Genomic DNA, 95,724 nt, shown 5'->3' on the forward strand with positions numbered 1-95,724 from the left:
CGCATCTGGTTTGGGACCAGAGGGTCGGGGGTTCGAATCCCTCTTCACCGACCACCTTAAGAAAGCTCATCAGAAATGATGAGCTTTTTTTTCATCTGTAGATCACTAGATAGGAACCCAAATGGGTTCGCCTGATGTTCAAAGAATGTCTCTTCACCGCTCACTTAAGAAGCATCATCAGAAATGATGGGCTTTGTTGCATATGTCGTGTCAGTATTCTTCAATTATTGCTTCTCACAGTGTTGAATTGGTCCAGTTCGACTCGCTCCTCTTTAATAAACTCCTTTTAGAAGCAAGAATCCCACCTTCGATCTCCTCGATTATTACGTCTGTATGGAGGTAGTTCATTTATCAAACGGAAAGATCTATATCTAATTTTATATAAAATAACCACTCAATAATTCGACAAATTAATAGGTCTGGTCTAGAGATTTTTGTGAAAAGTTGAATTTGGCCCTTAATCTGCTCACTAACCCATGTATTTGACAGCTTTCTACGCATTTGGTCGTTCAAAACTCCTCAGATTTATTAAGCCTTTCGTTTCTCTGGTTTGTATTTATCAAAAAAATACAAACGGTTAAATGTATGGTTACTTGGCGTGTATCTAGTTGTTTTATTTGTTTAAATTAACAAAGTTAGCGTTTGTTTCTATAGTGTTAATTGTTTTTTGGAATAATTATTTGTTTTTATTGAATGGTAGTGAGATCTGCTTTGAAGCACAGGTTTAACTCTACAAGTAAGCAGTGGTAAGGAGTTTGTGAGTATTTCTTGCCGATAATATAATGTTGATTTTTCTTACTATATGCTCTCTGGATGAATAGTTATGTGGCACTTTTGCTTGCTAAGCGTTTAATGTCGACTTTTTATCCTATTTTTGTTGCTTTTCTGTGAATTATTTGCCAAATTGTCAACCGTATAAAATATCAGAACAATATTCTGGTAAGAATGGATTCAATTTTGCAGACAGGGCAGAAAGCTGCCAAAGCAGTAGAGGTCTGGTAATGTCACTTTTAGAAGTAAAAAATCTTCGTATCGAATACCCATCTCGTCATGGAGTTCACGCCGCAGTTAAATCGCTTTCGTTCAACATCGAACGTGGTGAGATCGTTGGTGTTGTAGGCGAGTCTGGTGCAGGTAAATCAACAGTAGGTAATGCTGTGATCGATTTGCTGAGCCCTCCCGGCCGCATTGCTAGCGGCGAGGTATTTCTGGATGGCGAAAAAGTCTCTGGCTTATCTCCTGAACAGATGCGTTCTGTTCGCGGCTCAAAGATTGGTTTTATCTTCCAAGATCCAATGACGTCTCTTAACCCTCTATTCACAGTAGAACAGCAGTTAAAAGAGACGATTCATGCCAACATGAAGGTTTCGGATCAAGAAGCCTACCAGCGTTCATTAGACTTGATGAACCAAGTGGGTATCCCACAACCTGAAAACCGTTTAAAGCAGTACCCACACCAGTTCTCTGGCGGTATGCGTCAGCGTGTGGTTATCGCGATCGCATTGGCTGGTGAACCTGACCTTATCATCGCAGATGAACCAACGACGGCACTGGATGTGTCTATTCAAGATCAAATCTTAGGTTTGATTCGCGATCTATGTATTAAGAAAAACGTAGGTTGTATGTTGGTTACGCACGACATGGGCGTGGTATCAAACGTTACCGACCGCGTAGCCGTTATGTATCGTGGTGACTTAGTTGAGTTTGGCCCGACGGCGAAAGTCCTTGGTACTCCTGAACACCCATACACACACAGTCTTATCTCAGCGGTTCCACGTTCAGACCGTAAACTTGATCGTTTCCCTCTTGTGAGCTACATCGAAGAAGCGCACGAGATGGAGCCTCTAGATGTGAAAAACCACTGGTTAGGCCAAAGCCAAGATCACCGTGATTACACTGGCCCATTGTTGAATGTTGAAAACGTGCACTTACGCTTTACCACCAAAGATTCTTTCTTTGAGAGTCGTCGTGAGTACGTTCAAGCATCAAACAACGTGAGCTTTGAAGTGCATGAAGGTGAGACGTTTGGCTTAGTAGGTGAATCAGGTTCAGGTAAATCAACGATTGCTCGTGTGATTGCTGGCTTGTACGCACCGAATTCAGGCAAGGTAACGTTTGAAGGCGTTGATCTTACTGGTCTTAAATCTGAAAAAGAACGTCGCCCTATGCGTCGTCAAATGCAGATGGTTTTCCAAAACCCTTACACATCAATGAACCCTCGAATGAAGATATTCGACATCATTGCTGAACCTATCCGATTCCATAAACTTACGCGCAACGAGAATGAAACTCGTCAGATCGTGAACGACCTGCTAGAGCACGTTGGTTTAGGCGTAATGGCCGGGGTTAAGTACCCACACGAATTCTCAGGTGGCCAACGTCAGCGTATTTCTATCGCTCGCGCTTTGGCAACTCGCCCTCGTCTTTTGATTTGTGATGAACCTACCTCGGCACTGGATGTGTCGGTACAGGCTCAGATCCTTAACCTACTAAAAGACTTACAAGATGAGCTAAACCTAACCATGCTGTTCATCAGTCACGATTTACCGGTTATTCGCCAAATGTGTGACCGTGTTGGTGTGATGCAAATGGGAGAACTATTGGAAGTCGCGCCAACCGAGCAGCTATTCCAATCGCCTCAGCATGAGTACAGCAAACACCTAATTTCTTTAATGCCTGAATTTACAGGTTTAAGAGAAGAAAAAGCAGTGGCACAAGCCGCGGTATAAAAATCAGCAGGCTGGAGTTTAGCTTGCTAAAAACAATAAACAGACGCAAATACAACAACTAGGGATCTGGATTCCCGCATGAAGGAGTTATGCAATGAAAACCATGAAAAGCAAATTAGCAGTAGCTTTAATGGCAGCTGGCCTAAGCTTTAGTGCAGCAGCAGCAGATATTACCGTTGGCTACGCAGCTGACCCTGTATCACTTGACCCGCACGAGCAGCTGTCTGGTGGCACACTGCAAATGTCTCACATGGTGTTTGACCCTCTAGTACGTTTCACAAAAGAGATGGATTTTGAAGGCCGCCTAGCATCTAGCTGGGAGCGTGTTGATGAAACGACTTTCCGTTTCAACCTACGTAAAGGTGTGAAATTCCACTCTGGTAACGAACTGACTGCTGATGATGTTGTGTGGACTTTTGAACGTCTACAAGCTTCTCCAGACTTTAAGTCTATCTTCACGCCATACGAAAAAATGGTAAAAGTGGATGACTACACAGTTGAGCTAGTATCAAAAGCGGCTTACCCACTAGTACTACAAACAGCAACTTACATCTTCCCAATGGACAGCAAGTTCTACTCTGGCCAAACAGCGGAAGGTAAAGACAAGTCTGAGCTAGTTAAGCACGGTAACTCGTTTGCTTCGACTAACGTTTCAGGTACTGGCCCTTTCATCGTAACGCAGCGTGAGCAAGGCGTTAAAGTAACGTTCGAACGTTTCAACGATTACTGGGATACAGAAACTGAAGGTAACGTAGACAAGCTAACACTTGTGCCAATCAAAGAAGACGCGACACGTGTTGCAGCACTTCTTTCTGGCGACGTTGATATGATTCACCCAGTAGCACCAAACGATCACAAGCGTGTTAAAAACGCTAAGAACATCGATCTAGTAACGCTACCTGGTACTCGTATCATCACGTTCCAAATGAACCAAAACAGCAACGAAGCTCTTAAAGATGTTCGCGTTCGTCAGGCGATTGTTCACGCAATCAACAACGAAGGTATCGTTAAGAAGATCATGAAAGGCTTCGCAACAGCTGCTGGTCAGCAAAGCCCAACAGGCTACGCGGGTCACAACGAAGACCTAGTTCCTCGTTACGATCTGAAAAAAGCGAAAGAGTTGATGAAAGAAGCGGGCTACGAAGATGGCTTTACGCTAACTATGATGGCTCCAAACAACCGTTACGTGAACGATGCGAAAGTAGCGCAAGCGTCTGCGGCAATGCTGTCTAAGATTGGTATCAAAGTTGATCTTAAGACTATGCCTAAAGCACAGTACTGGCCTGAGTTTGACCTATGTTCAGCAGACATGATGATGATCGGCTGGCACTCAGATACTGAAGATTCAGCTAACTTCAACGAGTTCCTAACTATGACTCGTAACGAAGAGACTGGCCGTGGTCAATACAACTGTTCTGGTTACTCAAACCCAGAAATGGATGCGATTGTAGAAGCTTCTAACACTGAAACTGACCCAGTTAAGCGTGCTGAAATGCTGAAAGGCGTTGAAGCAACACTGTACAACGACGCAGCATTTGTACCTCTACACTGGCAGAGTGAAGCGTGGGGCGCGAAGTCTAACGTAGGTGCAGCAGACGTAGTAAACCCAATGGTTATGCCTTACTTCGGCGACCTAGTTGTAAAATAATCTAGCTTGCTAGAATCGAGAGCCTGAAGTTTTTCAGGCTCTCAAATTATTAAGAAATAGATTTAAGTTTCGGTATTTGGTCTTCCTTCAGTCTGGCTAAATACCTTTTTTAAGACTGAATTTTGTTATCTAGTCGTGGATTTCGATTAGATAGTCATGGATAGATAAGGGGCAAGGAATGGTTACGTTTCTGGTCAAGCGCCTGTTTCAGGCACTGATAGTGATGTTTGTGATCAGTTTGGTGGCGTTTGCCATTCAGGATAACCTGGGCGACCCGTTGCGTGAGTTAGTTGGTCAATCTGTTTCAGAATCGGAGCGTCAAGCGCTGCGTGATGAACTCGGCTTAAATGATCCCTTCATTACAAAATACACTCGCTTTGTGGGCGCAGCTCTACAAGGTGATCTTGGTACTTCATATTTCTTTAAACGCCCTGCTGTGGACGTAATCTTAGATAAATTGGTCGCGACGCTTGAACTTGTGTTTGGCGCTTCTCTGATCATTGTTTGTCTGTCGATCCCACTCGGCGTTTATTCTGCAATACACCCAAAAAGTTTCTTCACTAAATTGGTGATGGCGGGCAGTAGTGTCGGCATCTCGGTACCTGTTTTCTTAACCGCAATCATGCTGATGTATGTGTTCTCGATTGAGTTAGGTTGGCTACCGTCATTCGGACGTGGTGATACCGCAAACTGGTTCGGCTGGGAATCTGGCTTCCTAACGCTAGATGGCCTTGCGCACTTAGTGCTGCCGAGTATTGCTCTAGCATCTATCATGCTGCCTCTGTTCATTCGTCTAGTACGCTCTGAAATGCTCGAGGTTCTTAGTTCTGAATACATCAAGTTTGGTAAAGCAAAAGGCCTAGCGCTGAACAAGATTTACTACCAACACGCTCTGAAGAACACAATGCTACCTGTACTAACGGTTGGTGGTGTTCAAATTGGTACAATGGTGGCTTACACCATTCTTACGGAAACTGTATTTCAGTGGCCGGGTACCGGCTTTCTATTCCTTGAAGCGATTAACCGAGTGGATACTCCACTGATTACCGCATACGTTATCTTCGTTGGTCTGATCTTCGTAGTAACGAACACCATTGTTGACCTGCTGTACGGCATCATTAACCCAACAGTGAACATTACAGGGAAAGGAGCATAATCATGGAACAAACAACAACAGCTCCATCTCGCTGGGAGCGATTTAAGCAGTCAGACATTCTGTACTACTTCTTACGCGATAAAGTGGCAATGGTGAGCTTTGCGATCTTTGCTGCCTTCCTAGTGATGGCATTAGCGGCACCGATCTTAGCGCCAACAGACCCGTATGACGTGACGTCTATCGACATCATGGATTCTGAGTTGCCACCATCTTGGATGGAAGACGGAGAAGAACGCTTCCTACTGGGTACTGATGAGCAAGGTCGTGACATCTTATCTACGATGCTTTACGGCTCGCGTCTGTCACTGACGATTGGTTTCCTCGCGGTAGGTCTTCAGCTGACTCTTGGTATTATTATTGGTCTGTCTGCGGGTTACTTCGGTGGTCGTATTGATAGCTTTCTGATGCGTTTTGCCGATGTTCAGCTTTCGTTCTCAACCATGATGGTTGCGATCATTGTCTCGGCCATCTTTAAGGCGAGTTTCGGTAGTGACTTCTACGCGCAATATGCCGTTGTTATGCTGGTGGTGATTATTGGTATTGCTGAATGGCCGCAGTATGCTCGTACTATTCGTGCATCGGTATTGGCAGAAAAGAAGAAAGAGTACGTAGAAGCGGCACGTGTGATGGGCTTTAGAGCTCCTCGTATCATGTTCCGTCATATTCTGCCTAACTGTTTATCACCGATTTTGGTTATCTCTACGGTACAGGTGGCAAATGCCATCATGTCAGAAGCGGCACTTTCTTTCCTAGGTTTGGGTCTTCCGGTAGACCAACCGTCACTCGGCGCCCTGATCAGTACTGGTTTTAACTACATTTTCTCAGGAGCATGGTGGATCACAGCATTCCCAGGTGTACTTTTGGTAACATTGGTTCTAGTTATTAACCTATTAGGCGACTGGTTACGCGACGTGTTTAACCCGAAAATTTATAAAGGGTGATAGCTCGGTTTGATTTTTAGTAAAAAAAGTCACTAAACTAAGAGCCGTAAGCAATTACGGCTCTTTTTTTGCTTAATGGATCTGGAACTTAGTATTATTGATAGTGTCAATAATACTTAAAATGGAATTCATGTTTTATCGACATAGATTCGGTAATAATTAGCCCGTAAGGGTTTAAGTGGTGGTTATGAAATTGACAATGAATGCTGTATGTCGTGCTGTGACGAGAAATTATCGTATGGGGCTTATCGCTGCATCTCTTTTGGTATCGAGCCAAGTGAATGCAGAGTCGGTTCTATGTGATGCAACTCAGGCAAGCACCAACCAATTACCACAGCTAGAGCAATTATGTCCGATCGGTAAGGGTGTTTGGGGGAGCAAGGCGCCTAAACGTCATTCAGATAACGAGCTGTTTTGGGTTCAATGTGGCTTGCTGAATAAGCCTTTGTCACTGAACCGAGCAAAGCCCCTATATGAGAAGATCTCGACCAATGTATGGATGAAGCCGGAAGGCGGAGACTATCGTTGTTTAATTGGCCCTTATTCTACCTTCTCCGATGCAAGAAAAGACCTAGCTCAGGTCCGTAAAGTGTCTGGATACAGTGAAGCCTTCATTCGTATGGTTGATAAGTCTCAGACCTCGTCACAGCCTATTGTTGCAAAACCGGCAGAGCCAAAAATGGTTAAGCCTAAGGCTCCTGGAAAACCAAAACCAAAACCAACAGCAAAACCTGTGGCCGTTAAGCAAGCGGCCGCGGTAACGAGTGCTGCTGCTATTCAGACGCTACCAAGCGGTAATGCGCGCTCAGATGGTGATCTAGAAATCGAGATTCGCGTGACAGCAGACGTTGCGGGTAACCAATATGCGATTCCTTACCTTCTAGACCATCAACAACAGTTCTACATGGAACAAGGTAAGCCTTGGAGCCGCCTAGATTACGATAGCGCTGAATTAGTGTGTAATCAGGTCAACATGAAGCTGATGAGTGAAAAGCAATGGCAAAGCATCTTGAGCTCAAAGGTTATGGAAAAACAGAACTGGCCAATGCACCTCCCTTATTGGGGCGCAGATAAGAAAGGCCTGTTTACCAACGGTAACGTTAACCAATTGAAAGGCTCTTCATTGCTCAATGTGATGTGCGTTAAGTAACGACGACCGTTGTTATACCAAATAAGCCTCAGCCATTGCTGGGGCTTTGTTGTTTATACATTCTTCTTTTTCAACATCGGTTCGACTTTCAGATACTCGTTCTTCAAGACGAATTTGATTAAAAATAGCTAAAAATTGTTCAAATAGCACGGTTGATGCGTAGAAAACCATAACTCAAGCAATAAGGTGATTGAGATTATGAGTTTAAAAAAACGATTAGAAGACGTGGCTCCACGCTTTGAAGCCGGAGGGAAGTACGAAAAGCTTTATCCTGTATACGAGGCTTTCGCGACGATATTTTATACGCCTGGTAACGTAAACCAAGGCTTGACCCATGTTCGAGATAGCATCGATCTCAAACGAATCATGATTCTGGTGTGGCTGGCAACTTTTCCTGCAATGTTCTGGGGTATGTACAACGTAGGTCATCAAGCCGTGATGGGTTTGACAGCTACCTATTCTGGCGCTGAGCTTGCCTCCATCATCGACAGCAGTTGGCGCTTGTCGTAGGCATTTGGTGATGCACAGTCACTGATGGCAAGTGGTTGGGTAAGTCAGGTGTTGCTTGGTGCACTCTATTTCCTACCCGTTTATGCCACGGTGTTTGTGGTAGGTGGCTTCTGGGAGGTACTGTTTGCTGTCGTTCGCAAGCACGAAGTTAATGAAGGCTTCTTTGTTAGCTCGGTGCTGTTTGCACTGATTCTTCCACCAACCATTCCGTTATGGCAAGCAGCTCTAGGTATCACCTTTGGTATCGTTGTCGCCAAAGAGCTGTTCGGTGGTACAGGACGAAACTTCCTCAACCCTGCACTCGCAGGCCGCGCGTTTCTCTATTTCGCGTATCCAGCCAACATGTCGGGTGGCTTAGTATGGGTTGCCGCTGACGGTTATTCAGGAGCGACTCCACTGAGTCAATGGTATGAGGGGGGCAGTACCTCTCTGATTAACAATATGACTGGCGAGACAATAACGTGGATGGACGCGTTTATCGGCAATATACCCGGCTCGATGGGTGAGGTTTCTTCATTGCTTATCATGTTGACGGGGCTGATTCTGATTGTCATGAAAATTGCCTCTTGGCGCATTGTCGCTGGTGTGATTATTGGCCTCGTCGTGACTTCAAGTTTGATGAACTGGATTGGCTCTGATACCAACTCGATGTTCTCGATGCCGTTCTACTGGCACTTTGTGTTGGGCGGTGTTGCGTTTGGTACCTTCTTCATGGCGACCGACCCAGTTTCTGCCGCTTTTACCAACCAGAGTAAGTGGGCTTACGGGATCTTGATTGGTGTAATGACGGTCGCTATCAGAGTGCTTAATCCAGCCTACCCAGAGGGCATTATGCTGGCTATCTTGTTTGCTAACTTGTTTGCTCCATTGTTCGACTTTATTGTGAAAGAGCAAAACATCAAACGCAGACAAAAACGTACAGCACGATAAGAAATAAAACCCCAACGAAAAAGGCTTGCAGATGTGCAAGCCTTTCAATTTTTATCGCGATTGCTTTGAAGTTGATTTAACTCCACTTCAAATCAATCTCGAATGGTTGGGTGTTACCACAATGCTCACCACACATCTCGTCGTAGGCACTGTTATGAATAAGCGTGGCCGACGCTACGCCTTGGTCACTAAAGTGGTCGCGCGCTTGGTTAACACTCAAAAACTTCATTGGGTGCTGGTGGTCGTCTTTGATTAACTGTTTTTGCTCGCCAATGATTTGGTAAGCTAAGTAGATCCCGCTTTCAAATGATTCAATTAGTAGATTCATCACAAACTCCATTGCTGTTCTAGGTAGGTGGATATTTGTGTTACGTCGAATCGGTAACTAAGGTTCAGAGCGGATATAAAAAAAGCAGGCACGAGGCCTGCTTCTAAAGAGTGATCAACTAAGACGTTGATTATCTCATGGTAACAAACTCTTCTGAGCCTGTAGGGTGGATTGCCACAACAGAGTCAAAGTCTGCTTTGGTTGCGCCCATCTTCATTGCAACGCCGAAGCCTTGAATCATCTCATCAACCGTGAAGCCGATGCCGTGTAGGCCGACTACTGTCTCTTCTTCGCCAGCACATACTAGCTTCATCTTACAAGGTTGACGGTGCTTGGTTACTGCTGTGTACATCGCAGTGAAGCCCGATGTGTAAACCTTGATGTTGTCTTTGCCGTACTTCTCTTCAGCTTCTTGAGTCGTTAGACCAATAGTGCCGATAGGTGGGTGGCTGAATACAACAGTAGGAACTAGGTTGTAGTCCATTTTCGCGTTAGTTTGACCGTTGAATAGGCGCTCAGAAAGCTGACGACCTGCTTTAACCGCTACAGGAGTTAGCTCGATACCGCCTTCCATGATGTCACCAACACAGTAGATGCCAGGAACGTTAGTCGCTTGGAATTCGTCTACCTTGATGTAGCCACGGTCGTTTGTCTCAACGCCAGTTGATGCTAGGTTAATAGCGTCAGTCGCTGGGTGACGGCCGATAGCCCAGATTAGGTGGTCAACGTTTTGAGTGTTGCCATTCTCTAGGTGCAGAGTCAGCGTGCCATCCGCTTCTTTCACTACTTCTTTAGGTACAGAGTGCGTGTGAAGTGTTGGACCTTCTGCTTCCATTACTTCTACTAGCGTTTCGATGATCATTGGATCGAAGCTACGTAGTGGAGATTCTTTACGGCAGAAGAGGTGTGTTTCTGTACCAAGTGCGCTTAGTACGCCTGCGATCTCAACCGCGATGTAGCCTGCACCGATAACCGCAACGCGTTTTGGTTGCTCCATCAGGTCGAAGAAGCCATTTGAATCGATGCCGTATTCTGCACCTGGGATGTTTGGAATCGTTGGACGACCACCTACCGCGATCAGGATGTGATCAGCTGTGTAGTGTTCACCGTTAACTTCAACCGTCTTTTCGTCAACGAACTTAGCAAAACCTTTGATTACGTTTACTTTGTTGTTACCAAGTACGCGATCGTAAGATTGGTGGATACGACCAATGTACGCTTGGCGGTTCTCAATCAGTTTGCTCCAGTTGAACTTCTTCACTTCAACATCAAAGCCGTAGTCTTCAGAGTATAGGTTGATCGCTTCAGCGACTTGAGCGCCGTGCCACATTACCTTTTTAGGAACACAACCAACGTTTACACAAGTACCACCAAGGTCTTGAGCTTCGATAAGTGCAACTTTTGCACCGTGCATTGCTGCGCGGTTTGCTGATGCGATGCCGCCTGAACCGCCGCCGATACAGATGTAATCAAAATGAGTCGCCATTACTTTCTCCATTTATTGAAGGTTGTAGTCACAGTGAGAGCACCGGATACCTACGTCCTATAGATTCTTAAATTGTCTAATTATTATATTGAGGGCAGATCGGTTGAACTCAATCTCCCTGTTTAAAATTTATTCGTCCACATCACAGTCTATTGAAGATTCTTCTGTCTATGATGTGGATTCGAGATTACTCGGGTACGATCCACTCTACTTTGAAGTGACCGGTCGCCGGCGCAATTGCTTCCTTCAAGAATGGAAGAATCTCTTTCATTTGGCTTTCTAGCTTCCAAGGCGGGTTAATCACGATCATGCCTGATGCCGTCATGCCACGCTCGTTGGTGTCTGGTGATACGCCAAGTTCGATTTGTAGAATCTTGTTGATGCCTAAGCCTTCGAGACCTTCGATCATATCTTCGATATCACAGCGATTTACTACCGGGTACCAAATTGCGTAGATACCGGTTGCCCAGCGCTTGTGGCTTTGAGCGATTGCTGTCACAACATCACGGTACTCTTTTGCCAGCTCGTAAGGCGGGTCGATCAGTACTAAACCACGACGTTCTTTTGGTGGCAGGCTGCCCTTTAAGCGCTTAAAACCATCTTCTTTGTAGATAGATACCTGACGATCACGGTGGAACTCTTGCTCAAGCAGCGGGTGATCGGCTGGGTGAAGCTCAGTCAGTACCATGCGGTCTTGGTCACGCAGGTGTGCACGTGCAACACGTGGAGAACCCGGGTAGTAACGCAGTTTCTCGCCATTATTGAGAATGGAAATAGACTCAAGGTAGCTTTGAATGTCTTCAGGAAGGTCTTTTTGTTCCCAAACGCGTGCAATACCTTGCTTGTATTCACCGGTTTTTTCAGACCATTCATGCGTTAAGTCGTAACGACCTACACCAGAGTGAGTGTCATGATAAACAAAAGGCTTATCCTTCTGTTTCAAAGAATTAAGAATAAGGCTCTGTACGATATGCTTTACTACGTCGGCATGGTTACCTGCGTGGAAGCTGTGGCGATAACTTAACAAATTAAACTCTCGTAACACTCTCGAATTAGAGTGTGGTTAGTGTAGGTGGGGTTAGTCAGACTATTATAACCCTCAATGGACCATAAATTCTCGAACAATTCAGGAACAGTCGCTAGCAATATGCAGTTAGTTATTGGTTCTACTATTGAAATTTGCCTTGTTGGGCACTATTTAATAACTATTCGCAGGTGATTTTTTAGGGCGAACTTTAGCCTGATGACTGTAAGACGACCTCATTACAAAAAAGACGAAAGTCTCTAAAGCCAAAGGAATGTTTATATGTCTAATCCGCTATTAACCTTCACGGACTTACCTCCGTTTTCACAGATCAAGCCAGAGCACGTAAAGCCAGCAGTTGAGCAAGTGATTGAAGCGTGTCGCAACAAGATAGAACAAGTACTTGAAGGTAATACTTCACCAAGCTGGGACAACCTAGTTGCTCCAATTGAAGAAGTGGATGATCGCTTAGGTCGCATTTGGTCACCTGTAAGCCATATGAACTCTGTCGTGAACAGTGACGAACTGCGTGAAGCGTATGAGAGCTGCTTACCTGTGCTATCTGAATACGGCACTTGGGTTGGCCAACACAAAGGCTTGTTCGAAGCGTATAAAGCGATCAAGGCGAGTGAAGCATTTTCTGCACTGAACCGAGCTCAACAAAAAACCATTACTGACGCACTGCGTGACTTCGAACTGTCGGGCATTGGCTTACCTGCAGATGAACAGCATCGTTACGGCGAGATCAGCAAGCGTCAGTCGGAGCTAGGCTCTCAATTCTCAAATAACGTGCTTGATGCAACCATGGGTTGGAGCAAGCAGATCACAGACGTAGCTGAACTGGCAGGTATGCCTGAATCAGCACTGGCGGCAGCACAAGCGGCGGCTGAGTCTAAAGAGCAACAAGGTTACTTACTGACTTTAGATATCCCATCTTACCTACCTGTGATGACTTACTGTGATAACCAAGAGCTACGTAAAGAGCTTTATGAAGCGTACGTAACGCGTGCTTCTGATCGTGGTCCAAACGCAGGTAAGTGGGACAACACTGAGATCATCACTGAGCAACTTAAACTGCGTCACGAGATCGCGCGCATGCTGGGTTTCAGTACTTACAGCGAAAAATCTCTTTCGACTAAGATGGCAGAAACGCCAGACCAAGTACTTGGCTTCCTAAACGACCTAGCAGTAAAAGCCAAACCGCAAGGTGAACGCGAAGTTGAAGAGCTACGCCAGTTCGCTGAAAAAGAGTTTGGTGTGTCTGAGCTAGAGCTTTGGGATATCCCTTACTACAGCGAAAAGCAGAAGCAGCACCTATTCCAAATTTCAGATGAAGAGCTACGCCCTTACTTCCCTGAATCGAAAGCGGTATCGGGCCTGTTTGAAGTACTGAATCGTGTATTTGGTATGACAGTGAAAGAGCGTGAAGGCGTCGACACATGGCATGAGTCGGTACGTTTCTTTGATATCTTTGATGCCAATGACACATTGCGTGGCAGCTTCTACCTAGATTTGTACGCTCGTGAACACAAGCGTGGTGGTGCATGGATGGATGACTGCCGTGGTCGCCGTATTACCGTTGCTGGTGAACTACAAACGCCAGTCGCTTACCTAACGTGTAACTTCAATAAACCGGTTGGTGACAAGCCAGCGCTGTTCACCCACGATGAAGTTGTGACTCTGTTCCATGAGTTCGGCCATGGTATTCACCACATGCTGACTCAAGTAGAAGCTAGCGCGGTTGCAGGTATCAATGGTGTGCCTTGGGATGCGGTTGAGTTGCCAAGTCAGTTCCTAGAAAACTGGTGTTGGGAAGAAGAGGCATTGGCGTTCATCTCTGGTCATTTCGAGACCGGTGAAGCGCTACCAAAAGAGATGCTAGAGAAGATGCTAGCGGCGAAGAACTTCCAATCAGCGATGTTTATTTTGCGTCAGCTAGAATTCGGCCTGTTCGACTTTACGCTACACACTACTTACGACCCAGAAGTGGGCGCGCGCGTACTTGAAACACTGGCTGATGTGAAGTCTAAAGTGGCAGTACTACCAAGCCTAGATTGGAACCGTTTCTCGCACAGTTTTAGCCATATTTTTGCTGGTGGTTACAGCGCGGGTTACTACAGCTACCTATGGGCAGAAGTGTTATCAGCAGATGCGTTCTCAGCATTTGAAGAAGAGGGGATCTTCAACACTGAAACGGGTAATCGCTTCCTGAATAACATCCTAGAAATGGGCGGCAGTGAAGAGCCAATGGAGCTATTCAAACGCTTCCGTGGTCGTGAGCCGCAAATCGATGCGATGCTGCGCCATGCAGGTATCAGCGCGTAATATTGTGCTGGTTAGAATGTAAAAAGAGCCTCCTAGAGAGGCTCTTTTTGTATCTGTTTATCAAGCGACTATGGGTTCACATTACGATTGATTGGGTTTTGCAGTGAGATTAGCGTCTCGGTTGATTGCACTTCATCAATTGCCTGCAACTTATCGATCAGGACGAACTGCAGCTCTTCAATCGACTTACACATCAACTTAACGAAAATATTGTAGGCACCAGTGGTGTAGTAGGCTTCAACTACTTCATCTAGAGCATTCAGTTTGGCGATTGCCGAGTGGTAATCTTTGGCTGCATTCAGGTTGATACCAATAAAGCAACATACGTCGTAACCTAGCTTTTTCGTGTTTACCACCACCTCGGTACGCTCAATAATGTCGGCCGATCTCATTTTCTCGATACGGACGTGAATAGTCGCAGGGCTTACGTCAAACTGCTTGGCCATCTCGGCGTAAGGCGTACGAGCATCTTCCATCAAGGTTTTCAGAATGGCACGGTCTAGGTCATCGAGACGAGCGGTGGTTGTGGACATGCGTAACCCTTAGATTTAATGAAAATATATCGGCTAGAGTACATATCATAGCCAAGGGTGATAATATTAGCAGCAACAATGGTGTTAGGGTGAATTCAGTGCGATTTTGGGTGTTATTTATTGCGATGTGTTGGAGCGTATTCGCTTCGGCGCAGACAAAAGATGTATTGGTTATCCACTCCTACCATCAAGGATTTTTCTGGACGGATGATTTCCATAAAGGGTTATCCGAAGAACTCGATCGCGACGGGTTGTCTTACCGCGTCGTTTACCTCGACAGCAAACGCTCTCAAAATCCTGAATACCTAGAGCGCGTGTACCAGCTTTACCACACCAAATTAATGCACGAAGAGTTTGCAGCGGTTGTGGTGAGTGATAACAACGCCCTAAACCTGATGAAGCGTTTAGCGTCAGATCTCGATGGAACCCCGGTCATCTTTGGTGGCATCAACAACTTCTCTCCTAAAATGATCGAAGGTTTGAACGCAACCGGTATCACTGAAGACATCGATCTGGTTGGTAACATCGAACTGATCAAGCGCCTCCAAGCGACCGTGAAAAAAGTCTACATGGTGACCGATCATTCGGTGACTGGTGAGGCCATTCGTGCGCAAATCGATCTGTTTATTGAAACTAACCCTCAATTTACAGATTTGATTGAACATTATGTTCCAGACTCATACCAAGAACTGACGACTTTCTCGCAGCGTGCAGACCTAGGGAAAAGCTTGCTGTTTTGGGCGTATTACCGAGATGCGAAAGGTGAAGTGAGCAGTGATGAAGATTGGCGACAACTGAACATTAAAACGCAAATGCCGCTGTATATGGTGCACGACTTAGGCCTAGGTTTTGGGGCCATTGGCGGGGTGATTCAAAGCGGTGAAACTCAAGGGCGTAACACTGGGCGCGTTTTGTTGCAGGTGTTGGCGAATCCTAATGATCCGTTACCTCCTGTAGTTGCTGGTGCACCGGAGATTAAGCTCGACTATCAACAAATATCGCGTTGGGATCTCGGCGCTGAGAATGAAGCTGCAGTGACATTCCTCAACAAGCCCAAGTCTTTCCTGACGCGCTACCGCGATGAAATTCGCACCATAGGTTTAATGTTCCTTGGTATGTCGTGCGTGATCGCCACCTTGGTGTATTACCTCAATCGTCTTAAGAAAAGCGAACGTGCAAGCCGCCAAAGCCAACGACTGTTGGAATCGATATTCGACCAGAGCCTTCAGTTTATGGGCATTATCGACAAAGACGGTGTATTGCTGTCGAGTAACAGCAAGCTGCATGAACTGCTCTACAATCAGGGTTACAAGTTAGGAACACCTTTGCAAGAACATCAGCACTGGGAAGATTCTGCCAGTGAGGTGTTGAAAGAGTATTTTGTTGAGCGAGATGATCACCCATCTTTGCGCTTTGAAGCTGAGGTTTGGTGCCGAGATCGCGGTGCCATGGTATTGGATATCTCATTAAAACCGATGCCGGGTAGTGAAGAAGGTGATATTCAGTTCTTGTTTGAGGCGCGCGATGTGACTTCACGTAAGCTGGCTGAGAATAAACTATTCCAGCGAGAAGCGAACCTAAAGCTCTATTACGACAAGCAACCCGTGATGATGATTACCTTGGATGGTAATAACCGCATCCAACAAGTGAACCAGTTTGCCGAAGAGCTGCTTGGTTACCCACTGGATGAACTTTTAGGTCATCGCCCTAGAGAGTTCTACGTCGATGAGAACGCGATGATTCCACGTCATATCTTGTTGCAGCCACAGCATAAGATTCGTGGCGTCTGGCGTCGTGATATTGAATATCGTCATGCTGATGGCAGTACGATCTGGATTCGAGAAAATATTCGTCCGCTGGTGGAGTCTGATCAGCTGTTGATTGTGGGTGAGGACATCACCGAGACACATGAGCTTTCTGAAAAATTGGAGTATCAGGCGCGCTATGACTTGCTGACTGATACCTTTAACCGCAACCACTTTGAGCAAGAACTGCAAAAGGCACTCAAAGAAGTTGAGAGCCACATGCGTACCCACGCAATGCTGTTCTTAGACCTAGACCAGCTGAAAGTACTGAACGATACCGCCGGGCATGAAGCGGGCGATGCTGCGATCTTGTTTAGCGCGCAGTTATTGGAAGAGGTACTGCCATACAATGCGGTATTGGCGCGTATGGGGGGTGACGAGTTTGCGGTACTCATCAAAGACTGTACTGAGCGAGATGCGGTGAATGTGTGTCGCAGTATTATCTCGATGATGGGCGACAATCCATTCTTGTGGGATGACATCCGACTAAACTTGACTTGCTCTATCGGCATTCGATTGATTGACCATACCGCGGCTTCACCACAAATGGTACATGCTCAGGCAGACGCGGCATGTCATGCAGCCAAAGAGGAAGGGCGTAACCGTTATCACCTTTACCATCAAGATGATGAAGACTTGCGTCGTCGTCACCTAGAGATGGAGTGCGTCAATTTAGTACATGAAGCTTTAGCTAATGATCGCTTGGAGTTGTTTGCACAGCGTATTTTAGGCTTAGATGAAGACAGTGACAAAATGCACTTCGAGATCTTGGTCCGCATTAAGAACGTCGATGGGGAATACATCTCTCCTGGGATCTTCATGCCAGCTTCTGAACGCTACAACATTGCGCATTTGATTGATCGCCAAGTGATCGGCCAGACACTGAGCTGGTTGGAACAACGTCCACATCTGATTGATGATTTAGGGATGTGTTCTATCAACCTTTCTGGTCACTCGATGGGTAACCGAGAGTTTGTTGAGTTCTTGATTGAAAGCTTGAGTAACTCGCCGATTCCGTGTCATAAGATCTGCTTAGAGATCACCGAAACAGCGGCGATGAGTAACATGAAACAGGCGATCAAGTTCTTCACTCGCATTAAAGACCTCGGTTGTATGATTGCGCTCGATGACTTCGGGTCTGGGTTATCGTCGTTTGGTTACTTGAAGAAACTGCCAGTCGACATCGTTAAGATCGATGGTTTGTTCGTGCGTGATATTGATGTCAATGAGATGGACCATGTGATGGTTCGCTCTATCAATGATTTAGCCAAGCAGATGGGTAAGCACACAGTGGCTGAGTTCGTTGAAAACACCCAGATCATCGACAAGCTGATTGAGCTTGGTGTGAACTATGCACAGGGCTACATTATTGGCCGACCTAAGCCACTTGCTGAGCTGGTTGATGAACTTCAGCAAGAGCGAGTGCTAGAAAATGCAAACTAACTAGGCCTTGTGTACGGGCCTTGTTTTAATCTCGCTACTTTCGGTGCTAATAGTTTGCACCGCTAATATGTATTGTTGAGGCAATCAGGTAAACTGGTTGCCTCTTTTGTTTTGAATACTACTGTCTGTTGGAGACGACCTTGCAACTACAACTGATTTGCGAAGATGCTACCCAAATCGATCATCTGAATGACTTAGCGACCCGTTGGAATTTATCTCACGATGAAAACAGCGAATTTGCTTTGGTGCTGACTAGCGAGCGACTTGAGCTGCGCAAAGTAGACGAGCCCAAGTTAGGCGCTATCTTCGTTGATCTAGTTGGTGGCGCGGTTGGCCATCGACGTAAGTTTGGTGGTGGCAAAGGTCAAGCTATCGCCAAGGCGGCAGGTTTAAATAAAGGGGCTACGCCAACCATTCTTGATGGCACGGCAGGCTTAGGGCGCGATGCATTTGTACTGGCTTCTTTAGGTTGTAAGGTGCAGATGGTCGAGCGTCATCCTGTTGTTGCAGCGCTGCTTGATGATGGATTACAGCGTGCGCAGCAAGACCCTGATATCGGTGGTTGGGTTAGCGAACGTATGAAATTGATTCACGCTTCAAGCCACGATGCGCTGGATAAACTCAGTGACGATCCTAACTTTGAGCAACCGGATGTGGTGTATCTAGATCCAATGTACCCACACCCAGAGAACAAAAAGAAATCGGCTCTAGTCAAAAAAGAGATGCGCGTATTCCAATCTTTGGTCGGTGCAGACTTAGATGCTGATGCTCTATTGACACCTGCGATGAAGCTCGCATCAAAGCGAGTTGTGGTCAAAAGACCCGATTATGCGGCTTGGTTAGATGAGCAAAAACCGAGTATGGCGATCGAAACCAAAAAGAACCGTTTTGACGTGTATGTGAAAGCATCAATGACTTAGCGATGCGCTAAGAAAATTTCCCGTCATAAATACGATAAATTGCTATTTAATACTTGCGATAGTCGCGTTACGGATGTATATCTAACTAAGAATCATTATTATTCTTAGCTGGAGTTGTAGCATGGCTAAACGCTTTTGTAAGTTAAACCGTCGAGATATTACCGAACACCTAGGCGAGATCCACAGCTTGGTTACTGAACCTAAGTTTGTGTGTCGCTCTTGTGCACGTTCATCGGCGGACGAAGCGAACCTATGTAAACCAACCGCAATTCCACCTCTTGGTTGTCAAAACAAACCCGTTGAAGAGAAAGTCGCATGCGGCCTACTAGCGGAAACATTACCTGTACCAGAGCTATCGCTTGCGGAAATCAGCGAGACAATTGAGCCGAGCGTACAAATGTTCGATCCAGCCGCTGCTGATATTGCCCCTGAGCTTGCAAAAAAAGAAGCCGCACAGAAAAAAGCCAAGCTGAAAAAACTGATGGCGAAGGCGAGCGGTGATGAGAAAGCTGAACTCAAACAAGCGAAGAAAGCGGCTAAGAAACAAGAGAAGTACAACAAAAAGCTCGCGAAGATGATTAAGAAGCAGCAAAAGCTGTTTAAGAAAAGTCAGAAGCTGGAAAGTGAATTGGAACGAATCAACCTACAACTTGATGATGTTGCCTTCACTGAAACCAAGACTCAGGTAGTGAGCCACAATCAAATCCACTGAAGTTGATTTGAATGGTTTATTGCTACAGCGATGATTTAAAAAGAGCGACCTTAGGTCGCTCTTTTGCTTTTGTGCGCCGAGCATGGCGTTGATCTAGGAGGTGAAAGTCCTCTACGGGCTCAGTCGAGCGAGAACCGTTAGCCTATGCAAGGGCGTTCACCGTGAGGTGAAATCTGAAGGAAGCAAATGGCAAAACTTGGTTGTGACGAACAGAAATCTGATAGTAGGTCATTACAACTTGGGCAACCTAGCAATAGATAGAATAGCCCGATGCCTCGACGGGAAGTGTGTAGTGATAAATCAGGCACGGCCAAGGGAAAGAGCAACGTCTTACCTCGGGAGATCTTATTACTTGTCTCGATAGAGACTAATACAGCAGCGATGCGGTATGACGAGCAATAAGAAGTCAGCAGAAGGCATAGTACCTTAAGGAAGTACAACTTAAGGGAAGGCCCGAACTGAATATATCAAGAAGCAGTCACTAGACACTCAATCATGTGGGGTCATAGCAAGATGAAAACCATCTCTACGTCCCAATGGGCGATACAGCAAGTAAAGCTCATGGTGATGAAGAATGACAAGCATGATTGGCGTAAACAGGAGGACGAGTCTTGGTGATCTCGACGTCGTTGATGGAGCAAATCTGCTCTTCAACCAACTTGAATCAAGCTCTACGAAGAGTGAAGAAGAACAAAGGATGTGCAGGTGTCGACAAACTCGACATAGATGCGACTATCTCAACACTTCGACAGGCTTCAAATGGGCAAGCGCTTCGCCAGAGTCTTCTGGAAGGAAGCTACCAACCTCAACCGGTACTTGGTGTAGAAATCCCTAAACCTAGTGGTGGCGTAAGGCAACTAGGTATCCCAACCGTGCTTGATAGAGTTGTCCAACAGGCAATGACCTCAGTACTGTCAGATATCTATGACCCCAAGTTCTCCAATAGCAGTTACGGATTTAGACCAAACCGCAGTGCGCACCATGCATTAACGGCAGCCAGTCATTACATCCGAGAAGGTCGAGGTTATGTTGTAGATATCGACCTAGCGAAATACTTCGACACAGTGAATCACGATAGACTGATGTACAGACTGTCACAGGACATCAGTGATAAACGAGTGTTGAAGCTCATCAGGTCATATCTACAGGCAGGCATAATGCGAAACGGGATGGTTGAACAGAGACAAAGAGGGACACCACAGGGTGGACCATTATCCCCGTTGCTATCCAATATCGTATTAGATGAACTGGATAAAGAGTTAGAGCGCAGAGGGCATAAGTTCTGTCGATATGCAGACGACTGCCAAATCTACGTTCATAGTGAAGAAGCCGCTTATCGAGTTAAAGAGTCGATAACGGAGTTCTTGGAGCAAAAGCTGAAGCTCACGGTAAATCGAGAGAAAAGTGGTGCGACAAGAGTGACAGAGCGGACTTACTTAAGCCACCGCTTCGGGATAGATGGAACAATCCATCTATCGAAGGCAGCACAAACTCAAATGAAGAAGCGAGTGCGGCAGATAACGAAGCGAAACCGAGGGCGAGAGTTGCAAGCAGTCATAGCGGAATTAACTCAATACCTAAGAGGTTGGCAACACTACTTCAAACTCGCCATACGGAAAAGCAGCTTGCAGCGCTTAGACGAATGGATACGGCGACGGCTACGATGTTACCGCTTAAAACAACGCAAACGCAGATACGGCATAGCGACATGGTTACAACAACAAGGTGTAACGGAGCGCAATGCGTGGAAGGTAGCGATGTCAGATAAAGGGTGGTGGCACTTGGCCTTAACGCCGCAGTTAAATCACGCCATGCCAATAAAATGGTTCGAGGAGTTGGGCCTGTACTCATTGCGAGATGGGTATGAGTCACTGAAAATATATTCGGAACCGCCGTATGCGACCCACGCTTGTACGGTGGTGTGAGAGGACGGAGGTCGTGAGGCCTCCTCCTACTCGATTGGGGTTATCCGAGCTGACTCATGTAGCTCGTTCAAATCAGCTAAGCGTTGCTTGCGGATCTTGCTACGCGCTTCTTCACCCACGTCTCATTGACGAATAAAGAGAATAAGATAACGGCGCCACCAATAGACAAGCGAACCAAATCGACATCTCTGTTCCAAATCAGGATATTCACCACCAGACCAGCAGGAACCAAGGCATTGTTCATCACTGCCAGCGCGCCAGCATTCACCATGCACGCGCCTTTATTCCACATAAAGTAACCCAGCCCCGACGCAATCAAGCCAAGGTAGATCAGGATTCCCCATTGAAGTGTGGTGGTGGGCAGTTTCTCTGGGTTGCCTAGTAGCATGAAAGCCACTGACGCGACACATAGCGCCCCTAAGTAGAAGTAACCAAATACGGTTCGCTGAGGCAACTCGGTCGATTCCTTCTCCATCACCACCTTGTAGCCCACCTGACCGATAGCAAAACAGAGGTTCGCGCCTTGTACGACAAGGAAGCCAACTAAAAAGTTTTCGTTGATGCCTGCGAATTTAATGAATACCGCGCCCAATACCGCAATTGCAGCTGTCACTAAGTACCACGGAGAGAATTGCCCTTTAAGAAAGTCATAAATCAGCGTGACGTAAATTGGCGTGAAAACGGTAAACAAAAGGACTTCAGGAACAGATAGCAGTAAGAAAGACTGATAGTAGAAGCAGTACATCAGGCCAAGCTGGATACCACCAATAGTCATCAATTTAGCGATCAGCTTACGTGATACGCCGCGAAACTTTAGGAAAGGAAGAAATACGACGCCAGCAAGGGCAACACGCATTAAAACAGAGAACCAAGAATCAACCTGACCCGCAAGGTAAACGCCGATCAGGCTAAAGGAGAAGGCCCATAGGAGGGTAACACCAGCTAAATAGCTCATAGTAAAACTTCGTTAATAAGATATGAGCTGTATGTTACCTAACCTTAAATCATTAGTCTTCTGAATCTCTTAGAGGCACGACCAGCATATCAACCGGAGAGGCGTTGATCAGTTGTCGTGTTGAAGAAAGCAGTTTGCTCCAAAAGTCTTGATGGTGACCGCAAACCACGAGATCAACATTGAACTCGTTGATGGTGTCACACAGCTCATGACTCAAATCGCCACTGCCCACCAGGGTATGGGTGATCGGGTATTGAGCGTGCTCCGCAAAATTTTGCAGCTGAATACGAGATGCTTCCATCGCGTTATGTTGCGTTTCGGCCATGTTGATATCAATCAGGCCAGTGTAGAGTTCCGCGTAGTTAATATCGATATGGATAAAAGAGACTTTGGCTTCCAATGGCTTTGCCAGTGCTACCGCTTTATCCACAATTAATTTGCTGTCTTCTGATAAATCGACCGCGACCAAAATATGTTTGTAACTCATATCTCTACCTCCTTTATTCATTGTCTGTTTAAAGATTAGCACTATGCGGTGGCTTTTTTTGCTGAAGTGATCTCATATCCACTGTCTTGCGTAATGACAGCTCGAAATATTGGTTAACTAATGGCCTGCGAGATATTCATTAAAAAGTGATATAGTAGAGAAAATTGAGGATGTAATTAGGAGTCTTAAATGCTGTCAAAAACTATGGTTGAGCAACTGAATGATCAAATTAACCTAGAATTTTTCTCATCCAATCTATACTTACAAATGAGTGCTTGGTGTGAAGACAAAGGATTTGAAGGTGCAGCAGAGTTTCTGCGTGTTCATGCAGTAGAAGAAATGGAACATATGCAGCGTCTTTTCACTTACGTAAGCGAAACAGGTGCAATGCCAATTCTGGGTGCAATTGAAGCACCAAAACACGAATTCGAAAGCCTTGGCGCAGTGTTCCGTGAAACTTATGAACATGAGCAGATGATTACTGAAAAGATCAACAAACTGGCTCACGTTGCTTTCAGCACACAAGACTACTCAACCTTTAACTTCCTGCAATGGTACGTTGCAGAGCAACACGAAGAAGAGAAGTTGTTTAAAGGTGTATTGGATAAGCTAGAACTTGTTGGTGAAGACGGTAAGGCACTGTTCTTTATTGATAAAGACCTAGCGCAATTGGCAAAAGATGGTTCATCTTCAATTATGGAAGCTCCTGCCGTTTAGGTAGTACGAGAAAGACACTGATTATCTTTTTCTTTTGAGTTTTCTTATGAAGATGTAGGGAGGAAAGGATGATCAGCGGCGACACTATTCTATTTGCACTAATGGTTGTGACTTGCGTGAACTGGGCGCGTTATTTTACTGCGCTAAGAACGCTCATTTATATTATGCGAGAAGCGCATCCTCTACTTTATCAACAAGTAGACGGAGGCGGTTTTTTCACAACTCATGGCAATATGACCAAACAGGTTCGTCTGTTTAGTTACATCAAAAGCAAAGAGTATCACCATCACCATGATGAAGTGTTCACTTCCAAGTGTGATCGTGTGAGACAGTTATTCATACTCTCTTCCGCCCTTCTGGGTGTAACGTTGCTGGCTTCTTTCATCGTCTAAGTTATTTAGTGCGTGTGAAGTAGAACTTAGTTTTTGATGTAAAGCTTTGGTTGTTGGTTTGCTAAGCCAAGTCGTGGTTTTGATGTTGTCTGCAAATTGTACAATTGAACATCAATTGCAAAGTTTAAAATTGCCGCTAAAATAGCGAGCAATTAGTAAGGATGTGCTGTTTATGCACATCCTTTTTTATTGATGGCATTTCGAGAACAGGGCGTACTCGGGCTGCAAAAGTGAAGAAAAGCAGAACCACATGAGTGAAAAATTTGATGTAATCGTAATTGGTGCGGGCGCCGCGGGCTTAATGTGTGCTGCGGAAGCTGGTAAACGCGGCCGACGAGTGTTGGTGGTTGATCATGCAAAGAAACCAGGCAGAAAAATTTTAATCTCAGGTGGCGGCCGTTGTAACTTCACTAACTATGATGTTTCAGCCAACAACTTCTTGTGTAACAACCCTCACTTTGTGAAGTCAGCTTTATCTCAATACACCAACTGGGATTTTATCTCGATGGTGAGCAAGTACGGTATAGAGTTCGAAGAGCGAGACCACGGTCAGTTGTTCTGTGTGAATGACCACACCGCAAAAGACATTGTGAGCATGTTGCTTGAAGAGTGTAAGCTGGCGAAAGTTGAACAGCGCTACCGTTGTGACGTTCACTCCATCGAAAAGACGGATATTGGCTTCAAGATGCACCTCAATACCGACCAAGTTGAGTGTGACTCACTGGTAGTAGCGACCGGTGGTTTATCAATGCCTAAGCTGGGCGCAACGCCATTTGGCTACAAGATTGCCGAGCAATTTGGTTTGTCTGTGATGCCAACTACCGCAGGCTTGGTGCCATTCACTCTGCATAAAGAAGATAAAGAAGCTTTCGCTGAGCTTTCTGGCATCGCAATTCCTGCCGAGATCACCGCGCAAGACGGAACCTTGTTCAAAGAAGCGTTGCTCTTTACCCACCGCGGCCTATCGGGTCCTTCAGTTCTGCAAATTTCTTCGTTCTGGAAAGCGGGTCAGTCGGTTTCGATTAATCTAGTACCTGAAGTCGATTTAGCTGAGTTGCTGGCTAACTCTCGCGAGAAGCACCCAAATCAGAGCCTGAAAAATACCTTGGCGAAAGCACTACCGAAGCGTTTTGTGGAAGTGTTGATTGATCGTAAAGAGCTGGAAGACAAGCCGCTTAAGCAGTTCAATGAAAAACAGCTGAATGATATCGTAGAGCACCTAGAAAATTGGAAAATCGCGCCAAACGGTACCGAAGGCTACCGAACGGCCGAAGTAACTCTAGGCGGCGTGGACACCAATCACCTATCTTCAAAAACCATGGAATGTAAGAGCGTCTCTGGCCTCTACTTCATCGGTGAAGTGATGGACGTAACAGGCTGGCTTGGAGGTTATAACTTCCAGTGGTGCTGGAGTTCTGGCTTTGCAGCAGGTCAGTGGGTTTAAGCTTACCCATAGATTTAAAATTACATAAAAATGGCGAGTCATACGACTCGCCATTTTTGTATCTAGTTTAGAGTTAAAAGTAACTCAATTGATGACTTTCTCGATCAATCGAGTCTTTTCGCTCTTATTTACGCAGTTTTGTTTTTTGAAAATTTGATCTGCTGAACCACTAAACCAGCAATGATCAGTACCAAGCCAAACAGTGTCGCTGGGTGAATTTCTTCGCCGATAATCGTGGAAAGTAGCATCAACGAGATAAATGGTGATGCGAAAATCAGGTTGCTGATACGAGCTGTGTTGTTGGTTAGCTTGAGTGCTGATAACCACAATACAAAGGTAATGCCCATCTCGAATAGACCAACGTAAGTCACCGCCATCCAACCCTTCGCCGTAATTTGGCTAAAGCTTTCGCCCTCAAAAATGGTTAAACCGATCGCGAAGGGTAATGCCACTAAGAATCCAAGCAGTACCCCCACCACGGGATCAGCCTTGTTTTTGGTGTTGAGAATCCAGTATCCCGCCCAAAGCAAAGTTGAAAGCAGCGCTAGCGCCACACCGAGTGGGCTATCGAACTGCATGCCTAACACGTCGCCTTTGGTCGCAATAACTACCACACCCGCATAGCTGAAGGTACACGCAATCCAATCTTGTTTACGAATCTTTTGCCCTAGAAAAACCGCTGCCATTAAGGTTAGCGTGATCGCCCAGCTGTAGTTGATGGCTTGAGCTTGTGAAGCGGGAAGCAGGTCGTATGCTTTGAATAGAATCAGGTAATAGGCCAATGGGTTGACCAAGCCGAGCAGTAAGTAATACCAAGGGTTTGAAAGGAACGTAGTACTCAGCTGAGAAAGCTTGCCCTGAAAGGCGCAGACTGCGATCAGCGCAATCGACGACACAATGCTAGCGATAGTCAGCATTTGAATAGGTGAAAACTCAGCAAGGGTCAGCTTAAAAGCAGTAGCGACCGTTGACCACAGCAGTACTGCGGAAAGGCCAAAGCCTAAGGCACGACGTTCGTTCATGGCAACTCATTCTAATTTGATGGGACAGAATACGGAGCGCCTAGTCTATCTGTCGAATTTTAATACGGCAAACTGGACATTTATCCAGTATCAAAATACCATTTAATGAGTTATTTCCAATTAGGCTAAATCATTATCATGCAATGGATTATCGAACATCAGGCAACGCTTATTGCTGCAATTTCTGGCGCGCTCGTCAGCGGTGGCGTCGTGGGTTGGTGGATTAAACAGAAGCTCTCTTTTCAGCAGCGATTGCTCGAGCAGCAGCTAGAGTCCGATCGTTTGTTGCATGAATCTCAGCAAGCTCAGCTCAAATCATCACTCGTAGAGGCGCAACAAGAACTCAATGAGTTAGATGATGACCGAGACAAAGCGGCATTCGAGCTCAAGCAAGCACACGGTAAGGTGATGGCTGCGATGGAAAAGCTGCGCTACTTTGAGGCGGTAAAGCAAGAGCGCCAGCAGTACGCTGATGAGATCAATGTGCTGAAAGACCATAAATCTGAATTGGAAGCCGAACTGCGCGAACAAGAAGCAAGGCATGATCAAGAAAACCTCGCCAATAGCGAAAAGCTGCAGTTGCTAGAACAAGCTGAATCTCGACTTAAGCAGCAGTTTGAATTGTTAGCGAACCAACTTTTTGAGAGTAAAACCGCCAAGGTCGATCAGCAGAACAAGCAGAGCCTAGAAGGTTTGTTGTCTCCACTAAGAGAGCAGTTGGAAGGCTTTAAGAAACAAGTGAACGACAGCTTCAGCCAAGAAGCCAAAGAGCGTCATACTTTGGTGCATGAGCTTAAAAACCTGCAACGTCTTAATGAGAGTATGACGCGTGAAGCGGTGAACCTGACTCAAGCGCTAAAGGGTGACAACAAACAACAAGGTAACTGGGGCGAGGTGGTGCTGGCTCGCGTGCTTGCTGAATCAGGACTGCGCGAAGGCCACGAATACCAAACGCAAGTGAACCTGCAAAACGATGCGGGCAAGCGTTATCAACCGGATGTGATTGTGCATCTGCCACAAGATAAGCAAGTGGTGGTCGATTCCAAAATGGCGTTGGTGGCATTTGAACGCTACTTCAATGCCGAAACCGACCAGCAGCGTGATGCTGCATTGCGTGATCACTTGGTGTCGTTAAGAGCGCACATCAAAGGTTTGAGCCAGAAAGATTATCATCAGCTCAAAGGCATCCAAAGCTTGGATTACGTGTTGATGTTTATCCCGGTTGAGCCAGCATTCCAAGTCGCTATTCAAGCCGACCCTAGCTTGGTGAAAGACGCGATGGAGCAAAATATCATCTTGGTCAGCCCAACGACCTTGCTGGTGGCACTGCGTACCATTGATAACCTGTGGCGTAATGAAAGACAGAACCAGAACGCTCAAGTCATCGCAGAGCGTGCAAGTAAGCTTTACGACAAACTGCGCTTGTTTGTGGATGATATGGAAGGCCTTGGTAGCTCGTTAGATAGAGCCAACCAAAGCTATCAAGGTGCGATGAATAAGCTAGTAACAGGCCGTGGCAACGTGATTCGTCAGGCCGAAAGCTTCAAGCAATTGGGTGTTGAAGTGAAGAAACCGATCTCGATTGGTTTGGCTGAAATGGCGCAAAATGAGGCTTTTTCAGAAAATGCCTCCTTAGTAGAAAGACAACCTGCTGAGGATAAAGTAAACTAATCGGCCGCAGCGCCTCTAAACACAAAGAGCGCTGTCGATGAGAACTTACCATGGTAGATAACAGCATTATGGACACAAGCGTGCAGACAAATTCAGCAGTAGAGTCAGAAACCACACACTTTGGTTTCGAAACAGTCGCAAAAGACGAAAAAGTCGCGAAAGTAGCAGAGGTATTTCACTCTGTAGCCGCTAAATACGACATCATGAATGACTTAATGTCGGGTGGTGTTCACCGCTTGTGGAAGCGATTCACGATTGATTGCAGTGGCGTTCGCCCTGGTCAGCGTATCCTAGATCTTGGTGGTGGTACTGGCGACCTTACTGCGAAATTCTCGCGTATCGTTGGTGAAAAAGGCCACGTGGTTCTTGCTGATATCAACAACTCAATGCTGAATGTTGGCCGTGATAAGCTGCGTGATAGCGGCATTGTTGGCAACGTACACTACGTACAAGCGAACGCTGAAGAGTTGCCATTCCCAGATAACTACTTCGATTGCATTACGATCAGCTTCTGTCTGCGTAACGTAACCGATAAAGACCAAGCGCTGCGTTCTATGTACCGCGTACTTAAGCCGGGTGGCCGTCTGTTGGTTCTTGAGTTTTCTAAGCCAGTGCTTGAGCCACTATCAAAGGTTTACGATGCCTACTCTTTCCACCTGTTGCCAAAAATGGGTGAGCTGATTGCCAACGACGCAGACAGCTATCGTTACCTTGCAGAATCAATCCGCATGCACCCAAATCAAGAGACTTTGGAAGGCATGATGCAGGAAGCGGGTTTCGAGAATACTAAATACTTCAACCTAACGGGCGGCATTGTTGCGCTGCACCGCGGTTACAAGTTCTAGTCGAACTTGGTAGCAGGCTCGTAGGGCGTGCTAAACAATAAGAATAAAGACAGAACGGATAGGTTAAGGCTTATCCGTTTTCAAAGGTAAGGACAGTCATGCCATTTGATCCATTGGTAACCGCGGTTATTGAAACCTCTTTAAATACTTTCGTGAACGATGATCCAGCCTTGGTTCGTCGTTTGTCTCGTTTAAAGGGGCAGATCATTCAAGTTAATTTGAAAGAGTTGAATAAAACACTCACTTTCGTTTTCAGCCAACAGATTGATGTGTTGTCAGAATACGAAGGGCAGCCTGACTGCTACCTATCTTTGAACCTATCGGTGTTACCTGAACTGCGTGAGCAATCGAACATCACCAAGCTGATCAAGCAAGATAAGCTGATCTTAGAAGGTGATATTCAACTCGCACAAAAATTTGCTCAGCTGATGACAGACTGCAAGCCGGACTTAGAAGAGTGGCTATCGCGCGTAACGGGTGATGTGGTTGCGTATACCTTGGTGCAAGGCGTTAAAAACGTCGGTGGCTTTGTAGCAAAACAGGCAACTAAGCATCAAAATCATGTTGCTCAAGTTCTGACTGAAGAGTGGAAGATCGCACCTGCACCGTTAGAAGTTGCGCACTTTTGCGACCAAGTTGATGACGTAAAAAGCTCCGCTGCTCGTCTTGAAGCTAAGTTGAACGCTCTGTTGGAGAAAGCATGACCCCAGCAGAACTGAAACGTCTTTATCATATTATCAAGGTACAGTTGGAATATGGCCTTGATGAGTTGATGCCGGAACACCAACTGACTAAAGCTCCTTTGTTGGCGCGAAAGTCACTGTTTTGGCTTAAGAACAAGCATCAAGATAAAGAGTTGGGTCATCGCTTGCGCCTTGCGCTGCAAGAACTTGGTCCAGTGTGGATCAAGTTTGGACAGATGATGTCGACACGTCGTGATCTGTTCCCTCCTCATATCGCCGATCAGTTGGCGTTGTTGCAAGACCAAGTTGCGCCGTTTGATGGTCAACTGGCGAAGCAAGATATGGAGAAGGCGTTGGGTGGCAGTTTAGACAACTGGTTTACCGACTTTGATATCGAGCCACTGGCTTCTGCTTCTATCGCTCAGGTGCATACCGCAAAGCTTAAAGAGAGCGGTCGTGAGATTGTTCTGAAGGTAATTCGACCTGATATTCGCCCGGTGATTGACGCAGATCTAAAACTGATGCACCGAATGGCGCGTATAGTCGCTAAGTCGCTTCCTGAAGCACGTCGTTTGAAACCGGTTGAAGTGGTTCACGAGTACGAGAAAACGTTACTTGATGAACTCGACCTGCGCCGTGAGGCGGCCAATGCCATTCAACTGCGACGTAATTTTGAAGGCAGTGAAGAGCTGTATGTTCCAGAGGTTATCCCTGATCTAAGCAGCGAAACCCTGATGGTGTCAGAGCGTATCTACGGTATTCAAGTCTCCGATATTGAGACGCTAGAAGCCAACGGCACCAACATGAAATTGCTCGCGGAACGCGGTGTGACGGTATTCTTCACCCAAGTATTCCGAGACAGCTTTTTCCATGCAGACATGCACCCGGGCAACGTATTCGTTAACCCAGAGAATCCAGATAACCCTCAGTGGATTGGTTTGGATTGCGGCATTGTCGGCACGCTCAACAGCGAAGATAAGCGCTATTTAGCCGAGAACTTGTTGGCTTTCTTCAATCGAGATTACCGTAAAGTTGCCGAGCTGCATGTTGATTCGGGGTGGGTGCCACACGACACCAACGTCAATGATTTTGAGTTCGCGATTCGTATGGTATGTGAGCCAATTTTTGCAAAACCACTTGGCGAGATCTCATTTGGTCATGTGTTGCTAAACTTATTTAATACAGCAAGACGTTTCAACATGGAGGTTCAGCCTCAGTTGGTACTTCTACAGAAGACCTTGTTGTATGTGGAAGGCCTAGGTCGTCAGTTGTATCCGCAACTTGATTTGTGGGCAACCGCCAAGCCTTTCCTTGAAACCTGGATGATGAATCAGGTGGGGCCGCAAGCTGTGATCAACGCAGTAAAAGAGCGCGCGCCATTCTGGGCAGAAAAACTGCCAGAGCTGCCAGAGCTACTTTATGACAGCTTGCGCCAAGGTAAAGCGATGAACCACAGAATGGATCAGCTTTATCAAGGTTACCGAGATAGTAAGCGTCAGCAAGCAACTGGAAAGTTTTTGTTTGGCGTTGGAGCCACTTTAGTCGTATGCTCCGCAATATTAGTTTCAAGCCCTTATGAGCAGCTATCTATGGGCTGTGGCATCGCAGGTGTCACATTTTGGTTGCTTAGTTGGCGAGCTTACCGTCGTTAGACAGTAGACTCTCTTAATATTTTTATGTGTAGACAGACCCGAGGACAATGACAATGGGTGGTATCAGTATTTGGCAACTTCTAATCATTGCTGTAATTGTAATTTTGCTATTCGGAACAAAGAAACTGCGCGGTATGGGTGGTGACTTAGGTTCAGCGGTTAAAGGCTTCAAAAAAGCGATGAGCGATGAAGACAAGCCTGCAGATAAGAAAGATGCAGACTTCGAACCAAAGAATATTGAACAGCAGAAGACAGAAGCTCACGCTGAAACAACTGCTGAAACAAAGAAAGACAAAGAGCAGGCGTAAATCGTGTTTGATATCGGTTTTTGGGAACTGGTATTAATATCTGTCGTTGGGTTAGTGGTTTTAGGGCCTGAGCGTTTGCCCGTGGCGATTCGCAGTATTTCCAAGTTTGTTGGACAAGCGAAAAGCATGGCAAATAGTGTGAAAGATGAACTTTCTCATGAGCTTAAGGTGCAGGAGCTGCAAGAAAACCTACGCAAGGCGGAAAAAATGGGCATGGAAGATTTATCTCCAGACCTTAAAGCGTCAGTCGATGAGCTCAAGCAGGCCGCTGCTGAGGTTCAACGTCCGTATGCTAAGCCTGAGTCTGATAAGCCAAGTGAGACTAAACCTAGTGTCACGGAAACTGTGGAATCTGAAACCATTCAGGTCAACAGCGAAGCTTCAGCACCGTCAGATAAGAAAGCCGAATAGTCTCGCAAGGAGGAGTCGCCGGATACTTGAGTCGCTAGATGTTTAAATAGATAGCTATTCAAGTAAATAACTATTCAAGTGGATACCAATTCAACTGGATAGATACACGCGCGGCTCCTTTTCGATCTTCCTGTTTAAGAGGTTTGACATGTCTTCGACTGAGCAGACACAGCCTTTAATTAGCCACCTTCTAGAACTACGTAATCGTCTACTACGTGCGATTGTCGCGGTGCTAGTGATATTTGTCGGGCTAATTTATTTTGCTAATGATATTTATGAATTCGTATCAGCACCTTTGGTAGATCGTCTACCTGAAGGGGCGACGATGATCGCAACCGATGTTGCATCGCCATTTTTCACACCACTGAAATTAACCTTGATCGCGTCTATATTCCTCGCGGTTCCGTTTATTTTGTATCAGGTTTGGGCTTTTGTTGCTCCGGGTTTATACAAGCATGAAAAACGCTTGATCATGCCGCTATTGGCTTCAAGTTCATTGCTGTTTTACTGTGGTGTGGCGTTCGCTTACTTCATTGTATTCCCGTTGGTATTTGGCTTTTTTACGGCCATATCATTAGGGGGGGTAGAGTTCGCAACCGACATCTCAAGCTATCTTGATTTTGTACTCGCGCTGTTCTTTGCTTTTGGTATTGCCTTTGAAGTGCCCGTTGCGATTATCTTGTTGTGTTGGACGGGTGCAACAACGCCTCAATCTCTGTCTGAAAAGCGTCCTTACATTGTTGTGGGTGCTTTCATCATAGGTATGATGCTGACACCACCAGATATGATCTCGCAAACACTGTTGGCGATTCCAATGTGTATTTTGTTTGAGATTGGTCTGTTCTTCGCACGTTTTTATACGCGTAAGCCAGATGCGGATGAAGAGGAAGAAGCTGAATCTTAATTCGGAATGCTTCAGTAAGAATCACATAATAAAAAAGCGGCCTAGGGCCGCTTTTTTATTATGTCTGTTTATCGAATCTTTAACTGATAGCCACAGTTCTGACATATATAGAGCTCTTTGATGCCCAAAATCTTATGCCATAGGGTTCGATGTTGACGTTGTAAGTGTTGTGAATGGTCACACATAATCAACTACCTCCATATGCAGGTGGTTGATACTATACATATCACTTAGCTTTCTCAAATAAATTCAGGATAAATCCGTAATAATTACTTATTAATAGATTCATCATAGATTAAACAATGCCTTAGCATTTGTGCTGGTTATGTTTTCGACTTCTTCAAGGGTAATTCCGCGCAATTCGGCGATGCGTTTTGCCACCAATTCTGTATAGGCTGGCTCATTACGTTTACCGCGATTCGGTGTTGGTGCCAAGTATGGGCAATCTGTCTCTAGAATGACGTAATCCATATCAAGATGTGGGATTACCTTGTCCATTCCTGAATTCTTAAAGGTCGAAACACCACCTAATCCGAGGTGAAAGCCGAGCGCGTTGATCGCTTGAGCCTCTTTTAAGCTGCTGCCAAAACAGTGGAATACGCCACGTAAGCTGCCATCTTGTTCTTTACGAAGTAGGGCAAGTGTCTCTTCAATAGAATCACGAGTGTGGATCACCACAGGTAGATCGAGCTCTTTGGCCCATTGCAGTTGAGTCACAAACGCCATCTCTTGTTCAACCTTGAAAGTTTTATCCCAGTACAAGTCGATGCCAATCTCACCCACAGCGATAAAATCATGCTTATCAAACCAAGCTCGAATGGTTTTGAGGGTTTGCTCGATATTCGCATCCACATAACAAGGGTGTAAGCCCATCATTGAACGGCACACATCAGGAAACTGAGCTTCCGTCGCTAGCATTGGTTCGATAGATTCTAAATCGATGTTCGGCAATAGAATGGTATCAATCCCTTGAGCCAGTGCGCGCTCTACAACTTGCTCGCGGTCTTCATCAAATTCGCTCGCGTAAATATGAGCATGGGTGTCGATCATTGTTTTGTCCTGAAAGCGGTCTTTACTGAGTTGTCATGAGTATACGGCAGTGTGAGGAGAAGGTCATTTTTTGCCATTTATCCCTGTTTTTGAGTGGGTTTCATATTTTACTGCTAGCGTCCTGAGCCATCAGTGATATGCTTTTGCCTGTATTTAGCACTTTTCATATCTAAGTATTTCGGTGCTTAGACTAGGCAAGGAGAATCTAGTGTCTGTTTCAATTCAAGGTCAATTCCCAGGTCGCCGTATGCGCCGTATGCGTAAGCACGACTTTAGCCGTCGCCTAATGGCAGAAAATCAATTGTCTGTGGATGATCTAATCTACCCAATGTTTATCCTGATGGGTAAAGACCGCCGCGAGCCTGTCGAGTCAATGCCAGGTGTTGAACGCTTGTCGATCGACTACATGCTTGAGGAAGCAGATTACCTGTCAAAGCTGGGTGTTCCTGCGATTGCTCTATTTCCAGTCGTGAACCAAGATGCTAAAAGTTTATGCGCAGCTGAAGCTCATAACTCAGAAGGTTTGGTGCAGCGCGCTGTACGTTTACTAAAAGAGCATGTGCCAAACATGGGCGTTATTACTGACGTAGCACTAGACCCGTTCACCACTCACGGCCAAGACGGCATCATCGATGAAGATGGTTACGTGATGAATGACGAGACGACTGAAGTCTTGATCAAGCAAGCATTATCACACGCTGAAGCGGGTGCTGACGTAGTTGCCCCATCGGATATGATGGATGGTCGCATTGGTAAGATCCGTGAAGCGTTAGAAGAAGCGGGCCATATTCATACTCAGATTATGGCGTACTCTGCAAAATATGCATCGTGCTACTACGGCCCATTCCGTGATGCAGTTGGCAGTGCTTCGAACCTGAAAGGTGGTAACAAGAAGAACTACCAGATGGATCCAGCCAACAGCGATGAAGCGATTCATGAAGTCGCGATGGATCTTAATGAAGGTGCGGACATGGTGATGGTGAAACCAGGCATGCCTTACCTTGATATTGTTCGTCGTGTTAAGCACGAACTGCAAGCGCCTACGTTTGCTTACCAAGTATCTGGTGAATACGCGATGCACAAAGCGGCGATTCAAAACGGCTGGCTGAAAGAGCGCGAAACCGTCATGGAATCACTGTTGTGCTTTAAGCGTGCTGGCGCTGATGGCATTCTTACTTACTTCGCTAAAGATGTCGCAGAGTGGCTTGCTGAAGATAACGCACAAGCTGCTGAGCATTTAAAAGAAAAGTAACCGTGTAGATCTCACTTAAGTGATCAGTAAAGGGTTGGCCATTGTGCCAGCCCTTTCGTTTATAAGGATGAATAAGATGTCAGTTGTTGTACGTGAAGGCTCGTTAGAAGAGGTGGTGTCTGTTGTCGATCAGATTTCTGAGTTCGCTAAAAAAGAAAGTATCGCTTCCCTTTCAGAGCGACTGACAGGGAAAAAGAACCTTATCTTAGTGGCTGAAGAATCTGGCGTGTTGCTCGGTTTTAAGATCGGCTATGAATTGGATCAAGATACTTTTTACAGCTGGTTTGGTGGCGTGTCACCGCTCGCGAGGAACAAAGGCGTTGCACAGGCGCAATTAGATGCTCAGGAACAGTGGGTTCAAGAGCAGGGCTATAGGCAGTTAAAGGTTAAGTCCCGTAACCAGTTCCCTGCAATGTTGCGCCTGTTATTAAGAAACGGTTACTTAATCGAAAAATTTGAAGAAAAAGAAGACATTAATGACCATAGAATCCATTTTTTGAAGCAAATTTAAGCACTGTTGTTAACGGTTTATAAATCAAATGAGATTTATTATCATTTAATTGTTGACTATTAAATGAGAATCATTATTATTAACTTCGTCTTAGGGAATGAGGAAATGTTCACAAGGATGTTAAGTACTCAAGTATCTACTTGGTTACCCAACAGAATTCTCGCGAACTTGTACTAAGTTCTTTTTGACACGACATTGCTCACATTGCTTCCAGTGTAATTTATAGCTTTTAGGTAAAGCTGTGGTATTCAATTTGAATGGCTTTACCGGTTTTTGCTAGGCGACATCTTCGGGTGTCGCTTTTTTTTATACCTACCATTTCAACAAGATGCATATTTAGTGGCACGTATTTTTATGAATAAAACGCCATCAGCATTCTTTTCCACAACGCAAGATCGAGAAAAGATCGTTGATCATCTGTTCGATCTGTAAAATTATTCTTTATTTTCAGTTGTTTATTGGTGTTTTTTGAGTTGTTCACCGTAGTTCTCAACAGGGTGGATAAATAATATAAACAGAGTTATCCACAGAACGCTTGCGTCTAAGAACAAAAAATAACAACAAATCGATTATAACGAACACAGCCGAGTGAACGGATACAGATCGACAACGTGGAATCCAACCAACAGACGTGGCATTCTTAACAGATAATTTCTGTACTTACTGGATACACAAACATTATGGCTCGTATTCCTGATAATCCATTGATTCTGATCGATGGCTCTTCTTACCTATATCGCGCGTTCCATGCTTACCCTGGCACAATGAGCAATGGTGATATCCCAACTAACGCTGTTTACGGTGTAGTTAACATGCTGCGCAGCATGATGCGTCAATTTGCTTCTGATCGTATTGCGGTTATTTTTGATGCAAAAGGAAAGACGTTCCGTGATGACATGTACCCAGAGTACAAGGCTAATCGTCCACCTATGCCGGATGATCTACGTTGTCAGATCGAACCTTTGCACAACGTGATTCGCGCAATGGGTCTACCACTTATCTCGATCCCAGGCGTTGAAGCGGATGATGTGATTGGTACGCTAGCTTCTCAAGCATCTAAAGCGGGCATGCCGGTTTTGATCAGTACTGGCGATAAAGATATGGCGCAGCTGGTTGATGACAACGTTACTTTGATCAACACCATGACCAACGTGGTTATGGATCGCGAAGGCGTGATAGAGAAGTTTGGCATCCCACCTGAGCTGATTATCGACTACCTTGCACTGATGGGCGATAAAGTGGATAACATTCCTGGCGTTCCAGGTGTTGGTGACAAAACAGCAACTGCTCTACTACAAGGCATTGGTAGCATCGAGAAGTTGTACCAAAACCTAGATGATATTGCGGCGCTTGGCTTCCGTGGTTCAAAGACCATGGCTAAGAAGCTGATTGATAATAAAGACAACGCTGAGATGTCTTACGAGCTTGCAACGATCAAACTGGACGTCGAGCTAGAAGAGACACCAGAGTCACTCGTAAAAACCCAACCAAACACGGATGAGCTGATTAAGCTATACGGTCAACTGGTCTTCAAATCTTGGTTGAACGAGCTACTTGAAGGCGGCAGCGGCGTGGTTGAGGCGGATGAAAAGTCGGGTGCTGTGCGTAGCAGCACGGCATCAACCACTTCTACCGTAGAAATGAACACCTCTGCAGTGACGATTGATCGCAGCAACTACGAAACCATCTTAGATGAAGCCTCTTTTAATGCGTGGCTAGAGAAACTGAAAGCGTCAGAGGTGTTTGCCTTTGATACTGAAACAGACAGCTTGGACTACATGGTGGCTAACCTTGTTGGTCTATCATTCGCAACCGAAGAAGGCGTTGCCGCTTACGTACCGGTTGCCCATGATTACCTAGATGCACCTCAACAACTCGACCGTGATTGGGTACTTGAACAGCTTAAGCCGATTCTTGAAGATGACGCACAGGCTAAAGTCGGTCAAAACCTGAAGTACGATATGAGCGTTTTAGCGCGCTACGGTATCGAGATGAAAGGCATCAAGCACGACACCATGCTAGCGTCTTATGTTTTTAATAGCGTTGGCGGCAAGCATGATATGGATAGCCTAGCGCTGCGTTTCCTTCAGCACAGCTGCATCTCATTTGAGCAAATCGCAGGTAAAGGTAAGAAGCAGCTTACTTTCAACCAGATTGAGCTGGGTGAAGCGTCTCCATACGCAGCAGAAGATGCTGACGTGACTTTACGTCTTCATAACCGTTTGATGGAAAACATTGAGCAAGATGAAAAGCTAAAAGCCATCTATGAAGAAATCGAAGTACCACTGATCCCTGTTATGTCTCGCATTGAACGCACTGGCGTATTCATCGATGACATGCTGCTAGGCGCTCAATCGCAAGAGATTGCGGTTCGATTGGATGAGCTAGAACAGAAAGCCTACGAGATTGCAGAGCAAGAGTTCAACATGAACTCGCCAAAACAGCTGCAAGCGATCCTGTTTGAGAAAATGGGTCTGCCTGTTATCAAGAAAACGCCATCAGGTGCACCTTCAACCAACGAAGAAGTGCTGCAAGACCTGGCTCTTGATTACCCGCTACCTAAGCTGATCATTGAGTATCGTGGCCTTGCGAAACTCAAGTCTACCTACACAGATAAACTACCGAAGATGATCAACGCTGAAACCGGCCGTGTTCATACGTCTTATCACCAAGCGGTGACAGCAACGGGTCGTTTGTCTTCAACAGATCCAAACCTACAGAACATCCCAATTCGTAATGAAGAAGGTCGTCGTATCCGCCAAGCATTCGTTGCACAACATGGCTGGAAGATTCTAGCGGTCGATTACTCTCAAATTGAATTGCGTATCATGGCGCACCTTTCGGGTGATAAAGCGCTTCTGGAAGCATTCCAACAAGGCAAAGATATCCACGCGGCAACGGCTGCTGAGATCATTGGTGTTGATATTGAGAGTGTGACCACTGAACAACGTCGTCGTGCTAAAGCCGTTAACTTCGGTCTTATCTACGGTATGAGTGCCTTTGGCTTGGCTAAGCAACTGGGTATTCCTCGTGGCGAAGCACAGCACTACATGGACACTTACTTCGAGCGTTACCCTGGCGTAATGCAGTATATGGAAGACACGCGCAGTGCGGCTTCAGAGCAAGGCTTCGTTGAAACCATTTACGGTCGTCGACTGCACCTTCCTGAGATTCAATCTCGTAATGGCATGCGTCGTAAAGCTGCTGAACGCGCGGCGATCAATGCGCCAATGCAAGGCACAGCAGCGGACATCATCAAGAAAGCGATGTTGTTGGTGGATGAGTGGATTCAAGCGGAAGGCGATGGTCGTGTAAAACTGCTTATGCAGGTACACGATGAATTGGTGTTTGAAGTGGAAGAGTCATCTTTAGCCGAAATTGAAAGTAAAGTACAACAATTGATGGAATCCGCTGCAGAGCTAGAAGTTCCGCTAGTTGCGGAAGCTGGCCACGGTGACAACTGGGATCAAGCCCACTAATCAGTTTTTGACCTTATTGAGCAAATTAGTATGAGCCAGTGCACAAACACTGGCTTTTTTTTGTCTCAAATAAAGTTGAGTCGTAAGAAGCATTTGGATGTTTTAATAAAACATTCGTGAAAAAAAACTACAAAAATTGTTTTCATTTCTGAGCAATTGTTGTACATTAAATCTCGTAGGGTACAGAGGTAAGATGTTCTATCTTTCAGACCTTTTGTTTCACGTTATTGGATTAGGCTGATTCAGCCGCCCCAGTCAGTATTTGACTGGGGCGTTTTTTCTTGTGCGAAAGAAAAATATTTCCAACCTGCTATCCCCCAAAAAACCTCTCGTTTTTAGTGCCTTTCATTACTCTTTCTCAAGCACAGTGATAAACCCCTGATTTGCCTTAGATCTGGAATTCGACCAGCTTTTGGTAATTTAAATCCGTCTCTAAGTTGATTGTTTTATCGCTTGAAATAACTTTTATTTTACAAGTGATCGATAAAGGATTGATGGCTCACGCCTTATTTATCAGTGTATTGAGTCGGTGAATGCTCAATGTAATCCATGATTTTCTGTTGTTTCTCGGTGCTGTATTTCAGTGCTTCGGCGGTGATCTGGATGGATTGCGCCATCGAAGAGATATTGTTGGTCGCTTTTACCAAGGTTTGCTGCATGGGTTTCAGGATAAGCAGATAGATAGCGGTCAAAGCGATAATAATGACGGCGATAACGGCTGCCAGCGCAATGATGATCTTGGTCTGAATATCATCCAACAGCATTTGACTGGTTTGTTTAAAGGCGAGTCGAGATTGGTCTAAGGCTTGTGGCAGTTGATTGAGGGATGTCTTGGTGGAGCTCGCAAGCTTATTGATGCTTTCAACGGTTTGATTCAAGGCTTGTTGCTGGTCTTCGCTTAGGTTGGGGTTGTTGACTATCGCCTGCAAAGATTGCGATATCACCTCAAGAGACTCACTCGCATCTTGGGCGTACTTTTCCATCCCATCTAAGTCCAAGGTCATATCGACATTGATCAGTGGGGCTTGTTCTTGTTCTGCTTCAGAAGCAAACCCTGTCAGTGAGACCAACATAAGTGCAATGATGGCCAACGGTGTTTTCCACATGAGTATTCCTTTCTCATTATCCTGATTATTTAGATATGTCTTTTAGTATGGTTCACTTCTGTTGGTCGTAACGGGTTAATCCTGTCTTTGATTCTCAGTTTTTGAGTTTAAATCGCTAATTTTAGGGAAAAAAATACCCCACCTATATAAGGAGGGGTATTGATAAGGCTAAATTACTTGCTGTAAGTGCTCTAACCTATAGTGATAAGTAGGGGAACTACTCTGAGTCGTTGTGCTCTTCGTCCGCTAGCTCATCAATGATTTGATCAGCAAGCGCAGGGGCAAACCACTCATCCATCTTGGCACGCAGTTGGTCTACGCCGATGCCTTTCATAGAAGAGAAGACATCAACCGCAACATCACCACCGAAAGATTTTGCATCGTTGCGGATTTTCAGTAGCTGTGCTTTACGCGCGCCACTTTTCAGTTTGTCTGCTTTTGTTAACAAAACCTGTACTGGGATGCGGCTATCGATAGCCCAGTAGATCATTTGTTGGTCAAGGTCTTTCATTGGGTGACGGATATCCATCAATACCACTAAACCTTTCAGGCTTTCACGTCGTTGTAGGTATTCACCTAACGACTTCTGCCATTTTTTCTTCATTTCAAGCGGTACTTGAGCAAAGCCATACCCAGGTAAATCGACGATATGACAACCGTCCGTCACCTTAAATAGGTTGATTAGCTGAGTTCGACCGGGTGTTTTACTGGTTTTCGCCAAGCTTTTTTGGTTGGTAACGCGATTTAGCGCGCTAGATTTACCAGCATTGGAGCGTCCTGCAAACGCAATTTCGATCCCTTCGTCTTCTGGTAAATGACGAATATCAGGTGCACTGGTAATGAAATGCGTGTTTTGATAATGAATTTTTACGCTCACTGTTAACTCCATCTCGACTTTGTGTAGTCGATTGATTACTTTTTTGTGAATTTGTGTAAAATAACCGTGCTCGGCATAAGGTCGCCTATTGTACCATGAGTGGCAACATAGAGTGGTACTGGAAGCTTGATAATTATAATGGAATGTCATGAAGAAATTAGCGCTAATTTTGAGTCTTTTAGCCAGCTGCTCAGTATGGGCTCAAGGTAGTATTGAAGCTGGTAAAGCCAAATCACAAACATGTGTTGCCTGCCACGGTGCTGACGGCAACAGCCTGATCACTCAGTACCCTAAGCTGGCTGGTCAACATGAGAAGTATCTAGAGAAGCAGTTAAAAGAGCTTAAGCTAGGTATGACAAGTGGTGGTAAGCAAGGTCGTTACGAACCTGTAATGGGTGCAATGGCGATGCCTTTATCTGAAGAAGATATGGCTGACCTAGCGGCATACTACGCCTCTCTACCTATCTCTAGTAACTCTACTCCTGAAAATGTAGTAGATGAAGGTAAGGTTCTTTACACAGCGGGTAACGCAGAACGCGGCGTAACGGCGTGTATTGCTTGTCATGGCCCTCGTGGTAATGGTACCGAACTTTCTGGTTTTCCTAAGATTTCAGGTCAGCACGCAGATTACATCAAGGCTCAACTTGAAAAATTCCGCGATGGTGACCGTAATAACGACATGAATGCGATGATGCGTGATGTAGCTAAAAAGTTAACAGACGCTGATATTGATACCTTATCGAAGTACGTTGGTGGTTTACACTAATTTGTCGGTTTCTTGCTCTTAGCCAGAGTAAAGGAATGTACGTTCGAGCGAGATTGAAGAGACGCCCCGATCAGTAATGGTCGGGGCGTTTTCTTTTGTATTGGTTTTATTAATGCGTTTTGTGTTTATGTCTGATTTATCAATGTGTGATCGATTTGTGTACAAAAGTGTGAAGTCGCACTCTTGTAGTCTTTTTGTAACACGGTAAAGTAACCGCCATCAGCTAGGAGCTGACTTAGATATGGATGATCATCTAGTCTAACGGTATAGACAGAAATGGATCAGGCTAGGACAGCCCAGCAACAAGGTGTTAGAAAAGGATAGCCAAAACTCATCAGGACGATGAACAACAAACAAATTTGGCATGGAAAGCACCAATAACAAATGGAGATTTGTGTACCAAGTTGAGTATGCAAATTTTGGCCGATATAGGCAGATTTAGAGAGCGATAGGTTTTCCTATCGCTTTTTTTATTGATTTGATGAAAAAACACCCAATACCTCTCCACTATAAACTCAGTTTCTGGTATGTTTCGCATCCCTGTTTAAGGATGTGCTATGTATACTTGTCCCTTATGCCATCACCAAGGCGTGAATCACTATTTTGAAGACAAACGCAGAGCCTATCTGCAGTGTCAGCAATGTGAACTGGTATTTGTTAAACCTGAACAAAGGTTAGAAGCAAAAGAAGAAAAAGCACACTATGATCTCCATGAGAACGATCCTAGTGATGCAGGCTATCGCCGCTTTTTATCTCGCATCGCGGATCCACTAACAGACAAAATTTCATCTAACTCACACGGGTTGGATTTTGGTTGTGGCCCAGGCCCTACGCTATCTATTATGTTAGAAGAAGCCGGACACACCATGGAGTTGTACGATATCTATTACCACCCAGAACCCTCTGTGTTGGAAAAAACGTATGACTTTATGACTGCCACGGAGGTGATAGAGCATCTTTATCACCCAGACAAAGTGTGGCAGCAATGGTTGAATTTAGTTAAACCCAAGGGCTGGATTGGTCTTATGACTAAACTAGTAATAGACGTAGACGCGTTTGCTGGTTGGCACTACAAGAATGACCCGACACATGTCGTCTTCTTTAGTCGTCAAACATTCCAGTTTTTGGCAGAGCGGGATAAGCTCGAACTAGAATTTTTTGGAAATGATGTAATTTTACTGAGGAAAGTGCAGTAATGGGTCGTAGTAAGAAATCAAGAAAGCCGGGAGCACTTGGCGCTCCGGAGCCTATGGTTACTCGTAACCGTAGTGAATCTGATGTTGAAGGTCGTGAACGTAAGCGTGTTAAAAAGCGTAAAGGCCTTAAGTCTGGCAGCCGTCACTCAGATGGTAGCGAAGCAAAACAGCGTAAAGCTGCACAAGCTCGTGATCCACGTTTAGGCAGCAAGAAAAAAATTCCGCTGATCGTTGAACCAGCGAAGAAGCCGACTAAACAAGAGCGCAAGCTATCTAACGAACAAGAGTTAGAGATGCTTGAGAATGACGCTCAACTGAACACACTCCTAGATCGTATCGAAAATGGTGAAAACCTAGGTGCTGGTCTACAGAAGTTTGTTGATGAGAAACTTGATCGTATCGAACACCTAATGGGCCGCTTAGGTCTACTAGAGCCAGAAGACGATGAAGAAGAGATCTTCGAAGAAGCACCGGTTGCCTCTAAGAAGAAAGCGAGCTCTGACGAAGACTTGCTATCTCAATTCGAAGATTTCGATTTAGACAGCTTTAAAGGTTAATAGCCAGTGAACGTAACCTTATTAGCAATTGCTGGTGGAATTATCATTCTCGGCTTGGGCTCTTACGCAGGTTACCTTCTACTTCAAGTGAAGAAGCAGACGGAGTTGCAAAAGCAGCATCAAGCACTAGCCATTGAAAAACGCAACGCGACGATTTACGAAAACGTAAATACTTTGTGCTTAGCGGGCATTCAAGGGCAATGTGACTTACCTGAGATCAGTATCCGAGTGTGTATCATTATGGATAATGTTCAGGGTGATGAGCGTGTCGATTTTGATTCTGAGTATCCTGCTCTTTCTGAGCTGTACCATATCGTAAAAGATATGGCTCGCGGAGAGGCAAGACAGGAACTGACGAAGAAAGAGCGCATGCAGCAGAATCTCACGCGCCATAAGGCAGAGACTCGCTTGAATGATGCGGTCATTGAAGATCTGAAAAGGTTGCAAGAGAAGGTTAAACCTCTCAACAACCAAATCAACATTCAGATGATCTAGTCGCTAAGACTATTTAAAATAGAGGCTTGTTTAATACAGGGTGTTCTTGAGACACCTTATCTTTATAGATAGTGTTAAATGAGCCTTCTTACCTTTTGCGTCTCGTTAATCCCGACGCTTTGTTAGTGATCAAGCTAGCAGTTCTGAGTTTTTGTCTAAAAAATTGATTTTGTCTTGGAACGACCTTACAGGTCGTGTGGCAAAATAACCCGTCTATATTTTAATGTATGTAAAATGATTTGAGAGACCTTAGGTTCTCGCGGATCTAAATTGGAAATACCGCTATGTCGAGCAAGCCAGTAACAACGAATCAGCAAATCGTTTGGGATCAAGAGATCTTAAACAAGTACAACTATTCGGGACCTCGTTACACCTCATACCCAACTGCGTTGGAGTTTCATGAAGCGTTTACCGTCGCTGATTACGACATGGCGTGTACTCAATATCCTGAGCGTCCACTCTCTCTTTACGTGCATATCCCGTTCTGCCACAAGCTTTGTTACTACTGTGGTTGTAATAAAGTCATTACTCGTCACTCGCATAAAGCGGATGAGTACCTTGATGTGATTGAACATGAAATCCGCCAACGCGCCTCTTTATTGAATGGCCGTGAAGTGACGCAATTGCACTTCGGTGGTGGTACGCCAACGTTCTTGACCAAAACACAAATCACTCGTTTGATGAGTATTTTGCGTGAAGAGTTTAACTTCACCGCTGACGCTGAAATCAGTATTGAAGTTGACCCGCGTGAGATTGAGCTAGACGTACTTGACCACCTGCGTAACGAAGGCTTCAACCGCCTGAGCATTGGCGTGCAAGACTTCAATAAAGAAGTGCAGAAACTGGTTAACCGTGAGCAAGATGAAGAGTTCATCATTGCGATGGTTAAACGAGCGAACGAGCTAGGCTTCCGTTCAACTAATCTGGATTTGATCTACGGCCTACCAAAGCAGACTCAAGCTTTGTTCGCTGAAACATTGAAGCAAGTGTTAGAAATGAAGCCGGGCCGTTTATCGGTATTTAACTACGCACACATGCCTCAGCTGTTTGCGGCGCAGCGTAAGATTAAAGACGAAGATCTACCTGAAGCGAAAGAGAAAATGGCTATCTTGCAAGATACCATCGAGACGCTAACGGGAGCGGGTTACCAGTTCATTGGTATGGATCACTTCGCACTACCTGAAGATGAGCTAGCCGTAGCACAGCGTGAAGGTATTCTGCATCGTAACTTCCAAGGCTACACCACCCAAGGTGAAGCTGACTTAATTGGTTTCGGTGTTTCTGCGATTTCTATGGTTGGTGATGCTTACGCACAAAATCAGAAAGAGCTGAAGAAGTACTACGCTCAGGTGAATGGCCTGCGTCATGCACTTTGGAAAGGTGTTGCTCTAGACAGTGACGACCTTCTACGTCGTGAAGTGATCAAGCAGCTGATTTGTAACTTCAAGCTTGATAAAACAATGATCGAATCTGAGTTCTCGGTTAACTTTAATCGCTACTTCAAAGAAGATTTAGAGCTTCTACAAACCTTCATCAACGATGATTTGGTTGAAGTCGATGACAAAGAAATCCGCGTTACTCTGCGTGGCCGCTTGCTGATCCGTAACATCTGTATGTGTTTTGATAAATACTTACGTGCAAAGGCTCGCCAGCAGCAATTCTCTCGCGTTATCTAATCGCTCGATAGAGAATAGAACAATAAAAAATGCCAGCATCATGCTGGCATTTTTGTATCTGACTCATTCGATTTCTGCCTGGTTTAGGTGAGACTCTCAGTGGTATTTTGTTTGACCTTGGCACTTTGCTTGGAGTTGATGAGGTCGGTAGGCCATTGGTCAAACGGAACTGGGCGACTGTATAAGAAGCCTTGAGCAAGCGGGCACTGCAGCTGCTTGAGAAGTTCAGCCTGTTGCTGTGTTTCAACGCCCTCTGCCACCAAGCTTACTTTGAAGCCCTTAGTGATGTTAACGATGGCCGCGACGATGGAGCTGTCTAGATTCTCTTTTTCTAGCTTGCTGACAAAGCTGCGATCGATCTTTAAGCAGTCAAATGGCAGTTTCTGCAGATAGGCTAGGGATGAGTAGCCAGTGCCGAAGTCATCAATCGCAATTGAGATACCGAGTGCTTTTAGCGTTAGCATATTGTCAATGATGGTCGGGTCATTGTCGACGATGCGTGACTCCGTGATCTCTAGTGTCAGGTTGCCTGCTAGAAGCTTGGTGTCACGTAGCGTGCCTTTAACTAGTTCGACAAAGCTACTTTCGCTTAGTTGATCGACCGATAGATTGACGTGAATCGAGAAGTCTTTGCTCCACTTTCCTGACTCAATCGCGATTGCTGTATCTCGGCAGGACTTATGCAGAATCTGTTTTCCGATATCGTAAATGAGCCCGCTCTCTTCCGCGAGAGGAATAAACTCGAGTGGCGAGATCACCCCTTCATCGGTTATCCAGCGAGCTAAAGCTTCCGCCCCTATGGTTGAGCCGGACTCCAGATCAATAATAGGCTGATAAAAGGGTTCGAATTGCTGCAGTTCGATCGCTTTGTTGAGGCGGGCTAGCATCTTGGTTCGGTGCCTAGAGGCCTTGCCCATTTCTGGACTATAGATGCTGACACGAGCTTTGTCTTGCTTGGCATTGCTCAGTGCAATACTGCTGTTGCGAAGCCATAAGGTAATGTCTTGGTCATTTGAGACGTGAACGACACCAATGGACACCTTAATCACCACGCTTTCTGATTCCATGGAAAATGGCGAAGCAAAGGTTTGGAGTAGTCGGTTAGCAAGCAGCTGAACATCGTCATCTTGAGTTACATTGGGTGCGTAAATCGCGAATTCATCGCCACCAGTGCGAGCCAACAAGTACTCTGTTGGCAGAATGCCACGCAGTCGAGCGGCTGCGATGATCAGCAGTTGGTCGCCATTGTAATGACCTAGACTGTCATTGATATCGCGGAAGCGATCGATACCAACCAAATAAAGCGTTCCTTCCTCTGTTTCGGTGCTTTTCTTTGCAGCATCAATAAAGCCTTCTCGGCTATACAGTTTGGTTAGTGAGTCATAGGTAAGCTGAGACTGTAATGCGTGAAACGAGGCCTTTAAGTTACTAGCCATTTCATTGAATGAGTCCACCAGCATACTGGTTTCATAGATATGCCCCGTCTTTGGCATGCTCGTGTCCCAATCGCCCTTAGCAAGACGCTTTGCCGCATCTGCTGTCGAGGTAATAGGTTGGATTACGCGATTAAAAGCAATTAACCCTGCAATGACCCCAATGCAACTCAGTGCTAGCCCGAGCAACCAACTATTTCTTTGGTTTTCTGGCAACTCACCGAGCAGATTGCTTTCAGGGATCGACACCCCAATAAACCACGTGAGGCCGTGTTCATCTTCGTAAGGGGTGATTTGGTTGAAGTAGCGTTCGTTGTCTAGGCGGAAGCTAAAGCGCTGCTCGCCCAAATTATCGATTAGGTGGAATTGGTCTACGTAACTGGCGCTTTCACGTATGACGGGGGTAGCACTCTCTGTTGCCAGTAAGCGTTGGCCTTTATTGGTTTTTCCTGTTCCCCATGAAACGACACTGCCTCCGCCTGAGTGTGCGACCAAGCGCTGCTGCTTATCGATGATATAAACAGAGGCATCTGTTCTATCTTTGAGCTTTCTGAGAAACGCATTGAAGGTATTGATTTTGATATCGCTGACGACGACGGCTTTGAATTCATTATCATCATAGATAGGGGAGAGAGCAGATAAGGTGATTTCTTGGCGTTCGTCAGCATTGGCATAAATTGGTGACCATAACGGTTTTTTCTGTGTCGCAACGGGTGTGTACCAAGGACGGATTCTTGGATCGTAACCTGAAATCACCGATCGAATGTCTTCACTAATCTTGCTGCCACGGTAAATGACCAACTGATCATTAGTGCGTTCGTCTTGCACCATCAAGGTGTAGCCTTTGTTGGCTTCTTTGCGGAAACCGACGTAGTTACCATCTTCAGAACCAAAGCCGATCACATCGAGTTGAGGTACAGCAGTGTAATGCTCTGAAAACGTATAAAAAATATAGTCTTGGACCTTACTAAGGTTGCCCGCTTGATAAAGATGGTGGTAGCCGATGTTATGGCTGAGTGAGAGGTTCGCATGAAATGGCTTTTCTAAAAAATTAGACAGGCTTTGGTGAACGTGGTCAGTAAGTGATGTTAGCTGGCGTGCACTAACATCACTCACCGTCTCTTTGTAGCTTTGCTTTTGAGTAAAAACCATTACGCCCATAGTGAATAGAAAAATCATCACGAATGGCAGAACCACTGCGGTTCTCAAGGTAATTTGTGTTTTCAAAGACATCTTTAGCTACAACTTTGGTGAATAGTGTACTGTAATTGTACCGACACTATTCAGACCAAGCGACACTTTTTTGGTTAAAAAGTAGCTGCATCGAGAGTCATATTAGGTCAGTACAGCTCTTTAAGCTTGCGAGTTAGGGTGTTTCTTCCCCAACCTAAAACCTTGGCTGCATCTTGTTTGTGACCATTAGTATGGTTGAGTGCAGCCTCAAGTAGTATACGTTCAAACTCTGGTAGCGCATAAGTCAGCAGCTCTTTTTCTCCTGAATCAAGCGCACACTTTGCCCAATTAGCGAGCAGTTGTTGCCAGTTATCTCCAGTTCCAGAGATTGTCACTACTTTTTCTTCTAGCAGCTCTGGGGGAAGGTCTGAAGGGAGAATTTCGCTGCCACTCGCCATCACGGTGAGCCAGCGACAAATGTTCTCAAGCTGACGCACGTTACCCGGCCAATTCAGCTGATTGAGCTTTAAAATGGTCTCAGGATGCAGTGTTTTCACTTCAACACCGAGCTCTTCGGCGGCTGATGCTAGGAAGTGATGAGTCAGCTTTTCAATGTCTTGTTTACGTTCGCGAAGTGCCGGGATATGGATTCGGATAACGTTGAGTCGGTGGAAAAGGTCTTCACGAAAGTCGCCTTCATGCACCAACCGTTCAAGATCTTGGTGGGTTGCGGCAACGATACGAACGTCAACCTTAACTGCTGAGTGCCCACCCACACGATAAAATTGACCATCGGAAAGTACTCGTAGCAGGCGAGTCTGAATATCGAGTGGCATGTCGCCGATCTCATCAAGAAACAGTGTGCCTCCGTTGGCCTGTTCGAAGCGCCCTTGGCGAACGCTGTTAGCACCGGTAAAGGCGCCTTTCTCGTGGCCAAACAGTTCAGACTCGATCAGATCTTTGGGGATTGCTGCCATGTTCAAGGCAATGAAGGGTTTCTTGGCTCTTGGGCTGTGACGATGCAGAGCGTGGGCGACTAACTCCTTACCAGTACCTGATTCACCATTGATAAGTACGGATATGGATGAGCGAGACAAGCGGCCAATAGCTCGAAAAACTTCCTGCATTGCCGGTGCTTCACCGATGATTTCTGGTGCGTTGGTGTCTTCAGCTACTTCACTGGCTTGCTCGCGTTTCTGCTCTTGGCTGTGTGCGATCGCTCGTTCTACCAGAGTCAGTGTCTCATCAATATCGAACGGCTTTGGTAGATATTCAAAGGCGCCTTTTTGATAAGCATTCACCGCCGCATCGAGGTCTGAATGCGCGGTCATGATGATCACGGGCAGGTCGGGAGAGCGTTGGTGAACTTGATGCAACAGCTCAATTCCGTCAATACCTGGCATGCGAATATCAGACACCAACACGTCAGGTGTCTCGCGTTCAAGCGCAAGCAATACGCTCTCGGCATCAGCAAATGTCTCACACTTTATATCCGCAGATGAGAGTGTTTTCTCTACTACCCAGCGGATCGAGCTGTCGTCATCGACGACCCAAACGTATCCCTTACTCATAATTCAATTCCTTTGCAGCCAAATCTATTGTGATAATCATTGTTGTTTTTATGATGTCTTTAATTTTTGTGTTACCGAGTTAAGCCTTTGATCTCGCAGTCCAATAGCGAGGTTCTTGTAACCTAAATCGGCAGGTAAATCGTGAATGTGGTGCTGCCCGGCCAGCTTTCAACATCAATTTTCCCATTATGTTGATCGATCAGGTTTTGAGAAATCGATAGCCCCAGTCCTGTACCGCCTTCTCGTCCGCTGACCATTGGGTAAAACAGGGTGTCTTTTAAATCATCGGGGATGCCCGGACCGTTATCGCTGATCTCAACACGAGCCGCGAGTTTGTGTCGTTGCCCATGAATATTTGCTTGATGCACCGTTCTGGTGCGAATGGTTATTTTTCCAGAATCCTGAGCCTTTAGAATCTGCGCTGCGTTACTCACGATATTGAGCATCGCTTGTTCAACCTGTGCTGAATCCATCAAGATGTCCGGTAGGCTAGGGTCGTAATCTCGTTCGATGGCTAGCGTAGAACCTGATTCAAGTTCTACGAGTTGCCTGACTTTCTCAAGTATCTGGTGGAGGTTTTCTTCAGATTTGGTCCCCGGCTTCTGCGGGCCAAGCAAGCGGTCGACCAAAGCTCTTAGGCGGTCGGCTTGCTCAATAATGATTTGCGTATACTCATTAAGGGACTGATCAGGGAGCATTTTCCCAAGTAACTGCGCTGCACCTCTTAAGCCACCGAGTGGGTTCTTAATCTCATGTGCTAACCCGCGTACTAGCAGCTTAGCCGCTTGTTGTTGTGCATGTTGGTTGAGTTCTTGGCTGAGGCGTCTTTGCTGGTCTATCTTGCGCATCTCAACGAGTAGCAGCGTCTCTCGTTGCCAAGATATTGGGCTAACCGTGACTTCAAGCATCAGTGGGCGGTTATCAACAACAAAGGTAACGTCACTGTCTGTAATGCTCTGGCCACTTTGCAGCGGTTGAGTCAGAAGCGCCAAATCTAATGAGGCATGTTGGATAAGTTGGCTCAGTGGATGATCAACGATGCGTCGCGCGCTCTGTGAAAAGAGCTGTTCAGCTGCCGGGTTGGCATATCGGACATACAATTGCTCATCGAGCATCAATGTCGAAGTCACCATGTTGTCGAGAATGGCGCTGGAAAGATGATGTGTATCTATGCTGTCGCTTTTGGCTGATCGATTCACTATTTCGTCCTTGAATTGGTGCTTTTCCCACTGCACCAAATTGGTGCGCAGCTAAGTTCAAGTATGGCGCATATCAACCAGAAGCTAAAGATAATTCATTAGAGTCGCTGAAAGCTGCTTCGATTTGGTGAAAAGTAGAGGTAATTCAGTCTCTTTTCACACATTGGCCTACTTGAGCGTCGCTCGATGTAAATACACGGTGACTGGACTAGTAGATGCAATAAGCTTGCCGCTTCTATGTGCTTGAATTGCAATGGTGTGAGTACCTCGATCGATACCTTTTAATTCCCAAATAGGTTGAGTCTGTGGGGCGCCATAACGACGGCCATCGAGTATCAATTGTAATTGCTCCCCGATACCAAGTTTTCGGTTGAGATCTATCTGAATCGGGATTAAGCCGCGGTTGCTATGAATGGTTTGATCATGAACTGGAGTCAGCATGGTGAGGGCTAATTGAGTGGGAACCTCACGTTTTGTGGTTTCTGTTTTTGCCTGATTTTTAGCTGGCGTTGCCGTTTTAGTTGTAGGTAAAGCAGCGGTGTCTATCGGAGTTGAGGCCTCAAATTTAGGGGCGGGTGCTGAAGCTTGCACATCTGGCAGGCGAAGAGCCTCGGCATCTTGAGCGCTAGGGTTATCACTAAAGTGGAGCACGCCATCCTCATCCACCCAGGTATACACCGTTTGAGCAGAGCACGAGAGCGCGACTGTTAACCCGATCAGTAACAGTATATTTTTCATATCTTTAGCCTCTTTGTCACCACTAGGTGATTTCACGTTTGGCGTTGGTTTTATTGTATTTAGCGCGACAGCCTCTGAGGGCTTTTGTCTAAGGTATGGTACGAGGAGGGGAGCGTCGAGAGAATATAAAAAAGGCCCGCCTGCGAGGCGAGCCTAATATTTAGTCAGCGATTCTTACAAGATTGCAGTAAGAAATGGCTTATCTCTACAGGAGATTAAACTGAGTAGTACAGTTCAAACTCAAGTGGGTGTGTAGCCATGTTCACGCGTTGTACGTCGTCAGATTTCAGAGTGATGTAAGAATCGATGAAATCGTCAGAGAATACGCCGCCAGCTGTTAAGAACTCACGGTCTTCGCTAAGCGCTGCTAGAGCTTCTTGTAGAGATTCTGCAACTGTTGGGATTTCAGCTGCTTCTTCTGCAGGAAGGTCGTATAGATCTTTATCCATAGCTTCGCCTGGGTGAATCTTGTTCTTGATACCGTCAAGGCCAGCCATAAGCATTGCTGAGTAGCATAGGTATGGGTTCGCTGCTGGGTCACCAAAACGTAGCTCGATACGACGTGCTTTAGGGCTTGGTACTACTGGGATACGGATAGAAGCAGAGCGGTTACGTGCTGAGTAAGCAAGCATTACAGGTGCTTCGAAACCAGGTACAAGACGCTTGTACGAGTTAGTTGATGGGTTAGCAAACGCGTTGATTGCACGAGCGTGCTTGATTACACCACCGATGTAGTAAAGCGCCATTTCAGATAGGCCGCCGTACTTATCACCAGCAAACAGGTTAACGCCGTCTTTTGCTAGAGATTGGTGAACGTGCATACCAGAACCGTTGTCACCAACTAGTGGCTTAGGCATGAATGTCGCTGTTTTACCAAATGCGTGAGCAACGTTGTGTACAACGTACTTGTAGATTTGAGTTTCATCAGCTTTCGCTGTTAGCGTGTTGAAGCGAGTTGCGATTTCGTTTTGACCCGCAGTTGCTACTTCGTGGTGGTGAGCTTCAACTACTAGGCCCATCTCTTCCATTACTAGACACATTGCTGAACGGATGTCTTGAGATGAATCTACAGGAGCTACTGGGAAGTAACCGCCTTTAACGCCAGGACGGTGACCTTTGTTACCGCCTTCGATGTCAGAACCTGTGTTCCAAGCTGCTTCTACGTCATCAATCTTGAAGAAAGAACCAGACATGTCGTTTGAGAACTTAACGTCGTCAAATAGGAAGAATTCTGGCTCTGGACCAACTAGAACTGTGTCTGCGATACCTGTAGAACGTAGGTACTCTTCAGAACGTTTAGCGATAGAGCGTGGGTCACGGTCGTAGCCTTGCATTGTTGCAGGCTCAAGGATGTCACAACGGATGTTTAGCGTTGCGTCTTCTGTGAATGGGTCCAGTACAGCAGATGCTGCGTCTGGCATCATTACCATGTCAGATTCGTTAATGCCTTTCCAACCAGCTACTGAAGAGCCGTCAAACATTTTGCCTTCTTCGAAGAAGTCTGCATCAACTTGGTGAGAAGGGATAGAGATATGCTGCTCTTTACCTTTTGTATCAGTAAAACGTAAGTCGATAAATTTAACTTCGTTCTCTTGGATCAGGGATAGTACATTTTCTACTGACATCTTGGATAACCTCCAGTGTTATTAATTCGGTATTAGCTCGATTCGGTTGAAACTAGCATTGATTAATGTCTATAAGTGCATTAATCGATGCTGATTTATCTATAGCCAAAAACGTGCCAAAAAAATTATTCCATTAATTTCAATGATTTACTTGTTTTTTAATTTTGCCTAATCTGGTTTTTGCACCAAAATGATCTTTGGTTGCACCTTGTTGGTGCAATGATTTGTCTGTGCACCAATATGAGACATAAGCGAGCACCATTCAGCAATGAATTGCCTAAGTTGTCAATCCACTTTTGTTATTTTGCGGGAGATTTGGCTCGCCACTCGCCGGTGATGCTTTTTTAGAGTCCTACGAATTTGGCTGCTCAACACTGTACTGAATCAAAGTTAAGCGGATATGAATCGCTAATAAAGAAAAAAGCCTTGGTTCAGATCACATATTTCTGGGTTTTTGTCTAGAATCTGGTATATTATTGACCGTTTTTTAAATCAAGCTAGCGGTTATTATCCAAACTTTTGAGATAAGTGACGGCTACTTTTATGAGTGAATCGAGAATCCATGTCTACTCCACAGATTGATAAGTTAAGAAATATCGCGATCATCGCGCACGTTGACCACGGTAAAACGACTTTGGTTGATAAACTGCTACAACAGTCAGGCACTCTTGAGTCTCGTGGTGAAGCTGAAGAGCGTGTCATGGATTCGAATGACATCGAAAAAGAGCGTGGCATTACCATTCTTGCTAAGAACACAGCAATCAACTGGAATGATTACCGCATCAACATCGTAGATACTCCGGGACACGCGGACTTCGGTGGTGAAGTTGAGCGTATCATGTCTATGGTTGACTCTGTTCTGCTTATCGTTGACGCAGTTGATGGCCCAATGCCTCAAACTCGTTTCGTAACGCAAAAAGCATTCGCACACGGTCTTAAGCCAATCGTTGTAATCAACAAGATTGACCGCCCAGGTGCTCGTCCTGATTGGGTAATGGATCAAGTATTCGACCTTTTCGACAACCTAGGTGCTACTGATGAGCAACTAGACTTCACCGTTGTTTACGCTTCAGCTCTAAACGGTTGGGCAACAATGACTGAAGGCGAAACTGGCGAGAACATGGAACCATTGTTCCAAGCTGTTGTTGATACAGTAGACGCGCCTGCAGTTGACCTTGACGGCCCACTACAAATGCAAATTTCGCAACTTGATTACAGCTCTTACGTAGGTGTTATCGGTGTTGCTCGTGTTACTCGTGGTTCTGTTAAGCCAAACCAACAAGTAACTATCGTAAATGCAGAAGGCAAAAAACGTAACGGTAAAGTAGGTACAGTTCTTGGTTACCTAGGTCTTGACCGTCACGAAGTTGAGCAAGCTAACGCTGGCGACATCATTGCAATCACTGGTCTTGGTGAGCTGAAAATTTCAGACACTATCTGTGACGTAAATAATGTTGAAGCAATGACTCCGCTTTCTGTTGATGAACCAACAGTAACAATGACGTTCCAAGTAAACACTTCTCCGTTCGCGGGTAAAGAAGGTAAGTTCGTTACTTCACGTAACATCCTTGAGCGTCTAGAGAAAGAACTAGTACACAACGTTGCACTACGTGTTGAAGAAACTGATAACCCAGATCGTTTCCGTGTTTCAGGTCGTGGTGAACTTCACCTATCTATCCTGATCGAAAACATGCGTCGTGAAGGTTTCGAGCTAGCTGTATCTCGTCCAGAAGTTATCATCAAGAAAGACGAAGATGGCAACCTAACTGAACCGTTTGAAACTGTGACTATCGACGTGCTTGAAGAGCACCAAGGTGGCATCATGGAAAACATCGGTCTACGTAAAGGTGAGCTAACTGATATGTCTCCAGATGGCAAAGGCCGTGTTCGCATGGACTTCATGATGCCTTCTCGTGGTCTTATCGGTTTCCAAACTGAGTTCCTAACTCTAACGTCTGGTTCTGGTCTTCTTTACCACTCATTTGATCACTACGGTCCTCACAAAGGCGGCGTAATCGGTCAACGTAACAACGGTGTTCTAATCTCGAACGCAACTGGTAAAGCTCTGACTTACGCACTATTCAACCTACAAGAACGTGGTCGTCTATTTGCTGAGCACGCGGATGAAGTATACGAAGGTCAAATCATCGGTATTCACAACCGTTCAAACGACCTAACAGTAAACTGTCTGAAAGGTAAGCAGCTAACGAACGTTCGTGCATCTGGTACTGATGAAGCACAGGTTCTTTCGCCACCTATCCGTCACACTCTAGAGCAAGCTCTTGAGTTCATCGACGAAGACGAACTAGTAGAAGTAACGCCAGTAAGCATTCGTATCCGTAAGAAGCTTCTTACTGAAAACGAACGTAAGCGTGCAGCACGTCCAGCTAAGGCTTAATTGCCAGCTGACTAGCTTCTAGCTAACAAGCAATACGTTTTAGAATAAGTAAGAAAGCCCCGAGTAGCCTAGCTGCTCGGGGCTTTTGTTTTTTAGTTTGTTTAGATACGGTTAAACGAGATTTCGTCATCCTCAAGAGGGAGGAACGACCGAGTTGGGGATCTAGCTTTTGATACATAAGTAACGTTCAACGAATTGAAGCCGTTCTTCGACTGGCATAAACGGCACTTCAACCACCTCATAGCCAAGTTCTTGGTAGACTCTTTCTAACGCGTGGTGAATCTCTAACGCCTCCTCAAACGGATAAGGTCTCACATCATCTTGTACATAAATTGAAGCTTCAGGGCGACAGAACAACACTTGGGGGTGATAACCTTGGCTCGCTTCTCGGTAGGTTGTGTTTATCTCTAGTTTCGCCTGAGCCAAGTAGCCACAGATATCTGGAATGGCGCGATCGAGAAAGGCAACAGGATGCTGACTGGCTTGGTCTTTGTGTTCGCTCATGACGGTTAAACATAGGCGAGCAAAGCCTGGAAGGTCTAACCAAGGTAAGATACCGTTCTCAAGTTGACTCTGCTGTTCGATTAACTGGCGAGAGGACTCAGCGAAGGTGGGGTAACCCGCATCACCCAAAGCATTGATCAATGTGGTTTTTCCGGCGCCAGGGCCGCCAGTAATAATGATTGGGTTCATACGGGCTTATCTTTATTTGTGCCTACGGGCGTTATTTCTGGTTTAGTTGAGCAAGGAACTTATCCGATTCGGCGATCGCAGCATTCATCTGTTCTATTGCGTAGGCGATGTCTTTTTCTAAGCTCATAAACTCACCTTGCAGCGAGCCGACAGCGCTCGCATTGAGGTTGTGCTTCAAGTAAAGCGTGTTGTCGCGAAGGGTATTGAGCACTGGGTCCATTTTCTTCTCGGCGCGCTTCATTGCTGACAGCATCGTTTGGTAAGACAATTTAGTTTCACGAAGCTTTTGCTCGCTCGAGCGGCGCAGTGAATCACTGGTGTAGAGATCTAACTCACTCTGCCACTCTTCAAACAGCGCATCCGACACATCTTCAATCGCAGCAATGCGGTCACTGACATTTTGCGCGGCTTTCTCGCTGTCTTGGTATTTATCGTTGATTTGGTTGTACATGTCTTCAAGGTCGCCGCCACTGAAATTAGTCAGGCTACTCAAGGCTTCAAGTGCGCTGGTAAACTCTTCCTGAGCATCCTGCTGCGACTCTTTAGCGTCTTCCACTCTATCGACCATAATGTCACGCTTGTGGTAACCCACTTGCTCCATGGCGGAGTAATAAGCTGACTGGCATCCAGTAAGAGTAAAAATAGAGAGGACTATAACTATTAAATAAGGCATCCTAGTTTCCTATAGTTAAGTAACGGAATATTAATTAGGACTATGAACGAGTTACAAGGGAGTTACAAGTTGAAGATAAAAAAGGTCGCCACACTCAGTATTCAGTTTTCTCGCTATCTTTTGGCGCGAATGACGCACGATAGAGTCAACGTGAATGCGGGCTACTTGGCGTACATTACTTTGCTCTCGATCGTACCGATGTTGACGGTTCTGCTCTCTATCTTGTCGTCATTCTCCATCTTTGCTGATGTTGGTATCGTGATTCAAAACTTCGTTATTACCAACTTTGTTCCCGCGTCTGGGGATGCCGTACACGGTGCCTTGTTAGAGTTCGTTGCCAATACCGGAAAAATGACGGCGGTCGGTAGTGTGTTCTTATTCATTGCAGCATTGATGCTGATCTCCAACATCGATAAGAACCTTAACTACATCTGGCGAGTAACAGAAAAGCGTCGAGCCGTGTTGTCCTTTTCAATGTACTGGATGGTGCTCACGCTTGGACCTATTTTAGTTGGGGCGAGCATTGCAGCCACTTCTTATGTGACATCATTGAGCTTGTTGCAAAACGAAGTGGTGTCTGGCGCCTTTAACACCGTGATTCGCAAACTTCCTTTGATTCTCTCTTTCTTTGCGTTTTTCGGTCTGTACCTGTTGGTTCCCAACAAAAAGATACACTTTTCTCATGCGGCTGCAGGTTCTCTAGTGGCGGCTCTGTTGTTCGAACTCAGTAAGAAAGGCTTCGCGGCCTACATTACTCAATTCCCTTCTTACCAGTTGATTTATGGCGCATTGGCGGCAATACCAATTCTTTTTGTCTGGGTTTATTTGTGCTGGTTGATTGTGCTGGTGGGTGCTGAGGTGACCGCTGCATTGGGTGAGCAGGAACAGTGGAGTGACTCGAAAGAAATGGTACACTCGTCGGATAAAGACAAAATCACAGAGCAAGGAAACAACAGTGATAGCACTGATCCAGAGAGTAAGTGAAGCTGCCGTCCGTGTTGATGGCGAAGTAGTTGGTGAGATTGAGCAAGGCTTATTGGTTCTGTTAGGCGTAGAAAAAGGTGATGATGAAGCCAAAGCTAAACGTTTGATGGAACGAGTGACCACTTATCGTGTCTTTGGAGATGAAGACGATAAAATGAACCTCAACGTGAAGCAGGTAGAAGGTAAGGTATTAGTGGTGTCTCAATTCACTCTGCCGGCCGATACCAAGAAAGGGACTCGAGCAGGGTTCTCTCGTGGTGCTCACCCAGAAGATGCTGAGCGTCTCTACAACTATTTCTCAGACCAATGTGAATCAGTGTTGCCAACGGAACGTGGCCGATTCGCAGCCGACATGAAAGTGTCTTTGGTTAATGATGGCCCAGTGACATTCTGGCTGCAGGTTTAGGCTTAAAGGAATAAGCATGTTTAAACTCATAACACCGACCACCGAAAATCAGCTAAACAAGTATTACCATTTTCGTTGGCAGATGCTCCGTGAACCTTGGCGAATGCCGGTAGGTTCAGAGCGCGATGAATACGACCCAATGAGTCACCATCGCATGATTGTTGATGGTCGTGGTCGCCCGATGGCGATTGGTCGCTTGTATATCACCCCAGATCTAGAAGGTCAGATCCGCTACATGGCGGTGAAGAACTCTCGCCGAAGCAAAGGTATGGGCTCATTGATTCTAGTCGCACTTGAGTCATTGGCTCGCCAAGAGGGCGCTAAGCGCTTGGTGTGTAATGCACGTGAAGATGCGATCTCATTCTATGAGAAGAATGAATTTGAATGTCGCGGTGAGATTAATGACCAACGTGGCCCTGTACGTCACCAACAGATGGTTAAGCACCTTGACCCAATGGCAGATGTTCTGCGTAAGCCTGAGTGGTGTAATGAGCTGCAGCAGCGCTGGGAACATCAGATCCCGATCAGTGACAAGATGGGCATCAAGATTAACCAATACACGGGTTACCAGTTTGAGTGTAGTGCTCAGCTGAATCCTAACTTGAACCCTCATAACACCATGTTTGCAGGCTCCGCCTTTACCTTAGCGACCTTAACCGGTTGGGGTATGACTTGGTTACTGATGAAAGAGCGTGGCCTGACAGGTGATATCGTGCTGGCAGACAGTAATATTCGTTATCGTCACCCGGTTGAGCAAAACCCAGTGGCCTCTACCTCATTGGATGGGATCAGCGGTGATTTAGACCGCCTCGCGTCGGGCAGAAAGGCACGTATCATCATTCATGTGACTATTAACAGTGGTGATGTGGAAGCGGTAGAGTTTACCGGAACCTACATGTTGATCCCCGACTATAAAAAGATACTTTCGACAGATTCAAATGGGAGCGAATAGCTAACACCGGTAATACTGTAAAGATTGACTGAAAGCGCTACTCCTGAGGAGTGGCGCTTTTTTGTTGGCAGTCGTTAATCTCAGAATACTCAGCTTGGGTGAGCTTGCCTGAGATTTGATGGCATGTGTCCGATAGGGTAATCGATAGGGTGTGTTGCTCGGCTTTAAGCAAGTCGAGCTCTCCAGACACCTCACCATTGAGCGTTTGAATCCTTTGTTCGCCTTGCTCTGCTGCCGATGCACCAATAATGTGCATCGGTTCGAGAGTGAAGCGTCCACGGTCAAAATTCGCATTGAGCTCTGGGATTTCAAACACGTTATCAGTCGATGTTTCAGAAAGCTTGTCGTTAAAGGTCATCACACCTTGGCGAACGCTGCCTTTGAGTTGTCCTGTGGTTGAATAGCCGAGCATCAGTGAATCGCCGTATAACCCAGCGGCTTGAAGTTCGAACTCGCCATAACCTGTTGCATCGAGCGGTAATTCAAGTTGTTGCAGCATGGGTGCTATCGGTAACCCATCGGCAGAAATATCTAAGCTCCATGGCTTGCTGATTTGGTTAAAATCGAGTGTTGCATTGGCTTCAATATAGCCATTCCTAAGTGGCGCAAACAGACGTGTCAGCGTCCATTTCCCTTGTTCGCTATTCATCTCAACCACCGGCTGTGCGCTAACAATGTTTTGGTAACTGGCATCGTTTGCGCTCGCCATCAATTTGCCTTGCCATAAGCCCAGTTTTCTATCTTGCAGCAGTTGAACTTGATGCCCTTCGACATGTAACCCTGAGGCCTGCCAGTAAGGCTTTTGTGCGAGTTGGATGAGTTGACTGCGTTCTATGTTAAGTCGGCTAATCTCGACGCTCTGGACCTGTGTGAGCCAAGGTAATAGGCGAGCGGCGGCTAGAGGGTTATCTTGGTTTTCAGTGACCCATTTTATGCCTTGCAGGTCGAGCTGCTCTAATTCAATGCTGCTAGGGGTGACTTCGCCATTGAGTTGTATAGTGCCCTGCAGGAATTGAGTATAGAAATCTTCGATTAGAATCTGGTTTGGCTCTAGGCTTAGCTTGATATTTGGCTCGATGAAGATGTCATCATCAATGGTCACTCCTTCTGCTTGCAGAGAGAAAATGGCTTTCTGCTGCTTCCACAGTTCAAAGGGCAGTTGGATATTTTCTAAAGAGGCATCAAAGGCTGCGAGGTGACCATCTTTCCACTCTACGTCGCTACGCAGAATATCTAAGCTGTTGATGTGGTTGATCTGAATACCTGCCACATTCCACTCTCTATTCAGTAGACTTTGAGCTTGTTTTTCGTTTAATCGCAAACTATCTATTGTCACATTCACCAACGACCAATCATGTTGATATTGTTCAGCTTGTCCGGAGATTTTGGCGCCACGCCAATCAAATGAAGCACCATAAAGGGTGCTGTCACTCGGCTTGAGATCTAGGTCAATCAACAGATTATCGAATGCTTCACCTTGCCAATACAGTTGTGAGGCAGAGAGTTGGGTTTTTCCATAAGGTAGCAGTGAGTTGTCGTCTTCCCATTTTGGTGCGGAGATCTGAAGGTCGATGCCTCGCGCATTAAAGTCTGGGGTCGAGAAATCTAGATTATTGATCGCCAGCTGACGCAGCTTGAGGTTTGGTTGGGTAAACACTGATGTGAGTGTTGTTAGATCGTCGGCTTCTAACTGTAGTCCGCTGATCAACACAGAGTCTAAAACCAGTTTGGCTTCAAGGAGAGAGTCTGGGCTGAACCAAAGATCGATCTTGTCGATATATAGAGGTGTCTGTTTTTCGGGTTGGCTTTGGGTTATGCCCATTAAGGTGATGTGATAAGGCGCCTGATAACCCACATCTTCAATGAACACAGGTTGTTCAATCGTATGTTTGATAAAAAAGTTAGAAACATCCGCACGGTATTGGGTCTGCAGGCTTAATAGCAACGCTGCGATAGTTGCAACGGCGATAGCCAACACAATGCCGAACACCATCAATACCTTTTTCATTCCTTGGAAGCCTTAAATTTCAATAGTCTCAAAATAGAGTGGAACAAAAAGAGTCAGGCAGCAACAAAAAAGCCCCTCAAAAGAGGGGCTTGCTACAAAAATATCATTTTAAATTGGGCGTTTGCTTTTGGCTAAGCCCGAGCAGATGATTGGATTAGTCCAGTTGTGGGCCTGCCGCAACCAGTGACTTACCTTCAGCGTTGTCCGTGTACTTATCAAAGTTGTTGATGAAGCGCTCTGCTAGATCTTTCGCTTTGCTTTCCCATTGTAGAGGGTCAGTGTACGTATCGCGTGGGTCAAGGATCGCTGGGTCAACATCGTGCAGTGCTAGAGGCACTTCTAGGTTAAACATAGGGATAACCTTAGTCTCAGCCTTATCGATTGAGCCATCTAGGATAGCGTCGATGATGCCGCGAGTATCTTGGATAGAGATACGTTTACCAGTACCGTTCCAACCTGTGTTCACTAGGTAAGCTTCAGCGCCAGCCGCTTCCATACGCTTCACAAGTACTTCAGCGTACTGAGTTGGGTGAAGGGTTAGGAATGCCGCACCAAATGCCGCAGAGAAGGTTGGTGTTGGTTCAGTAATACCGCGCTCAGTACCTGCTAGTTTCGCAGTGAAGCCAGATAGGAAGTGGTACTTGGTTTGCTCTGGAGTCAGTTTAGAAACCGGAGGTAGTACACCAAATGCATCAGCAGTCAGGAAGATAACTTTTTGAGCGTGACCTGCTTTTGATACTGGCTTAACGATGTTGTCGATGTGGTGAATCGGGTAAGAAACACGAGTGTTCTCAGTTTTTGAACCGTCATCAAAATCGATAGAGCCATCGCCACGAACCGTTACGTTTTCTAGCAGTGCATCACGACGGATTGCATTGTAGATTTCTGGTTCTGCTTCTTTAGATAGACGGATGGTCTTCGCGTAACAACCACCTTCGAAGTTGAAGATACCGTCGTCGTCCCAACCGTGCTCATCATCACCGATTAGCTGACGTTTAGGATCCGTTGATAGAGTTGTTTTACCTGTACCTGATAGACCGAAGAATACCGCTACGTCGCCTTTCTCGCCGACGTTTGCGCTACAGTGCATTGAAGCGATACCTTGCAGAGGAAGTAGGTAGTTCATCATTGCGAACATACCTTTCTTCATCTCACCGCCGTACCAAGTACCACCGATGATTTGAACACGCTCTGTGAGGTTGAAAGCAACAAAGTTTTCAGAGTTTAGCCCCTGCTTTTCCCAGTTAGGGTTCGTTGTTTTAGCACCGTTCATGACCACGAAATCAGGTTCGAACGTCGCTAGCTCTTCGTCAGTTGGACGAATGAACATGTTCTTAACGAAGTGCGCTTGCCACGCTACTTCTGTGATAATACGTACACTTAAGCGCGTATCTGGGTTAGCACCACAATAACCGTCAATGACAAACAGACGCTTGCCAGATAGCTGAGTTGTCACAAGCTCTTTCAGCTCATTCCATACTTCAGTTGTAATCGGTTTGTTATCATTTTTGCCTTGATCTGACCACCACATGGTATCGCGCGTAGTGTCATCTTTAACAATGTACTTATCTTTTGGTGAGCGGCCAGTAAAGATACCAGTGTCAACTGCAACCGAGCCTAGTTCCGTTACTACGCCTTTTTCGTAGCCTTCCAAACCTGGCAGTGTTTCTTCAACGAATAACTGCTCGTAGCTAGGATTACGAAGAACTTCAGTAACGCCAGTCAGTCCGTGCTTAGTTAGATCAATTTGTGCAGCCTTAGTATGTTCCATAACGGTCATAGGTGCTCCTTGTAGGATATTTTGTAGGGATTTTGTATTAATTTTTTATTGTTATCTGCTCACCATGCTAGCAACGAGACTCGGGGGAAACAGGGATACAGCTCAAAAAATATCCATATTAACCATGAGGTTTTAAGTGTCTCGTCACATATTGGCCTAACTAGTCTATCCTGTACGCAAACCTTTGCGCTAGGGGCGAGAACATTATTAATTGATTAAAATTAAGCGGTGATTTTATTACGAGATGTTACGGAGTTTGCGCTATTTTGATCACAAAAAAGGCCAGCTTAGCGCTGACCTTTTTGGGGTAAATTACGTGTTTTTGGTACGCTGTAAATTAATGAACCGTATTGCTGCCTTTATCTGCTGCTTCTGCGTACAGAGCATCAACATCGTTCTTGTCGAACGAGTAGTTTGTGCCACAGTAATCGCAGTGAAGACCAACGCTTCCTTCGGTGCTTAGGATGTCGTAGATCTCTTCTTGAGCAACGGTAATGATAGCAGCGCCACTTCTTTCGCGAGAGCACCCACAGAAGAACTGAACTGGTTGTGGTGTGAACAGTTGTACTTTTTCTTGGTTGTACAGGCGGTAAAGCAATTCGTTCGCTTCTAGAGAAAATAGCTCTTCGTTTTTAACGGTGTCTGTTAGTTGCTCTAGGTGCTCGAAGTCATCTGGCGAACCAGTGCCGTCTGGCATCACTTGTAGCAACATACCTGCAGCGTGTGCTTTGCCTTCATGTTCGCCAGTGCGCAGCCATAGACGAGTCTTAAGTTGTTCCGAGTTAGCGAAGTAGCCTTCAAGTACTTGGGCAAGCGTATCACCTTCAAGGCCAACGATGCCTTGGTAACGCTCACCTTTCTTAGGATCGATGGTGATCACTAGGTGGCCTTTACCGATTAGGTCGTGTAGACCTGCGTCGTCTGCGATATCGCCTTCAAAGCGAGCAACACCACGGATCTTTTGATCGTGATCGCCATTGATAACTGCTAGAGATACTGGACCGTCACCTTGCAATTGCATAGTGATAGATCCTTCAAACTTTAGGGTCGCAGTTAATAGCGTTGTTGATACCAGTAGCTCACCCAGTAGTTTTTGTACTGGCGCTGGGTATTCCTTGCTAGAAATAATCTGTTGGTACGCTTCATCCATTTGTACCAATTCACCACGTACTGATAGGTCTTCAAATAGGTAGCGATTTAAAACATTACTTGTAGACATTGGGTCTGCCATTTGGCTATTCCTTCTAGCTTATTGATGCTTGAACTTGATGATGTCACGACGTTGCTTCTTATCAGGGCGACGCTCTGGAGCTGGGTTATGAGCATTTAGTTTACGTTGTGTCGCAAACTCTTCTCTTTTTGCCAAGCTCTCGGTGGTTTCTTCATAGAGGGTTTGAGCGATCGGAGCTCCGCCACGATGGGCTGAGATTTTCTCGATCGTAACCGTCTTTTCTTCATTACCTTGGCGCAATGTAATCACAGCCCCAAGTTCGACAATTTTACTTGGCTTGCTGCGCTGACCATTATAGTGGACTTTGCCACCATCGACCATGTTACGAGCAATAGACCGAGTTTTGTAAAAGCGTGCTGCCCACAACCATTTATCGAGTCTGACAGCTTCATTAGAAGTTTTCATATAGGGCTGTGCCTTATTAAGTGAGAAATGAATGCGGTTTAACTGTAGTGAACAGTGCGCAACATGTTTTTGATGATGCTTATCACATTAGATAGAGGTTTTATGTGGAGGCGGTTAGCATTTTTTTCAAGTCATAATACAAAATAGCCATGTAATGCCGATTTATAGATTTGCTATGATATAGTTCAGGATCTTATTGCTTAAATAAGCTTGGTATCGAACGAATGAATAAAAAAGCTGAAAGTTTAATGATTTGCAGCGTTTGTCGTCATGAAAAGGGACTAGGAAAGTGAACTTTTTAGAGCTCAAAAATCGCGTAGGGAATTCTCCTATGTTGAGCCGCTTATTAGATAATGGATTTGTACTTCAGCAGAAACTAAGCTTAGCGACCTGTTGTGTATTGATTGCAGCTTCCGCATGGATCTTAGGACAGCTTGCATGGTTTATTGAGCCTGCTGAGCACACAGTCGTGCCTTGGAAAGCAACAGCTTCATCGTCTTCTACTCCTCAATCGACCTTTGATATCTCTTCTTTGCAGCAGAGCAACATGTTTGGTGCTTATAACCCAACCACGCCCGCTGTAGTTGAACAGCAAGTTATCCAAGATGCACCAAAGACGCGACTGAACTTGGTTTTGGTTGGTGCGGTAGCGAGTTCAAATCCAAAATTAAGCTTAGCGGTGATTGCCAATCGCGGTACACAAGCGACTTATGGGATTAATGAAGAGATTGAAGGCACCCGAGCTAAGCTTAAAGCCGTATTAGTCGACCGCGTAATCATTGATAACTCAGGGCGAGACGAAACCTTGATGCTTGAAGGTATTGAGTACAAGCGTTTGGCTGTATCAGCGCCTGCGCCACCTCGTAGCTCTTCTTCGGTTCGTGGTAATAATCCGGCTTCAGCAGAAGAGAAGCTTGATGAAATTAAAGCGAAGATAATGAAAGATCCGCAACAAATCTTCCAATATGTTCGACTGTCCCAGGTCAAGCGTGACGATAAAGTGATCGGTTATCGTGTGAGCCCTGGCAAAGATTCAGAACTTTTTAACTCTGTTGGGCTCCAAAACGGAGATATTGCCACTCAGTTAAATGGACAAGACCTGACAGACCCTGCTGCTATGGGCAACATATTCCGTTCCATCTCAGAACTAACAGAGCTAAATCTGGTGGTCGAGAGAGATGGTCAACAACATGAAGTGTTTATTGAATTTTAAAACTTTGCGTCTAACGAAGGACGAAAGTGTAGGAGAAGTACGTGAAGCATTGGTTTAAGAAAAGTGCATGGTTATTGGCAGGAAGCTTGATCTGCACACCCGCAGCCATCGCGAGTGATTTTAGTGCCAGCTTTAAAGGCACTGATATTCAAGAGTTTATTAATATTGTTGGTCGTAACCTAGAGAAGACGATCATCGTTGACCCTTCGGTGCGTGGAAAAATCGATGTACGCAGCTACGACGTACTCAATGAAGAGCAATATTACAGCTTCTTCCTAAACGTATTGGAAGTGTATGGCTACGCGGTTGTCGAAATGGACTCGGGTGTTCTTAAGGTCATCAAGGCCAAGGATTCGAAAACATCGGCAATTCCAGTCGTTGGAGACAGTGATACGATCAAAGGCGACAAGGTGGTGACACGTGTTGTGACGGTTCGTAATGTCTCGGTGCGTGAACTTTCTCCTCTGCTTCGTCAACTAAACGACAATGCAGGCGCGGGTAACGTTGTGCACTACGACCCAGCCAACATCATCCTTATTACAGGCCGAGCGGCGGTAGTAAACCGTTTAGCTGAAATCATCAAGCGTGTTGACCAAGCGGGTGATAAAGAGATTGAAGTCGTTGAGCTAAAGAATGCTTCTGCGGCAGAAATGGTACGTATCGTTGATGCACTAAGCAAAACCACAGATGCCCAAAACACACCAGCCTTCCTACAACCTAAATTAGTTGCCGATGAACGTACCAATGCGATCCTTATCTCAGGTGACCCTAAGGTACGTAGCCGTTTAAGAAGGCTGATTGAACAGCTTGATGTTGAAATGGCAACCAAGGGCAATAACCAAGTTATTTACCTTAAATACGCAAAAGCAGAAGATTTAGTTGATGTGCTGAAAGGCGTGTCGGATAACCTGCAATCAGAGAAGCAAACTTCAACTAAAGGCAGTTCATCGCAGCGCAATCAAGTGATGATCTCCGCTCACAGTGACACCAACTCTTTAGTGATTACCGCACAGCCGGACATCATGAATGCGCTACAAGATGTGATCGCACAGTTGGATATTCGTCGTGCACAAGTATTGATTGAAGCACTGATTGTCGAAATGGCCGAAGGTGACGGCGTTAACCTTGGTGTGCAATGGGGCAACCTTGAAACGGGTGCCATGATTCAGTACAGCAACACTGGCGCTTCCATTGGTGGTGTGATGGTTGGCCTAGAAGAAGCAAAAGATTCAACAACAACCAAAGCTGTTTATGATGAAAATAATAACTTCTTACGTAATGAAACCACGACAGAAGAAGGCGATTATTCTACATTGGCTTCTGCTCTTTCTGGCGTTAATGGCGCCGCAATGAGCGTAGTGATGGGTGACTGGACCGCCTTGATCAGTGCAGTAGCGACCGATTCAAATTCAAATATCCTATCTTCTCCAAGTATCACCGTGATGGATAACGGCGAAGCGTCGTTCATTGTGGGCGAAGAGGTGCCTGTTTTAACTGGCTCGACCGCAGGCTCAAGTAACGATAACCCATTCCAAACGGTTGAACGTAAAGAAGTGGGTATCAAGCTAAAAGTCGTGCCACAAATCAATGAAGGTGACTCAGTTCAGCTGCAAATAGAACAAGAAGTATCGAACGTATTGGGCGCCAATGGTGCGGTTGATGTGCGTTTTGCTAAGCGTCAGCTAAATACGTCAGTGATTGTTCAAGACGGTCAAATGCTGGTGCTTGGTGGCTTGATTGACGAGCGAGCACTGGAAAGTGAATCTAAGGTGCCGTTCTTGGGTGATATCCCTGTTCTAGGACACCTGTTCAAATCAACCAGTACTCAGGTTGAAAAAAAGAACTTAATGGTCTTCATCAAACCAACCATTATTCGTGATGGTATGACAGCCGATGGTATCACTCAGCGTAAATACAACTTCATCCGTGCTGAGCAGTTGTACAAGGCTGAGCAAGGGCTGAAATTAATGGCAGATGATAACATCCCGGTATTGCCTAAATTTGGTGCCGACATGAATCACCCGGCTGAAATTCAAGCCTTCATCGATCAAATGGAACAAGAATAATGGCTGAATTGGTAGGGGCGGCACGTACTTATCAGCGCTTGCCGTTTAGCTTTGCGAATCGCTATAAGATGGTGTTGGAGTATCAACATCCAGAGCGCGCACCGATACTTTATTATGTTGAGCCACTGAAATCGGCGGCGATCATTGAAGTGAGTCGAGTGGTGAAAAATGGTTTCACGCCACAAGCGATTACTCTCGATGAGTTTGATAAAAAGCTGACCGATGCTTATCAGCGTGACTCGTCAGAAGCTCGTCAGCTAATGGAAGACATTGGTGCTGATAGTGATGATTTCTTCTCACTAGCGGAAGAACTACCTCAAGACGAAGACTTACTTGAATCAGAAGATGATGCACCAATCATCAAGTTAATCAATGCGATGCTGGGTGAGGCGATCAAAGAGGGTGCTTCGGATATACACATCGAAACCTTTGAAAAGTCACTTTGTATCCGTTTCCGAGTTGATGGTGTGCTGCGTGATGTTCTAGCGCCAAGCCGTAAACTGGCTCCGCTATTGGTTTCACGTGTCAAGGTTATGGCTAAACTGGATATTGCAGAAAAACGCGTGCCACAAGATGGCCGTATCTCTCTGCGTATCGGTGGTCGAGCGGTTGATGTTCGTGTCTCAACCATGCCTTCTTCGCACGGTGAGCGTGTGGTAATGCGTCTGTTGGACAAAAACGCCACTCGTCTAGACTTGCACAGCTTAGGTATGACAGCAGAGAACCACGAAAACTTCCGTAAGCTGATTCAGCGCCCACACGGCATTATCTTGGTGACCGGCCCGACAGGTTCAGGTAAATCGACGACCTTGTACGCAGGCCTGCAAGAACTCAACAGCAATGAACGAAACATTTTAACCGTTGAAGACCCGATCGAATTCGATATCGATGGCATTGGTCAAACACAAGTGAACCCTAAGGTTGATATGACCTTTGCGCGAGGCTTACGTGCCATTCTTCGTCAAGATCCTGATGTGGTCATGATTGGTGAGATCCGTGATTTGGAAACCGCAGAGATCGCTGTCCAAGCCTCTTTGACAGGTCACTTAGTTATGTCGACTCTGCATACCAATACTGCCGTTGGTGCGATTACACGTCTGCGTGATATGGGCATTGAACCTTTCTTGATCTCTTCTTCACTGCTGGGTGTTTTGGCTCAGCGCTTGGTTCGTACCTTATGTAACGAATGTAAAGAACCTTATGAAGCCGATAAAGAGCAGAAGAAACTGTTTGGGTTGAAGAAGAAAGAAAGCCTGACGCTTTACCATGCCAAAGGTTGTGAAGAGTGTGGCCATAAGGGTTATCGAGGTCGTACTGGTATTCATGAGCTGCTGATGATTGATGACTCAGTACAAGAGCTGATTCACAGTGAAGCGGGTGAGCAGGCGATTGATAAAGCAATTCGTGGCACAACACCAAGTATTCGAGATGATGGCTTGAGCAAAGTTCTGAAAGGGGTAACTTCCCTAGAAGAAGTGATGCGCGTGACCAAGGAAGTCTAGTATGGCGGCATTTGAATACAAAGCACTGGATGCCAAAGGCAAAAGTAAAAAAGGCTCAATTGAAGCAGATAATGCTCGTCAGGCTCGCCAAAGAATAAAAGAGCTTGGCTTGATGCCGGTTGAGATGACCGAGGCTAAAGCAAAAACAGCAAAAGGTGCTCAGCCATCGACTAGCTTTAAACGCGGCATCAGTACACCTGATCTTGCGCTTATTACTCGTCAAATATCAACGCTTGTTCAATCTGGTATGCCGTTGGAAGAGTGCTTGAAAGCCGTTGCCGAACAGTCTGAGAAACCTCGTATTCGCACCATGCTACTCGCGGTGAGATCTAAGGTGACTGAAGGTTATTCGTTAGCAGACAGCTTGTCTGATTATCCCCATATCTTCGATGAGCTATTCAGAGCCATGGTTGCTGCTGGTGAGAAGTCAGGACACCTCGATGCGGTATTGGAACGATTGGCTGACTACGCAGAAAACCGTCAGAAGATGCGTTCTAAGTTGCTGCAAGCGATGATCTACCCAATCGTGCTGGTGGTGTTTGCGGTGACGATTGTGTCGTTCCTACTGGCAACGGTAGTGCCTAAGATCGTTGAGCCTATTATCCAAATGGGACAAGAGCTTCCTCAGTCGACACAATTTTTATTAGCATCGAGTGAATTTATCCAGAATTGGGGCATCCAATTACTGGTGTTGACCATTGGTGTGATTGTGTTGGTTAAGACTGCGCTGAAAAAGCCGGGCGTTCGCATGAGCTGGGATCGCAAATTATTGAGCATCCCGTTGATCGGCAAGATAGCGAAAGGGATCAACACCTCTCGCTTTGCACGAACACTTTCTATCTGTACCTCTAGTGCGATTCCTATCCTTGAAGGGATGAAGGTCGCGGTAGATGTGATGTCGAATCATCACGTGAAACAACAAGTATTACAGGCATCAGATAGCGTTAGAGAAGGGGCAAGCCTGCGTAAAGCGCTTGATCAAACCAAACTCTTTCCCCCGATGATGCTGCATATGATCGCCAGTGGTGAGCAGAGTGGCCAATTGGAACAGATGCTGACAAGAGCGGCAGATAACCAGGATCAAAGCTTTGAATCGACGGTTAATATCGCGTTAGGCATTTTTACCCCAGCGCTTATTGCGTTGATGGCAGGCTTAGTGCTGTTTATCGTGATGGCGACGCTGATGCCAATGCTTGAAATGAACAATTTGATGAGTGGTTAACCTGCCGCTCATCAGACGTTAGTTTTTGGATTATCGAGAAGAAGGACATCATTCCCCTTAACTCGCTATCTGTAATTTGGAGAAAATAATGAAAAATAAAATGAAAAAACAGTCAGGCTTTACCCTATTAGAAGTCATGGTTGTTGTCGTTATCCTTGGTGTTCTAGCAAGTTTTGTTGTACCTAACCTGTTGGGCAACAAAGAGAAGGCGGATCAACAAAAAGCCATCACTGATATTGTGGCGCTAGAGAATGCGCTCGACATGTACAAACTGGATAACAGCGTTTACCCAACAACGGATCAAGGCCTTGACGGGTTGGTGACAAAGCCAAGCAGTCCAGAGCCTCGTAACTACCGAGACGGAGGTTACATCAAGCGTCTACCTAACGACCCATGGGGCAATGAGTACCAATACCTAAGCCCTGGCGATAACGGCACAATTGATATCTTCACTCTTGGCGCAGATGGTCAAGAAGGTGGTGAAGGTATTGCTGCGGATATTGGCAACTGGAACATGCAGGACTTCCAATAAGCTTCGGCTTGTTGTCGGTTGATACGTTCCTGTTGTTTGATTCGTTATTGTCGCTTGATACGTTATTGATGGTAGTACGCAAAAAATGGAGTCTACAAGGTGAAAACTAAGCAAACACAGCCAGGTTTCACCTTGATTGAGATTCTTCTGGTGTTGGTATTACTGTCAGTATCGGCGGTCGCGGTGATCTCGACCATCCCTACCAATAGCAAAGATGTTGCTAAAAAATACGCTCAAAGCTTTTATCAGCGAGTTCAATTACTCAATGAAGAGGCTATTTTGAGTGGCTTAGATTTTGGTGTTCGTGTTGATGAAAAGAAATCGACCTATGTACTGATGGCGCTTAAGTCTGAAGGCTGGCAAGAAGTCGAATTTGAAAAAATTCCCTCTTTAACTGAACTACCGGAAGAGCTCGCATTGTCACTGACTCTAGGTGGTGGTGCATGGGAAGATGATGATCGGTTGTTCAATCCAGGAAGCTTGTTTGATGAAGATATGTTTGCGGATCTTGAAGAGGATAAGAAGCCGAAACCACCACAGATCTACATCTTGTCGAGTGCTGAAATGACACCGTTTGTACTATCGTTTTATCCTAATACGGGTGACACCATACAAGATGGTTGGCGTATTCGAGTGTTGGACAATGGTGTCATTCGATTACTAGAGCCTGGAGAAGAAGATGAAGAGGAATAACCGTTCTCCTTCTCGTTATCGTGGCATGACCCTTGGTTCTCGAGGAATGACGCTGCTTGAGGTATTGGTTGCGCTCGCTATCTTTGCGACCGCGGCGATCAGTGTGATTCGTGCTGTCACCCAGCACATCAATACCCTCAGTTATCTAGAAGAAAAAACCTTTGCTGCTATGGTCGTTGATAATCAAATGGCCTTGGTGATGTTGCACCCTGAGAAGCTAAAAAAAGTACAGGGTACACAAGAGCTGGCTGGAAGAGAGTGGTTCTGGAAGGTTACGCCAATCGATACTAGTGATGATTTATTAAAGGCGTTTGATGTGAGTGTGGCAACCAGTAAACAAGCTTCTCCAGTCGTCACGGTGCGCAGCTATGTGGTCAAGTAAGAGCATGTCCGCCAATAAGCGTGTGTCTCGTACACAAGGTCTATCTTCGAACGGGAGAGGCTTTACCTTAATTGAGGTTTTGGTCTCTATCGCTATCTTTGCCACGTTAAGCATGGCGGCTTATCAGGTAGTCAATCAGGTTCAGCGCAGCAACGAGCTTTCAATCGAGCGCAGTGCTCGTTTAAATCAACTGCAACGTAGCTTGGTCATTTTAGATAATGATTTTCGCCAGATGGCGGTACGACAATTTCGTACCAACGGTGAAGAAACATCATCTAAGCTGATATTAATTAAAGAGTATTTACTGGATTCCGACAGCGTTGGCATCATGTTCACTCGCCTTGGTTGGCATAACCCACAGCAGCAGTTTCCTCGCGGAGAAGTCACCAAAGTGGGTTATCGCATTAAAGAAGAAACACTTGAGCGTGTGTGGTGGCGTTACCCCGATACCCCTGCAGGCCAAGAAGGTGTGATTACGCCTTTGCTTGATGATGTTGAAAACTTGGAATTCGAGTTTTATGACGGAAGCCGCTGGGGGAAAGAGTGGCAAACCGACAAATCGCTACCGAAAGCGGTAAGATTAAAGCTAACCCTGAAAGATTATGGTGAGATAGAGCGTGTTTATCTCACTCCCGGTGGCACGCTAGATCAGGCCGATGATTCTTCAAACAGTGACTCTTCAGGCAGTAATGAGGGGAATAATGACTCATCGAACTAACAAGCGTGCAGCGAACATACCTGTTCTAGGGCGCAGGCAGCGTGGTGTCGCGCTGATCATTATTTTGATGCTATTGGCGATCATGGCAACCATTGCTGGCAGCATGTCCGAGCGTTTGTTTACACAATTCAAACGTGTTGGTAATCAACTGAATTACCAACAGGCTTATTGGTACAGCATTGGTGTAGAAGCGCTTGTGCAAGACGGCATTAGGCAAAGTTACAAAGACAGTGATACCGTGAACCTAAGCCAACCATGGGCGTTAGAAGAGCAGGTATACCCATTGGATTATGGCCAAGTTAAGGGCCGCATTGTTGATGCTCAGGCTTGCTTTAATCTTAATTCGTTAGCTGGGGTGGCGAGCACTTCAAGTAACCAGACACCTTATTTGATCACGGTTTGGCAAACCTTATTAGAAAATCAAGACGTTGAGCCTTATCAGGCTGAGGTTATCGCAAACTCAACGTGGGAATTTGTTGACGCAGATACCCGAACCACCTCTTCAGCGGGGGTAGAAGACAGCACCTATGAAGCGATGAAGCCATCTTATTTGGCGGCGAATGGCTTAATGGCGGATGAATCTGAGCTAAGAGCGGTTTATCAGGTCACGGGTGAAGTCATGAATAAGGTTCGCCCGTTTGTTTGCGCTCTGCCTAGCGACGATTTTCGCTTGAACGTGAATACACTCACGGAAAAGCAGGCACCTTTATTGGAGGCGATGTTTGCACCTGGCTTAAGTGAGTCAGATGCTAAACAGCTAATAGACAAACGCCCATTTGATGGCTGGGATACGGTGGATGCTTTTATGGCTGAACCTGCCATTGTTGGCGTGAGTGCCGCAGTTAGCAAAAAAGCGAAAGCGTATTTAACTGTAGATAGCGCCTATTTTGAGCTAGATGCAGAGGTATTAGTTGAGCAGTCACGTGTACGTATACGGACGCTTTTCTATAGTAGTAATCGAGAAACAGTGACGGTAGTACGCCGTCGTTTTGGAGGAATCAGTGAGCGAGTTTCTGACCGTTCGACTGAGTAGCGAACCACAAAGCCCTGTGCAGTGGTTAGTTTGGTCGACAAGCCAACAAGAAGTGATAGCAAGTGGCGAGTTGTCTAGCTGGGAACAGCTGGATGAGTTAACGCCTTACGCTGAAAAGCGCAGCTGTATCGCTTTATTGCCGGGAAATGAATGCCTAATTAAGCGTGTTGAGATCCCGAAAGGTGCTGCTCGCCAGTTCGATTCTATGCTGCCGTTTTTATTAGAAGACGAAGTCGCACAAGATATCGAAGACTTACACCTGACGATTTTAGATAAAAACTCAACGCACGCTACCGTGTGTGGTGTCGACCACGAATGGTTAAAGCAAGCTTTAGACCTGTTTCGTGAAGCTAATATTATCTTCCGTAAGGTGTTGCCAGATACACTGGCCGTGCCTTTTGAAGAACCTGGCATCAGTGCATTGCAGATCGACCAGCATTGGCTACTGCGCCAAGGCAATTATCAAGCGGTATCGATCAGCGAAGCATGGTTACCGATGTTTTTGCAAAGTGATTGGGTGGTTGCTGATGACGAAGAGCAAGCGACGACTATCTTCAGCTATACAGCAATGCCGAGCGAAGACGTTCAACAGCAAAGCGGCGCGAATTGGCAGGCAAAGCCTGCGGAATTGGTGATGTCTTTACTGAGCCAGCAAGCGATCACAAGCGGCGTAAACTTACTGACTGGCACCTTTAAAACCAAATCTTCATTCAGTAAATATTGGCGCGTATGGCAGAAAGTAGCGATTGCTGCTTGTTTGCTGGTGGCTGTGATTGTGACTCAACAAGTGTTGAAGGTTCAGCAATACGAAGCGCAAGCACAAGCTTACCGCATGGAGAGTGAACGTATCTTTAGAGCCGTACTACCTGGCAAGCAACGCATTCCGACCGTGAGTTACCTCAAGCGTCAAATGAACGATGAAGCTAAGAAATATGGCGGCTCAGGCGATGGTGACTCCTTACTAGGCTGGCTAGCGTTACTGCCAGAAACGTTAGGGCAGGTGAAGTCAATCGAAGTCGAAAGTATTCGCTACGATGGCAACCGCTCTGAGGTTCGACTACAGGCGAAAAGCTCTGATTTCCAACACTTTGAGACTGCGAGAGTGAAGCTCGAAGAGAGGTTTACCGTCGAACAAGGTCCATTAAACCGTAATGGCGATGCCGTATTTGGCAGCTTTACTCTTAAACCCCATCAATAACCTGCGTAAAGAGATCAGTGATGAGAAATATGATTGAGCCACTCCAAGCGTGGTGGACTTCAATAAGTCAAAGAGAGCAACGTTTAGTTATTGGTTGCTCAATTCTATTGGTGGTCGGTGTTGTTTATTGGGGGTTAATCCAGCCACTCAGTCAGCGAGCTGAACTTGCGCAGAGCCGTATTCAAAGTGAGAAGCAACTTCTAGCTTGGGTAACCAATAAAGCCAATGAAGTGGTTGAGTTGCGAGGCAGTGGTGGCATCAGTGCGAGCCAGCCTCTGAATCAATCTGTACCAGCTTCTATGCGTCGCTTTAATATCGAGCTAATACGCGTGCAACCACGTGGCGAAATGTTGCAAGTGTGGGTAAAACCTATGCCTTTTAATAAGTTCGTTGACTGGCTAACATACCTGAAAGAAAAACAGGGTGTGGAGGTTGAGTTTATGGATATTGATCGCTCTGATAACCCCGGGGTTATTGAGGTCAACCGATTACAGTTTAAACGAGGTTAATGTGAAACGCGGTTTATCTTTGAAGTATGGCCTGCTCTTCAGTGGCATCTTTATCGTCTTTTTCTCAGTCAGCCTGTTGCTGCACTTGCCTGCCGCTTTTGCTCTCAAGCATGCGCCCGCTGTGCGTGGTTTAAGCATCGAAGGCGTTGAGGGCACCGTTTGGCAAGGTCGCGCTAACAATATTGCGTGGCAGCGTGTCAATTACGGCTCAGTGCAGTGGGACTTCCAGTTCTCTAAACTATTCCAAGCCAAAGCCGAGCTTGCGGTTCGCTTTGGTCGTAACAGCGATATGAACTTATCCGGTAAAGGTCGTGTTGGATATAGCATGAGCGGTGCTTACGCGGAAAATTTAGTCGCATCCATGCCAGCAAGAAACGTGATGAAATATGCACCGGCTATCCCAGTACCTGTTTCTATTGCAGGACAAGTTGAACTGACGATCAAACATGCGGTTCATGTTCAGCCTTGGTGCCAATCTGGCGAAGGTACGCTTGCTTGGTCTGGTGCAGCTGTCGACTCGCCAGTGGGTTCATTAGACCTCGGCCCTGTGATTGCGGATATTACCTGTGAAGACAACACCATTGCAGCTAAAGGCATCCAGAAGAGTGAGCAAGTGGATAGTGAGTTCTCAGCGAGCGTAACGCCAAATCAAAGCTACACCTCGGCGGCATGGTTTAAGCCGGGTGCGGAATTCCCACCAGCGATGCAGAGCCAGCTTAAGTGGCTGGGTAACCCTGATAGCCAAGGTAAGTACCAGTTTACTTATCAAGGTCGTTTTTAGCTAAACAGCTAAGGGCGACTAAATTACGAGATATAAAAAACGGGCACCTCATTGAGGTGCCCGTTTTGTTTGAATCGTCGAGAGTGACAGCGAGCAAGCTCGCCTAGTCTTTACCTTGTAAGATCTCTGCCCACGGTAAGTCAGCATCACCAAGCACAATGAAGTTCGGGTTCTCAAGCGTCTCTCTTTCATTGTACGAAAGCGGTTCTAGTTGAGTACTTAAGATGCGACCGCCAGCTTCTTCAACAATGCACTGCGTTGCGGCGGTATCCCACTCTCCGGTTGGTCCAAGGCGCAGATAACAATCCACAGCACCCTCTGCTACTAAACATGCCTTAAGCGCTGCTGAGCCTAGAGGAACTAAATCATAATTCCATGCTGAGCTCATACGGCTAGTGATGCGATTGATGTCTTGGCGACGGCTGATCGCCATTGCGATTGACTGGTTTGGCAGCTCTTGACGATGCGTTTTAATCTTAACGCTGTCATTAAGGTCTGGGATCTTCCAAGCCCCTTTGCCACTGTAAGCGTAATAGCTCACACCGGAAACGGGTGCATATACTACGCCCATTACTGGCTTGTTATGTTCAATTAGGGCGATAATTGTCGCGAAATCACCACTTCGTGCAATGAACTCTTGCGTACCGTCCAGTGGGTCAACTAACCAGTAGCGATCCCACTGAGAGCGTTGCTCTAGGCTGATGTCTGCGGCTTCTTCAGACAGCACTGGAATGTCAGGCGTGAGCTCACTGAGCTTTTTCGAGATCAGCTTGTGTGCCGCAAGGTCGGCACTGGTGACTGGTGTGTCATCACTCTTAGTGAACTCTTCGTAATCTTTTTTCTCGTAGATCTCTAAAATCAGTTGTCCTGCAGAGCGAGCAATCTCAATGACAGAGGGTAGGAGGTGAGACAAATCTTTTGTTATTGGCATAAATGTTCTCTTACTCTTAGAGCGAGCCTGAATGTTCTAGTTATTGTTTAATACACGAAGGCTTAAAAGCAGGGCTGTAATACTCCGAGCCTCACAGAAATCGAGATGTGTTAACAGTTCTTCGGCTTGAGCAAGTGGCCAGCGCACAATATCGAGAGGCTCTGGCTCATCACCTTCTAGCTTTTCTGGGTAGAGGTCTTCTGCAATAAACAGCGTCATTTTGCTAGAGAAGTAAGAGGGTGCAAGGATCACTTCCTTCAGCGGAGTAAGCTTGTTGGCACCGAAGCCTATCTCTTCTTTGAGTTCGCGAACGGCGGCTTCGTTTGGCTGCTCACCTGGATCAATCAGCCCTTTTGGAAAGCCAAGTTCGTAGCGTTCAGTTCCCGCTGCATATTCACGTACTAATAGAATATCGCCTTGCTCAGTAATAGGAACCATCATCACTGCGTTGCGCCCGCTGGGCTTCATGCGTTCGTAAGTGCGCTCTTCGCCGTTTGAAAAGCGTAAGTCGAGAGACTCGATAGAGAATAGTCTTGATTGAGCGACAGTTTGTTTAGCCAAAATCTCTGGCTTGGTCCTTTTCGTCATTGCGCTCGCTCCTTAGCTCATTGGAATTCTTTCTTATAAAGTCATTCTAATATAGGGGAAATGACCTTGAGTTCCTAGATCCGAGTTTTCATATCCGAAAATTATTGAAGCAGGAATCGATTACGATCACTTGAATACCTTACTCAAGATGGTAACGAGGTGAAAATATGGTTGTATAGCAAGAGAGTATAGAGAGAACGCGATAGTCCTAACTTGCTTATCCACATAACAAAAAAGGTTGATGCTTGCGCATCAACCTTTCAAATAACAACTAACACTAAATCAGTGATTAGTAGTAAGAGTGCTCACCACGATCGTGTTCAGTTGCATCACGAACCGCAGTCAGTTCACCTTCGAATTGTTGAAGAAGTTCTTTCTCGATGCCTTCTTTTAGCGTTACATCAACCATAGAACAACCGTTACAGCCGCCACCGAATGCAACGATAGCAGCACCGTCTTCAGTGATTTCTACCAAGCTAACGTGACCGCCGTGACCAGCAAGCTGTGGGTTCACTTGAGTTTGGATTGCGTATTCAACGCGCTCTAGAAGTGGTGCATCGTCTGATACTTTACGCATCTTAGCGTTTGGTGCTTTAAGTGTTAGTTGAGAGCCCATTTTGTCAGTAACGAAGTCAATTTCAGCTTCATCTAGGAACGGTAGGCTTAGCTCATCAACGTAAGCAGAGAAAGCGTCGAAAGAAAGCTTAGTGTCAGACGCTTCGATAGCATCTGTTGGGCAGTAAGAAACACCACACTCAGCGTTTTGTGTGCCTGGGTTTACCACGAACACACGAATGTTTGTACCTTCAGGCTGCTGTGACAGCAGATTGGCAAAGTGAGTTTGAGCTGTTTCTGTAATAGTAATATTTGACACGACGAATACCTGAGTAGATTTGTAGGTTATTAGCGCCATTCTACTCCTGTCAGATTTGTAATTCAGCCCTTTTTTGTTGGATTGCTGTACAAGTGGCGATTCACAGCTTTTATCCAGAGGGCTCAGGAGTGCGGCAGATGCAGTAAATATCAATCCTTTTCACGTCCACTTCAAGTAGTAATTGGCATAATTGATACACAGTACTGCCGGTGGTTACAACATCATCAATTATCGCGACGTGAGAAGGGACAGTTCCTTGAAAGTCTTGTTTTCGAAGCGTAAAAGCGCTCTTTAGATTAAGTAAGCGTGCGGATTTAGTCAGCCCTTGCTGAGAAGCGGTTGAGCGAATTCGACGGAACAGTACCTCATCTTTAACGCCAAGTTCTTGAGCTGTGTAATTAGCAAGCAGCTGACTTTGATTAAAGCCACGATGAATATATCGACGCCAATGCAGCGGTACGCTGGTGATCAGCGGAGCAGGGTGCTCGATACGTGAAGCCAATAACTTTGACAGATCGCGTGCAAACCAAAACTTATCGGCGTACTTCATTTGTTGAATGTAACGTGCTGTTGGAAAGGTGTAATCCCCAACGCAATAGAGACGATGCCAAGGTGGAGGTTGAGATAAACACTGTCCGCACTGCTCTACTGTGAGCAGTGTTTTTAAACCACATCGTTGGCAGCGAGGAACTGACTCAAAGAGATTAAGACAAGAATCACACCATCGAGGGTGAGCATCGCTATGCGACTTATCTAGCTTGCACAGGTGGCATTGAGGTGTGACCAGACGTGGTGTGTGTTTTTGTAGCCAATCAGATAACATAGCTCGTGATGCTTTTGGGTTAAGGTGTTCCTTTTACTCACCATACTGAAAAGCACAGATAATCGCCGATGAAAAAAGTAGGGAATATTGAGAATGAGTGACGGGTTATATTGGCATGTTTCTGGGCAAGGGCCTGATTTAGTACTGGTTCATGGCTGGGGAATGAACGGTGCGGTGTGGCAACAAACCGTTAATGTATTACAAGCTGATTTCCGAGTGCATGTTGTCGATTTACCAGGATATGGACACAGCGCACACTGCCACGCTCAAGATCTTGAAGAGATTGCTCAGCAGCTGTTGGCCGAAGCGCCTAAACAAGCTATTTGGGTGGGTTGGTCACTGGGTGGTTTGGTCGTAACGCACATGGCTCTCCATCACTCAGACTACGTGAGTAAGCTGGTGACTGTCGCCAGTTCTCCTAAATTCTCGGCCTCAAAAGAGCCAGTGTTATGGCGAGGCATTCAGCCAAACGTATTAAGCGCATTCACCGAACAACTGGTTGAAGATTTCCAAACCACCATCGAACGCTTTATGGCATTGCAAGCTATGGGTAGCCCTTCAGCAAGACAAGATGTAAAACAGCTCAAGCAAGCGGTGCTGTCTCGCCCATTACCGAACCCTGATTCATTATTAGCAGGACTAAAGATGCTGTCGGATGTCGACCTGCGTGAACAACTGCCTGAGATTTCAGTACCAATGTTGCGCTTGTATGGCCGATTAGATGGATTGGTGCCAATCAAGGTTGCGAAAGACTTGGGCGTAGCCTTGCCTCATACCGAGCAATATATCTTTACTCAGTCTTCACATGCGCCGTTTATGACCGAAGCCGATGCCTTTTGCAGTGAACTGGTTAGCTTCGCGCAAAAATAATCGCTAAATTTATATCCGGCTTGGTCGATATATAAGCTAATACCAATCACAGTAAGTAAGTGTTCAAAAATAGCGTAGGTAAAAGGCTTGAGAACAAGGCAGCTTTTTTTTGACAAGTAGTTTCGATAAGTAGTTATTCTACAATCAAAAAATCTAACGCCGTTATCGAGTATTTTAACAAGCTAGGATGATCAGTTATTTACTACGATTGGTATAACACCAACGTGTTGCTTGATACTCAGACCTAACTCTCTCCTGAGCTGATTGCGGTAAGTTGGGCTATGCCTGTTGTGCTGACTCACAGTACAACAGCGTTATAGCAATAACGATGGGCGATTCTTGAGGAGTTCGCGATGATTGTGTCACCTGCAACTGCAGTGAGTGTGCCACTTATCGCCCCGTCCGTTAATGTGCAAACAGAGCAAGTTGCGCGTGATAATAGAGTTCGAGAGCCTGTTGCTCCCGCAGTAGCGTTGGCGAAAACCAATGCAGAGCGAAAGGTAAAGTCGGACGATAAGCGAAGGCAGCAGTCGGCTTGGGATCCTTCAGACCATCCTGGTTATGAAATGGAGAACGAGTCAGAGGCCAATTCGATTAGCCAAGAAGAGTCACAAGATCCTTTTGATAGGCTGTTCAGCTTGTTGGCACTGAGAACTTACAGTGCTGACCAAGGAAAGGGCTATACCATGCGTTTTCGCCTGCCAAAGCATGTTTTAGATGCGGCGATTCAGGAGGGACAGATGGAGAAACGACGTAAGGTCATAAAATATCATTATGGTCATGCTGTTGCGCCTCATGCTCCATCAGAGATGCTAGTTGTTTTGTAAAACGATCGTGTTGTGATTAGAACGCGCAGAATACAACCAAGCTTCGATGTCTTTTTTGAACACATAATAAAAACCTGCATACCCTAAGGGATGCAGGTTTTCTGTTTTAGGCGATTCAGTTTTTCAGATACGCTAACGGATTATTTTTTCGCTTTAGCAAAAGCAGCGGCAAAAGCACCACCCATCGCCGCGTTTTGCTGCGGTTCCTCACGGCGGCGTTGTCCACCTTGTGAATTTTGATTCGGGCGGTTTTGCGTGCGAGATGCACTTGAACGTTGCGCGCGGTTGTCTTGTCCCGGCTCGTCTTTCATACGCATGCTTAGTGCAATACGTTTACGCTGAACATCTACTTCCATCACTTTCACTTTCACGATGTCACCCGCTTTAACCACTTCACGTGGGTCAGAGACAAAGCGATCGGTGAGCGCTGAAATGTGCACTAAGCCATCTTGGTGAACACCAATGTCAACGAAGGCACCAAAGTTAGCAACGTTCGACACCACACCTTCTAGAATCATGCCTGGTTCTAGGTCTGAAACGCTGTTTACGCCATCGGCGAAGGTTGCAGTCTTGAACTCAGGGCGAGGGTCGCGTCCCGGCTTATCCAGCTCCTTGATGATGTCGGTGACCGTTGGTACACCAAAGTTTTCATTGGTGTAATCAACCGCGTGTAAACCACGTAAGAAGTCGGTGTTACCCACCAGAGATTTGATGTCTTTGTGGTTTTTCTCAGCGATAGTTTTCACTACTGGGTAAGCTTCTGGGTGAACCGATGATGCATCTAACGGGTTCTTACCATCCATAATACGTAGGAAACCAGCACACTGTTCAAAGGCTTTTGGCCCCAAGCGAGCGACTTTCTTAAGTGTAGTACGAGCTTCGAAGCGACCATTCTCATCACGGAAATCCACGATGTTTTGAGCGATGGTGCTAGAAAGGCCAGCTACGCGAGTCAGTAGCGCGGCAGACGCGGTATTCACATCAACACCTACGGCGTTTACACAGTCTTCGACAATCGCATCTAGACGCTTAGCAAGCATAGTTTGGCTCACATCGTGTTGGTATTGGCCCACACCGATCGATTTAGGGTCAATCTTCACTAGCTCTGCCAGTGGATCTTGCAGACGACGAGCAATAGACACCGCACCACGAATTGATACATCCATGTTCGGGAACTCTTTTGCAGCTAGTTCAGACGCGGAATACACCGATGCGCCCGCTTCGCTAACAATGATCTTTTGCGCTTTTAGGTTGCCGCGTTTAATTACGTCAGCCACAAAGCTGTCGGTTTCGCGTGAAGCCGTACCGTTACCAATCGCAATCAAATCAACATTGAATTGACGAACCATCTGCTCAACCACGTGTGCCGATTTGTCGTATTGCTTTTGAGGTGGGTGAGGGTAAATCGTTTCTGTTGCCAAAACCTTACCGGTTGAATCCACGACAGCGATTTTCGAGCCGGTACGTAAACCCGGGTCCAAGCCTAAGGTTGCTCGAGGACCAGCTGGCGCTGCCATGAGTAGGTCTTTTAGGTTGGTTGCAAATACTTCAATCGCTTCGATCTCAGCACGCTCTTTCATCGCGCCCATCAATTCGGTTTCCATGTGCATCGAAACCTTGATGCGCCATGCCCAGCTAATCACTTGCTTACGCCAAGCATCCGCAGGTGCGCTGCTTAGGGTAATACCGTAGTGATCAGAGATGATGTTCTCACAGTAAGAACCACGCACACCTTCTTCTTGCTCTGGGTCTGCGTTCATTGCCAGCGTTAGGAAGCCTTCATTACGGCCACGCAACATGGCAAGTGCACGGTGAGACGGTACTTTGCTCAGAGCTTCGTTATGCTCGAAGTAGTCTTTGAACTTCTCACCTTCGTTCTCTTTGCCTGCCACAACACGAGCACCAAGCTCTGCATTGCGGTTTAGGTGTTGGCGAATCTTTTCAAGCAGGTTTGCGTCTTCCGCAATGCGCTCCATGATGATCGCACGTGCGCCATCCAGTGCAGCTTTGGTATCGGCAATGCCTTTATCGTTGCTGATGAAGTTAGTGGCTTCCGTTTCCGGATCGTGCTGTGGTTCATTCCATAACGTATCGGCAAGTGGCTCTAAGCCCGCTTCAATCGCGATCTGACCTTTGGTACGGCGCTTTGGTTTGTAAGGCAGGTATAAATCTTCTAGGCGAGTCTTGCTGTCTGCCTGAGTGATATCACGCTCGAGTTCTGGCGTGAGTTTACCTTGGTCTTGAATCGACTTAAGAATCGTTTGGCGACGATCGTCTAGCTCGCGTAGGTAAGAAAGGCGGCTATCAAGGTTACGTAGTTGGGTATCGTCTAAGCCACCCGTAACTTCTTTACGGTAGCGGGCAATAAAGGGAACGGTATTACCGTCGTCAATTAGGTTTACTGCGGCAGTGACTTGCTCAGAACGGACATTCAGTTCTTCAGCGATCAGTCGACAGATAGCTTGGCTCATCCGATGAATCTCTTATTTAATATCATGACAAATACATGGGGGTGAGCGTACTCTTTTTCTAGCTTTGACTGTGTAATTATCCTGTCAGAAGTCGAATTTCCGTTTGTGATACCCGCTTTGTGCGAGATCTCTTACAAGTGATGTGAGACTAAGTCACTTTAAACCGATGAAATCGTCTTAATATTAACTTAAGTTGCTGATTTTATTATGTTGAGTGTTTGCGGGTATATTTCTCACCTGAAATGTTTTTTGGGACTATCTAGGAAACTCGCCCAATTGCCGTAATATTTAACTTGTCGACAGGGAGTTGGCAGGAACAGGAAAAAGCCTAATGGACTAGGTATCTTCAGGATGAAGATTTGATTACTTAGGATGAGTGGTCAGCAAGGAAGTAACAATCTCTGGATGAGATTCGCCAGTCAGGATGACAGGCTAGAATGGACACCGCTAGGATGGCGATGAACAAAAAGGAAATTGGTTAAAGGATTTAGCCACTATCAAGGAAAGATGCAGGGAGCACCTTATCTCGAAGAGATAAACAGTAGCCGGATTGCTGCGATAGAGACTTAACCCCGTCAGGCGAAAGCCTAGCGGGGTTTTCTTTTATCTGGAGTTTGGGTTTGCTTGAACACTCAGCTCATTGCTAAGTGTATATTAGGTTTGGTTATTGATTGTCTGCGTAGCGAATCGAGTTAATGAACCACTCTTTGTCACCTTCCGGTGTGGTTACCGTAAACTCCTCATCCACTTCTTTCTTGAGCAGAGCTCTAGCCATTGGCGAGTCGATAGAGATATAACCTTTAGCATCGCCGTAGATCTCTTCAGGCCCAACAATGCGAAACTTCTTAGTTTCCCCATCATCATTCTCAATTTCGACCCAAGCACCGAAAAATACCTTACCTTCTTGTTGTGGCGAGTAATCCACGATCGTGACATCCGGTAGGAACTTTCTTAAGAAACGTACTCGGCGATCAATCTGTCGAAGCAAACGCTTATTGAAGGTGTAATCTGCGTTTTCTGAACGATCTCCAAGGCTTGCAGCCCAAGTGACTATCTTGGTGATCTCTGGACGTTTCTCGTGCCATAAGTGGTCATGTTCTGCTTTGAGCTTGTTATAACCTTCTCGAGTGATAAGTTTGGTTTTCATAAATCTGACTTAATGAAATGATGATCTAAGATAGAATATATAGAAAGGCAACATACGTTAACAATTATTTAGGCGACTTTTTCTCCAATAATGTTACATTTTTAATGTCTTATACCAATATACAATTTACCAAGAATGCTTAACCTTAGGTTGAAGCTTTAATAGGTGGAACCATTACATGCAAGAAAACTACAAAATTTTAGTGGTCGATGACGATGCTCGTTTACGTGCACTGTTAGAACGCTATCTGTCAGAGCAAGGCTTTCAAGTGCGTAGCGTGGCAAACAGTGAGCAAATGGACCGCCTGTTAACCCGTGAAAATTTTCACTTGATGGTATTGGATTTGATGTTGCCGGGCGAAGATGGCCTATCTATTTGTCGTCGTCTACGAAACGCAAACAACTCGCTACCAATCCTGATGCTTACTGCAAAGGGTGATGAAGTGGATCGCATTGTGGGCTTGGAAGTGGGGGCTGATGATTACCTGCCAAAACCATTTAACCCACGTGAACTGCTTGCTCGCATTAAAGCGGTACTGCGTCGCCAAGTAATTGAAGCACCAGGTGCGCCAAGTACAGAAGAGTCTGTGGTTGAGTTTGGTGAATTCCGCCTAAACCTAGGTACACGTGAAATGTTCCGTGGTGAAGAGCCAATGCCGCTTACTTCTGGCGAATTTGCAGTACTTAAGTCACTAGTAACCAATGCGCGTGAGCCAATGTCTCGCGATAAGCTGATGAACATGGCTCGTGGCCGTGAGTATTCAGCGATGGAACGTTCTATCGATGTTCAGATTTCGCGTCTGCGTCGTCTAGTGGAAGAAGATCCAAGTAAACCTCGTTACATCCAAACGGTGTGGGGCTTGGGTTATGTGTTCGTTCCAGATGGCAAAGCTGTGTAGTCCAGCTTTATAAGCTCTATAACTGCTTTACCGATTCTGTGAATCTTACGGGTCATCTCATTAATATGCGATGGCCCGTTTTGTATTCAGCACAATGGTTTAGGGTTATAGTCATATAACATCTTCTTTATCTTTCTACATCTTGGGTACCCTATGCGCATACGTAGCTCCTTTACTCAGTCGATAGTGCTTTTCTTAACGCTATTGGTTGCTAGCCAAATTTTTTCTTATTACGCAGTGTTTAACTATGCATTGATGCCGAGTTTGCAGCAGTTTAATAAGATTCTGGCGCATGAGTTAAACCTAGTATTAGACCAAGGCAGTGATATCGAGATTGATGCGCCATTGCGTCAGCGTGTACTTGAACAACTCGGGGTAACCGTTCACGCGAAAAACAGTGAAGCGGCGGGTGAGTATTACCACGCGGTTGCGATTGACTTGATGAGCGAGGAGATGACCAAAGAGCTAGGCTCTGAAACCGAAGTACGGTTGATTCTGGGTAAAGAGAGCTATGTGCTGTGGATGGACATTGCGCAGCTGCCCAACTCTCTGATTCGTATTCCTCTTTCTGAGTTGCAAGAAGAAGATTTTGCACCACTATTTCGTAACAGTCTGATCATGGCGTTGTTGATTGTCGTAGGTGGTTGGTTGTTTATCCGCTTACAAAACCGGCCGTTGATAGCGCTAGAGAAAGCCGCGCAAGGTGTCGGGCGCGGCGATATTCCACCGCCATTGCCGGTTCAAGGTGCGCAAGAAATTCGCTCAGTAACACGAGCTTTCAATCAAATGTCGAAAGGCATACAAGAATTGGAAGAAGACCGCGCTTTGTTGATGGCAGGAATCAGTCATGATTTGCGTACTCCGTTAACGCGTATTCGCTTAGCAACCGAGATGATGTCGCCAGAAGACAGCTACTTAGCGGAAGGCATCATCAGTGATACCGAAGAGTGTAACGAGATCATCAGTCAGTTCATGGATTACCTAAAGCCTGTTGACAGAGACTCATTCCAAGCGGTGTTTGTCGATGATATTGCGCGAGAAGTCTCTAGCTCTGAAGGTGGCTATGAGGTCCAGATTGAAACCGATATTCCAGAAACCATGAAACCTGCGTTGGGCAACCCGATCGCAATGAAGCGTGCAGTGAGTAACTTGGTGGTGAACGCGCTGCGCTATGGTAATGGCTGGGTGAAGGTATCGACCGGCATGACGGCGGATAACAAGTTAGCTTGGGTTACGGTAGAAGATAATGGTCCGGGTATTCCACAAGACCAGATCGGTAAGTTGTTTGAACCCTTCACACGTGGTGACACGGCTCGTGGCAGCGAAGGTACGGGCTTAGGTTTAGCGATCGTGAAACGTATTGTCAGCCAGCACCAAGGTGCTGTAGTGGTCAATAACCGCAGTGAAGGTGGCTTAAAAGCGCAGATCAGTTTCCCTGTGAAACCTTAGGCTTGGGCTATACGCACTAAAAAGGCTTCCTTGAGGAAGCCTTTCTACGTTTTAAGCGGGAATATAATGGCTAATTACGCCTTTGAGTAAACATCGCGTTCACCCAACCAACGGTTGATGATCGCCTTAGCATTGTCTGGGTAGCTATCGTGAATATGACGCGCAATACGCTGCACTTCAGGTATCAAACGTTGGTCACGAATTAGATCGGCGATCTTGAAATCAGCCAAGCCAGTTTGTTTGGTACCGAGCAATTCACCGGGGCCACGGATTTCTAAGTCGCGCTGTGCAATCACAAAGCCATCGTTACTTTCACGTAGCACACCTAGGCGTTTCTGAGCGGTTTTAGACAGCGGAGAGTGATACAACAATACACAATGACTTGCGACCGAACCTCGGCCGACACGGCCACGCAGTTGGTGCAGTTGCGCTAGGCCAAGACGTTCTGGGTTCTCGATGATCATTAAGCTCGAATTCGGAACATCCACGCCCACTTCAATCACGGTTGTCGCAACCAATAGATGCAGCTTGTTCTCTTTGAACTCTCGCATCACCGCTTGTTTCTCGGCGGGTTTCATACGGCCATGGACTAAACCAATTTTTACGTCAGGCAGTTTGCGTTGTAGCTCTTCTGCTGTATCAGCTGCAGCTTGAGCTTCCAGTACTTCCGATTCATCAATCAGCGTACATACCCAGTAGGCTTGTTTGCCTTCATTGAGACACGCATTTTTCACACGTTCAACAATGTCATCGCGCTTGGTATCAGGAATTGCCACGGTTTGAATTGGGGTTCGTCCCGGTGGCAGTTCATCAATAATCGAAGTTTCGAGGTCGGCATAGGCCGTCATTGCTAACGTTCGTGGGATTGGGGTAGCGGTCATGACCAACTGATGGGGGTAGTAGCCTTGCTTTGCGCCTTTCTCACGTAGCTCTAATCGCTGGTGGACACCAAATCGGTGTTGCTCATCAATGATCACTAAACCAAGGTTTTTGAACTCGACATGCTCTTGGAACAGCGCATGAGTACCGACCACCATTTGCGCTTCGCCACTGGCAATACGTGTTAGTTCAGTTTCACGAGCTTTGCCTTTGAGCTTACCTGCTAGCCATCCAACTTGAATACCCATTGCCTCAAACCAGTTGGCAAAGTTAATCGCGTGTTGTTCTGCGAGTAGTTCAGTGGGTGCCATAAGTGCTACTTGTTGACCGTGTTCCAATGCGCGAACCGCCGCCAGTGCAGCGACTAAGGTTTTACCAGAGCCCACATCACCCTGCACTAAACGCATCATAGGATGCGGCTTTTCCAAGTCAGCTTCGATCTCTTTGGTCACTCGTGCTTGGGCATTGGTTGGTGAAAACGGCAGCTGAGCCAGTAGCTTATCTTTAAGGGTGTTTACTGGAGGAAAAGGCATTGCCTTGTCTTGCTGCCCTTTGCTACGAACAGACAACATAGACAGGTTTTGAGCCAGTAACTCTTCCATAATTAGGCGCAGTTGCGCAGGGTGCTTGCCTTCATCAAACAGCTCTAGGTCAATGCCCGGGGGCGGCCTGTGAATGGTATGCAGTGCTTGTGCGAGGGTAATTTGGTGGTCGTATAAACCGGATGGGAGAAGCTCGTTAACTGCGGCCTTGTCGATTAACTCTAAAGCTTGATCGGTAAGATTACGCAGCGTGACTTGTCTTAGCCCTTCGGTGGTTGGGTACACCGGAGTCAGATTGGCTTCAACGTCTGGCTGTTGCCTCGGCGCAAAGAATTTGTAGTCAGGATGGACGATCTCAAGCCCCATATTACCGCGCTTGATCTCACCATAAGCATGCACTTGTTTGCCTTCGGCAAAGTTATTCTTCATGCCTGCAGTGAAGTTGAAAAAACGTAGGGTAATAGTGCCATTACCATCACTGATCTTTACTGCGAGCATCTTACGTTTGCCGAAAATGGTATCGACGTGCATTACCTTGCCTTGCACTGCTGCCCATAAACCAGCATGCAGTTTTACGATGGGATAGATACGCGTTCGATCTTCATAGCGCAAAGGCAGGTGAAACAGCAGGTCTTGTACATTGTTAAGCCCAACCTTCTCTAGTTTCTCTGCGACTTTAGCGCCGACTCCAGATAAAGAGTTGAGAGGGATAGCAGATAAAAGCTGTGACATAACAAGGCTCATAAACGTAAGAGAGATAATCTATTCAAGCATTTTACTGGATTTTTGTACAGGATAAAGCGTAAGAGCAGATTAGGAGCAGATGCGGGATGCGGGTAAACGAGACACGAAGGAATGAAGAGCAGATACGGGGTACGAGTAAACGAGATACGAAAAGATTAAAAAAGATGTGGAGCCAAGATGGTGAGTCACGAAGTCTTTTGCTCTTCGCATCTCGCCATCTCGAATCCCTCATCTTTACTTTGATCAGTTCTTACGACGTCTTACTTTCAGCGCGTGTGGCATCACACGTAGCTTTTTCATAATACTTGCAAGGTGAACACGATCTTTGGTGGTCAGCAAGATAGTCACTGTGTACAGGCGTCCATCACGTTCTTCGGTTGAAATACCGTGAATGTTAGAGCCTGTTTTTGAGATAACGTTAGTTAACTCAGCCAGTGCACCTTGGTGGTTCTGCAGATCAACCTGAAGTTCAGCGGTGAACTCTTGGTCGTAATCGTCAGACCATTCAACCGCCATGTATTTGTCTGGTTCTTTCTGGTAACCACGAACGTTTGGACACGTTTCACGGTGAACCACAAGGCCACGACCTGGCGATACATGGGCAATGATGTGATCATCTGGAATCGGGTGACAACAGTTAGCGAACGTCAGTAGTAGACCTTCAGCACCACGGATCGGAAGTTTCTTCCTCGGTGTGTCACTGTTGTTTTCTACTTCAGTCAGTTCGTCAGCATCACCAAGCAGACGACGAGCAATGACGATACTCATCAGCTCACCAAGACCAATCGACGCCAGTAAGTCTTCAACGCTTTCTAGGCGTAAGTCAGACAATACATGGTCAATATTCTCTTGGCCGATATCGGCAATAGAACGTTCGCCAAGTGCGTGATTAAGTAAACGACGACCTAGCGTAATCGACTCTTCGCGGCGCATCGTTTTTAGAACCTGACGGATTTTAGTACGTGCGCGTGAGGTCACTACGTAGTTGAGCCATGCTGCATTCGGACGTGCGCCCGGAGCACTGATGATCTCAATAGTTTGACCGTTCTTCAGCGATTTGCTGAGTGGGTAAGGGTTCATGTCTACACGAGCACCTACACACATGTTGCCGACATCGGTATGCACCGCGTAAGCAAAATCGACCGCTGTTGCGCCTGCCGGAAGCTCGACAATGCGCCCCTTCGGCGTGAACACGAAGATCTCATCTGGGAACAGATCAGACTTAACGTTTTCAATGAATTCGAATGAGTTACCCGCGCTTTGTTGCAGCTCAAGTAAGCTCTGCATCCAACGTTGTGCTTTAACCTGTGCGGTTGTGCCATTACTGCTGCGTGAGCCGTTGCCTTTGTAAGACCAGTGCGCTGCGACACCTTTGTCTGCCATTTGATCCATATCTTCAGTACGGATCTGAACCTCAACTGGCACTCCGTGAGGGCCGATCATTGACGTGTGCAGAGATTGGTAGCCGTTGGCTTTTGGTACCGCAATGTAATCTTTCATGCGGCCAGGGCGAGGCTTGTACAGGCTGTGAGCCTGACCAAGTACGCGATAACAAGTATCTGGGGTATCAACCACGACGCGGAAAGCGTAGATGTCCATAATGGTGTGGAAGCGCTGCTCTTTAGTTTTCATCTTGTTATAGATGGAGAACAGGTTCTTTTCACGACCAAGTACGCGAGCAGGCAAACCGACTTCTTCAAGGCGGCCCTCGATTTCGCTATGGATACGTTGGATCATCTCCTTACGGTTACCACGCGCAGCTTTCACTACGTTTTTAAGTACGCGATAACGGTTAGGATAAAGGGCTTCAAATCCCAGCTCTTCTAGTTCGGTCTTGATGTTATGAATACCAAGACGGTGAGCTAGCGGAGAATAAATCTCGAGGGTTTCACGAGCAATACGACGCTTTTTATCAGGACGAAGAGCCCCAAGTGTACGCATGTTGTGAGTACGGTCAGCTAATTTGATCAAGATAACGCGGATGTCTTGCACCATGGCGAGAACCATCTTGCGGAAGTTCTCTGCTTGCGCTTCTTTGCGATCACGAAATTTAAGCTTATCCAGCTTAGATACACCATCAACCAGTTCAGCAACAGTATTGCCAAATTGAGCTTCTAGCTCCTCTTTTGTAACTTCAGTATCTTCAATTACATCGTGGAGTAGGGCTGCTTGCAGGGTTTCGATATCCAGACGCATTTCTGCCAGGATTCTTGAAACAGCAACAGGGTGGATTATGTATGGTTCACCCGTTGAACGGGTTTGCCCTTCATGGGCGTTTCTCGCTACCACATAAGATTGACGCAGAGCCTCAATTTGAGGCTCTGTTAGGTATTCTTGGGCAACGTCTTTGAGGCTATCGAATAGATACAAATTAAAGGCCCGGAAGGTTAATTAGTTCGAATGACGCTTTTAACGAGTGTGAGCGATGCTGCTTACTGCTGCAAGTTCAGCCGCTTCTTGCTCTTGTTGCTCTTGACGCTCACGAGCATCTAGTACGTCTTTAGTGATAAGACCTTCTTCGATTTCGCGAAGAGCGATAACCGTTGGCTTATCGTTTTCTTCAGGCACTAGTGAATCTTTACCGCCAGTTTGCATTTGACGTGCGCGGCGAGCCGCAATAAGAACTAGGTCGAAACGGTTGCCAACTTTTTCAACAGCGTCTTGAACAGTTACGCGTGCCATGAGGACTCCAAATAGTAATTAACTAATAAATTTTTGATGACGAGAAAGTATACAAGTTTAACTAGAGACTTTCTAGATCACCGTATACTTATCTCAATGGAAAATCTAGGGGATCTAGATTATTCCGCTAATAAAGCAGTAAGCATGCCGCTGTATTTCGCTGCTTGCTTATCTTCTTTTAAACGCTCCGCACGAATGATAGCTCTGAAGTCCATTAGGGCTGCATCAAAGTCATCATTCACGATCACATAATCATATTCTGCATAGTGAGAAATCTCTGATTTTGCTTCGCTCATGCGTTTCGCAATAACTTCGTCGCTATCTTGACCGCGAACATTCAAACGACGCTCTAGCTCACCATTTGATGGTGGAAGAATGAATACACTCTTCGCTTGAGGCATTTGTTCACGGATCTGACGAGCGCCTTGCCAGTCGATATCTAGGAATACATCGATACCGCGGTCTAGGTTTTCTTCAATCCAAACGCGTGAAGTACCGTAGTAGTTGCCGAACACTTCAGCGTACTCTAGGAACTCACCTTTACCAATAAGATCTTCGAAGTGATGTTTTTCTACAAAGTGGTAGTGAACACCATTCTCTTCACCAGGGCGCATACCGCGAGTGGTGTGTGAAACAGATACCTTCATTGCGTAGGTTGGATTGGTTTCTAGCATTGCTGAGATCAAGCTCGACTTACCTGCGCCACTAGGTGCAGATACGATGTAAAGAGTACCTTTGCCCATCTGTATATTTCCACTGTTGGTTGGATTGAGTGAAGGCAATAGACCTACACTATAAAAGATAGCACTGACTCTAATTGTTGTTCCGTTGGTTACGTCTATAAAGAGATAACGAGTAAAACTAATAGAAGCAACTGGTGAAAATTAGGTCAGAAAAATGGAGGCGAAGAGTAGCATATTTAGATGATTGAGAACAACTGGCTTGATCGTTATTTATTGGCGAATGATCTTCATGAGGATCTTTACATAAATGCTATGGTTCGTCTTCTTCACTTTTTTATGTGATCTGGACAAAATTTGTTGAAGTTTTAATCTCAATCCTTACAATCCGCGCAAACGATTAAATGCTGTATATATCTAGTGATATGGACTAGATGTTTCTACTACCGAGCCTATCTTGGTAACTACAGTTTTTAGTGTAGAGACCTCTCTATTCTCACAGCATTTGAATCCCTAAATTCTTAATTTATTGCATAGGTTTTGTTGTGAATACCGATTCCACCCTAAAAGCCCAGAACTCTTCTGGCTCACTTGATTCGTTGTTTAAAATCACTGAACGAAAAACCACGATTGGCACCGAGCTATATGCAGGTTTCATTACTTTCTTGGCGATGAGTTATATTCTGGCGGTTAACCCGGCGATTTTGGGTGGTATTCCTGGTATGGATAAAGGTGCTGTGTTTACTGCAACAGCACTTGCTGCGGCTATTTCGACCCTAATCATGGGCATTTGGGGCAATTATCCAGTGATGCTGGCTCCGGGCATGAGCATGAATGGCTTCTTCAAAGGCCTGCTATTGAGTGGTTCTGTTGCCGTGCTTTGGAATGAAGCGCTATTTGGTATCTTCCTTTCTGGTATTTTGTATCTCGCGTTCTCACTGACCAATATTCGTAAATCGATGATTGAGTCGATTCCTGAAGACTTAAAGTTGGCGATTACCGTATCTCTCGGCTTGTTCATTGCTTTCTTAGGCCTTAAGAATGCAGGCATCATCGTTTCTAACCCATTCGTATTGGTTGGCTTAGGTGACATTTCCGATCCAAAAGTGATTATCGCTTACGTGAGTATCTTCATCGCACTGGGTTGTATGGTTCGTGATATTAAGTTGGCGACATTCATCTCGTTCGTTTCAGCTATCGTGTTGACCATTCTTGCTGACGTATTCATGGGAACATCAAACGCGCCAATTCCAGAGCAGCTAGTTGCGATGCCGCCAAGCATGGCAGGCAGCTTCGGCGCTATCTTTGATTTCTCGGCTTTCACACCTGAGAAAATGTTCGACCTATTATTCATCGTGCTTATCTTCCTGATTGTCGATTTCTTCGATGGCTTGAGCACGATCGTTGGTGTTGGCCGCGATGCAGGAATCATTGATAAAGACGGTAAGGTGCCAAACGCGAAGTCGGCTCTAGTGGCTGATGCAGGCGGTACTGTGATTGGCTCTATTCTGGGTACAACGTCGATTACGGCTTTCTCTGAGTCAGGTATTGCGTCTTCTCAAGGTGCGAAAACGGGCTTAGCGGCAGTGATGGTAGCAGGTTTGTTCCTAATCTCGCTCTTCCTATACCCAATCTTCTCTATCTTCTCGGCAGCCATGGTTGCGCCGGCGATGGTAGTCGTAGGTATCTACATGGTAGGTCGCCTTGGTCAGATCAACTGGGAAAAGAAAGAGTCTCGCATTGCGGCTTTCTTCACCATAATGTTCACTGTTTTAAGCTTCTCTCCAGCAAACGGTATGGCTATGGGCTTCATCAGCTACGCATTTACGATGGTTGTGGCAGGTAAGCGCAAAGAAGTACACCCGCTGATCTACGGACTGTGTGTGGTTTTCTTGACTTATTTGATTCTGCTTTAAAGCTAATTAGCTACTATTAAGTAAAAGATCAATAGATGGCTCTACAGTGAATGTGGGGTCATTTTTGTATCTGTTGCTTCTATAAAACGTGTGCAATCGATGGTGTTATCCGATAGAGAGTACGCGACTTATATTGATGCATGCTATTGTAGAGACTGGATTAATTATTTTTTGAAGAGTGACTATGCCTTCTCATTTACCCAAATCTTTTAGGGCGTGTTGATCTTTCGTGAGTGTTTTTTGAACAGCATGGTAAAGAGTTAT

At 45.9% G+C, this 95,724-nt stretch carries 82 protein-coding genes, 1 pseudogene and 1 riboswitch; of the genes and pseudogenes, 51 read left to right on the forward strand and 32 right to left on the reverse strand.

From position 1 onward, the window contains the following. Window positions 1-1,001: 1,001 nt before the first annotated feature. The 5 genes from ACED45_RS09070 (at window position 1,002) to ACED45_RS09090 (ending at window position 7,624) form a co-directional block, all read left to right on the forward strand. Window positions 1,002-2,729 (forward strand): dipeptide ABC transporter ATP-binding protein, encoded by a 1,728-nt coding sequence (locus ACED45_RS09070; RefSeq protein WP_019826573.1) that lies wholly within the window; start codon window positions 1,002-1,004, stop codon window positions 2,727-2,729. A gap of 94 nt (window positions 2,730-2,823) precedes the next feature. Beyond that, the gene (locus ACED45_RS09075) at window positions 2,824-4,377 is read left to right on the forward strand and encodes an ABC transporter substrate-binding protein (protein WP_050633914.1); all 1,554 of its coding nucleotides are present in this window, start codon (window positions 2,824-2,826) and stop codon (window positions 4,375-4,377) included. Window positions 4,378-4,555: 178 nt separating this feature from the next. Further along, window positions 4,556-5,533, forward strand: coding sequence for an ABC transporter permease (locus tag ACED45_RS09080; protein ID WP_210447262.1), 978 nt, complete (start codon window positions 4,556-4,558; stop codon window positions 5,531-5,533). Window positions 5,534-5,535: 2 nt separating this feature from the next. Next, window positions 5,536-6,474 carry an ABC transporter permease gene (locus tag ACED45_RS09085; protein WP_017060135.1) on the forward strand — a complete coding sequence of 313 codons (939 nt, stop codon included), beginning with the start codon at window positions 5,536-5,538 and terminating at the stop codon, window positions 6,472-6,474. Window positions 6,475-6,661: 187 nt separating this feature from the next. Beyond that, on the forward strand, window positions 6,662-7,624 hold the full coding sequence (locus tag ACED45_RS09090) for an SPOR domain-containing protein (protein WP_371713824.1): 963 nt from the start codon (window positions 6,662-6,664) through the stop codon (window positions 7,622-7,624). Window positions 7,625-7,636: 12 nt separating this feature from the next. On the opposite strand, the gene ACED45_RS09095 is transcribed toward ACED45_RS09090, so the two are convergent. Next, window positions 7,637-7,795 (reverse strand): hypothetical protein, encoded by a 159-nt coding sequence (locus ACED45_RS09095; RefSeq protein ID WP_371713825.1) that lies wholly within the window; start codon window positions 7,793-7,795, stop codon window positions 7,637-7,639. 27 nt (window positions 7,796-7,822) lie between these two features. Between ACED45_RS09095 and ACED45_RS09100 the strand changes: the two are divergent. Next, window positions 7,823-9,064 (forward strand): annotated as a pseudogene (locus tag ACED45_RS09100) (NADH:ubiquinone reductase (Na(+)-transporting) subunit B). 76 nt (window positions 9,065-9,140) lie between these two features. Here ACED45_RS09100 and ACED45_RS09105 read toward each other — a convergent pair. From ACED45_RS09105 to ACED45_RS09115, 3 genes are all read right to left on the reverse strand, one after another. Continuing rightward, window positions 9,141-9,392: a DUF6482 family protein gene (locus ACED45_RS09105; RefSeq protein ID WP_371713826.1), complete on the reverse strand. Its 252-nt coding sequence runs from the start codon at window positions 9,390-9,392 to the stop codon at window positions 9,141-9,143. A gap of 130 nt (window positions 9,393-9,522) precedes the next feature. After that, on the reverse strand, window positions 9,523-10,878 hold the full coding sequence (gene gorA / locus ACED45_RS09110; RefSeq protein ID WP_239937743.1) for a glutathione-disulfide reductase: 1,356 nt from the start codon (window positions 10,876-10,878) through the stop codon (window positions 9,523-9,525). Between the two features lie 187 nt (window positions 10,879-11,065). Beyond that, a complete protein-coding gene (locus ACED45_RS09115) occupies window positions 11,066-11,905 on the reverse strand; it encodes a 23S rRNA (adenine(2030)-N(6))-methyltransferase RlmJ (protein ID WP_048612424.1) in 840 nt (279 codons plus the stop codon). A 279-nt stretch (window positions 11,906-12,184) separates the two neighbouring features. Here ACED45_RS09115 and prlC point away from each other — a divergent pair, with 279 nt between their 5' ends. Then, the gene (prlC, locus tag ACED45_RS09120) at window positions 12,185-14,227 is read left to right on the forward strand and encodes an oligopeptidase A (RefSeq protein WP_371713827.1); all 2,043 of its coding nucleotides are present in this window, start codon (window positions 12,185-12,187) and stop codon (window positions 14,225-14,227) included. Window positions 14,228-14,295: 68 nt separating this feature from the next. Here the strand turns inward: prlC and asnC are convergent, their stop codons facing one another. Continuing rightward, a complete protein-coding gene (gene asnC, locus ACED45_RS09125) occupies window positions 14,296-14,760 on the reverse strand; it encodes a transcriptional regulator AsnC (protein WP_008218581.1) in 465 nt (154 codons plus the stop codon). Between the two features lie 125 nt (window positions 14,761-14,885). Between asnC and ACED45_RS09130 the strand changes: the two genes are divergently transcribed. From ACED45_RS09130 to ltrA, 4 genes are all read left to right on the forward strand, one after another. Continuing rightward, window positions 14,886-18,008 (forward strand): bifunctional diguanylate cyclase/phosphodiesterase, encoded by a 3,123-nt coding sequence (locus ACED45_RS09130; RefSeq protein ID WP_239940563.1) that lies wholly within the window; start codon window positions 14,886-14,888, stop codon window positions 18,006-18,008. Window positions 18,009-18,148: 140 nt separating this feature from the next. Beyond that, window positions 18,149-18,928: a class I SAM-dependent methyltransferase gene (locus tag ACED45_RS09135; RefSeq protein WP_004740952.1), complete on the forward strand. Its 780-nt coding sequence runs from the start codon at window positions 18,149-18,151 to the stop codon at window positions 18,926-18,928. 121 nt (window positions 18,929-19,049) lie between these two features. Next, window positions 19,050-19,640: a hypothetical protein gene (locus ACED45_RS09140; RefSeq protein WP_371713828.1), complete on the forward strand. Its 591-nt coding sequence runs from the start codon at window positions 19,050-19,052 to the stop codon at window positions 19,638-19,640. A 632-nt stretch (window positions 19,641-20,272) separates the two neighbouring features. Further along, on the forward strand, window positions 20,273-21,565 hold the full coding sequence (gene ltrA / locus ACED45_RS09145) for a group II intron reverse transcriptase/maturase (RefSeq protein ID WP_170962452.1): 1,293 nt from the start codon (window positions 20,273-20,275) through the stop codon (window positions 21,563-21,565). 76 nt (window positions 21,566-21,641) lie between these two features. On the opposite strand, the gene ACED45_RS09150 is transcribed toward ltrA, so the two are convergent. Together ACED45_RS09150 and uspA are read right to left on the reverse strand one after the other, a co-directional pair. Continuing rightward, window positions 21,642-22,520, reverse strand: a complete 879-nt coding sequence (locus ACED45_RS09150) for a carboxylate/amino acid/amine transporter (protein ID WP_123302149.1) — start codon at window positions 22,518-22,520, stop codon at window positions 21,642-21,644. A gap of 52 nt (window positions 22,521-22,572) precedes the next feature. Next, on the reverse strand, window positions 22,573-23,007 hold the full coding sequence (gene uspA, locus ACED45_RS09155; protein ID WP_017060149.1) for a universal stress protein UspA: 435 nt from the start codon (window positions 23,005-23,007) through the stop codon (window positions 22,573-22,575). Window positions 23,008-23,196: 189 nt separating this feature from the next. On the opposite strand from uspA, the gene ftnA reads away from it, so the two are divergent. From ftnA to ACED45_RS09170, 3 genes are all read left to right on the forward strand, one after another. Further along, on the forward strand, window positions 23,197-23,724 hold the full coding sequence (gene ftnA / locus ACED45_RS09160) for a non-heme ferritin (RefSeq protein ID WP_017066029.1): 528 nt from the start codon (window positions 23,197-23,199) through the stop codon (window positions 23,722-23,724). 68 nt (window positions 23,725-23,792) lie between these two features. Then, entirely contained in the window at window positions 23,793-24,116 is a 324-nt protein-coding gene (gene uspB / locus ACED45_RS09165) for a universal stress protein UspB (protein ID WP_048661272.1), read from the forward strand. A 250-nt stretch (window positions 24,117-24,366) separates the two neighbouring features. After that, complete coding sequence (locus ACED45_RS09170; protein WP_213864798.1) at window positions 24,367-25,560, forward strand: NAD(P)/FAD-dependent oxidoreductase; 1,194 nt, start codon at window positions 24,367-24,369, stop codon at window positions 25,558-25,560. A 128-nt stretch (window positions 25,561-25,688) separates the two neighbouring features. On the opposite strand, the gene ACED45_RS09175 is transcribed toward ACED45_RS09170, so the two are convergent. Beyond that, window positions 25,689-26,582 carry a DMT family transporter gene (locus ACED45_RS09175; RefSeq protein WP_102432216.1) on the reverse strand — a complete coding sequence of 298 codons (894 nt, stop codon included), beginning with the start codon at window positions 26,580-26,582 and terminating at the stop codon, window positions 25,689-25,691. 138 nt (window positions 26,583-26,720) lie between these two features. On the opposite strand from ACED45_RS09175, the gene rmuC reads away from it, so the two are divergent. The 7 genes from rmuC (at window position 26,721) to tatC (ending at window position 33,056) form a co-directional block, all read left to right on the forward strand. Continuing rightward, on the forward strand, window positions 26,721-28,253 hold the full coding sequence (gene rmuC / locus ACED45_RS09180; RefSeq protein ID WP_371713829.1) for a DNA recombination protein RmuC: 1,533 nt from the start codon (window positions 26,721-26,723) through the stop codon (window positions 28,251-28,253). A gap of 65 nt (window positions 28,254-28,318) precedes the next feature. Next, entirely contained in the window at window positions 28,319-29,098 is a 780-nt protein-coding gene (gene ubiE / locus ACED45_RS09185; protein WP_026012235.1) for a bifunctional demethylmenaquinone methyltransferase/2-methoxy-6-polyprenyl-1,4-benzoquinol methylase UbiE, read from the forward strand. 98 nt (window positions 29,099-29,196) lie between these two features. After that, on the forward strand, window positions 29,197-29,802 hold the full coding sequence (locus ACED45_RS09190) for a ubiquinone biosynthesis accessory factor UbiJ (protein ID WP_371713830.1): 606 nt from the start codon (window positions 29,197-29,199) through the stop codon (window positions 29,800-29,802). Beyond that, on the forward strand, window positions 29,799-31,433 hold the full coding sequence (gene ubiB / locus ACED45_RS09195; protein ID WP_017065813.1) for a ubiquinone biosynthesis regulatory protein kinase UbiB: 1,635 nt from the start codon (window positions 29,799-29,801) through the stop codon (window positions 31,431-31,433). Before ACED45_RS09190 ends, ubiB begins: the two co-directional genes overlap by 4 nt. Window positions 31,434-31,486: 53 nt before the next feature. Continuing rightward, on the forward strand, window positions 31,487-31,741 hold the full coding sequence (gene tatA / locus ACED45_RS09200; RefSeq protein ID WP_017060154.1) for a Sec-independent protein translocase subunit TatA: 255 nt from the start codon (window positions 31,487-31,489) through the stop codon (window positions 31,739-31,741). A gap of 3 nt (window positions 31,742-31,744) precedes the next feature. Then, on the forward strand, window positions 31,745-32,152 hold the full coding sequence (gene tatB, locus ACED45_RS09205; RefSeq protein ID WP_048612432.1) for a Sec-independent protein translocase protein TatB: 408 nt from the start codon (window positions 31,745-31,747) through the stop codon (window positions 32,150-32,152). A gap of 148 nt (window positions 32,153-32,300) precedes the next feature. After that, window positions 32,301-33,056: a twin-arginine translocase subunit TatC gene (gene tatC, locus ACED45_RS09210; protein ID WP_017060156.1), complete on the forward strand. Its 756-nt coding sequence runs from the start codon at window positions 32,301-32,303 to the stop codon at window positions 33,054-33,056. Window positions 33,057-33,344: 288 nt separating this feature from the next. Here the strand turns inward: tatC and ACED45_RS09215 are convergent, their stop codons facing one another. Further along, window positions 33,345-34,106, reverse strand: a complete 762-nt coding sequence (locus tag ACED45_RS09215) for a TatD family hydrolase (RefSeq protein WP_371713831.1) — start codon at window positions 34,104-34,106, stop codon at window positions 33,345-33,347. A 208-nt stretch (window positions 34,107-34,314) separates the two neighbouring features. Here ACED45_RS09215 and hemB point away from each other — a divergent pair, with 208 nt between their 5' ends. From hemB to ACED45_RS24075, 4 genes are all read left to right on the forward strand, one after another. After that, entirely contained in the window at window positions 34,315-35,358 is a 1,044-nt protein-coding gene (gene hemB, locus ACED45_RS09220; RefSeq protein ID WP_215406431.1) for a porphobilinogen synthase, read from the forward strand. Between the two features lie 76 nt (window positions 35,359-35,434). Continuing rightward, the gene (locus tag ACED45_RS09225) at window positions 35,435-35,869 is read left to right on the forward strand and encodes a GNAT family N-acetyltransferase (RefSeq protein WP_371713832.1); all 435 of its coding nucleotides are present in this window, start codon (window positions 35,435-35,437) and stop codon (window positions 35,867-35,869) included. A 680-nt stretch (window positions 35,870-36,549) separates the two neighbouring features. Next, a complete protein-coding gene (polA, locus tag ACED45_RS09230; protein WP_371713833.1) occupies window positions 36,550-39,348 on the forward strand; it encodes a DNA polymerase I in 2,799 nt (932 codons plus the stop codon). A gap of 193 nt (window positions 39,349-39,541) precedes the next feature. Continuing rightward, entirely contained in the window at window positions 39,542-39,589 is a 48-nt protein-coding gene (locus tag ACED45_RS24075; RefSeq protein WP_438356636.1) for a hypothetical protein, read from the forward strand. A 265-nt stretch (window positions 39,590-39,854) separates the two neighbouring features. On the opposite strand, the gene ACED45_RS09235 is transcribed toward ACED45_RS24075, so the two are convergent. After that, window positions 39,855-40,454, reverse strand: a complete 600-nt coding sequence (locus tag ACED45_RS09235) for a GTP-binding protein (protein WP_371713834.1) — start codon at window positions 40,452-40,454, stop codon at window positions 39,855-39,857. A gap of 217 nt (window positions 40,455-40,671) precedes the next feature. Continuing rightward, window positions 40,672-41,331 (reverse strand): ribosome biogenesis GTP-binding protein YihA/YsxC, encoded by a 660-nt coding sequence (gene yihA / locus ACED45_RS09240; RefSeq protein ID WP_017060162.1) that lies wholly within the window; start codon window positions 41,329-41,331, stop codon window positions 40,672-40,674. Window positions 41,332-41,479: 148 nt separating this feature from the next. Here yihA and ACED45_RS09245 point away from each other — a divergent pair, with 148 nt between their 5' ends. From ACED45_RS09245 to hemN, 5 genes are all read left to right on the forward strand, one after another. After that, entirely contained in the window at window positions 41,480-42,097 is a 618-nt protein-coding gene (locus ACED45_RS09245) for a c-type cytochrome (protein ID WP_012602993.1), read from the forward strand. Window positions 42,098-42,654: 557 nt separating this feature from the next. Then, a complete protein-coding gene (locus tag ACED45_RS09250; protein ID WP_010433503.1) occupies window positions 42,655-43,293 on the forward strand; it encodes a class I SAM-dependent methyltransferase in 639 nt (212 codons plus the stop codon). Next, the gene (gene yihI / locus ACED45_RS09255; protein WP_017060163.1) at window positions 43,293-43,850 is read left to right on the forward strand and encodes a Der GTPase-activating protein YihI; all 558 of its coding nucleotides are present in this window, start codon (window positions 43,293-43,295) and stop codon (window positions 43,848-43,850) included. Before ACED45_RS09250 ends, yihI begins: the two co-directional genes overlap by 1 nt. Before the next feature lie 6 nt (window positions 43,851-43,856). After that, on the forward strand, window positions 43,857-44,345 hold the full coding sequence (locus ACED45_RS09260) for a DUF2489 domain-containing protein (RefSeq protein ID WP_017060164.1): 489 nt from the start codon (window positions 43,857-43,859) through the stop codon (window positions 44,343-44,345). 284 nt (window positions 44,346-44,629) lie between these two features. Continuing rightward, window positions 44,630-46,021 carry an oxygen-independent coproporphyrinogen III oxidase gene (hemN, locus tag ACED45_RS09265; protein WP_371713835.1) on the forward strand — a complete coding sequence of 464 codons (1,392 nt, stop codon included), beginning with the start codon at window positions 44,630-44,632 and terminating at the stop codon, window positions 46,019-46,021. Between the two features lie 83 nt (window positions 46,022-46,104). Here hemN and ACED45_RS09270 read toward each other — a convergent pair whose 3' ends face one another. The 5 genes from ACED45_RS09270 to glnA form a co-directional block, all read right to left on the reverse strand. Beyond that, window positions 46,105-48,687, reverse strand: a complete 2,583-nt coding sequence (locus ACED45_RS09270) for an EAL domain-containing protein (protein WP_371713836.1) — start codon at window positions 48,685-48,687, stop codon at window positions 46,105-46,107. 107 nt (window positions 48,688-48,794) lie between these two features. Beyond that, window positions 48,795-50,198: a nitrogen regulation protein NR(I) gene (gene glnG / locus ACED45_RS09275; RefSeq protein ID WP_371713837.1), complete on the reverse strand. Its 1,404-nt coding sequence runs from the start codon at window positions 50,196-50,198 to the stop codon at window positions 48,795-48,797. Window positions 50,199-50,320: 122 nt separating this feature from the next. Beyond that, window positions 50,321-51,397 (reverse strand): nitrogen regulation protein NR(II), encoded by a 1,077-nt coding sequence (glnL, locus tag ACED45_RS09280; RefSeq protein ID WP_190960474.1) that lies wholly within the window; start codon window positions 51,395-51,397, stop codon window positions 50,321-50,323. A gap of 168 nt (window positions 51,398-51,565) precedes the next feature. Continuing rightward, window positions 51,566-52,135 carry a DUF4124 domain-containing protein gene (locus ACED45_RS09285; RefSeq protein WP_371713838.1) on the reverse strand — a complete coding sequence of 190 codons (570 nt, stop codon included), beginning with the start codon at window positions 52,133-52,135 and terminating at the stop codon, window positions 51,566-51,568. A gap of 215 nt (window positions 52,136-52,350) precedes the next feature. Continuing rightward, window positions 52,351-53,760: a glutamate--ammonia ligase gene (glnA, locus tag ACED45_RS09290; protein ID WP_019826498.1), complete on the reverse strand. Its 1,410-nt coding sequence runs from the start codon at window positions 53,758-53,760 to the stop codon at window positions 52,351-52,353. A 562-nt stretch (window positions 53,761-54,322) separates the two neighbouring features. Here glnA and typA point away from each other — a divergent pair. Then, window positions 54,323-56,158 (forward strand): translational GTPase TypA, encoded by a 1,836-nt coding sequence (gene typA / locus ACED45_RS09295; protein ID WP_017059220.1) that lies wholly within the window; start codon window positions 54,323-54,325, stop codon window positions 56,156-56,158. Window positions 56,159-56,320: 162 nt separating this feature from the next. On the opposite strand, the gene ACED45_RS09300 is transcribed toward typA, so the two are convergent. Further along, on the reverse strand, window positions 56,321-56,851 hold the full coding sequence (locus tag ACED45_RS09300; protein ID WP_371713839.1) for an AAA family ATPase: 531 nt from the start codon (window positions 56,849-56,851) through the stop codon (window positions 56,321-56,323). A gap of 31 nt (window positions 56,852-56,882) precedes the next feature. Then, on the reverse strand, window positions 56,883-57,524 hold the full coding sequence (locus tag ACED45_RS09305; protein WP_029235101.1) for a DUF2959 domain-containing protein: 642 nt from the start codon (window positions 57,522-57,524) through the stop codon (window positions 56,883-56,885). A 42-nt stretch (window positions 57,525-57,566) separates the two neighbouring features. Here ACED45_RS09305 and ACED45_RS09310 point away from each other — a divergent pair, with 42 nt between their 5' ends. Genes ACED45_RS09310 through ACED45_RS09320 form a run of 3 tightly spaced genes read left to right on the forward strand, consistent with a single transcriptional unit; the run spans window position 57,567 to window position 59,866 of the window. Further along, on the forward strand, window positions 57,567-58,508 hold the full coding sequence (locus tag ACED45_RS09310; protein ID WP_371713840.1) for a virulence factor BrkB family protein: 942 nt from the start codon (window positions 57,567-57,569) through the stop codon (window positions 58,506-58,508). Beyond that, window positions 58,480-58,914 carry a D-aminoacyl-tRNA deacylase gene (gene dtd, locus ACED45_RS09315; RefSeq protein WP_004735590.1) on the forward strand — a complete coding sequence of 145 codons (435 nt, stop codon included), beginning with the start codon at window positions 58,480-58,482 and terminating at the stop codon, window positions 58,912-58,914. Before ACED45_RS09310 ends, dtd begins: the two co-directional genes overlap by 29 nt. Window positions 58,915-58,930: 16 nt before the next feature. Beyond that, complete coding sequence (locus tag ACED45_RS09320; protein WP_371713841.1) at window positions 58,931-59,866, forward strand: bifunctional GNAT family N-acetyltransferase/hotdog fold thioesterase; 936 nt, start codon at window positions 58,931-58,933, stop codon at window positions 59,864-59,866. A 37-nt stretch (window positions 59,867-59,903) separates the two neighbouring features. Here ACED45_RS09320 and ACED45_RS09325 read toward each other — a convergent pair whose 3' ends face one another. From ACED45_RS09325 to hslR, 4 genes are all read right to left on the reverse strand, one after another. Then, window positions 59,904-61,874, reverse strand: coding sequence for an AsmA family protein (locus tag ACED45_RS09325; protein ID WP_371713842.1), 1,971 nt, complete (start codon window positions 61,872-61,874; stop codon window positions 59,904-59,906). Window positions 61,875-62,028: 154 nt separating this feature from the next. Continuing rightward, on the reverse strand, window positions 62,029-63,654 hold the full coding sequence (gene pckA, locus ACED45_RS09330; RefSeq protein WP_146491972.1) for a phosphoenolpyruvate carboxykinase (ATP): 1,626 nt from the start codon (window positions 63,652-63,654) through the stop codon (window positions 62,029-62,031). A 337-nt stretch (window positions 63,655-63,991) separates the two neighbouring features. Then, window positions 63,992-64,885 carry an Hsp33 family molecular chaperone HslO gene (hslO, locus tag ACED45_RS09335; RefSeq protein ID WP_371713843.1) on the reverse strand — a complete coding sequence of 298 codons (894 nt, stop codon included), beginning with the start codon at window positions 64,883-64,885 and terminating at the stop codon, window positions 63,992-63,994. Between the two features lie 18 nt (window positions 64,886-64,903). After that, the gene (hslR, locus tag ACED45_RS09340; RefSeq protein WP_146491974.1) at window positions 64,904-65,290 is read right to left on the reverse strand and encodes a ribosome-associated heat shock protein Hsp15; all 387 of its coding nucleotides are present in this window, start codon (window positions 65,288-65,290) and stop codon (window positions 64,904-64,906) included. Window positions 65,291-65,621: 331 nt separating this feature from the next. Between hslR and gspC the strand changes: the two genes are divergently transcribed. From gspC to ACED45_RS09400, 12 genes are all read left to right on the forward strand, one after another. Next, complete coding sequence (gspC, locus tag ACED45_RS09345) at window positions 65,622-66,503, forward strand: type II secretion system protein GspC (RefSeq protein WP_371713844.1); 882 nt, start codon at window positions 65,622-65,624, stop codon at window positions 66,501-66,503. A gap of 41 nt (window positions 66,504-66,544) precedes the next feature. After that, window positions 66,545-68,569: a type II secretion system secretin GspD gene (gspD, locus tag ACED45_RS09350; RefSeq protein WP_371713845.1), complete on the forward strand. Its 2,025-nt coding sequence runs from the start codon at window positions 66,545-66,547 to the stop codon at window positions 68,567-68,569. Then, window positions 68,569-70,071 (forward strand): type II secretion system ATPase GspE, encoded by a 1,503-nt coding sequence (gspE, locus tag ACED45_RS09355; protein WP_004735599.1) that lies wholly within the window; start codon window positions 68,569-68,571, stop codon window positions 70,069-70,071. The genes gspD and gspE overlap by 1 nt, the downstream gene beginning before the upstream one ends. 1 nt (window position 70,072) lies before the next feature. After that, window positions 70,073-71,293: a type II secretion system inner membrane protein GspF gene (gspF, locus tag ACED45_RS09360; protein WP_004735600.1), complete on the forward strand. Its 1,221-nt coding sequence runs from the start codon at window positions 70,073-70,075 to the stop codon at window positions 71,291-71,293. 88 nt (window positions 71,294-71,381) lie between these two features. Further along, entirely contained in the window at window positions 71,382-71,825 is a 444-nt protein-coding gene (gspG, locus tag ACED45_RS09365; protein WP_004735601.1) for a type II secretion system major pseudopilin GspG, read from the forward strand. A 99-nt stretch (window positions 71,826-71,924) separates the two neighbouring features. Beyond that, on the forward strand, window positions 71,925-72,518 hold the full coding sequence (locus tag ACED45_RS09370) for a prepilin-type N-terminal cleavage/methylation domain-containing protein (protein WP_371713846.1): 594 nt from the start codon (window positions 71,925-71,927) through the stop codon (window positions 72,516-72,518). Further along, window positions 72,505-72,900 (forward strand): type II secretion system minor pseudopilin GspI, encoded by a 396-nt coding sequence (gspI, locus tag ACED45_RS09375; RefSeq protein WP_146491977.1) that lies wholly within the window; start codon window positions 72,505-72,507, stop codon window positions 72,898-72,900. The genes ACED45_RS09370 and gspI overlap by 14 nt, the downstream gene beginning before the upstream one ends. Then, a complete protein-coding gene (gene gspJ, locus ACED45_RS09380) occupies window positions 72,887-73,618 on the forward strand; it encodes a type II secretion system minor pseudopilin GspJ (RefSeq protein WP_371713847.1) in 732 nt (243 codons plus the stop codon). Before gspI ends, gspJ begins: the two co-directional genes overlap by 14 nt. After that, on the forward strand, window positions 73,602-74,651 hold the full coding sequence (gspK, locus tag ACED45_RS09385; protein ID WP_371713848.1) for a type II secretion system minor pseudopilin GspK: 1,050 nt from the start codon (window positions 73,602-73,604) through the stop codon (window positions 74,649-74,651). Before gspJ ends, gspK begins: the two co-directional genes overlap by 17 nt. Beyond that, a complete protein-coding gene (gene gspL / locus ACED45_RS09390; RefSeq protein ID WP_371713849.1) occupies window positions 74,620-75,849 on the forward strand; it encodes a type II secretion system protein GspL in 1,230 nt (409 codons plus the stop codon). Before gspK ends, gspL begins: the two co-directional genes overlap by 32 nt. Before the next feature lie 20 nt (window positions 75,850-75,869). Further along, window positions 75,870-76,358, forward strand: coding sequence for a type II secretion system protein M (locus ACED45_RS09395; protein ID WP_371713850.1), 489 nt, complete (start codon window positions 75,870-75,872; stop codon window positions 76,356-76,358). Window position 76,359: 1 nt separating this feature from the next. Next, window positions 76,360-77,139 (forward strand): type II secretion system protein N, encoded by a 780-nt coding sequence (locus ACED45_RS09400; protein WP_371713851.1) that lies wholly within the window; start codon window positions 76,360-76,362, stop codon window positions 77,137-77,139. Between the two features lie 103 nt (window positions 77,140-77,242). On the opposite strand, the gene cysQ is transcribed toward ACED45_RS09400, so the two are convergent. From cysQ to ACED45_RS09420, 4 genes are all read right to left on the reverse strand, one after another. Next, a complete protein-coding gene (gene cysQ / locus ACED45_RS09405) occupies window positions 77,243-78,070 on the reverse strand; it encodes a 3'(2'),5'-bisphosphate nucleotidase CysQ (protein WP_371713852.1) in 828 nt (275 codons plus the stop codon). 36 nt (window positions 78,071-78,106) lie between these two features. After that, window positions 78,107-78,658 (reverse strand): ADP compounds hydrolase NudE, encoded by a 552-nt coding sequence (nudE, locus tag ACED45_RS09410; RefSeq protein ID WP_017062476.1) that lies wholly within the window; start codon window positions 78,656-78,658, stop codon window positions 78,107-78,109. A gap of 289 nt (window positions 78,659-78,947) precedes the next feature. Further along, a complete protein-coding gene (nfuA, locus tag ACED45_RS09415) occupies window positions 78,948-79,532 on the reverse strand; it encodes a Fe-S biogenesis protein NfuA (RefSeq protein ID WP_146491982.1) in 585 nt (194 codons plus the stop codon). A gap of 109 nt (window positions 79,533-79,641) precedes the next feature. Beyond that, entirely contained in the window at window positions 79,642-80,355 is a 714-nt protein-coding gene (locus ACED45_RS09420) for a ComF family protein (RefSeq protein WP_327785008.1), read from the reverse strand. Window positions 80,356-80,448: 93 nt separating this feature from the next. Between ACED45_RS09420 and bioH the strand changes: the two genes are divergently transcribed. After that, on the forward strand, window positions 80,449-81,225 hold the full coding sequence (gene bioH / locus ACED45_RS09425; protein ID WP_371713853.1) for a pimeloyl-ACP methyl ester esterase BioH: 777 nt from the start codon (window positions 80,449-80,451) through the stop codon (window positions 81,223-81,225). Between the two features lie 353 nt (window positions 81,226-81,578). Next, window positions 81,579-82,052, forward strand: a complete 474-nt coding sequence (locus ACED45_RS09430) for an ATP-dependent Lon protease (protein WP_146491984.1) — start codon at window positions 81,579-81,581, stop codon at window positions 82,050-82,052. A 140-nt stretch (window positions 82,053-82,192) separates the two neighbouring features. Here ACED45_RS09430 and ACED45_RS09435 read toward each other — a convergent pair whose 3' ends face one another. Next, window positions 82,193-84,523 (reverse strand): Tex family protein, encoded by a 2,331-nt coding sequence (locus ACED45_RS09435; RefSeq protein ID WP_371713854.1) that lies wholly within the window; start codon window positions 84,521-84,523, stop codon window positions 82,193-82,195. Between the two features lie 664 nt (window positions 84,524-85,187). Beyond that, window positions 85,188-85,670 (reverse strand): transcription elongation factor GreB, encoded by a 483-nt coding sequence (greB, locus tag ACED45_RS09440; RefSeq protein WP_371713855.1) that lies wholly within the window; start codon window positions 85,668-85,670, stop codon window positions 85,188-85,190. Between the two features lie 178 nt (window positions 85,671-85,848). Between greB and ompR the strand changes: the two genes are divergently transcribed. Both ompR and envZ read left to right on the forward strand, forming a co-directional pair. Further along, entirely contained in the window at window positions 85,849-86,568 is a 720-nt protein-coding gene (ompR, locus tag ACED45_RS09445; RefSeq protein WP_008218409.1) for an osmolarity response regulator transcription factor OmpR, read from the forward strand. A 153-nt stretch (window positions 86,569-86,721) separates the two neighbouring features. Further along, entirely contained in the window at window positions 86,722-88,017 is a 1,296-nt protein-coding gene (gene envZ, locus ACED45_RS09450) for a two-component system sensor histidine kinase EnvZ (protein ID WP_048661311.1), read from the forward strand. 74 nt (window positions 88,018-88,091) lie between these two features. On the opposite strand, the gene recG is transcribed toward envZ, so the two are convergent. The 4 genes from recG to gmk all read right to left on the reverse strand — a co-directional run bounded on the left by recG (window position 88,092) and on the right by gmk (window position 93,607). Further along, window positions 88,092-90,170 (reverse strand): ATP-dependent DNA helicase RecG, encoded by a 2,079-nt coding sequence (gene recG / locus ACED45_RS09455; RefSeq protein ID WP_017066313.1) that lies wholly within the window; start codon window positions 90,168-90,170, stop codon window positions 88,092-88,094. Window positions 90,171-90,425: 255 nt separating this feature from the next. Further along, the gene (gene spoT, locus ACED45_RS09460) at window positions 90,426-92,552 is read right to left on the reverse strand and encodes a bifunctional GTP diphosphokinase/guanosine-3',5'-bis pyrophosphate 3'-pyrophosphohydrolase (RefSeq protein ID WP_371713856.1); all 2,127 of its coding nucleotides are present in this window, start codon (window positions 92,550-92,552) and stop codon (window positions 90,426-90,428) included. A 39-nt stretch (window positions 92,553-92,591) separates the two neighbouring features. Then, window positions 92,592-92,864, reverse strand: coding sequence for a DNA-directed RNA polymerase subunit omega (rpoZ, locus tag ACED45_RS09465; protein ID WP_009848003.1), 273 nt, complete (start codon window positions 92,862-92,864; stop codon window positions 92,592-92,594). A gap of 119 nt (window positions 92,865-92,983) precedes the next feature. After that, complete coding sequence (gene gmk, locus ACED45_RS09470) at window positions 92,984-93,607, reverse strand: guanylate kinase (protein ID WP_048661314.1); 624 nt, start codon at window positions 93,605-93,607, stop codon at window positions 92,984-92,986. Window positions 93,608-93,931: 324 nt separating this feature from the next. Then, a riboswitch (purine riboswitch) is annotated at window positions 93,932-94,031 on the forward strand. 58 nt (window positions 94,032-94,089) lie between these two features. Here gmk and ACED45_RS09475 point away from each other — a divergent pair. After that, window positions 94,090-95,460 carry an NCS2 family permease gene (locus tag ACED45_RS09475; RefSeq protein WP_371713857.1) on the forward strand — a complete coding sequence of 457 codons (1,371 nt, stop codon included), beginning with the start codon at window positions 94,090-94,092 and terminating at the stop codon, window positions 95,458-95,460. The last annotated feature ends 264 nt before the right edge of the window (window positions 95,461-95,724 follow it).

The organism is Vibrio crassostreae, assembly GCF_041439375.1.
In the GTDB taxonomy this organism is placed as follows: Bacteria; Pseudomonadota; Gammaproteobacteria; order Enterobacterales; family Vibrionaceae; genus Vibrio; species Vibrio crassostreae_D.

Coding starts and splice junctions, on each gene's coding strand:
- ACED45_RS09070 (WP_019826573.1), top strand. CDS start 1,002: ATGTCACTTTTAGAAGTAAAAAATCTTCGTATCGAATACCCATCTCGT.
- ACED45_RS09075 (WP_050633914.1), top strand. CDS start 2,824: ATGAAAACCATGAAAAGCAAATTAGCAGTAGCTTTAATGGCAGCTGGC.
- ACED45_RS09080 (WP_210447262.1), top strand. CDS start 4,556: ATGGTTACGTTTCTGGTCAAGCGCCTGTTTCAGGCACTGATAGTGATG.
- ACED45_RS09085 (WP_017060135.1), top strand. CDS start 5,536: ATGGAACAAACAACAACAGCTCCATCTCGCTGGGAGCGATTTAAGCAG.
- ACED45_RS09090 (WP_371713824.1), top strand. CDS start 6,662: ATGAAATTGACAATGAATGCTGTATGTCGTGCTGTGACGAGAAATTAT.
- ACED45_RS09095 (WP_371713825.1), bottom strand. CDS start 7,795: ATGGTTTTCTACGCATCAACCGTGCTATTTGAACAATTTTTAGCTATT.
- ACED45_RS09105 (WP_371713826.1), bottom strand. CDS start 9,392: ATGAATCTACTAATTGAATCATTTGAAAGCGGGATCTACTTAGCTTAC.
- gorA (WP_239937743.1), bottom strand. CDS start 10,878: ATGGCGACTCATTTTGATTACATCTGTATCGGCGGCGGTTCAGGCGGC.
- prlC (WP_371713827.1), top strand. CDS start 12,185: ATGTCTAATCCGCTATTAACCTTCACGGACTTACCTCCGTTTTCACAG.
- asnC (WP_008218581.1), bottom strand. CDS start 14,760: ATGTCCACAACCACCGCTCGTCTCGATGACCTAGACCGTGCCATTCTG.
- ACED45_RS09130 (WP_239940563.1), top strand. CDS start 14,886: ATGTGTTGGAGCGTATTCGCTTCGGCGCAGACAAAAGATGTATTGGTT.
- ACED45_RS09140 (WP_371713828.1), top strand. CDS start 19,050: ATGGCTAAACGCTTTTGTAAGTTAAACCGTCGAGATATTACCGAACAC.
- ltrA (WP_170962452.1), top strand. CDS start 20,273: ATGGAGCAAATCTGCTCTTCAACCAACTTGAATCAAGCTCTACGAAGA.
- ACED45_RS09150 (WP_123302149.1), bottom strand. CDS start 22,520: ATGAGCTATTTAGCTGGTGTTACCCTCCTATGGGCCTTCTCCTTTAGC.
- uspA (WP_017060149.1), bottom strand. CDS start 23,007: ATGAGTTACAAACATATTTTGGTCGCGGTCGATTTATCAGAAGACAGC.
- ftnA (WP_017066029.1), top strand. CDS start 23,197: ATGCTGTCAAAAACTATGGTTGAGCAACTGAATGATCAAATTAACCTA.
- uspB (WP_048661272.1), top strand. CDS start 23,793: ATGATCAGCGGCGACACTATTCTATTTGCACTAATGGTTGTGACTTGC.
- ACED45_RS09170 (WP_213864798.1), top strand. CDS start 24,367: ATGAGTGAAAAATTTGATGTAATCGTAATTGGTGCGGGCGCCGCGGGC.
- ACED45_RS09175 (WP_102432216.1), bottom strand. CDS start 26,582: ATGAACGAACGTCGTGCCTTAGGCTTTGGCCTTTCCGCAGTACTGCTG.
- rmuC (WP_371713829.1), top strand. CDS start 26,721: ATGCAATGGATTATCGAACATCAGGCAACGCTTATTGCTGCAATTTCT.
- ACED45_RS09190 (WP_371713830.1), top strand. CDS start 29,197: ATGCCATTTGATCCATTGGTAACCGCGGTTATTGAAACCTCTTTAAAT.
- ubiB (WP_017065813.1), top strand. CDS start 29,799: ATGACCCCAGCAGAACTGAAACGTCTTTATCATATTATCAAGGTACAG.
- tatA (WP_017060154.1), top strand. CDS start 31,487: ATGGGTGGTATCAGTATTTGGCAACTTCTAATCATTGCTGTAATTGTA.
- tatC (WP_017060156.1), top strand. CDS start 32,301: ATGTCTTCGACTGAGCAGACACAGCCTTTAATTAGCCACCTTCTAGAA.
- ACED45_RS09215 (WP_371713831.1), bottom strand. CDS start 34,106: ATGATCGACACCCATGCTCATATTTACGCGAGCGAATTTGATGAAGAC.
- ACED45_RS09225 (WP_371713832.1), top strand. CDS start 35,435: ATGTCAGTTGTTGTACGTGAAGGCTCGTTAGAAGAGGTGGTGTCTGTT.
- polA (WP_371713833.1), top strand. CDS start 36,550: ATGGCTCGTATTCCTGATAATCCATTGATTCTGATCGATGGCTCTTCT.
- ACED45_RS09235 (WP_371713834.1), bottom strand. CDS start 40,454: ATGTGGAAAACACCGTTGGCCATCATTGCACTTATGTTGGTCTCACTG.
- ACED45_RS09245 (WP_012602993.1), top strand. CDS start 41,480: ATGAAGAAATTAGCGCTAATTTTGAGTCTTTTAGCCAGCTGCTCAGTA.
- ACED45_RS09250 (WP_010433503.1), top strand. CDS start 42,655: ATGTATACTTGTCCCTTATGCCATCACCAAGGCGTGAATCACTATTTT.
- yihI (WP_017060163.1), top strand. CDS start 43,293: ATGGGTCGTAGTAAGAAATCAAGAAAGCCGGGAGCACTTGGCGCTCCG.
- hemN (WP_371713835.1), top strand. CDS start 44,630: ATGTCGAGCAAGCCAGTAACAACGAATCAGCAAATCGTTTGGGATCAA.
- ACED45_RS09270 (WP_371713836.1), bottom strand. CDS start 48,687: ATGTCTTTGAAAACACAAATTACCTTGAGAACCGCAGTGGTTCTGCCA.
- glnG (WP_371713837.1), bottom strand. CDS start 50,198: ATGAGTAAGGGATACGTTTGGGTCGTCGATGACGACAGCTCGATCCGC.
- ACED45_RS09285 (WP_371713838.1), bottom strand. CDS start 52,135: ATGAAAAATATACTGTTACTGATCGGGTTAACAGTCGCGCTCTCGTGC.
- glnA (WP_019826498.1), bottom strand. CDS start 53,760: ATGTCAGTAGAAAATGTACTATCCCTGATCCAAGAGAACGAAGTTAAA.
- typA (WP_017059220.1), top strand. CDS start 54,323: ATGTCTACTCCACAGATTGATAAGTTAAGAAATATCGCGATCATCGCG.
- ACED45_RS09300 (WP_371713839.1), bottom strand. CDS start 56,851: ATGAACCCAATCATTATTACTGGCGGCCCTGGCGCCGGAAAAACCACA.
- ACED45_RS09305 (WP_029235101.1), bottom strand. CDS start 57,524: ATGCCTTATTTAATAGTTATAGTCCTCTCTATTTTTACTCTTACTGGA.
- ACED45_RS09310 (WP_371713840.1), top strand. CDS start 57,567: ATGAACGAGTTACAAGGGAGTTACAAGTTGAAGATAAAAAAGGTCGCC.
- ACED45_RS09320 (WP_371713841.1), top strand. CDS start 58,931: ATGTTTAAACTCATAACACCGACCACCGAAAATCAGCTAAACAAGTAT.
- ACED45_RS09325 (WP_371713842.1), bottom strand. CDS start 61,874: ATGAAAAAGGTATTGATGGTGTTCGGCATTGTGTTGGCTATCGCCGTT.
- pckA (WP_146491972.1), bottom strand. CDS start 63,654: ATGACCGTTATGGAACATACTAAGGCTGCACAAATTGATCTAACTAAG.
- hslO (WP_371713843.1), bottom strand. CDS start 64,885: ATGGCAGACCCAATGTCTACAAGTAATGTTTTAAATCGCTACCTATTT.
- hslR (WP_146491974.1), bottom strand. CDS start 65,290: ATGAAAACTTCTAATGAAGCTGTCAGACTCGATAAATGGTTGTGGGCA.
- gspC (WP_371713844.1), top strand. CDS start 65,622: ATGTTGAGCCGCTTATTAGATAATGGATTTGTACTTCAGCAGAAACTA.
- gspE (WP_004735599.1), top strand. CDS start 68,569: ATGGCTGAATTGGTAGGGGCGGCACGTACTTATCAGCGCTTGCCGTTT.
- gspF (WP_004735600.1), top strand. CDS start 70,073: ATGGCGGCATTTGAATACAAAGCACTGGATGCCAAAGGCAAAAGTAAA.
- gspG (WP_004735601.1), top strand. CDS start 71,382: ATGAAAAATAAAATGAAAAAACAGTCAGGCTTTACCCTATTAGAAGTC.
- gspI (WP_146491977.1), top strand. CDS start 72,505: ATGAAGAGGAATAACCGTTCTCCTTCTCGTTATCGTGGCATGACCCTT.
- gspJ (WP_371713847.1), top strand. CDS start 72,887: ATGTGGTCAAGTAAGAGCATGTCCGCCAATAAGCGTGTGTCTCGTACA.
- gspK (WP_371713848.1), top strand. CDS start 73,602: ATGACTCATCGAACTAACAAGCGTGCAGCGAACATACCTGTTCTAGGG.
- ACED45_RS09395 (WP_371713850.1), top strand. CDS start 75,870: ATGAGAAATATGATTGAGCCACTCCAAGCGTGGTGGACTTCAATAAGT.
- cysQ (WP_371713852.1), bottom strand. CDS start 78,070: ATGCCAATAACAAAAGATTTGTCTCACCTCCTACCCTCTGTCATTGAG.
- nudE (WP_017062476.1), bottom strand. CDS start 78,658: ATGACGAAAAGGACCAAGCCAGAGATTTTGGCTAAACAAACTGTCGCT.
- ACED45_RS09420 (WP_327785008.1), bottom strand. CDS start 80,355: ATGTTATCTGATTGGCTACAAAAACACACACCACGTCTGGTCACACCT.
- bioH (WP_371713853.1), top strand. CDS start 80,449: ATGAGTGACGGGTTATATTGGCATGTTTCTGGGCAAGGGCCTGATTTA.
- ACED45_RS09430 (WP_146491984.1), top strand. CDS start 81,579: ATGATTGTGTCACCTGCAACTGCAGTGAGTGTGCCACTTATCGCCCCG.
- ACED45_RS09435 (WP_371713854.1), bottom strand. CDS start 84,523: ATGAGCCAAGCTATCTGTCGACTGATCGCTGAAGAACTGAATGTCCGT.
- greB (WP_371713855.1), bottom strand. CDS start 85,670: ATGAAAACCAAACTTATCACTCGAGAAGGTTATAACAAGCTCAAAGCA.
- ompR (WP_008218409.1), top strand. CDS start 85,849: ATGCAAGAAAACTACAAAATTTTAGTGGTCGATGACGATGCTCGTTTA.
- envZ (WP_048661311.1), top strand. CDS start 86,722: ATGCGCATACGTAGCTCCTTTACTCAGTCGATAGTGCTTTTCTTAACG.
- recG (WP_017066313.1), bottom strand. CDS start 90,170: ATGTCACAGCTTTTATCTGCTATCCCTCTCAACTCTTTATCTGGAGTC.
- rpoZ (WP_009848003.1), bottom strand. CDS start 92,864: ATGGCACGCGTAACTGTTCAAGACGCTGTTGAAAAAGTTGGCAACCGT.
- gmk (WP_048661314.1), bottom strand. CDS start 93,607: ATGGGCAAAGGTACTCTTTACATCGTATCTGCACCTAGTGGCGCAGGT.